115 protein-coding genes and 4 pseudogenes (1 of these 119 running past the window's edge) are annotated in these 110,918 nt (G+C 64.5%); 56 read left to right on the top strand and 63 right to left on the bottom strand.

Annotated elements, in window-relative coordinates; translation table 11 throughout:
• From HH800_RS23670 to HH800_RS23660, 3 genes are all read left to right on the top strand, one after another.
• Positions 1-14: the end of a fumarate hydratase gene (locus HH800_RS23670; RefSeq protein WP_169862793.1), read on the top strand. 1,507 nt of this gene lie to the left of the window's left edge; 14 of the gene's 1,521 nt are visible here — the last part of the coding sequence; its start codon lies beyond the left edge, outside the window; its stop codon occupies positions 12-14.
• 70 nt (positions 15-84) lie between these two features.
• A complete protein-coding gene (locus tag HH800_RS23665) occupies positions 85-501 on the top strand; it encodes an endonuclease domain-containing protein (RefSeq protein WP_169862791.1) in 417 nt (138 codons plus the stop codon).
• Between the two features lie 71 nt (positions 502-572).
• Positions 573-821, top strand: a complete 249-nt coding sequence (locus HH800_RS23660; RefSeq protein ID WP_169862789.1) for a hypothetical protein — start codon at positions 573-575, stop codon at positions 819-821.
• Positions 822-909: 88 nt separating this feature from the next.
• Here HH800_RS23660 and HH800_RS23655 read toward each other — a convergent pair whose 3' ends face one another.
• Positions 910-3,201, bottom strand: a complete 2,292-nt coding sequence (locus tag HH800_RS23655; RefSeq protein ID WP_169862788.1) for a TonB-dependent receptor — start codon at positions 3,199-3,201, stop codon at positions 910-912.
• A 230-nt stretch (positions 3,202-3,431) separates the two neighbouring features.
• On the opposite strand from HH800_RS23655, the gene HH800_RS23650 reads away from it, so the two are divergent.
• The 4 genes from HH800_RS23650 (at position 3,432) to HH800_RS23635 (ending at position 8,242) form a co-directional block, all read left to right on the top strand.
• Entirely contained in the window at positions 3,432-4,490 is a 1,059-nt protein-coding gene (locus tag HH800_RS23650) for a DUF3667 domain-containing protein (RefSeq protein WP_169862786.1), read from the top strand.
• A gap of 30 nt (positions 4,491-4,520) precedes the next feature.
• Positions 4,521-5,438 (top strand): DMT family transporter, encoded by a 918-nt coding sequence (locus HH800_RS23645; RefSeq protein WP_169862784.1) that lies wholly within the window; start codon positions 4,521-4,523, stop codon positions 5,436-5,438.
• Between the two features lie 239 nt (positions 5,439-5,677).
• Positions 5,678-7,039 carry a methyl-accepting chemotaxis protein gene (locus tag HH800_RS23640; RefSeq protein ID WP_010336825.1) on the top strand — a complete coding sequence of 454 codons (1,362 nt, stop codon included), beginning with the start codon at positions 5,678-5,680 and terminating at the stop codon, positions 7,037-7,039.
• A gap of 57 nt (positions 7,040-7,096) precedes the next feature.
• On the top strand, positions 7,097-8,242 hold the full coding sequence (locus HH800_RS23635) for a DUF2235 domain-containing protein (protein WP_235681954.1): 1,146 nt from the start codon (positions 7,097-7,099) through the stop codon (positions 8,240-8,242).
• Positions 8,243-8,298: 56 nt separating this feature from the next.
• Here the strand turns inward: HH800_RS23635 and HH800_RS23630 are convergent, their stop codons facing one another.
• Together HH800_RS23630 and HH800_RS23625 are read right to left on the bottom strand one after the other, a co-directional pair.
• Positions 8,299-8,931, bottom strand: a complete 633-nt coding sequence (locus HH800_RS23630) for a MarC family protein (protein WP_169862782.1) — start codon at positions 8,929-8,931, stop codon at positions 8,299-8,301.
• Between the two features lie 78 nt (positions 8,932-9,009).
• Positions 9,010-10,470 (bottom strand): arylsulfatase, encoded by a 1,461-nt coding sequence (locus HH800_RS23625; RefSeq protein WP_169862780.1) that lies wholly within the window; start codon positions 10,468-10,470, stop codon positions 9,010-9,012.
• Positions 10,471-10,668: 198 nt separating this feature from the next.
• On the opposite strand from HH800_RS23625, the gene HH800_RS23620 reads away from it, so the two are divergent.
• Positions 10,669-11,886, top strand: a complete 1,218-nt coding sequence (locus tag HH800_RS23620) for an MBL fold metallo-hydrolase (protein WP_169863415.1) — start codon at positions 10,669-10,671, stop codon at positions 11,884-11,886.
• A 101-nt stretch (positions 11,887-11,987) separates the two neighbouring features.
• Positions 11,988-12,668 (top strand): HPP family protein, encoded by a 681-nt coding sequence (locus tag HH800_RS23615; protein ID WP_017499134.1) that lies wholly within the window; start codon positions 11,988-11,990, stop codon positions 12,666-12,668.
• Between the two features lie 25 nt (positions 12,669-12,693).
• Here HH800_RS23615 and HH800_RS23610 read toward each other — a convergent pair whose 3' ends face one another.
• From HH800_RS23610 to HH800_RS23595, 4 genes are all read right to left on the bottom strand, one after another.
• Positions 12,694-13,200: a DUF3617 domain-containing protein gene (locus tag HH800_RS23610; protein WP_004209910.1), complete on the bottom strand. Its 507-nt coding sequence runs from the start codon at positions 13,198-13,200 to the stop codon at positions 12,694-12,696.
• A gap of 80 nt (positions 13,201-13,280) precedes the next feature.
• Positions 13,281-13,586 (bottom strand): HNH endonuclease, encoded by a 306-nt coding sequence (locus HH800_RS23605; protein WP_169862778.1) that lies wholly within the window; start codon positions 13,584-13,586, stop codon positions 13,281-13,283.
• The gene (locus HH800_RS23600; RefSeq protein WP_169862776.1) at positions 13,564-14,499 is read right to left on the bottom strand and encodes a hypothetical protein; all 936 of its coding nucleotides are present in this window, start codon (positions 14,497-14,499) and stop codon (positions 13,564-13,566) included. Before HH800_RS23600 ends, HH800_RS23605 begins: the two co-directional genes overlap by 23 nt.
• Positions 14,496-15,062, bottom strand: a complete 567-nt coding sequence (locus HH800_RS23595) for a DUF3617 domain-containing protein (RefSeq protein ID WP_169862774.1) — start codon at positions 15,060-15,062, stop codon at positions 14,496-14,498. The genes HH800_RS23600 and HH800_RS23595 overlap by 4 nt, the downstream gene beginning before the upstream one ends.
• A 206-nt stretch (positions 15,063-15,268) precedes the next feature.
• Here HH800_RS23595 and HH800_RS23590 point away from each other — a divergent pair, with 206 nt between their 5' ends.
• The 5 genes from HH800_RS23590 (at position 15,269) to HH800_RS23570 (ending at position 19,710) form a co-directional block, all read left to right on the top strand.
• On the top strand, positions 15,269-16,285 hold the full coding sequence (locus HH800_RS23590) for a DNA/RNA non-specific endonuclease (protein ID WP_169863413.1): 1,017 nt from the start codon (positions 15,269-15,271) through the stop codon (positions 16,283-16,285).
• On the top strand, positions 16,275-16,700 hold the full coding sequence (locus HH800_RS23585) for a hypothetical protein (protein ID WP_235681953.1): 426 nt from the start codon (positions 16,275-16,277) through the stop codon (positions 16,698-16,700). The genes HH800_RS23590 and HH800_RS23585 overlap by 11 nt, the downstream gene beginning before the upstream one ends.
• A gap of 50 nt (positions 16,701-16,750) precedes the next feature.
• Positions 16,751-18,928, top strand: a complete 2,178-nt coding sequence (gene uvrB, locus HH800_RS23580) for an excinuclease ABC subunit UvrB (protein WP_169862773.1) — start codon at positions 16,751-16,753, stop codon at positions 18,926-18,928.
• 205 nt (positions 18,929-19,133) lie between these two features.
• On the top strand, positions 19,134-19,418 hold the full coding sequence (locus HH800_RS23575; RefSeq protein ID WP_069337433.1) for a type II toxin-antitoxin system RelE/ParE family toxin: 285 nt from the start codon (positions 19,134-19,136) through the stop codon (positions 19,416-19,418).
• A complete protein-coding gene (locus HH800_RS23570) occupies positions 19,390-19,710 on the top strand; it encodes a HigA family addiction module antitoxin (protein ID WP_169862771.1) in 321 nt (106 codons plus the stop codon). Before HH800_RS23575 ends, HH800_RS23570 begins: the two co-directional genes overlap by 29 nt.
• A 12-nt stretch (positions 19,711-19,722) precedes the next feature.
• On the opposite strand, the gene HH800_RS23565 is transcribed toward HH800_RS23570, so the two are convergent.
• The 3 genes from HH800_RS23565 to pip all read right to left on the bottom strand — a co-directional run bounded on the left by HH800_RS23565 (position 19,723) and on the right by pip (position 21,499).
• Positions 19,723-20,037, bottom strand: coding sequence for a hypothetical protein (locus tag HH800_RS23565; protein ID WP_037490849.1), 315 nt, complete (start codon positions 20,035-20,037; stop codon positions 19,723-19,725).
• An 85-nt stretch (positions 20,038-20,122) separates the two neighbouring features.
• Positions 20,123-20,536 (bottom strand): membrane protease subunit, encoded by a 414-nt coding sequence (locus HH800_RS23560; protein ID WP_037518689.1) that lies wholly within the window; start codon positions 20,534-20,536, stop codon positions 20,123-20,125.
• 21 nt (positions 20,537-20,557) lie between these two features.
• A complete protein-coding gene (gene pip, locus HH800_RS23555) occupies positions 20,558-21,499 on the bottom strand; it encodes a prolyl aminopeptidase (RefSeq protein WP_169862769.1) in 942 nt (313 codons plus the stop codon).
• Between the two features lie 59 nt (positions 21,500-21,558).
• Between pip and HH800_RS23550 the strand changes: the two genes are divergently transcribed.
• Positions 21,559-22,686 carry a nucleoside hydrolase gene (locus HH800_RS23550; protein WP_235681952.1) on the top strand — a complete coding sequence of 376 codons (1,128 nt, stop codon included), beginning with the start codon at positions 21,559-21,561 and terminating at the stop codon, positions 22,684-22,686.
• Positions 22,687-22,689: 3 nt separating this feature from the next.
• Here HH800_RS23550 and HH800_RS23545 read toward each other — a convergent pair whose 3' ends face one another.
• The 3 genes from HH800_RS23545 to HH800_RS23535 all read right to left on the bottom strand — a co-directional run bounded on the left by HH800_RS23545 (position 22,690) and on the right by HH800_RS23535 (position 24,174).
• Positions 22,690-23,100, bottom strand: a complete 411-nt coding sequence (locus HH800_RS23545) for a Rap1a/Tai family immunity protein (RefSeq protein ID WP_169862765.1) — start codon at positions 23,098-23,100, stop codon at positions 22,690-22,692.
• Positions 23,101-23,116: 16 nt separating this feature from the next.
• The gene (locus HH800_RS23540; protein ID WP_169862763.1) at positions 23,117-23,791 is read right to left on the bottom strand and encodes a hypothetical protein; all 675 of its coding nucleotides are present in this window, start codon (positions 23,789-23,791) and stop codon (positions 23,117-23,119) included.
• 116 nt (positions 23,792-23,907) lie between these two features.
• Positions 23,908-24,174, bottom strand: coding sequence for a hypothetical protein (locus tag HH800_RS23535; protein WP_010336512.1), 267 nt, complete (start codon positions 24,172-24,174; stop codon positions 23,908-23,910).
• A gap of 255 nt (positions 24,175-24,429) precedes the next feature.
• Here HH800_RS23535 and HH800_RS23530 point away from each other — a divergent pair, with 255 nt between their 5' ends.
• Together HH800_RS23530 and HH800_RS23525 are read left to right on the top strand one after the other, a co-directional pair.
• A complete protein-coding gene (locus HH800_RS23530) occupies positions 24,430-25,185 on the top strand; it encodes a class I SAM-dependent methyltransferase (RefSeq protein ID WP_169862762.1) in 756 nt (251 codons plus the stop codon).
• A 28-nt stretch (positions 25,186-25,213) separates the two neighbouring features.
• Entirely contained in the window at positions 25,214-25,921 is a 708-nt protein-coding gene (locus HH800_RS23525; RefSeq protein ID WP_169862760.1) for a 2OG-Fe(II) oxygenase, read from the top strand.
• 35 nt (positions 25,922-25,956) lie between these two features.
• Here HH800_RS23525 and HH800_RS23520 read toward each other — a convergent pair whose 3' ends face one another.
• Positions 25,957-27,561, bottom strand: a complete 1,605-nt coding sequence (locus tag HH800_RS23520) for a M20/M25/M40 family metallo-hydrolase (RefSeq protein ID WP_169862759.1) — start codon at positions 27,559-27,561, stop codon at positions 25,957-25,959.
• A gap of 224 nt (positions 27,562-27,785) precedes the next feature.
• Here HH800_RS23520 and HH800_RS23515 point away from each other — a divergent pair, with 224 nt between their 5' ends.
• Positions 27,786-30,659: a TonB-dependent receptor gene (locus HH800_RS23515; protein ID WP_169862757.1), complete on the top strand. Its 2,874-nt coding sequence runs from the start codon at positions 27,786-27,788 to the stop codon at positions 30,657-30,659.
• 43 nt (positions 30,660-30,702) lie between these two features.
• On the opposite strand, the gene HH800_RS23510 is transcribed toward HH800_RS23515, so the two are convergent.
• Together HH800_RS23510 and dnaN are read right to left on the bottom strand one after the other, a co-directional pair.
• Positions 30,703-33,300: an EAL domain-containing protein gene (locus tag HH800_RS23510; protein ID WP_169862755.1), complete on the bottom strand. Its 2,598-nt coding sequence runs from the start codon at positions 33,298-33,300 to the stop codon at positions 30,703-30,705.
• A gap of 90 nt (positions 33,301-33,390) precedes the next feature.
• Positions 33,391-34,503, bottom strand: coding sequence for a DNA polymerase III subunit beta (gene dnaN, locus HH800_RS23505; RefSeq protein WP_004209883.1), 1,113 nt, complete (start codon positions 34,501-34,503; stop codon positions 33,391-33,393).
• Positions 34,504-34,674: 171 nt separating this feature from the next.
• Between dnaN and HH800_RS23500 the strand changes: the two genes are divergently transcribed.
• The 4 genes from HH800_RS23500 (at position 34,675) to HH800_RS23485 (ending at position 37,772) form a co-directional block, all read left to right on the top strand.
• Complete coding sequence (locus HH800_RS23500) at positions 34,675-35,178, top strand: hypothetical protein (RefSeq protein WP_169863412.1); 504 nt, start codon at positions 34,675-34,677, stop codon at positions 35,176-35,178.
• Between the two features lie 129 nt (positions 35,179-35,307).
• On the top strand, positions 35,308-36,024 hold the full coding sequence (locus tag HH800_RS23495) for an NYN domain-containing protein (protein ID WP_169862753.1): 717 nt from the start codon (positions 35,308-35,310) through the stop codon (positions 36,022-36,024).
• A gap of 3 nt (positions 36,025-36,027) precedes the next feature.
• On the top strand, positions 36,028-37,266 hold the full coding sequence (gene rlmN, locus HH800_RS23490) for a 23S rRNA (adenine(2503)-C(2))-methyltransferase RlmN (RefSeq protein ID WP_169862752.1): 1,239 nt from the start codon (positions 36,028-36,030) through the stop codon (positions 37,264-37,266).
• Positions 37,267-37,349: 83 nt separating this feature from the next.
• Positions 37,350-37,772 (top strand): hypothetical protein, encoded by a 423-nt coding sequence (locus tag HH800_RS23485; RefSeq protein ID WP_069337445.1) that lies wholly within the window; start codon positions 37,350-37,352, stop codon positions 37,770-37,772.
• 52 nt (positions 37,773-37,824) lie between these two features.
• Here the strand turns inward: HH800_RS23485 and HH800_RS23480 are convergent, their stop codons facing one another.
• Both HH800_RS23480 and HH800_RS23475 read right to left on the bottom strand, forming a co-directional pair.
• A complete protein-coding gene (locus tag HH800_RS23480) occupies positions 37,825-38,334 on the bottom strand; it encodes an outer membrane protein (protein WP_004209879.1) in 510 nt (169 codons plus the stop codon).
• A 326-nt stretch (positions 38,335-38,660) separates the two neighbouring features.
• A complete protein-coding gene (locus HH800_RS23475; RefSeq protein WP_169862750.1) occupies positions 38,661-39,221 on the bottom strand; it encodes an outer membrane protein in 561 nt (186 codons plus the stop codon).
• A 290-nt stretch (positions 39,222-39,511) separates the two neighbouring features.
• On the opposite strand from HH800_RS23475, the gene HH800_RS23470 reads away from it, so the two are divergent.
• The 7 genes from HH800_RS23470 to HH800_RS23440 all read left to right on the top strand — a co-directional run bounded on the left by HH800_RS23470 (position 39,512) and on the right by HH800_RS23440 (position 44,356).
• Positions 39,512-40,201: a cytochrome b/b6 domain-containing protein gene (locus tag HH800_RS23470; protein WP_235681950.1), complete on the top strand. Its 690-nt coding sequence runs from the start codon at positions 39,512-39,514 to the stop codon at positions 40,199-40,201.
• The gene (locus HH800_RS23465) at positions 40,198-40,944 is read left to right on the top strand and encodes a molybdopterin-binding protein (RefSeq protein ID WP_169862746.1); all 747 of its coding nucleotides are present in this window, start codon (positions 40,198-40,200) and stop codon (positions 40,942-40,944) included. Before HH800_RS23470 ends, HH800_RS23465 begins: the two co-directional genes overlap by 4 nt.
• 32 nt (positions 40,945-40,976) lie before the next feature.
• Positions 40,977-42,218 carry an SAM-dependent methyltransferase gene (locus HH800_RS23460; protein ID WP_004209872.1) on the top strand — a complete coding sequence of 414 codons (1,242 nt, stop codon included), beginning with the start codon at positions 40,977-40,979 and terminating at the stop codon, positions 42,216-42,218.
• A gap of 163 nt (positions 42,219-42,381) precedes the next feature.
• Positions 42,382-42,690, top strand: a complete 309-nt coding sequence (locus HH800_RS23455) for a hypothetical protein (RefSeq protein ID WP_004209871.1) — start codon at positions 42,382-42,384, stop codon at positions 42,688-42,690.
• Positions 42,691-42,763: 73 nt separating this feature from the next.
• Positions 42,764-43,186: a DUF350 domain-containing protein gene (locus HH800_RS23450; RefSeq protein WP_004209870.1), complete on the top strand. Its 423-nt coding sequence runs from the start codon at positions 42,764-42,766 to the stop codon at positions 43,184-43,186.
• A 4-nt stretch (positions 43,187-43,190) separates the two neighbouring features.
• Positions 43,191-44,021 carry a S1 family peptidase gene (locus tag HH800_RS23445; RefSeq protein ID WP_169862744.1) on the top strand — a complete coding sequence of 277 codons (831 nt, stop codon included), beginning with the start codon at positions 43,191-43,193 and terminating at the stop codon, positions 44,019-44,021.
• A 56-nt stretch (positions 44,022-44,077) separates the two neighbouring features.
• On the top strand, positions 44,078-44,356 hold the full coding sequence (locus tag HH800_RS23440) for a DUF3297 family protein (RefSeq protein ID WP_017499161.1): 279 nt from the start codon (positions 44,078-44,080) through the stop codon (positions 44,354-44,356).
• Positions 44,357-44,394: 38 nt separating this feature from the next.
• Here HH800_RS23440 and HH800_RS23435 read toward each other — a convergent pair whose 3' ends face one another.
• The 4 genes from HH800_RS23435 to HH800_RS23420 all read right to left on the bottom strand — a co-directional run bounded on the left by HH800_RS23435 (position 44,395) and on the right by HH800_RS23420 (position 47,492).
• Positions 44,395-45,150 (bottom strand): CHAP domain-containing protein, encoded by a 756-nt coding sequence (locus HH800_RS23435; protein WP_169862742.1) that lies wholly within the window; start codon positions 45,148-45,150, stop codon positions 44,395-44,397.
• 80 nt (positions 45,151-45,230) lie between these two features.
• On the bottom strand, positions 45,231-45,764 hold the full coding sequence (locus HH800_RS23430; protein ID WP_169862740.1) for a CHAP domain-containing protein: 534 nt from the start codon (positions 45,762-45,764) through the stop codon (positions 45,231-45,233).
• A gap of 107 nt (positions 45,765-45,871) precedes the next feature.
• The gene (gene recF, locus HH800_RS23425) at positions 45,872-46,945 is read right to left on the bottom strand and encodes a DNA replication/repair protein RecF (RefSeq protein ID WP_169862739.1); all 1,074 of its coding nucleotides are present in this window, start codon (positions 46,943-46,945) and stop codon (positions 45,872-45,874) included.
• 40 nt (positions 46,946-46,985) lie between these two features.
• Positions 46,986-47,492 carry a hypothetical protein gene (locus HH800_RS23420; protein WP_235681949.1) on the bottom strand — a complete coding sequence of 169 codons (507 nt, stop codon included), beginning with the start codon at positions 47,490-47,492 and terminating at the stop codon, positions 46,986-46,988.
• 101 nt (positions 47,493-47,593) lie between these two features.
• Between HH800_RS23420 and HH800_RS23415 the strand changes: the two genes are divergently transcribed.
• Together HH800_RS23415 and HH800_RS23410 are read left to right on the top strand one after the other, a co-directional pair.
• Complete coding sequence (locus tag HH800_RS23415; protein ID WP_037507261.1) at positions 47,594-47,986, top strand: VOC family protein; 393 nt, start codon at positions 47,594-47,596, stop codon at positions 47,984-47,986.
• A gap of 21 nt (positions 47,987-48,007) precedes the next feature.
• Positions 48,008-48,541: a peroxiredoxin gene (locus tag HH800_RS23410; RefSeq protein ID WP_004209859.1), complete on the top strand. Its 534-nt coding sequence runs from the start codon at positions 48,008-48,010 to the stop codon at positions 48,539-48,541.
• Between the two features lie 24 nt (positions 48,542-48,565).
• Here HH800_RS23410 and HH800_RS23405 read toward each other — a convergent pair whose 3' ends face one another.
• Both HH800_RS23405 and HH800_RS23400 read right to left on the bottom strand, forming a co-directional pair.
• On the bottom strand, positions 48,566-49,477 hold the full coding sequence (locus HH800_RS23405) for a dienelactone hydrolase family protein (RefSeq protein WP_169862735.1): 912 nt from the start codon (positions 49,475-49,477) through the stop codon (positions 48,566-48,568).
• Positions 49,478-49,716: 239 nt separating this feature from the next.
• Positions 49,717-49,890 (bottom strand): hypothetical protein, encoded by a 174-nt coding sequence (locus HH800_RS23400; RefSeq protein ID WP_169862734.1) that lies wholly within the window; start codon positions 49,888-49,890, stop codon positions 49,717-49,719.
• A gap of 144 nt (positions 49,891-50,034) precedes the next feature.
• On the opposite strand from HH800_RS23400, the gene HH800_RS23395 reads away from it, so the two are divergent.
• From HH800_RS23395 to HH800_RS23385, 3 genes and pseudogenes are all read left to right on the top strand, one after another.
• Positions 50,035-51,270: a TCR/Tet family MFS transporter gene (locus tag HH800_RS23395; RefSeq protein WP_169862732.1), complete on the top strand. Its 1,236-nt coding sequence runs from the start codon at positions 50,035-50,037 to the stop codon at positions 51,268-51,270.
• 182 nt (positions 51,271-51,452) lie between these two features.
• Positions 51,453-53,024: a glutamine-hydrolyzing GMP synthase gene (guaA, locus tag HH800_RS23390; RefSeq protein WP_017499169.1), complete on the top strand. Its 1,572-nt coding sequence runs from the start codon at positions 51,453-51,455 to the stop codon at positions 53,022-53,024.
• Positions 53,025-53,342: 318 nt separating this feature from the next.
• Positions 53,343-53,900: pseudogene (locus HH800_RS23385) on the top strand (tyrosine-type recombinase/integrase); the annotation flags it as partial.
• On the opposite strand, the pseudogene traG reads toward HH800_RS23385, so the two are convergent.
• The 33 genes and pseudogenes from traG to HH800_RS23225 form a co-directional block, all read right to left on the bottom strand.
• Positions 53,881-55,227, bottom strand: a pseudogene (gene traG, locus HH800_RS23380) (IncP-type conjugal transfer protein TraG); the annotation flags it as partial. The pseudogenes HH800_RS23385 and traG sit on opposite strands and share 20 nt — an antisense overlap.
• A gap of 26 nt (positions 55,228-55,253) precedes the next feature.
• Positions 55,254-56,993: a relaxase/mobilization nuclease domain-containing protein gene (locus HH800_RS23375; RefSeq protein WP_169862730.1), complete on the bottom strand. Its 1,740-nt coding sequence runs from the start codon at positions 56,991-56,993 to the stop codon at positions 55,254-55,256.
• A gap of 243 nt (positions 56,994-57,236) precedes the next feature.
• Positions 57,237-58,016 (bottom strand): lytic transglycosylase domain-containing protein, encoded by a 780-nt coding sequence (locus tag HH800_RS23370; RefSeq protein WP_169862728.1) that lies wholly within the window; start codon positions 58,014-58,016, stop codon positions 57,237-57,239.
• Positions 58,017-58,019: 3 nt separating this feature from the next.
• On the bottom strand, positions 58,020-58,367 hold the full coding sequence (locus tag HH800_RS23365; protein ID WP_169862726.1) for a DUF736 domain-containing protein: 348 nt from the start codon (positions 58,365-58,367) through the stop codon (positions 58,020-58,022).
• A 67-nt stretch (positions 58,368-58,434) separates the two neighbouring features.
• Positions 58,435-58,980, bottom strand: coding sequence for a S26 family signal peptidase (locus HH800_RS23360; protein WP_169862725.1), 546 nt, complete (start codon positions 58,978-58,980; stop codon positions 58,435-58,437).
• Positions 58,977-59,498 carry a DUF2840 domain-containing protein gene (locus tag HH800_RS23355; RefSeq protein WP_169862723.1) on the bottom strand — a complete coding sequence of 174 codons (522 nt, stop codon included), beginning with the start codon at positions 59,496-59,498 and terminating at the stop codon, positions 58,977-58,979. Before HH800_RS23355 ends, HH800_RS23360 begins: the two co-directional genes overlap by 4 nt.
• Positions 59,495-59,746, bottom strand: coding sequence for a hypothetical protein (locus HH800_RS23350; protein ID WP_047820995.1), 252 nt, complete (start codon positions 59,744-59,746; stop codon positions 59,495-59,497). Before HH800_RS23350 ends, HH800_RS23355 begins: the two co-directional genes overlap by 4 nt.
• Positions 59,743-60,396, bottom strand: coding sequence for a ParA family partition ATPase (gene parA, locus HH800_RS23345; RefSeq protein ID WP_169862721.1), 654 nt, complete (start codon positions 60,394-60,396; stop codon positions 59,743-59,745). Before parA ends, HH800_RS23350 begins: the two co-directional genes overlap by 4 nt.
• Complete coding sequence (locus HH800_RS23340; protein ID WP_169862719.1) at positions 60,393-61,553, bottom strand: replication initiator protein A; 1,161 nt, start codon at positions 61,551-61,553, stop codon at positions 60,393-60,395. Before HH800_RS23340 ends, parA begins: the two co-directional genes overlap by 4 nt.
• An 18-nt stretch (positions 61,554-61,571) precedes the next feature.
• Positions 61,572-61,853, bottom strand: a complete 282-nt coding sequence (locus HH800_RS23335; RefSeq protein ID WP_169862717.1) for a helix-turn-helix transcriptional regulator — start codon at positions 61,851-61,853, stop codon at positions 61,572-61,574.
• 135 nt (positions 61,854-61,988) lie between these two features.
• The gene (locus HH800_RS23330) at positions 61,989-62,519 is read right to left on the bottom strand and encodes a DUF2285 domain-containing protein (protein WP_169862715.1); all 531 of its coding nucleotides are present in this window, start codon (positions 62,517-62,519) and stop codon (positions 61,989-61,991) included.
• Complete coding sequence (locus HH800_RS29635; RefSeq protein WP_353936231.1) at positions 62,410-62,751, bottom strand: transcriptional regulator domain-containing protein; 342 nt, start codon at positions 62,749-62,751, stop codon at positions 62,410-62,412. Before HH800_RS29635 ends, HH800_RS23330 begins: the two co-directional genes overlap by 110 nt.
• A 129-nt stretch (positions 62,752-62,880) precedes the next feature.
• Entirely contained in the window at positions 62,881-63,141 is a 261-nt protein-coding gene (locus HH800_RS23325) for a DNA -binding domain-containing protein (RefSeq protein ID WP_169862713.1), read from the bottom strand.
• Between the two features lie 96 nt (positions 63,142-63,237).
• Positions 63,238-63,504: a helix-turn-helix domain-containing protein gene (locus HH800_RS23320; protein ID WP_128779061.1), complete on the bottom strand. Its 267-nt coding sequence runs from the start codon at positions 63,502-63,504 to the stop codon at positions 63,238-63,240.
• Between the two features lie 307 nt (positions 63,505-63,811).
• Positions 63,812-64,138 (bottom strand): DUF736 domain-containing protein, encoded by a 327-nt coding sequence (locus tag HH800_RS23315; RefSeq protein WP_041535876.1) that lies wholly within the window; start codon positions 64,136-64,138, stop codon positions 63,812-63,814.
• Positions 64,139-64,710: 572 nt separating this feature from the next.
• Entirely contained in the window at positions 64,711-65,151 is a 441-nt protein-coding gene (locus HH800_RS23310; protein WP_169862711.1) for a hypothetical protein, read from the bottom strand.
• A 134-nt stretch (positions 65,152-65,285) separates the two neighbouring features.
• Positions 65,286-65,453 (bottom strand): hypothetical protein, encoded by a 168-nt coding sequence (locus HH800_RS23305; protein ID WP_169862710.1) that lies wholly within the window; start codon positions 65,451-65,453, stop codon positions 65,286-65,288.
• A 281-nt stretch (positions 65,454-65,734) separates the two neighbouring features.
• Positions 65,735-66,157, bottom strand: coding sequence for a type II toxin-antitoxin system VapC family toxin (locus tag HH800_RS23300; RefSeq protein WP_169862708.1), 423 nt, complete (start codon positions 66,155-66,157; stop codon positions 65,735-65,737).
• Positions 66,154-66,408 carry a FitA-like ribbon-helix-helix domain-containing protein gene (locus HH800_RS23295; protein ID WP_169862687.1) on the bottom strand — a complete coding sequence of 85 codons (255 nt, stop codon included), beginning with the start codon at positions 66,406-66,408 and terminating at the stop codon, positions 66,154-66,156. Before HH800_RS23295 ends, HH800_RS23300 begins: the two co-directional genes overlap by 4 nt.
• A 95-nt stretch (positions 66,409-66,503) precedes the next feature.
• Positions 66,504-67,430 (bottom strand): DUF2493 domain-containing protein, encoded by a 927-nt coding sequence (locus HH800_RS23290; RefSeq protein WP_169862685.1) that lies wholly within the window; start codon positions 67,428-67,430, stop codon positions 66,504-66,506.
• A gap of 313 nt (positions 67,431-67,743) precedes the next feature.
• The gene (locus tag HH800_RS23285; protein ID WP_169862683.1) at positions 67,744-68,778 is read right to left on the bottom strand and encodes a DUF7146 domain-containing protein; all 1,035 of its coding nucleotides are present in this window, start codon (positions 68,776-68,778) and stop codon (positions 67,744-67,746) included.
• A pseudogene (locus tag HH800_RS23280) lies at positions 68,778-70,880 on the bottom strand (strawberry notch C-terminal domain-containing protein); the annotation flags it as partial. The pseudogene HH800_RS23280 and the gene HH800_RS23285, both read right to left, overlap by 1 nt.
• A gap of 84 nt (positions 70,881-70,964) precedes the next feature.
• The gene (locus tag HH800_RS23275) at positions 70,965-71,969 is read right to left on the bottom strand and encodes a site-specific integrase (protein WP_169861176.1); all 1,005 of its coding nucleotides are present in this window, start codon (positions 71,967-71,969) and stop codon (positions 70,965-70,967) included.
• Positions 71,966-73,321, bottom strand: coding sequence for a tyrosine-type recombinase/integrase (locus tag HH800_RS23270; protein WP_008832422.1), 1,356 nt, complete (start codon positions 73,319-73,321; stop codon positions 71,966-71,968). The genes HH800_RS23275 and HH800_RS23270 overlap by 4 nt, the downstream gene beginning before the upstream one ends.
• Positions 73,318-74,550, bottom strand: a complete 1,233-nt coding sequence (locus HH800_RS23265) for a site-specific integrase (RefSeq protein WP_008832423.1) — start codon at positions 74,548-74,550, stop codon at positions 73,318-73,320. Before HH800_RS23265 ends, HH800_RS23270 begins: the two co-directional genes overlap by 4 nt.
• Before the next feature lie 152 nt (positions 74,551-74,702).
• Positions 74,703-76,928, bottom strand: a pseudogene (locus HH800_RS23260) (strawberry notch-like NTP hydrolase domain-containing protein); the annotation flags it as partial.
• 158 nt (positions 76,929-77,086) lie between these two features.
• Positions 77,087-77,383, bottom strand: a complete 297-nt coding sequence (locus tag HH800_RS23255) for a hypothetical protein (protein ID WP_169862681.1) — start codon at positions 77,381-77,383, stop codon at positions 77,087-77,089.
• Entirely contained in the window at positions 77,380-77,646 is a 267-nt protein-coding gene (locus HH800_RS23250; protein WP_169862679.1) for a DUF6117 family protein, read from the bottom strand. Before HH800_RS23250 ends, HH800_RS23255 begins: the two co-directional genes overlap by 4 nt.
• On the bottom strand, positions 77,643-78,059 hold the full coding sequence (locus tag HH800_RS23245) for a hypothetical protein (RefSeq protein WP_169862677.1): 417 nt from the start codon (positions 78,057-78,059) through the stop codon (positions 77,643-77,645). The genes HH800_RS23250 and HH800_RS23245 overlap by 4 nt, the downstream gene beginning before the upstream one ends.
• 131 nt (positions 78,060-78,190) lie before the next feature.
• Positions 78,191-80,293, bottom strand: coding sequence for a ParB/RepB/Spo0J family partition protein (locus HH800_RS23240; protein ID WP_169862675.1), 2,103 nt, complete (start codon positions 80,291-80,293; stop codon positions 78,191-78,193).
• 161 nt (positions 80,294-80,454) lie between these two features.
• A complete protein-coding gene (locus HH800_RS23235; RefSeq protein WP_169862673.1) occupies positions 80,455-81,417 on the bottom strand; it encodes an ArdC family protein in 963 nt (320 codons plus the stop codon).
• A 157-nt stretch (positions 81,418-81,574) separates the two neighbouring features.
• Positions 81,575-82,996: an IS1182 family transposase gene (locus HH800_RS23230; protein ID WP_169862671.1), complete on the bottom strand. Its 1,422-nt coding sequence runs from the start codon at positions 82,994-82,996 to the stop codon at positions 81,575-81,577.
• Between the two features lie 166 nt (positions 82,997-83,162).
• Positions 83,163-83,612: an RrF2 family transcriptional regulator gene (locus HH800_RS23225; RefSeq protein ID WP_065846908.1), complete on the bottom strand. Its 450-nt coding sequence runs from the start codon at positions 83,610-83,612 to the stop codon at positions 83,163-83,165.
• A gap of 125 nt (positions 83,613-83,737) precedes the next feature.
• Here HH800_RS23225 and HH800_RS23220 point away from each other — a divergent pair, with 125 nt between their 5' ends.
• From HH800_RS23220 to HH800_RS23180, 9 genes are all read left to right on the top strand, one after another.
• Positions 83,738-84,151: a group III truncated hemoglobin gene (locus tag HH800_RS23220; RefSeq protein WP_419248216.1), complete on the top strand. Its 414-nt coding sequence runs from the start codon at positions 83,738-83,740 to the stop codon at positions 84,149-84,151.
• Entirely contained in the window at positions 84,148-84,441 is a 294-nt protein-coding gene (locus HH800_RS23215; RefSeq protein ID WP_010335699.1) for a DUF1971 domain-containing protein, read from the top strand. The genes HH800_RS23220 and HH800_RS23215 overlap by 4 nt, the downstream gene beginning before the upstream one ends.
• Positions 84,434-84,898, top strand: coding sequence for a membrane protein (locus HH800_RS23210; RefSeq protein WP_010335700.1), 465 nt, complete (start codon positions 84,434-84,436; stop codon positions 84,896-84,898). The genes HH800_RS23215 and HH800_RS23210 overlap by 8 nt, the downstream gene beginning before the upstream one ends.
• 18 nt (positions 84,899-84,916) lie before the next feature.
• Positions 84,917-87,220 (top strand): nitric-oxide reductase large subunit, encoded by a 2,304-nt coding sequence (locus HH800_RS23205; protein ID WP_065846910.1) that lies wholly within the window; start codon positions 84,917-84,919, stop codon positions 87,218-87,220.
• A 300-nt stretch (positions 87,221-87,520) separates the two neighbouring features.
• Positions 87,521-88,132, top strand: a complete 612-nt coding sequence (locus HH800_RS23200; RefSeq protein WP_169862668.1) for a DUF6088 family protein — start codon at positions 87,521-87,523, stop codon at positions 88,130-88,132.
• 15 nt (positions 88,133-88,147) lie between these two features.
• Positions 88,148-88,951, top strand: coding sequence for a DUF5131 family protein (locus HH800_RS23195; protein ID WP_235681948.1), 804 nt, complete (start codon positions 88,148-88,150; stop codon positions 88,949-88,951).
• A gap of 26 nt (positions 88,952-88,977) precedes the next feature.
• Positions 88,978-90,246, top strand: coding sequence for a three-Cys-motif partner protein TcmP (locus tag HH800_RS23190; RefSeq protein ID WP_169862666.1), 1,269 nt, complete (start codon positions 88,978-88,980; stop codon positions 90,244-90,246).
• Between the two features lie 183 nt (positions 90,247-90,429).
• Positions 90,430-90,807, top strand: a complete 378-nt coding sequence (locus HH800_RS23185) for a helix-turn-helix domain-containing protein (protein WP_169862664.1) — start codon at positions 90,430-90,432, stop codon at positions 90,805-90,807.
• Complete coding sequence (locus tag HH800_RS23180; protein WP_169862662.1) at positions 90,807-92,039, top strand: type II toxin-antitoxin system HipA family toxin; 1,233 nt, start codon at positions 90,807-90,809, stop codon at positions 92,037-92,039. The genes HH800_RS23185 and HH800_RS23180 overlap by 1 nt, the downstream gene beginning before the upstream one ends.
• Positions 92,040-92,517: 478 nt before the next feature.
• Here the strand turns inward: HH800_RS23180 and HH800_RS23175 are convergent, their stop codons facing one another.
• A complete protein-coding gene (locus HH800_RS23175) occupies positions 92,518-93,354 on the bottom strand; it encodes a LysR family transcriptional regulator (RefSeq protein WP_169862660.1) in 837 nt (278 codons plus the stop codon).
• A gap of 102 nt (positions 93,355-93,456) precedes the next feature.
• Here HH800_RS23175 and HH800_RS23170 point away from each other — a divergent pair, with 102 nt between their 5' ends.
• Positions 93,457-94,914: an amidohydrolase family protein gene (locus HH800_RS23170; RefSeq protein ID WP_169862658.1), complete on the top strand. Its 1,458-nt coding sequence runs from the start codon at positions 93,457-93,459 to the stop codon at positions 94,912-94,914.
• A 4-nt stretch (positions 94,915-94,918) separates the two neighbouring features.
• Here HH800_RS23170 and HH800_RS23165 read toward each other — a convergent pair whose 3' ends face one another.
• Entirely contained in the window at positions 94,919-95,695 is a 777-nt protein-coding gene (locus HH800_RS23165; RefSeq protein WP_169862656.1) for a carbonic anhydrase, read from the bottom strand.
• 169 nt (positions 95,696-95,864) lie between these two features.
• On the opposite strand from HH800_RS23165, the gene HH800_RS23160 reads away from it, so the two are divergent.
• Positions 95,865-97,049, top strand: a complete 1,185-nt coding sequence (locus tag HH800_RS23160; protein WP_169862654.1) for an aminotransferase — start codon at positions 95,865-95,867, stop codon at positions 97,047-97,049.
• Here HH800_RS23160 and HH800_RS23155 read toward each other — a convergent pair.
• The 3 genes from HH800_RS23155 to HH800_RS23145 all read right to left on the bottom strand — a co-directional run bounded on the left by HH800_RS23155 (position 97,004) and on the right by HH800_RS23145 (position 99,291).
• Positions 97,004-97,516 carry a hypothetical protein gene (locus tag HH800_RS23155; RefSeq protein ID WP_169862652.1) on the bottom strand — a complete coding sequence of 171 codons (513 nt, stop codon included), beginning with the start codon at positions 97,514-97,516 and terminating at the stop codon, positions 97,004-97,006. The two genes, HH800_RS23160 and HH800_RS23155, sit on opposite strands and share 46 nt — an antisense overlap.
• Positions 97,517-97,581: 65 nt before the next feature.
• Positions 97,582-98,361 carry an SDR family NAD(P)-dependent oxidoreductase gene (locus HH800_RS23150; RefSeq protein ID WP_169862651.1) on the bottom strand — a complete coding sequence of 260 codons (780 nt, stop codon included), beginning with the start codon at positions 98,359-98,361 and terminating at the stop codon, positions 97,582-97,584.
• A gap of 99 nt (positions 98,362-98,460) precedes the next feature.
• A complete protein-coding gene (locus tag HH800_RS23145) occupies positions 98,461-99,291 on the bottom strand; it encodes an alpha/beta fold hydrolase (protein WP_169862650.1) in 831 nt (276 codons plus the stop codon).
• 131 nt (positions 99,292-99,422) lie between these two features.
• Here HH800_RS23145 and HH800_RS23140 point away from each other — a divergent pair, with 131 nt between their 5' ends.
• Both HH800_RS23140 and rmuC read left to right on the top strand, forming a co-directional pair.
• Positions 99,423-100,406: a GlxA family transcriptional regulator gene (locus HH800_RS23140; RefSeq protein ID WP_169862648.1), complete on the top strand. Its 984-nt coding sequence runs from the start codon at positions 99,423-99,425 to the stop codon at positions 100,404-100,406.
• 77 nt (positions 100,407-100,483) lie between these two features.
• On the top strand, positions 100,484-101,965 hold the full coding sequence (gene rmuC, locus HH800_RS23135) for a DNA recombination protein RmuC (RefSeq protein WP_169862646.1): 1,482 nt from the start codon (positions 100,484-100,486) through the stop codon (positions 101,963-101,965).
• Between the two features lie 12 nt (positions 101,966-101,977).
• Here the strand turns inward: rmuC and HH800_RS23130 are convergent, their stop codons facing one another.
• Positions 101,978-102,994 (bottom strand): acyltransferase family protein, encoded by a 1,017-nt coding sequence (locus HH800_RS23130; RefSeq protein ID WP_169862644.1) that lies wholly within the window; start codon positions 102,992-102,994, stop codon positions 101,978-101,980.
• A gap of 36 nt (positions 102,995-103,030) precedes the next feature.
• Between HH800_RS23130 and HH800_RS23125 the strand changes: the two genes are divergently transcribed.
• From HH800_RS23125 to HH800_RS23085, 9 genes are all read left to right on the top strand, one after another.
• Positions 103,031-103,660, top strand: a complete 630-nt coding sequence (locus tag HH800_RS23125) for a nicotinate-nucleotide adenylyltransferase (RefSeq protein WP_037490839.1) — start codon at positions 103,031-103,033, stop codon at positions 103,658-103,660.
• A 12-nt stretch (positions 103,661-103,672) separates the two neighbouring features.
• Positions 103,673-104,062, top strand: coding sequence for a ribosome silencing factor (rsfS, locus tag HH800_RS23120; protein WP_004209841.1), 390 nt, complete (start codon positions 103,673-103,675; stop codon positions 104,060-104,062).
• Between the two features lie 53 nt (positions 104,063-104,115).
• Entirely contained in the window at positions 104,116-104,538 is a 423-nt protein-coding gene (locus HH800_RS23115) for a 23S rRNA (pseudouridine(1915)-N(3))-methyltransferase RlmH (RefSeq protein ID WP_004209840.1), read from the top strand.
• A gap of 57 nt (positions 104,539-104,595) precedes the next feature.
• Complete coding sequence (locus tag HH800_RS23110) at positions 104,596-105,846, top strand: murein hydrolase activator EnvC family protein (protein WP_169862642.1); 1,251 nt, start codon at positions 104,596-104,598, stop codon at positions 105,844-105,846.
• Between the two features lie 14 nt (positions 105,847-105,860).
• Positions 105,861-107,738, top strand: coding sequence for a M48 family metallopeptidase (locus HH800_RS23105; protein ID WP_169862640.1), 1,878 nt, complete (start codon positions 105,861-105,863; stop codon positions 107,736-107,738).
• Between the two features lie 112 nt (positions 107,739-107,850).
• Entirely contained in the window at positions 107,851-109,206 is a 1,356-nt protein-coding gene (locus tag HH800_RS23100; protein WP_004209836.1) for a S41 family peptidase, read from the top strand.
• Positions 109,207-109,279: 73 nt separating this feature from the next.
• Positions 109,280-109,774, top strand: a complete 495-nt coding sequence (locus HH800_RS23095) for a disulfide bond formation protein B (RefSeq protein WP_010336967.1) — start codon at positions 109,280-109,282, stop codon at positions 109,772-109,774.
• A complete protein-coding gene (locus HH800_RS23090) occupies positions 109,771-110,325 on the top strand; it encodes a demethoxyubiquinone hydroxylase family protein (protein WP_037518447.1) in 555 nt (184 codons plus the stop codon). The genes HH800_RS23095 and HH800_RS23090 overlap by 4 nt, the downstream gene beginning before the upstream one ends.
• A gap of 15 nt (positions 110,326-110,340) precedes the next feature.
• The gene (locus HH800_RS23085) at positions 110,341-110,901 is read left to right on the top strand and encodes a hypothetical protein (RefSeq protein WP_010336965.1); all 561 of its coding nucleotides are present in this window, start codon (positions 110,341-110,343) and stop codon (positions 110,899-110,901) included.
• Positions 110,902-110,918: the final 17 nt, after the last annotated feature.

Here is a 110,918-nt window from a genome sequence, read left to right as displayed (position 1 = left end):
TCGAAGGGGCGTAAGCTTGCCTAATCCTCCCCAAGCTTGGCTTGGGGAGGGGGACCGGCGAAGCCGGTGGAGGGGAAATAGACAATGCCCCCGAAACGCGAAACCGTAGAGAAGGCGCGCAACCTACGCCGCGCCCTCTCCCCACCCGAAGTGGCGTTGTGGCAATGGCTGCGCCGCAGGCCCGATGGCCTCAAATTCCGGCGGCAACATCCGGCCGGTCCCTATATACTGGATTTCTATTGTCCCTTGGCGCGGCTGGCGATCGACGTGGATGGCAGCGGCCATGATATCGCCGAACAGGTTGCGCATGATGCGCAGCGCAATGGCTGGTTGCAGGCGCAAGGGTATCGCGTGCTGCGGGTTCGGGCCGTAGATATCTTCAGGGATTTTGATGCGGTGGGGCGGCTTATTCTCGACCATTGCGCATTTCCCCTCCACCACTCGCTACGCGAGCGGTCCCCCTCCCCATCTGACGATGGGGAGGATCAAGTAAGTGGCTGATCTCGATTAAACGCCCGGAACCCCGCCCCTTCCCCCGCATTATGTCCGGCACCCCAAGCCGGAGTTCACCCATGGCCTTCACGCAGCTCGAACCGCTTTTGCCCGTCACCATCGAAGGCAAGGGCAAGGGTTATGCCTTTGCCGTCATCGACTATGGGCAGGAGCATAATCTGATCTGGGTGACGGGTCTGTCCGACAGCGGCGAGATATGGTGTGCGCCCAATCCCTTGGTACGGCTGGAATCAAGCTGGACCATGGGACGTGTGATGCCACGTAGCCCGGATTGGACGGAAGCCATGCCCACCACCAAGCCAAGCTGATATGAAAAGGGCGCGCCACCTAATGGATGACGCGCCTTTTTCGTAGCCCCCTCCCCATGCTGAACATGGGGAGGAATAACCTTCGGTTTTACAGCTTGCCGCTCAAGGACACGCCGATGATGCGGGGTTCGTTGAACACCGGCGCCATATAGTTTTCGATCACGCCCTTCATATTCTTCTCGCCCGTGATGTTGCGGGCGAAGGCGGCGATCTCGTACTTGCCGTCCGGCGCGGTGTAGCCGATCTTCAGGCCGCCTTCGAAGTCACCCTTCGAGTAGAACTCCTTCGTCTTGTAGAGGACGAAGTTGGTGTAGCCCTGGATGTTCCAGTCGGTCGCCGCGAAGATCTTGCCACCATTGCCCAGCGGCACGTCATAACGAGCCGCGATGTTGGCAGTGTATTTCGGCGCGTTGGGCAGCGGGTTGCCGTCGATCTGGGCAAAGACGCCGCGCGCGTTGGTGACGGTCGGGTCTTCCACGGTGCAGACGACCACGCTGTTCAGCGTGCAGACCTGGGCATAGACATTCTTGTCGTTGATCTCGCTGTGCAGCAGGCTGAGGCCGGCCGACAAAGTGAGATTGTCGAACGGACGCGCTTCCAGATCGGCTTCCAGGCCATAGGCCTTGGCGGCGTCGGCGTTGAACAACACGCCATTGCCGTTCACGTCATTGCCGTTGAGCTGGATGTCCTTCACCTTCCAGGCGAAGCCCGACAGGTTGAAGCGCAGGCGGTTGCCCAGCAGGTTGGTCTTGATGCCGCCTTCGTACGACATGATCGTTTCCGAATCCGCCGTGGTGAAGTCGCTGTTGAACACCGCCGAGCGGCCCTGGATGGTCGGGCCACGGAAGCCGCGCGCGACGCGGGCGTAGAGGCTGACCTCGGGGCTGACTTCATACAGGGCGCTGACGTCCCAGCTCGGTTCCTTGCCGGTCAGCTTCACATAGCGACGGCCGGCATAGGTCGAGACGCCCGCCGCATTGGCGGTGGCGCGGACCAGACGGGTTTCCTTCGTGTCCTTGGTGTAGCGGCCGCCAGCGGTGATGGTCAGGCCCGGTACCACTTCGTAGCTCGCTTGGCCGAACAGGCCCCAGCTTTCATTCTTGTTGCGCAGACGCACCCAGTTGTTGGGATTGTTGGCGGTGCCGGTCAGGAAATAGGCGCGCTGGTAGAAGTCGGTGGTGTCGCGGCTGTCGAAATACATGCCGCCGACCTGCCACTTGAAGGCACTGTCGCCGTTGCTGGCGAGGCGGACTTCCTGGGTCAGCTGGTCAAGATCACGGACATTGCCCTGGCTCTGGCCGAAGCCGTTGGCCACGCCGTTCACCGGATAATCCGCACCCGCGCCGCCATCGGTGTCACCACGGCTGTAGCCCGACGTGGTTTCATAGGCGGTGATCGAGGTCAGGGTGACGGGGCCCATGTCGATCGCGATATTTTCCGACGCGCCATAGGTCTTGTAGGCCTGCGGGTTGTTCATCGCTTCGTCGAGGGCGATCTTCGAGCGGGGTTCGCCCGACACGCTGTTGCTGCCCTTGGTGAGGCCGGCGCGGTGGAAGATGGTCGAGGTGCCGTCATAGTCGCGCGCATGAACGCTGGTCAGCATCGAGACATTTTCGGTCGGTGTCATCAGCAGCTGAAGGCGCACGTCCTTCTCATTATAGCCGCCCATCGCGTCCTTCTTCGGCGACACAGTGCCGTCGGCGCTGGGGCCGGTGTAGGTGTTGTCGACCCAGTCGTCGCGATGCTGGTAGAGGGCCGAGACGCGGAAGGCGAGCTTGTCCGCGACGATCGGGCCGCCGATGCCGCCGTCGAAGGTGACGGTGTTATAGCTGCCATAGCTGGCCTGGGCGCGACCTTCCCAATCCATCGACGGACGGATGGTGTCGAACTTGATGATGCCCGCCGTGGTGTTGCGGCCGAACAGCGAACCCTGCGGGCCGCGCAGCACTTCCACCTGGTTGACGTCGAACACCGGGTTCGACTTCAGCACGACATGCTCCAGCACGACATCGTCCTGGATGATCGACACCGGCTGCGACGCGCCGAGGTAGAAGTCGATATTGCCAAGGCCGCGGATGTAGAAGCGCGGGAAGATGCGGCCGGTGGTGGTTTCGGCGTAAAGGCCGGGCACGCGGGCGGCGAGTTCGAGAATGTCGCCGCCGCCGGCGGTCAGGTTGCGCAGCGCATCGCCCTGCACGACGCCGACCGAGACGGGCACCTTCTGCAGATTTTCCGAGCGGCGCTCGGCGGTCACGACGATCTCGTCGAGCTGGCCGGCGTCAGCGCCCGCTTCCTGCGCATGGGCGACGCCACCAAGGGCGAGCGCACCGAAGGCCGAGGTCAGCAGCAGCGCCGACCGTGCGAAAGTGAATTTCGACAAGGTTATTCCCCGATAATATTGCTTTTGCGTCCGGGACAGCGGCGCCCCTGCGCCTGCCGTCCGGGATGCCATCGCCGCTAGGCGCGATTTGTGGCGGGACGGTGACGCTCGCCCTGCCCATCATGGGAACATGTCGGAATGTTGCCGAGCGTTGTAACAATGCAACACAATGCGATCCGCGCGCCAAGGTGACTGGCAAGCGTCATACACGCTTGTTATCGTCCCCGCCCATGACAGGGGAAATCGAAGCAGCGGGTGACGCGATCACCGGGGGCATGCTGGCACGGGCGGTCGAGCCGGGCCATGGGGAAGCCCATGAGGCCGGCCATGGCGCCTGCCTGAATTGCGGCACGGCGGTGACGGGCAATTATTGCCCCGAATGCGGCCAGGCCGCGCATCTGCACCGCAGCTTTGCCGCGATCGGCCATGACCTGGCCCATGGCGTGCTGCATTTCGAAGGCAAGATCTTCACCACCCTGCCCGAGCTGGCGCTGCGCCCCGGACAGCTGACGCGCCGCTATATCCATGGCGAGCGGGCCAAGTTCGTATCGCCCTTTGCCCTGTTCCTGTTCAGCGCCTTCCTGATGTACGCGATCTTCTCGCTAACCAGCCATCATGGGCCGGAAGGCGCCCGCAACCAGGTGAAGATGAACAGCGAGGCAATCGCCGAGCTGAAGAAGGAAGAGGAAAAGGCCGATGCCCGCATCGCCAAGGTGCAGGCGCAACTGGCCGAGCCGGGGATCAGCGCGAGCCGGCGCGAGACATTGCAGGAAAAGCTGAAGGACGCGCAGGACGAACGGAAGGGCCTGTCGCTGGCGAGCGGCCTGACCAACTCGCTGACCGGCGAAGGCGTCAACAAGAACGTCGCCGATACGGTCGGCAAGGCGATCAGCGCGGCGGCCAAGGATCCCGAATTTGCCTATTACAAGCTCAAGGCCAATGCCTATAAATTCTCCTGGCTGCTGATCGTCATATCGCTGCCCTTCCTGTGGCTGCTGTTCCCGTTCAGCCGCCGGTTTAAGATTTATGACCATGCGATCTATGTGACCTATTCGATCGCCTTCATGTCGCTGCTCTTCTCGCTGTCGATGATTCTGACGGCGGTCGGCGTCACCCATGGGCTGGTGACGGTCGTGCTGCTGTTGTTCGCGGCCTGGCACATGTATCGCCAGTTCAAGGATGCCTATCAGCTTTCGCGCAGCGGCACCTTGCTGCGGCTGCCGCTGCTGTACGGCTTTGCCTGTGCATCGCTGTCGCTGTTCTTCGCCTTCCTGATGATGATGGGGTGACGGGTCGCGTCCCTATTGTATAGGGCGCGCATGATTACGTCCCCGATCTGGTTGCCCGCCACCCTGATGGCCGGGGCCACGCAGGCCTGGCGCACCGCGGTGCAGCGGCGCGTGGGCAAGACGCTGTCGATCAATGCGGCGGGCCTGGTCCGCTATCTTTACGGCATTCCCTTCGCGCTGATCCTGCTTGGCGGCTATCAGCTGCTCTTCCCCGCGCCCTTCCCTGCGCTGGGCCGGCTGTTCCTGCCCTTCTGCCTGGCCGGCGGGCTGGCCCAGATCATCGCCACCAATTTGCTGATCATGGCGTTCGGACACCGCAATTTCGTCGTCGGCACCGCTTATTCCAAGACCGAGGCGGTGCAGGGGGCGATCCTGTCCTTCCTGCTGATGGGCGAGCGGCTGAGCGCGCTGACCTGCGCCGGAATCGGCTGCGGCGTCGCCGGCGTCATGCTGCTGTCGACCGGCGGCAAGCGGATGGGGCCGATCGATTTCCTGCGCGCGCTGGGCCAGCCGGCGGCGATCACCGGCATTGCATCGGGATTCTTCTTCGCACTGACCGCCATCGGCATCCGCCGCGCGACGCAGCAGGTGGGCGGGGGCGATCCGATCCATGCCGCGCTGATCGTGCTGAGCGTCACGGTGCTGCTGCAGACGCTGCTCCAGGGCGGCTATCTGGCGCTGCGCGAGCCGGGCGAGATGCGCAAGGTGTTCACCAGCTGGCGCGTGTCGGGCCAGGTCGGCTTCCTGTCGGCGATGGGATCGGCCTGCTGGTTCACCGGCTTTGCCACCGCGCCGGTCGCGCTGGTGCGGATCGTCGGGCAGATCGAGGTCGCCTTCACCATGGCGTTCGGCCATTTCTACCTGGGCGAACGCATGGCGCGCAGCGAGGCGATGGGGCTGATGCTGGTCGCATGCGGTGTGGTTCTCGCTCTACTCGGTGCGCTTTAGGCATTTTTGGAAAATGCGCGAAAGAGCGCATTTCAAGAGCCGCACCAGCCCACACCCCCACCCGGCCGCCCATCAGGATATCATGTCTGGGAGGCCGGGTGGGGGTGTGGGCCGGTGCGGAGGCCTCATTCTGGCGAAGCTGACATCCGTGTCAGTATGATAACCGATATTTTACCATCCATGGCTAGCCAGTTGCCGTGGGCACAGAAACGCAATCGGGAACCGTCGCACGAGCGGTAATGAAGGTCGCCAAATTATCCGGCGACCTGGGTATCCGTACGCTCGACCTTCAGGCAGACATCAGCGAACTCGCGGACCGGGTGACGCAGCAGGCGCGCACGATCGAGGCGATCAGCGGCGCCGCGTCGCAATTGTCGCGCGATGGCGAAAGCGTGTCGCTGGTCGGCCAGGACGCGCGCGAGAAGGCGGTCGCCGCCCGCGCCATCATCGATGATTCGGGTCGACAGCTGTCGACCGCGAACGGCAATTTCGTCGACCTGATCGAACAGGTGAGCCGCATCCATGCGCGCCTCGACGGCTTTGGCGAGGCGCTCAAGACCGTCGCCCATGTCACCAGTGTGATCAGCGGCATCGCCAGCCAGACCAATCTGCTCGCGCTCAACGCGACGATCGAGGCGGCACGGGCCGGCGACGCGGGGCGCGGCTTTGCCGTGGTCGCGGCCGAAGTGAAGAAGCTGGCGCAGGAAACGGCGAGCGCGACCCAGACGATCGAGCGGTCGATCGGCGCGCTGACCAGCGAGGCCGGCGGCATGCTGGACAGCATCACCCATGGCGCGCAGACCGCGCGCACGGCGCTGTCCGACACCAAGAATATCGAGGCGCTGGTCGACCGGCTGGGGTCGCTGATGCAGGGCCTGTCGAGCAACAGCGAGGCGGTGGCCGAGCGGATCGCCTCCATGGTCGGTTCCGCCAGCGAGATCCGCACCGGCCTGTCTGCGCTGTCGAGCACGTCGGGCGACAATGCCGACGGCCTGCAACGGCTGTCGGGCCGGGTGTCGATCGCCAGCGACGATACCAACATGCTGCTGCAATATCTGGCGGAAAGCGGCGTCGACATTCCCGATTCGCCCTATATCCGGTTCAGCCTGACCGCCGCGCAGGCGGTGGGCCATGCGATCGAGCAGGCGCTGGATGATGGCCGCATCAGCGAGGCCGATGTCTTCAGCGAATATTATGCGCCGATCCGCGGCACCAATCCGCCGCAATTCACCCATCCCATCCAGCCGATCATGCAGGCCGAGGCGCGCGCGCAGCAAGAAGTGGCGCGCGGCTACAAGGGCTTGTTCGGCATGACCTTCACCGATCGCAACAGCTTCGGCGCGATCGCCATGCCGGAACGCGCGCTGCCGCAGCGGCCGGGCGACGAGAAATGGAATGCGGAATTTTCGCGCCAGGGCGTGGTGTTCGATTTCCCCGACACGCGCGAACAGTGCAAGATCACCGAACCCTTCTGCATCAAGGCCTATCGTCGCCTGACCGCCGAGGGCGAGGTCATCCTGCTGAAGCAGGTGATCGCCTCCATCCACGTGCGCGGGCGCCACTGGGGCATCTTGCAAATGGCCTACAAGGATCAGGGCTGATCCGCGCCGCCCGGCGCGTCCGTTTCCTCCTATAAAAGAGGCTGCCCCGCAGCGACCATGGCCGCCCGCCCGATAGAGCAGGGCGGCCATTTTCCTGCCGATGGGGAGGCACGGATGAAGCGCATCGTGGTCTGTTGCGACGGCACCTGGAACGAGCCCGACCATAATGAGCAGGGCAAGCCCTGCCCGACCAATGTGGTGAAGCTGGCCAGCCTGATCCCGGCAATGGCGGCGGACGGCACGGCGCAGCGCGTCTTCTATCATAATGGCATCGGGTCGATGGCGTCGCGGACCAAGCGGCTGATCGACGGGGCCACCGGCTATGGCATCAGCCGCATCCTCCTGTCCTGCTATGCCTGGCTGGTGCGCACCTATCAGCCGGGCGACCAGCTCTATTTCTTCGGCTTCAGCCGGGGCGCCTATACCGCCCGGTCGCTGGCCGGTTTCGTGCGCAATTCCGGCATATTGCGGCCCGAGCATGAAAGCCTGATCCCCGATGCCTTCGCGCTCTATCGTTCGCGCGACGGAACCCGCGCGCCACGATCGGAGGCGTCGCGCCTGTTCCGGCAAAGCTATGCCTGGTCGGACGGCACGCCGATCCGGTGCGTCGGCGTGTGGGACACGGTCGGGTCGCTGGGCGTGCCCAACACCTTGTTCCAGGGGATATTGAAGCATCTGTTCCGGGTGAATCGGGAATTTCACGACACCGACCTGTCATCGAGCGTCGCCTTCGCCTTTCATGCGGTGGCGATCGACGAGCATCGCAAGCCGTTCCTGCCGACATTGTGGACGATCCCCGAGGGGCAGGGCGCAGGCCAGCATGTCGAGCAATGCTGGTTCCCCGGCTGCCATGCCGATGTCGGCGGCGGCAATCCCGATTCCGCCCTGTCGGATATCGCGCTGGAATGGATGGTCGAGCGCGCGCGGCTCGCGGGACTGGCGGTGGATGATCCGTTCGGGCTGGTGCCGCCCGGCTTCCCGCCGCACCATCCCGATCCGCTTGGGCCGGTCAGCGAATCCCAGACCTTCTTCTATCGCCTGTTCGGATCGGGCGAGCGTGCGATCGACGTGCCGCATGACGCCGGGCGGACCAATGAAGCCCTGTCCGATGCCGCGGTCCAACGCTGGCACAAGCTGCCCGAATGGCGGCCGGCGGCGCTGGTCGACCTGGCGAAGCGCAAGCCCGACATGCTGCGACCGTAACGCGCAAAAAGGGGCGGATCAGGGCCGGCCGGCGCCTGATCCGCCACCCCGTCGCATCAAGGGACGACGGGAAGCGGTCCGGGCACGACGCCATATTGCTGCAGGCCCGACATGATGGCGTGGATAGCGAGCGCCGCCTGCAGCACCGCGATCATCCAGCCGAACGCCATCAGCGTTCCGGCATGGATGAAGCCCAGCAGCTGGCGGGCAAAGATCATCGCCAGAAAATCGGCCACCATCATGCCCAGGAAAATCCCGAATACGCCGGTCAGGAAGGTCCGGGTATCGCCCGCCACGGCCGCGAACAGCAGCAGCGCCACGATACCATAGGGCGTGATGATGATCGGGAAGGTCACCGGCGACATGGCCAGCCCCTTGGCCGAGGTCGGCGGCGCATCGGGCGCAGGGGCGTGCTGCGCATTCTTGACCGCCTCCAGCGCGCCGATCAGCAGCAGCACGCCACCGGTCAGCAACAGGTCGGGCGATGCGATCTGCCAATTCTGGCGCAGATTGTCGCCGATGAACAGGATGAGGAAGCCGACGGCCGTGGCGATCAGGGTCGATCGGAGCGCCAGTGCGCGCCGCTCCCCATCGGGCAACTGGCTGGTCAACTGGGCAAAGGCGGCGATCACCTTGATCGGTCCCAATGTGACGAAGAAGATGATCAGGACGAAACTCAGATCATTCATGGCACGCACCCCTGCCCTGCCGAACCATCGGATGCCGCAGGTCGGGCCCCTGCGGCATCCGCTTCATGCCTGTCGCGATCAGCGCGCCTGCGAGGCCGATGCATCCGCCACCATCGCGTCCAGATCGAAATCCAGGCTCTTGATGCGCGGCGGATATTCCTGAAGCGACTTCATGAACTTTGCGATCTGCGCGGTCGCCGGCGCCAGCGTCCAGGATCGGTTTTCCTGCCACTCGTCGAAGCCGCGCGCTTCATGGAAACGCTCGAACGGATCGAGCTTCAAATTGGTGATCAGCGGCGTGTTCAGATTTTCCTGAATGCCGTTGAACCATTTGTCCTGCGTCTTGAACAGGAACTTCCAGTCGCCATAGCGCAGGCCGTGCAGCGTGGTTTCCGTGAAATAATAGAAATCCTTGCGCTTCGACTTGCCCTTGCCGCTGAGCAATTCGGTCTGGTCATAGCCGTCGAGATGGACCTTGTAGGTCATGCTGCCGATGGTCTTGCCCTTGAGCAGCTCATCCTTGAGCTCCGGCTCGCCCAGCGCGGACAGGATGGTGGGCATCCAGTCCTCCATCGCCATGAACTCGCCAGTGGCGACATTTTCCTGCACATGGCCGGGCCAGCTGACGACGCAGGGCACGCGGAATCCGCCTTCATAGCCGCCGACGCCCTTTTCGCCGCGGAAGGGCTGGTTACCGCCATCGGGCCAGCTGTTAGAGGCCGCGCCATTGTCGGTCGAGAACATGACGAACGTGTCGTCGGCCACGCCCAGTTCTTCGAGCAGGTCGAGCAGTTCGCCGACATGATCGTCCATCTGCTTCACACCGTCGGCATAGAGACCATAGCCGGTGACGCCGTCATATTCGGGCGGCAGGTGGGTCTGGTAATGCATGCGCGTCGTGTTGTGCCAGACGAAGAAGGGCTTGTCGGCCTTCACCGCGTCGGTGATGAAGCGCTTGGATTCGACCATGAATTCATTATCGAGCGTCTTCTGCCGCTCGGAACCGAAAGGCCCCTTGTCCTCGATCGACTGCCCCCCCTTGCCGTCGGCCTTGCTGTGGATCACGCCGCGCCAGGCGAACGCCTTGGCCACTTCGGGATCCTTGGGATAATCATATTCTTCCGAATATTGGCCGGCATTGAGGTGATAGAGGATGCCGAAAAATTCGTCGAAGCCATGCGCGGTCGGCAGATGCTCGTCGAGGTCGCCGAGATGGTTCTTGCCGAACTGGCCGGTGGCATAACCATGGGGCTTGAGCAGTTCGGCGATCGTGGGATCTTCCTTCTGCATGCCCTGCGGCGCACCGGCGAGGCCGACGGTGCTGAGGCCGACGCGGATCGGATATTGGCCGGTGATGAAGGCGGCACGGCCGGCGGTGCAGGAGGCCTGGGCATAATGATCCATGAACATCATGCCCTTCTTGGCGATGCGATCGATATTGGGGGTCGAGCCGCCCATCATGCCGCGATGATAGCAGCTGAGATTCCACATCCCGACGTCATCGCCCCAGATGATGAGAATATTCGGCTTTTTGCTCATGCGATGCTCCTGCGAGTCAGACTGGGGAAGACGAACGGCGCAAGGCTAGGTCGGCGATCGGCCGGTTGGTATCGGGGTTATCCTTGAGCCCGAGGCCGGGAATGCGGCATCCGCCAACATGGGTCAGGGTCAATTGGGAGGCCTTGCCCTGCACCGCCGGTCCGCTATGGCGGCGCGATGACGGGCATGGGAGCTGGCATGGCGCGCGCGGTTGCAATGATGAAGGCTGTCGGTGTCGCGCTGCTGTTCCTGCTGATCGCCGCCTGTCTGGCGACGGTGATCGTGCCGCCCTTCCTCGACCGCATCTATTATGAGGGGCCGGCGAGCCGCCATTATGACGGCGCCCGCTTCTTCAACCTCGATGGCGCGATCGACATGCCCGCCCCGCCCGGCACCAGCCGCCAAGGCTTCATCGCCCGCTGGCTGCTGGGCGATGACGATCGCCCGGCATGGCCCGATGCGGTGGCGGTCAAGCCGGCGCGCCCCGCCCCCTTTGCCGCGCCGCGCGGCATGGTCGCCACCTGGGTCGGCCATGCGACCGTGCTGGTGCAGGCGGCGGGCATCAACATATTGACCGATCCGATCTGGTCCGACCATGCCAGTCCCTTTCCACCGCTGGGGCCGAAACGGGTCGCGGAACCGGGCATCAGGATGAAGGATCTGCCCAGGATCGATCTGATCGTCATCAGCCATAATCATTATGACCATCTGGATATCCCGACGCTCAAGATGCTGTGGCAGCGCGACCGGCCCAGGATCGTCACGGCGCTGGGCAATGACGCGATATTGAAGGCGAACGGCATCCCGTCGGTGGCGCTCGACTGGGGCCAGTCGGTGACCGGCGCGCAGTTGAACGGACTGGTGCCCGAAGCGGTGATCCAGTGCGAGAATTACGAGCATTGCCCGGACTATCGGGTCCATGCGACGCGCAACCATCATTGGAGCAGCCGCTGGTTCACCGACCGCAACCGGGCGCTCTGGTCGAGCTTCCTGATCGAGACGCGGGCGGGCAATATCTATTTTGCCGGCGATACCGGCGCGGGCGACATGGGCTGGACCGGCGATGCGACGCGGTTCGGGCCGATCCGGCTGGCGCTGATCCCGATCGGCGCCTTCCGCTTCTGGCCGGGGCAGATGGAATCGGACGCGCATATCGGCCCGCGCCGCGCGGTCGAACTGTTCGAGCGGCTGGGCGCTTCGACGGCAATCCCGATCCACTGGGGCACCTTCCGCCTCTCCTACGAGAAGCGCGACACGCCGCCGCGGATGCTGGAGCAATATCTGCGCTGCGCGGGGATAGAGCGAAAGCGCTTCGCCCCGGTGCGGATCGGCCAGTCGCTGCTGATGCCCAATGTCAGCCCGGTGCCGCGTGGCCCCAGGCATTGCGACCAGCGGGCGATCGACGCGCTGGAATAAGCCCCCCTTGGGCCACTTCGGGCAATATTGGGGCCAAGAAAAACTGGGGTGGCCTTTTTCCTCCTGGCGGCGCATGGGGCTGCGCCAAAGGAATATCCGCAATGAATCTTTTCAAGCCTCTGCTGGCCGGTGCCCGCCCGATCGACCGGATGATCGCGGGCCTGGGCGCGGCGATCGGCATCAGCCTCACCATATTGGTGTGCAGCCAGTTGCCGTTGCATGCCGGCGACCTGCCGATCATCGTCGCGCCGCTGGGCGCGTCGGCGGTGCTGATCTTCGCCGTGCCCGCGAGCCCGCTGGCCCAGCCCTGGTCGGTGGTGGGCGGCAATATCCTGTCCAGCCTGATCGGCGTCGCTGCCTATCAGTTGATCCCCGACATGATGGTCGCGGCCGGCGTGGCGGTGGGCCTGGCGATAATATTGATGAGCCTGCTGCGCTGCCTGCATCCGCCCGGCGGCGCGGCGGCGCTGACCGCGGTGATCGGCAGCCAGGGCATTCATGATGCCGGCTATGCCTTCGCCTTTGCGCCGGTCGGGATCAATTCGATCGCCCTGGTGTCCCTCGGCCTGTTCTTCCACCGCCTGTCGGGCCACAGCTATCCGCACCAGCCGGTCGCGCCGCCGGTGATCGCCGACAAGATGCGCGCGGAGGCGGGCTTTCATCTGGAGGATATCGACAAGGCGCTGGCCGAACTGCCCGACAATTTCGACATCAGCCGCGCCGACCTCGACCTGCTGCTGTCGCGGGCGGAAATCCACGCCCAGGCCCGCCGGGCGGACTGAGGCCCACCCGGATCGGTGCCGTCGATCAGGCCGGGCAGTCGCCGTCGCGCTTGCCGGACAGGTCGTGGGTGGTGCGCAGCACCGGCTTGCCGCCTTGGGTCTTGGTCATGGTGGTGCCGAAGGTCAGCGTATCCTCGGTAAAATTGCCCTCGACCACGATTTCGGAGGTGCCGGCGCCGGCCTTGCAGGCAAGGGTCGCGATCAGCCGGCCCTTGCGCACCATCTTGTCCTTGTAGCTGCAGTCGCTGCCTTCCGCGCCAGCCAGCGCATCGGCGTCGGGCACGCCGGCGGCATCGACCTTGATGCAGATCTTGTCCTCGCTCACCTGCTTGAGCGCGGCCTGATATTCCTCCGCCGTGACGGTGGGGGTGTTGTAGCCGGTGGTCTTGCGGCTGAGCGTCCATTGCCCGCTCTTCATCATCGCCGGCGCGGCCTCCTCCTCCTGCGCGGGCGGAGCGGCCGGTTCGCTGCCGCAGGCGGCAAGGGTCAGGCTGGTGGCCAGCAAGCCGCCCAGCGTCAGAATGTCACGCATATCCTCTCCCCGTTCGTTCCACGGCGGCACGCTCTACCGATGCGCGCGCGGGCGCAAGTAGAAATGTTGCGCGCGCGGATTCATCGCCGCCGGCGCCCGGCGGACAGGGTGGGCGCATGGAAATCGGCCGGCTTGTCGGCGATCCAGCCGAGGAAACGGGCGATGGCGGGATGGCTGCGCAAGGCCATGGCATCGGCATAGGTGCGGACCAGTTCCGCGTTGGACAGGGTGGCATGGATGGTGCGGTGGCAGATCGGATGGACCGGCACCATCTGTCGCCCGCCCCGGCTCTTGGGCACGGGATGATGCCATTCGATCCGCGCGCCCAGCGGGCGGGCGCAGAGCCAGCAAAGATCCGATCCGTCAGTCGGCAGTGTCCGACGCATCCTCATCCAGCAGGGCGTTGACCAGCCGGTTTCGCTGTGCCGACGCCAGGCGATTGAGCGGCAGCGTATAGAGGCGCACCAGGAAGCGCCGGTCCCAGTCGGTCAAGGCATGGTTCGGATCGCGCGCGCCCTCAGGCTGCGCGCCGAACAGATTGAGGATCGACGGTAGCGGCGGCAGCGCCCGGGCGCGCACCTCGGCCAGCCCGACAAAGGCGGCATAATCGACCACCGCCGTCAGCGGCACCCCCTCCGCCCGATTGACGTCGATCAATATTGTCGCGGCTGAGATCATCCGGATGACCGGGCTGCATATCAGGCTCGATCCATAGGATTGGCTGGTCGGGATGCCATCCCACATCGGCGCGCCGGTATCGCTGTTGCCACCAACGCCCGGCGGCGCGTTCGACCCTAGGCCCGTGCCGTCGCCCGAGCCCAGGTCGATCATATACCACCAACGGATCGGCGCATCGCTTTCCAGCAGGGCGCGTCGCTCCGGCCCCTGCACCTGGGCCATGCGGCGGCTCTGCTTCTGGTCGATGATGTTGACCATCTGCTTTCCGTCGCTGACGAAGGCCACGAGCAGGTTGGTATCGCATGTGCCCTTGGCCAGAGGCGCGCCTATCGCCCTGATCGTCGCCTGCAGCCGGTCCATCACGATGCGACCATGCTCGGCCGAAAGACCGATCACCTTGGGGCAGATCGGCTCGACCCAGCGGGCCAGGCTGCGATCCCCCTGGACCACCCCGAGCGTTCGCACGAAGCCCTGCGCGCGGGTCAGCGCTTCCTGACGGGTAAGCCGCTGCCCCTGCACCACGATATCCTCTGATGGCACGGTTGGCGCCTGCGCCTTCGCACCGGTGATGACCGCCAACGCCATGACCACAGCCAGCGCGCGCTTGCCGGATGCTTTCATTGACCCTCCGCACAATCCGGCCCGATCCAATGGCCCTCAGACCGTGCCTTCATCGCCATCTCGACGCCATTGGGCAAGTCGGTCTGCCGCATGTCCATCTGCACCGCATAGCTGTCGGGCGCATAGATGCCGGCCATCGTCATGCTGCTGGTGCCGCCATCGCGCTGGCAGGTGACATTGCCCTTCACCGTGCCGCCGCGCACGGCGAAGTCGCTGTAGCGGCAATCCTTGCCCGGATCGCCGGAAAAGGCGCGGCCGTCGGGATGGGCGGCCTGCTCGGGCGTGACGCAATAGCGCAGGGTGCGGTTCATCGCCTGCTGCATCTGCTGGCGCGCCGCCGCGGGCATCGCCTCCCCGCCGCGCATGTCGATCCGCTCCATCACGAAGCGCCCTTCCCACTGGCCGGGCTTGAGCTGCACCTTCTCGATCTGCGTGACGGCGGCGTCATGGCTCATCGCGTCGGTCGCGGCGATCTGTGTGTCCTGGCTGGTGGGCGGCTCGTTGCATCCGGCCAGCGCCGCGAGCGCGCAGGCCAGCAGGCCGTTGGTCAAGGCTTTGGTCATCACCGGCTTCCCCTGGCATATCTTGGCAGAAGCGACCCTTTATCTGGCCCAGACTTAGCAAGCGGCGGCGGGTCTGGATATCGGGATTATTGCGATCCGGGGTGGCGGGGCGTGGCAAGGTGCCGAGGTGCGCTCCTCGATCATTTGTTCTTTATTTGTTCTTTCAATCATGATAGGTGATTCTTTCATCATTGGGGGGCGTGTCGATGACCGAGAGGGAGTCCGTTCGATCCAATCGCGAAACCGCATTCAGTCTTTATCTCCGCACCGGTCGGCGTATCGGGCCGGACGCGATCGAGGTGAAATTCAACCCTTGGCATGACGAGGAAAACGGTCGCTTCACCTTCCGTGGACAGGGCCGCTATTTCGGCGCCACGGGTGGCAATGCAAATGCGCCTTCGTCCCGTCCCGGTGGCACCGGCGTCGCACGGCCATCGTCACCGTTGGCGACAAGGCGAAATGGTGCGCCCGATCGCGATCGCTTTCGCGCCGATCACCCCGCCAATCATTCGCTCTACATGGTCAAACAGGGCGACACGCTCAGCCGTATCGCCGCCCAGCGCCAGGGGCTGACGGCTGCGGACCTCGCCTGGCTGAACAACATGCCGCTCGATCGCCCCTTGCAGATCGGACAACGGCTGAAGCTGCCACATCAGGCCTATCTGGATGCGGGGCGGGCAGCCAAGAACAAGGTCGTCGCCCTTGCCCATTATATGGATACGCATGGCGGGGACTTGCCGCCCGATCCGGCTGATCCGCCGTCGCTGGAAAGCCAGCTACTGAACTCGAACTGGCAGCGGGAAGTGAGAAATGGCTATGCGTTCGATATCGACGTCATCGCTCGCCCAAGAGAAATTATTGCCGAACTTACGGATGGGCCGATCGCCAAACGCTCCCGCCAAGCGCAAGCTCAGGCAGGTCAGCCGGATCGTCGCCCCGGTGACGATGGCGGTCATTTCATTGCTGCCCGTTTCAACGGTCCCGGCGACAGCTTCAACCATTTCGCCCAGGATCGGAATTTCAATCGAGGCGCCTACCGCGCTATGGAAGATAGATGGACGCAGGCACTGCGCGGCGGAAAGAAGGTCGTTGTTCATATCGTTCCCGTTTATGAGGGAGCGTCAAAACGGCCTTATCGAATCCATGTCACTTGGCGCATCAACGGCGTCGAAGAATTCCGGGATTTCTCGAACGAAAGAAAAGGCCGGCGTCATGAGCGATAAACTCGATACCCTGGGACCGCTCATGAACGAGATCGGTCAAGAATTGGCCAGCTTGGTCGGAGGCGATCCAGATGGCGTGTTTCTGTATGTGGAAATCGGAGACGGGTGGGTAAGCCCCAGCGTTTTCAAGGATGAAGGCGACGTCGTTCGCTATTATAATCCGCGCGACACAAATCTCAGCGATATGCTTTGGGAAGCCTGGTATCTGGAACCCGACGGCCCCAACATGCGCTGGTCGGTGTTGGAATATGAGGTCAGAGACAGGAAATTTCATGTCAGCCTGAAATATCCGGAAGAAGTGAATGTCGAGATTGTCGATGACGAGCGCCGCGAGACTGTCCTGCGCGCGCGGTTCGGTGACAAGCCGGTGATCTATCCGCCGCCGCCCAAGAGCGCGTTCGAATTGCAGCCCTGACTTGCCAAGGCGCGGATTGCGCCCTTGCCCAAAGGCCCCATATTACGCCCATGTCGATTCAGATCCGCACCAGCCTTGACGAACCCGAAACCGGCCAGGACTTCGTGCCGCACCGGCCCGCGCGCCCGGAGAAGAGCGAAGGCGGACGGCCCTTCACCCTGGTCAGCGACTATGAACCGTCGGGCGACCAGCCGACCGCCATCGCCGAACTGGTCGCCGCGGCGGAGCAGGGCGAGAAGGACCAGGTGCTGCTGGGCGTCACCGGGTCCGGCAAGACCTTCACCATGGCCAAGACGATCGAGGCGTTGCAACGGCCAGCGCTGATCCTGGCGCCCAACAAGATATTGGCGGCTCAGCTCTATGGCGAGTTCAAGAGCTTCTTCCCCGACAATGCGGTCGAATATTTCGTCAGCTATTACGACTATTATCAGCCCGAAGCCTATGTCGCGCGGTCGGACACCTATATCGAGAAGGAAAGCTCGGTAAACGAAAGCATCGACCGGATGCGCCATTCGGCCACCCGCGCGCTGCTGGAGCGGGACGATGTCATCATCGTCGCGTCCGTCTCCTGCCTCTATGGCATCGGGTCGGTCGAAACCTATTCGGCCATGACCTTCTCCATGAAGAAGGGCGGGATCGAGGACCAGCGCGAGATCATCCGCAAGCTGGTGGCGCTGCAGTACAAGCGCAACGATGCGGGCTTTGCGCGCGGCAATTTCCGCGTGAAGGGCGACAATCTGGAAATCTTCCCGTCCCATTATGAGGATACGGCCTGGCGGATCAGCTTCTTCGGCGACGAGATCGAGGAGATTGTCGAGTTCGATCCGCTGTCCGGCAGGAAGGTCGCCAGCCTCGATTATGTGAAGGTCTTTCCCAACAGCCACCATGTGACCCCCGGCCCGACCTTGAAGCAGGCGATGGAGGCGATCCGCTTCGAGCTGACCGAGCGGCTGAAGGAACTGGAGGCCGAAGGCAAGCTGCTGGAGGCGCAGCGGTTGGAGCAGCGCACCAATTTCGACCTGGAGATGATCGCGGCCACCGGCAGTTGCGCGGGGATCGAGAATTACAGCCGCTTCCTGACCGGGCGTCTGCCCGGCGAACCGCCGCCAACTTTGTTTGAATATCTGCCCGAAAATGCCGTGCTGTTCGTGGACGAAAGCCACCAGACCGTGCCGCAGATCGGCGCGATGGCGCGGGGCGACCATCGGCGCAAGATCACGCTGGCCGAATATGGCTTCCGTTTGCCGAGTTGCATCGACAACCGACCGCTGCGCTTCAACGAATGGGACGCGATGCGGCCGCAGACGGTCAGCGTCTCGGCGACGCCCGGCCCGTGGGAGATGGAGCAGACCGGAGGCGTGTTCAGCGAGCAGGTGATCCGCCCCACCGGCCTGATCGACCCGCCGGTCGAAATCAAGCCGGTCGAGGATCAGGTCGACGACCTGATCAACGAATGTCGCAAGGTCGCGGCCCAGGGATACCGCACGCTCGTCACCACGCTCACCAAGCGGATGGCCGAGGATCTGACCGAATTCATGCATGAGGCGGGGATCAAGGTCCGCTACATGCATAGCGACGTCGAGACGCTGGAGCGTATCGAGCTGATCCGTGATCTTCGCCTGGGCGTCTATGACGTGCTGATCGGCATCAACCTGCTGCGCGAAGGGCTCGACATTCCCGAATGCGGGCTGGTCGCGATCCTCGACGCGGACAAGGAAGGCTTTTTGCGCAGCGAGACATCGCTGATCCAGACGATCGGCCGCGCCGCCCGCAATGTCGACGGCCGCGTCATCCTCTATGCCGACCGGGTGACGGGCAGCATGGAACGCGCGCTCAACGAGACGTCACGCCGCCGCGAAAAGCAGCAGGCCTATAATGACGCGCATGGCATCACGCCCTTCACCGTGAAGAAGAATATCGGCGACATCATCGCCCATGTCGCGAGCAAGGATCAGGTCACGGTCGAGACGGGGCTGGAGGATCGCCCGCATCTCGTCGGCCATAATCTGCGCGCCTATATCGAGGATCTGGAGAAGAAGATGCGCGCGGCAGCGGCGGACCTGGAGTTCGAGGAAGCCGGCCGCATCCGCGACGAAATCCGCAAGCTGGAGGCGGAGGAACTGGGCCTGCCGGCGGACCAGCAGGTGGCCGCCCCGCGCGGCCGCGCGACCGAGGGCAAGCCGGGCACACGGAAAGGTCGATTCGGGAAGACGCAAAGAAAATTTTAGGCGCTCAATTCGACAAAATTTGCAACCTAAGATGCTGAATTTATTAACTTTATGGTTAACTGAAATTAGAGGAATCGCAGGCTTTTTTCTATATTTTACAGATGCTTGCAGGTGGTAAAAAGTCGGCCGATGCGACAAAACCCTCTTGTAGACACATCATTATTTTGGACTATGAAAAGGCTTGCTCTGAATTCAGGACAAGCCGATGATCCGCTCCTTCGCCAATCCCGAGACCGAAAAAATCTGGAATGGTGAACGCAGCCGCAAGCTGCCTTCGGATATGCAGGACCGCGCGCTTTCTAAATTGAAGCTGCTCAACCGCGCCCGCACCCTGGACGACCTGCGTAACCCACCCAGCAATCGCCTTCATGCGCTGAGCGAGGACCGGGCTGGGCAACATTCAATTTCCATCAACATGCAATGGCGTATATGCTTTGTCTGGAAAGACGGACACGCGCATAATGTCGAAATCACCAACCACTACCGATAATCCTGACTGGCTGCATAATGCGCATGCCGGCGAAATGCTGCGGCTGGAGTTCATGGAACCGCTGGATATGACCACGGTGGAGCTGGCCACCGCGATCGGTCTGCCGGTGGATCGCGTGCAGGCCGTGATTGACGGCGACCATCCAATGGACGGTGAACTCGACCTTCGATTGGCCCGCTATTTCCGTATGTCTGAAGGTTTTTTCCTGGGCCTCCAGATCGACTATGAACTGCTGGAAGCCAAGCGAGCGCTGAACGGCGAACTGGATCGCATCGTCCCGCGCGCCGCCTGACGCCTTGCCCCCTCAATGCGTCCGGCTGGTCACCTTCGCGGTGCCGTCGGGCAGGATTTCGATCAGATGCGCGGTCTGGTTGTCGCACTGGGCCTTCCAGCCCTTGACGCCCGGCCGGATTTCGGCGCGTTCCGAACCGGTGACCGAGGGGCAGGCGACGCCCGATGCCTTGATCGCCTTTTCCAGCACGCCGTTGCGCAGGTCGGGGTCGAGCTTGGCGACTTCAGCCGCCGCGCCCGTTTCGGGCATGTTCCGGTTCTCGACCGCCGTCACCTCATCGCCGCCGCCACAGGAGGCGAGAAACAGCGCCGTCGCCAGCAACATCATAGTCCGCACGTCTTTTCCTCCGTCAACTTCATCGCGCCATTCGAGACATCAGCCTCTCAACAAAGGCGCAGCAGAAAAATATCCCTCAATTGGCCTGGCCGGGCGCGCGCGGCGCAAGCCGGCTGCTTTCAAGCAACGGCAATCCGCCTTCGGTCGGCACATAGATGAGGCTGGCATCCTTGTTGTCGATCGCCTGAATCTGCAGATAGCGCAGATAGCCATCCGGCCCGCCCAGGCTGTCCTGCAGGATGCGGTTGGCCCGCGCGGCCCCCTCGGCCCGAACGACTTCGGCATCGGCCAGCATCTTGGCGCTTTCCAGCTTCGCGCGCGCTTCCAGCACCGCGATCTGGCGCGAGGATTGTGCCTCTGCAAGGGCGGCACGGCCGGCCTGTTCCTTGCTGTAGACATTGTAGCTGGGGCAGCCCCATAATATACCGGACAGCGTCACGCCGATGAGCAAGGCGAGACCCAATATGCCGGTTCCGGTCAGTCGCACCATGCCTTCCCCCTGTGACGCGAATTAACCCGCAAATCCGTCGGTCGCACGGATCAGCGCGTCCAATATGCCCGGTTCGTTGAACGCATGACCGGCGCCTTCGATCATTTCGAAGCGCGCCTGCGGCCAGGCGCGGTGCAGCGCCCAGGCGGTTTCGGCCGGGCAGGCCATGTCATAGCGGCCCTGGACGATGACGCCGGGAATGTCGGCCAGCTTGCCGGCCTCGCGGATCAACTGGCCGTCCTCCAGCCAGCCGCGATGGACGAAATAATGATTTTCGATCCGGGCGAAGGCGAGTGCGAAATCATCGCCCTCATGGGTAGCGGACAGCGCGTCGTCGGGCAGCAGGCGAATGGTCTCGCCTTCCCAGACGCTCCAGGCCTTGGCGGCGGCGACCTGCGCGGCGCAATCATCACCGGTCAGGATGCGGCGATAGGCGCCGACCATGTCGACGCGCTCACCTTCCGGAATCGGCGCCACGAAGCGTTCCCACTTGTCGGGATAGATGCGGCTGGCGCCCTGTTGATAATACCAGTCGATCTCTGACTGGCGGATGGTGAAGATGCCGCGCAGCACCAGTTCGGTGACGCGCGCGACATGCGCCTGCGCATAGGCCAGTGCCAGGGTCGAGCCCCAGCTACCGCCGAAGACCAGCCACTGGTCGACGCCCATCATCTCGCGCAAGCGCTCGATATCGGCGACCAGATGCCAGGTGGTGTTGGCGTCGAGATGGGCATGCGGGGTAGAGCGACCGCAGCCGCGCTGGTCGAACAGCAGCACGTCATAGCGGGCGGGATCGAACAGGCGGCGATGATCGGGCGATATGCCGCCGCCCGGCCCGCCATGCAGGAAGACCGCAGGCTTGGCGCCGGGCGTGCCGGACCGTTCCCAATAGAGGCTGTGGCCATCGCCTACGTCAAGATGACCAGTGGCGTAGGGTTCAATCGGCGGATAGAGGCTGCGCATGACACCGTCCTAACAGGCGGCGGGACGAAGCGAAATGGGGGTTTGACGCAATGCGGACGATGAAGATCATGCTGGGCGCGCTGGCGCTGATGCTGGGCGTGCAGGGGGGCAATGCCAAGCCCGCCACGCCGGCAAGCCCCAAGCGGCTGGTGATCGTCGATGACGACATGATCGGCCTCAACGGCGTGCCGCTGCTGTTGCTGCAAAGCCCGGATGTCGAGGTGCTGGGCATCACCACCACCAGCGGATCGGTGTGGCGCAACACGGCGACCGCCTATGCGCTGCGTACGCTGGAGATATTGGGCCGGACCGACGTGCCGGTGGTGCCGGGCGCGACCTTCCCGCTGCTCAACAGCGCCGAGGCGACCAAGCGCTGGGAAGGCCAATATGGCCGGCTGGTGTTCAAGGGGCCATGGACCGATTACTGGCCGGGCGACACGATCCAGGAGCATCCCGGATCGACCGATCCGACCAAGGTGCCCGACCTGCCGATCGGCAACCCCAGGACGAAGCCGAGCGCAGAGATTGCCGCCGCCTTCCTGGTGCGGATGGTGAAGGCGCATCCGGGCGAGATCACCCTGTTCGCGACCGGGCCGATGACCAATATCGCCATCGCCCAGAGCCTGGACCCCAGCTTTGCCGCCAATGTGAAGGAAATCCTCTATATGGGCGGCAGCCTGGCCCCGCATCAGGTGCTGGAAGGGCCGTCGGCCGAGCAGTTTGCCCGCGAATTCGTCAATTCGCCGCGCCGCGAGTTCAACATTCGCTGGGATCCCGAAGCGGCGAAGATCTTTGCCCATGCGCCGTGGAAGAAGATCACGATGATCCCGGTCGATCCGTCCACCGGCACGCAATGGACCCGCGCCTTCCTCGACGGGCTGAAGCCCGCTCACACGCCGCTGACCGATCTGTTTCAGACCGGGCTGGAGCCGGGCTATCCGATGTGGGACGAGATCGTCGCCATGGCCTGGCTCAATCCGGAGATCGTGACGAAGGACGAGACTTTGTGGGTCGATTTCGAGACCAGCCAGACGGCGGCCTATGGCGACACGCTGTCCTGGACGGAATCCTATCGCCCGCATCTGGGCGAGCAGGCGCAGCGCGTGATCCTGTCGGTCGACCGGGCAAAGATGGAGGCGGCGATGGCGCGCCTCTATATGCGCCCCGTCGGCAAGGCCGCGAAATAAGCGCTAATTCCGTTTCTTCTTCGTGCCGGGCCTGGCCTTTGCCTTTGCCTTTGCCTTCGGGCAGGGCCAGGCTTGCCGCGTGGCGGTGAAGACCAGGGCGGAGGCGGACTGGGCGCGCTTGTCCGGATTAGCGCGCAGATAGTCGACGGTGGCGCCCTTCAACTGGTTGAGCGTCACATCGGCGGGGATGCAGCTTTTGAGGCCATTCACCTCGCGCGTGGTGTTGAACGCATCGACCGCGCCGGCGACATAGCCGACGCATTCATAGCTTTTCTCGAAAAAAGCCTTGTCATTGCGGTCGACGGTGCAGCTTTCCAGCAGCGCCTCGCCCGAATAAAAGCCAGCCTGTGCGCTGCCCGACGACAGACCCGCCGCCGCAACCAGTATCAGGCCACTTGCCCTCCCGATCATCATACGCGTGCCTCCCGCCTTATGAGGATGCGTCCGCCTTCGGATAAGACTGGACATGCAGGGGAGGGAAAACCGCCTCGAGCGATTTTGTGTCCGGCAGCACATAGACATAGCCGCCCTTTTTCAGAAATTGCGGGCGCAAGCCGCGATTATAGAAGGCGATCGGCACGTTGATGCAGCCAAAGGTGATGCGATTATCGTCGATCGTCGACGACAGCATGCGCTCGCGCCGCTTTTCCTTGAGATTGCCCTTGGGGATGGTGTGCATCGCGACCGAGGTCGCATAATCGACCCACAGCACGCGTTGCTTGCCCGCCGCCAGGCCGAATTTGGCAAGGAAGCGGCCGGCTGGCGTGGTTTTTTCCGCCGGGCCGATCTCCGCCAGGCTCTTCTTGCCGACGCCTGGCGTGGCATCGTCTCCGGGCGCGATGCCGATCAGCACCGGCGCATCGGCCAGCGCCTTGCCCCTGGCATCGAACAGGAAGACATGAGCCGCCTGCTTGTCGACGATAGCATAAGGCAGGCCATGATTGTCGCCGGTCGCGGCAATCCAGTCGATCACCCGGCGCGCATCGGGCGATCGTGGGGTTTCAGGCGCGGGCTTCTCGGACGCGGCCGCTTCTGGCGCGGCCGCCAGCGCGGGAGAGGCACCGAACAGCGCCAGCATCGCCAGCGCCCATGGGAATTTGTGCATGGAGGAGCCTATCCGGGAATGGGGCCGGCGCCCCCATGAAGCGGGGGCGCCGGCACGGGATCGGGACCAGCCCGACCGGATCGGTAGCTTGATCGGCTACGTGATCAGTTGCGCGATCAGTTTCTGGCGCGCTTGGTCTTGGCTTCGCGCATCTGCTGCTCGACACCGTCGACGCGGGCGTTCAACTGATCGAGGCGCTGACCATTATTCTGGGCCTGACCGGCGGCCGACTGGGCCTGGGCCAGAGCCTGCTGCGCCGTGCCGTCGGTGGTCTGCAGCTTGGCGTCGAGCGCATCGACGCGCTGGTTCACGGTCGCCACCTGTTCGCGCACGAAGGATTTCGTGGCACAGCCACCCAGCCCCAGCGAGCCCACCAACACCATGGCAATGGGGGCTAATTTCATCGGGTGCGACATCATTTTCTCCTTATCATCTGCCCCCGCGCCGTCCCAAGCCGAGCCCGTTAACCATGACAATATGATTGGGCCTGAACGTGCATGTGGAGAGCCGAGTGGACGCGGCAGGCCTGCCCCGCCCTTCGACCAACGACCGGAATCGATCGACCGGCATCGACACAGATCGTTGAACGGATGCGCGATCGGGCGCATGCTGGCCCGCCTTCCATGAGGGGACAATCCATGCGCCTGATGCTTGCCCTGGCCCTGAGCGGCCTTGCCCTGTCCACGCCGATCATCGCCACCGCCAAGACCGATCTTGCCGCCGCCGTGGCCGATCCCAAGCGGCCCGCCGACGCACGGGCGCTGGACGAAAGCCGCAAGCCGGCCGAGACGCTGGCGTTCCTGGGCCTCAAGCCCGGCATGAAGGCGGCCGACATCATGACCGGATCGGGCTATTGGGCGGAGATCATGGCCGATGCGGTCGGCCCCAAGGGCAAGGTGACCGGGTTCGAGCCCAGCCAATTCTACGCCAGCGAGGAAGAGAAGCCCAAATGGGCGGCACTGGTTGCGCGCCGGCCGGAGGTCGACTGGGTGCGCTATCCGTTCGAGGCCTTCGCGGCAGCGCCCGACAGTTTCGACTTCAGCATCATCAATCTGAGCTACCATGATCTCTACTGGCAGTCGGATAAGTTCGGCATTCCGCGCACCGCCCCCGATGCCTTCGTGAAGACGCTCTATGCCGCGACCAGGCCGGGGGGGATCGTCGGCATCATCGACCATGTCGGCCCGGCCGGCGACACCCGCGCCGTCGTGGACAAACTCCACCGGATCGACCCCGCCGTGGTCAAGGCCGACTTCCTGCGTGCCGGCTTCGTGCTGGAGGCGCAGAGCCCGCTGCTCGCCAATCCGGCCGACGATCACAGCAAGCTGGTGTTCGATCCTGCCATTCGCGGCAAGACGGACCGTTTCCTCTACCGCTTCCGCAAGCCCAAATGATCCGCCGGATTTGAACGCAAGGCGCGGGATGACGCCGCGCCGCGCGCCGCCCATGCTGCGCACCATGGACCTGACCGACCTCGACCGCCATGGCGCCGCGCGCCTGCCTGCCCTGCTTTCCCCGGACCAGTGCGACGCGATCGTGGCGCTATGGGATCAGCCCCATGCCTTCCGCAAGGAGGTGGTGATGGCGCGCCATGGCTATGGCCGGGGGCGCTATCGCTATTTCGACTACCCGTTGCCCGAGCCGGTCGCCGCGCTACGCGAGGCACTTTATCCGCCGCTGGCGCAGGTCGCCAATCGCTGGGCAGCGATGCTGGGGAGCGATGCGCTCTACCCCGCCCGTCACGCCGATTTCCTGAACCAGTGCGCGCTCGGTGGCCAGGACAAGGCGACGCCCTTGCTGCTGCGCTATGAGGCGGGCGACTGGAATGCGCTACATCAGGATGTCTATGGCGCGACCATCTTCCCGTTGCAGGCGGCTATATTGCTATCGGAGCCGGAAGCGGATTTCACCGGCGGCGCCTTCATCCTGACCGAACAGCGCCCGCGCATGCAGTCGCGCCCCGAAATGGTGCCGCTGCGCAAGGGCGATGCCGTGGTCTTCCCGGTGCGTGAGCGGCCGGTGACGGGCACGCGCGGCATCCACCGGGTGCAGATGCGCCATGGCGTCAGCCGGCTCCTGTCCGGCATGCGCCATACGCTGGGCATCATCTTTCACGACGCCCAGAGCTAGGCGGAGCGGCGACGCCGCCGCCCCGCCCGTTACGTTCAGTCCAGCGCCGGATCCTCATATTTGAACGGATCGCTGACCGCCGGCTGGGTCGGCAGCGGCATGCGCGGCAGGGTCTTGTCGCTGTTCGCGGCCTGCAGCAGCATGCCGGCGAGGACGACGGCACCCTGGCGCATATCCTCTGCCTTCAGATGATCGAAGGTGTCGATGCCACTGTGGTGGACACGGCTTTCATAGTCGAGCGGATCCTGGATGAACTGATAGCCCGGCACGCCGATCGCCTGCATATATTCATGGTCGGTGCCGCCGGTCGGCTGCGACACGACATTGCCGGCGCCCATGCTGGCAAAGGGGCTGAGCCATTCGCGCAGCAGCGAGACGGCGGCGACATTGCGTTCGGCATAGAGGCCGCGCAGCTTGCCCGAGCCATTGTCGATGTTGAAATAGGCTTTCAGGTCCGCATAGCCGGGCTTGGGCGTGATCGGGAAACGGGTCTTGTAGCGGAAATACATTTCCTCCCGCCCCTGTTCCTCCTTCGGCCCCGGTGCTCGGGTGGCGAGATATTCGTCGACATAGGCCATGGAGCCGAACAGCCCCTGTTCCTCGCCCGACCAGAGGGCGAAGCGGATCGTGCGCTTGGGCTTGATCCCGAGTGATTTCAGGATGCGCGCAGCCTCCATGATCATGGCGCTGCCCGCGCCATTGTCCGCCGCGCCGTCGCCCGCGACCCAGCTGTCGAGATGCGCGCCGGCCATGACATAGCCGGCTTTGGGATCGCTGCCGGGAATATCGGCCAGGATGTTGTAGGCGTTGACGTCGCTGTCGTCGAAACGGACGTCGCTGTTGATTTCCAGCACCGGCGCCGGGCCGGTCTTGGCGAGGCGGGCGAGACGGCGATAATCCTCCGCCGCGATCTCGACGCCGGGCAGCGCGGGCGTGTCGCTGACGCCGAAATCATAGCCCTCGCCATGGAGCAGCTTGCCGTCGCGATAGGATTGACGCGCCCAGCCGACCGCCCCCTCGGCCTTCAGGAAGGCCTCCAGCTTGCGGGTGAAGCTGAGGCGCTTCATCAGCCGCTCCAGCGACGCGGGATCATTCTTGGGCTGCTCGAACTTGTCGAGCTTCTCGATATCCTCGCCCTTGAGCCGCTGGAAGGCGGCCTCGTTCGGCTCGTCGCCCGTGCCGGGCAGCGACACCAGCACGATCTTGCCGGCGAGCTTGCCGCGCCAGGCGTCGAAATCGCGCTCCTTCTTCATCGGCGCAACGATGATCGGTGCGCTCAGCACGCCATTGGTCGGCGGCGTCCAGGCGATGGGGATGGCGGTGAGCTGGATCGGGCGTGGGCTGATCATCTTCACCGAGGAGCTGGCAATCCACCAGCCGCGACCGAAGCGGAAGCCCTGCTTGCGGACATTGGACAGGCCCCATTGGCGAAACTGGTCGGCGGTCCAGGCCTCGGCCTGCCGCATCTGCGGCGAATTGGTCATGCGCCCGCCAATATCGTCGGTCAGATGCTGGGCGATCTGCATCACCTGGCTGTGGTTCAGCCCTTCGTCGATGACGCGGTTGAGATCGTCGGGCTGCTGCGCGGCGACCGGTGCGGCCAGACACAGCAAGGGCAGCAGGATGATGGAATGGCGCATATAATCCCCCTTCGTCCGGCCGTCAGGCGCGGCCGCGAAAGCCCGTCTATGCCCGACTGACGCGGGATCGCAAGTGAGGCCGATCACGCCCCGAACACGCATTTGTTGCACCATGTGACGCGCCGTTACACTTTGCGACAAAACTGTCTTTGCCTTGCCAGATTTTTGCGACAAGTGCGGCCTAAACGAGATCCTGTCAGGGTCCAGATTAGGGGTAAATTTCCGTGCGCCAGACGACGTCGCTGCTGCTGTTTTCACTGATGCTGGGCGCGGCGCCCGGCGCGCTGATGGCGCAGGAGGCCGAGCAGAAGGGGCCGCCGGCCCAGATGGACGAGGGCGACGAGATTGTCGTGACCGGCGCGGTCCAGCGCGGCGCGGTGCCCGGCGACATCAAGCCCGAACAGCAATTGTCGCCCGCCGATGTCCGGGCGCTGGGCGTCACGTCGATTTCCGAAATCATCACCGAATTGTCGCCACAGACCAATGGCACGCCGGTCATCCTGCTGAACGGCAAGCGCATTTCCAGCTTTTCGGAAATTTCCGACCTGCCATCCGAAGCGGTGTCGCGGGTCGACATCCTGCCAGAGGAAGTGGCCCTGTCCTATGGCTATGCGCCGACGCAGAAGGTGGTGAACATCGTCCTGCGTCAGCGTTTCCGCGCGACCACGGTCGACCTGCGCGGTGGCACGACCACCGATGGCGGACGCGAAAATGGCCAGGGCGAAGTCGGCGTGCTGCGCATCCGGGGCGACAATCGGCTGACGCTGAACGTCAAATATAGCCGGGCCGACAATCTGCTGGAGAGCGAGCGTGGCATCAATGCCGCAGCGCCCAGCATGCCCTATTCGCTGGCCGGCAATATCACCGCGATCGACCGCGGAGCAGAGATCGACCCGGCCCTGTCGGCGGCCGCCGGCCAGACCGTCACGATCGCCAGCGTGCCCGGCAGCGCCGCCAATGGCGCCCCCGCCCTCAATGATTTCGTTGCCGGCGCGAACCAGACCAGCGTCAGCAATCTCAGCAAATATCGCACGCTCAGCCCCGCGACCGAGAATTTTTCCGCCAACGCGACGCTGGCGCGCGCGCTGGGCGGCGTATCGGCGACGATCAACGGCCGGCTGGAACTGTCCGACAATGATTCGCTGCAGGGCCTGTCGGCCGCAGCCCTCACCCTGCCCGGCGGCAATCCCTTCTCCGCCTTTGGCGACGATGTCCGCCTCTATCGCTATCTGGAGCAGGCCGGCGCGCTGGGGCAGAAGATCCGCGGCACCACCGGGCACATCGGCGTCACGCTGAACGGCCGGCTAGGCGGCACCTGGCAATGGTCCTTCACCGGCAATGGCGACATTTCCGACACCCGCACCCGCACCGATCGCGGCGTCGACACGGGCGGCATCCAGGCCGCGCTCGATGCCGGATCGGCCAGCGTCAATCCCTATGGCGCCTTCACCGCCGACCTGCTGCAATCGCGCCTGACCGACCGCGCCCGGTCGCAATCGCGCGCGATCGGCGGCGACCTGCTGGTCAGCGGATCACTGCTGACCCTGCCGGCCGGCAATGTCATGACGTCGGTGCGGGTCGGTGGATCGGCCAATGGCTTTGAAAGCCATTCGGTGCGGTCAGGCGTGGAACGCGGCCTCGACTATAATCGCGAGATTGCGAGCGGACAGGTCAGTTTCGACATACCGCTGACCAGCCGGTCCAAGGGGTTCCTGGGCGCGATCGGCGATGTCGGCGTCAACATGAACGCCGGGGCGCAGCATCTGTCGGATTTCGGCACGCTGTCGACGCTGGGCTATGGCCTGCGCTGGCGGCCGGTGCCGGCGGTGCAGTTGCTGGTGTCGGCCAATCAGGACAAGTCGGCGCCGACCGGCACGCAGATCAACGATCCGGTGATTTCGACGCCCAACGTGTCGGTGTTCGACTATGCCACCGGCCAGACCGTGTTCGTCACGCAATTTTCTGGCGGCAACCCGGACCTGCGATCCAGCACGCGCGACCAGTTCCGCATCAACGCCCGGATCAAGCCGTTCGAGAAACCGAACCTGACGCTGACGGCGACCTATCTCAACAGCCGGACCAGCAACCCCATTTCCGCCTTCCCGACGCCGACGCCGGCGATCGAGAATGCCTTCCCGCAGCGTTTCATGCGCGACGAGGATGGCCAGTTGCTGAGTATCGACGGGCGGCCGATCAACTATCTGCGTTCGCAGAGCGAGCAACTGCGCTGGGGCTTCGACCTGTCCATCTCATTGAAGTCGCACATCCAGAAGGTGATCGAGGCGTGGCGCGCGGCCGGCGCCAAGCCCGAGGATCGGCCCAAGGAATTGCAGGACATGCGCGCCGCCTTCGGCAATCGCGGCCCGCGCGACGGCGCGGAGGGCAATCGCGAGGGCGGTCCGCCGCGCGGCGAGGGCAATGACAGCGCGCCCCGCGGCGACGGCGACAACAACCAGCGCGGCAATGATGGCCCCGGTGGCCAGAATGGCGGCCAGGGTGGTGATAATGCGCAGGGCGGTGGCGATGGTCCGCGCGGGCCGAGTGGCCCCGGTGGTCCGGGCGGCGGCTTTGGTGGGCCGGGCGGTTTCCGTGGCCCCGGCGCAGGCCAGGCCGGCGGGCGGCTGACCTTCAGCCTCTATCATACCTGGCACCTGACCGAGAGCATCCTGATCGCGCCGGGCGTGCCCGAACTCAACCTGCTCGACGGTGATGCGGTCGGCTCGTCGGGCGGGCAACCGCGCCACGAGTTGAAGGCGCGGGTCGGCTATGTGAACAATGGCATTGGCGGCCGGCTGGGCGTCGACTGGGAAAGCGGCACCCATGTCGATGGCGCCTTGGGCGGCAGTTCGCGGCTGGACTTTGCCAGCCTGGCGACCGCCAATCTGCGGCTGTTCGCCAATTTCGGCCAGATGCCCAGCCTGGTGAAGGCCCATCCCTTCCTGCGCGGCGCGCGCGTGTCGATCGGCATCGACAATATCTTCAACACCCGCCGCGACGTGACCGACGCGACCGGGGCCACGCCGGTCCGCTATCAGCCGGGCTATCTCGACCCGCTCGGCCGGACCGTGTCGGTCAGCTTCCGCAAGCTGTTCTTCTGAAAGGGCGACCGGCCGGGCGATGTCCGGCCGGTCGCCTGTGTCGCTATCCGGCCAGTGCGCGCGCCTGCGGGCGGAGCAGGGCAAGGTCGATCGGGGCGGCAAATTCCACCCCCATGCGGTCCTCGCGCGACCAGCGGGTGGTCGCGTCGACGCTCTGCCCCTCCGACAGGTCGATCGCGAACTGCGTGCCTTCCGGCACATTCCACAGCCCCTCGATCATCGCGCCGGTGGCGGAGATGTTGCGGATGCGGCCATTATAGACATGGCCGTCATGATGGACGGCGACCGTGCGCAGCATCGCCTTGCGCTCCGGCCGGCTCGACTGGAAGCCTTCGGACCGGGCGGAGACGCCATTGGCGCGCTGGCCTTCCAGCACCTGCGCGGCGGGCATCGGCCGGCCATAGATATAGCCCTGGATATGGCTGCACCCCAGTTGCCGGATCAGGTCCAACTCGTCGCGAGTCTCGGCCCCTTCCGCGGTCGTATCCATGCCCAGCGCCTCGGCCAGGCTGACGATCGCCTTGATGATCGCGCTGTTGCGGCTGCCCCGGATCGCGGCACCGCGCACGAAGCTCTGGTCGATCTTGATCTTGTCGAACGGCGCCTTCTTCAGATAGCCGAGCGACGAATAGCCGGTGCCGAAATCGTCCAGCGCCAGCCGCACGCCCAGCCCCTTGAGCCGGGTGAACATGGCGTCGGTGCCGTCATTGTCGTTCAGGAACACGCTTTCGGTGATTTCCAGCTCCAGCCGTTCGGGCGCCAGCTGCGCGCTCGCCAGGGCCTGCATCACGGTGGTCGGGAAACCGGGATTGGCGAACTGCATCGCCGAGACATTGACCGCAACGCGGATGCCGGCGTCCCACTGGGCGGCGTCGCGGCAGGCGGTGCGCATCACCCATTCGCCGATCGGCGCGATCAGGCCGCTATCCTCCGCAATGGGGACGAACAAGGCCGGCGAGATGGCGCCCCGCACCGGATGATCCCAGCGCAGCAGCGCCTCATAGCCGGTGATGCGCTCGGTCGTCGAACTGACGATCGGCTGATAGACGAGGTGCAGGCCGTCCGCCGTCAGCGCATGGCGCAGATCCTGTTCGAGCTGGCGGCGATCCTCCGCATCGGCATGCATGTCGGCCGAATAGAAGCGATATACGCCGCGCCCATCGCCCTTCGCCTTGTAGAGGGCGAGGTCGGCATTGCGGATCAGGGCATCGGCGGTGACGCCGTCTTCGGGGCAGAAGGAAATGCCGATCGACACGCCGATCACCACGCCCGTGCCCTCGATCGAATAGGGTTGCGACAGGGCGCTGATGATCGCCTGCGCCAGCAGGCCGAGCCGGTTGCGGTCATGGCGGCCATGCACCAGCACCTTGAACTCGTCGCCGCCCTGGCGCCCGACCAGCCCCTGATTGCCGACCACGCGCTGGAGGCGCTGGCTGACCTGACGTAGCAGCGCGTCGCCGGCCGGATGGCCGAGCGTGTCGTTGACACTCTTGAACCGGTCGAGGTCGAGCATCATCAGCGCGCATTCGCCCTGCTTGCCCCGCGAGCCGAGCACTGCCTGCTCCAGCGCCTGCAACATCTGCACGCGGTTGGCGAGGCCGGTCAGCGAATCATATTGGGCCAGGCGCGTCACTTCCGCCTGGCTGCGCCGCATTTCGGTCAGGTCGGTGCCCGATCCGCGGAAGCCGTGGAACTGGCCATATTCGTTGAACACCGGTTCGCCCGAGATCGACCACCAGCGTTCCTCGCGCGCGATCGCGGCCCGCACGGCGATGTCGGCAAAGCCGGTGCGGGCCGAGAGGTGGAAGCCCAGCGTTCGCTCGCCATCGCCCTGTTGCCGGTCACCCTGCTGAATGATGTCGGTCAGCGACCGGCCGATCAGGCTGCCCGCTTCCACGCCCAGCGGTTCGGCCAGGGTGGCGGAGATATAGGTGATGTGGCCGTGACGATCGGTTTCCCAGAACCAGCCGCGGCCGGACTGTTCATATTCCTCCAGCAGCCGATCGGAACGCTGCGCCTTGAGATCCTGCCGATGCTGTTCGATCGCCCGTTCACGATCCGCCGCCGCCTGCCGCAGGGTGGCGATCGCCATCACCGCCAGGCAACTGGCCAGCAGCCCCAGATGCACCATGCCCGCATGGGCGATGCCGGCCACCAGCAGCGCCCCCATGAAATAGCTGAGCCCCAGCAGGCGCCGATCGCCGACGATGCAGACCGCCAGCAGCGCGATCGCCATTTCCGGCACGGCGGACGGCATCGCCACGCCATTGCCATGCGCCAGCCACAGGCTGAAACTTAAGCCCGAGCAGAAGAGCGCGGGCAGCATCAGCCAGTTCTGGACATGGGGTCGCAGATTGCGGAACAGCGCCCAGCGCGGCACCAGCATCAGCAGGCCGTCGATCAGCACCACGCCGCACAGCAGGGCGCCATGTTCCGGCCGGGTGAAGGAAAGCATGCCGAGCAGCGCCGCAACGCACAGCTTGGCCAGCAGCATCAGTGGCCACAGGGCGGCGACATGAGTGAAGCTGCGCGACAGCCAGTTGGCGGCGACTTCCGTGCCGCTTTCGGCCAGACCCAGCGAAACCAGCAGGCTCGCGGTCCTGGCGGGCGCATCAGTATCTGTTTTGCGGACAATAGCCATGCCGATCGTCTAACCGACAAAGCTTGAGAAGCGATTACCCGCCGGGTCCGGGAGATTCCCTGATATTCAGCGATCTCCCGGCAAGACCGGTCAGACGCGCATCGGCATCAGAACGTAAAGCGCCGGGCTGCGATCATTTTCGCGGATCAGCGTCGGTGCGGCCGCATCGGCTAGGTGCAGTTCGACGATGTCGGTGTCGATCTGGCCAAGGATGTCGAGCAGATAACGGGCGTTGAAGCCGATATCGAAGCCTTCGCCCTGGAACGCGCCGGGCACTTCTTCGGCCGCCGTGCCATTTTCCGGGCTGGTGACCGACAGGGTGATCTTGTCCTTGTCGAGGCTCATCTTGACCGCGCGAGTCTTTTCGGTGGCGATGGTCGCAACGCGGTCCACGCCTTCCTCGAAGCTGCGCGGGTCGATCTTGAGCAGCTTGTCGTTCGCGGTCGGAATGACGCGGCTATAATCGGGGAAGGTGCCGTCGATCAGCTTGCTGGTCAGGATTGCGCTGCCCAGGCCAAAGCGGATCTTGCTGGCCGACAGGCTGACCTGAACCGAACCCTCGACCTCGTCGAGCAGCTTGCGCAGTTCGGCGATGCACTTGCGGGGGATGATGATGCCCGGCATGCCATCGGCGCCGTCGGGACGCGGCACGGTGACGCGGGCCAGACGGTGGCCGTCGGTCGCGGCGGCCTTGAGCACCGGCGAGCCTTCGTCCGAGACGTGGAAATAGATGCCGTTCAGATAATAGCGCGTCTCTTCGGTCGAGATGGCGAAGCGCGTCTTGTCGATGATCTGCTTGAGCGTTTCGGCCGGCAGTTCGAAGCTGGTCGGCAGGTCGCCCTCGGCAATCACCGGGAAGTCGTCACGCGGCAGGGTCGACAGGTTGAAGCGGGCGCGGCCGGCCTGGATCAGCATCTTGCCGTCGGCCGCCTGCAGCGACACCTGGCTGCCTTCGGGCAGCTTGCGGGCGATGTCGAACAGCGTGTGGGCGGAAATGGTGGTGGCGCCGGCCTGTTCGACCTGGGCCGACACGCTTTCCACGACCTGCAGGTCGAGATCGGTCGCCATCAGCTTGATCGCGCCATCCGCCGATGCCTCGATCAGCACGTTGGACAGGATCGGAATCGTGTTGCGCCGCTCGACCACCGACTGGACGTGGCTGAGGCTCTTGAGGAGCGTTGCGCGTTCGATGGTGGCCTTCATGTCCCTGTTCTGTCCGTTCTTTTTGCGTCGATGGCGAGGATTCGGTCGAATCCCGGCGGCAATGATGGATGGTCCTTCATAACCGCTATGTCGGCGGCGGCAAGCACCTCGACGCGCTTTCGAAACGAAGCCGGGCTTGCAAATGGCGATGGCATGCGCTTTGCCCGGACCATGCGCCGCCTGCCCGCCTTGCTGATCCCGCTCGTCATCCTTGCCAGTCCGGCCATGGCGCGCGATTCGCTCGGCATTTTCGAAAGCTGGGGGGCGTTTCGCGATCCCGGCGCCGGTCAGAACGGCCCGCGCTGCTACGCCATCGCCATGCCGGCGCCGCGCCGCGCGGGCGATGCGCCCAAGGGCTTTGCCGCCGTCGGCACCTGGCCGCGCCAGCATGTCCGCGGCCAGGTCCATTTCCGCCTCAGCCGCCCGCGTGCTGCCAATGCGCGGGTCTCGCTCAGCGTCGGCGACCGCCGTTTCGCGCTGGTCGCGGGCCAGGCCGATGCCTGGGCCGCCAATCCGCAGGACGATGCAGCGATCATCGCCGCGATGCGCTCCGCCAGCAGCATGAGCGTGCAATCGACATCGGCCAAGGGTGGCGCCTTTGCCGACAGCTATGCGCTGCGCGGCGCGGCAACGGCGATCGACGCAGCAGCGCTGGGGTGCGCGAAACTCCGCTGATCTTGATTTTTTGGCGAAATGAGGTATATGACACTGTATCACGTCCCCGGCAGGCCGTCTTGAGGCGCTCGCAAGAGCAGATATTAACTCAAGGCCGCTCCCGGGGACAATTTTTTACAGGTCCGATGAATGGCAACGGCAATTGTCGTGGATGGGGCATATTTCCTCCATCGCTTCCGACATGCATTTCCTAATCTGGATGCCGGCAATCCGAAAGCTATCGCTTACGGGTTAATCTATTTGTCTGCCTGGCATATTGCCATTCGCTTGGGCCCGAAGCCAACCTTGGCGGCAATCGACACACAGAATTTCCGGCCTGAAGAAACAGTCGAACTCTATCGCATCTTCTTTTACGACTGTCCGCCCCTGATCAAAAGACTGCATTCGCCCGTCAGCAAGAGGTCGATTGACCTTTCCAAGACAGAGCAAGCACTATTCCGGTTAGGCGTGCATCGCGAATTGCAGACGATGCGCAAGGTGGCTTTAAGGCTTGGCCGATTGAACGAGAGCTTTTTGTGGCGGCCAAAGGCCGACGCGATGAAATCCTGGCTACGCGATCCGGGGCAATTTTCCCCGACCGATGCCGATTTTGAACTGGATGTCACGCAAAAGGGCGTGGACATGCGACTAGGCTTGGACGTTGCCGCAATGGCCTTCAAGCGGCAGGTCAACCAGATTATATTGGTCGCGGCAGATGCCGACTTCGTGCCCGCGACCAAATTGGCCCGTCGAGAAGGCATCGATGTGGTATTGGACACGATGGGTGGCTTTGCTGCCCATGATCTTATCGAACATGTCGATGGGGTGAGAAGCACCATCTTCGACAAGGCAGTAATGGCGAACTAAGTGATGATGCAAATTCCCGGCCTTATCGACCCTGTGCCCGTGCCCCGCGCGGTGACGCCCCGTGAGGACGGACGCGTCGACATGCTGGGCCTGACCCGCGCCCAGATGAAGGGCGCGCTGGAAGAAGCCGGCCTCGACCAGAAGGCAGCCAAGCTGCGGTCCAAGCAGCTGTTCCATTGGCTCTATCATCGCGGCGAAACCGATTTCGAGAAGATGACCGACTTGGCCAAGCCGATGCGGCTGTGGATGGCGGAACGCTTCATCGTCGGCCGGCCGCAGGTGGTGGAGGCGCAGGTGTCGAACGACGGCACCCGCAAATGGCTGCTCCGTTCGGACGATGGCCAGGATTATGAGATGGTCTTCATCCCCGATGCGGACCGCGGCACCTTGTGCGTGTCGAGCCAGGTCGGCTGCACGCTCAATTGCAGCTTCTGCCACACCGGCACGATGCGACTGGTGCGCAACCTGACGCCGGGCGAGATTGTCGGCCAGGTCATGCTGGCACGCGACGCGCTGGGCGAATGGCCCAAGGGCAGCATGGCCAGCGCCAATGACGACGAGACGGACGAGGATTCGCAATATACGGCGGACGGCCGCATGCTCACCAACATCGTGATGATGGGCATGGGCGAGCCGCTCTATAATTTCGACCATGTCCGCGACGCGCTCAAGCTGGTGATGGACGGCGATGGCCTGGCCCTGTCGAAGCGGCGCATCACCCTGTCGACCAGCGGCGTCGTGCCGATGATGGCGCGCGCGGCGGAAGAGATTGGCGTCAACCTGGCGGTCTCGCTCCATGCCGTGACCAAGGAAGTGCGCGACGAGTTGGTGCCGCTCAACCGCAAATATGGCATCGAGGAACTGCTCCAGGCCTGTGCCGATTATCCCAAGGCGAACAATGCCCGGCGCATCACGTTCGAATATGTGATGATCAAGGACAAGAATGACAGCGATGCCGACGCGCATGAGCTGGTCCGCCTGATCCGCAAGTACAAGCTGCCGGCCAAGGTCAACCTGATCCCGTTCAACCCCTGGCCGGGCACCGACTATGAATGTTCGAGTCCCGAACGAATCCGCGCGTTCAGCACGATCGTGTTCGAAGGCGGCATTTCCGCGCCGGTGCGCACGCCGCGCGGTCGCGACATCATGGCCGCCTGTGGCCAGCTCAAGTCGGCGAGCGAGAAGAAGAGCAAGGCGGAACTCAAGCGCCTGGCCGAAGAGAAGCAAGCCGCACTCGGATAATCCGGGGACGACTGGCTGCGCGCATGCCGCGCGACGACAAGCCCCGCCCATACCGGCGGGGCTTTTCTTTTGGGGGAATGAGGATGACCGATGACGAGATCGAAGCACTGGGCACCGGCTTTTGCGATTGCACCCTGCCCAAGGCGCGCTGGACCCATGGCGCCCATTTCGCCACCGCGCTGTGGCTGATCCTGCGCCGGCCCGATGTTGACGCCGAAATTGACATGCCCGGCATGATCCGCCGCTACAATGAAAGCGTCGGCGGGGTGAACAGCGACACGAGCGGCTATCATGAGACCATCACCCAGGCCTCGCTGCACATGGCCCGGCAGTTGCTGGCCGGCCTGCCCGCCGATGTGACGCCGGCCGCAGCCTATGCGGCGCTGATGGCGTCGCCGCTGGGCGACAAGGACTGGCCCTTCGCCTACTGGACGCGCGAGACGCTGATGAGCCCGGCCGCGCGCCGGGCCTGGGTCGCGCCCGATCGGACGCCGCTGCCGACATAAAAAAAGGGCGGCCCGAACGGACCGCCCTTCCCCATATTCCGATCGAGAGGGATCAGAAACGGAAGCCGATGCCGACGACGCCAGCGTCACGGCCACCGAAATTGTCTTCATACTCGGTGCGCTGATATTCGGCCGAGATGTAGGTGTTCGGGGTCACCGAATATTCCAGACCACCGCCGTAACGCACGCCTTCCAGCGAGGTGTGGGCGCCAGCGGCTTCGATGCGGCTCGAAGCGTAGCCGACCTTGCCGAACGCCAGGATCTGCGGGGTCACGACATAGCCGAGACGGACCGAAGCGGCGAGGTCGCGGCTGGCGTCGAAGCCCTGGCCGTCGACGGTCGAGTCACCGAACGACACTTCCGGACCGAAGGTCACGCGGTTGGCAACGGCGAGGTCGTAGCCGGCGGTCACGCCGTAGCTGAAACCGTCTTCGCCCTGCGCCTTGTCAAAGCCCATGGTGACGCCAGCGCGCGGACCGGTGAACGGCGCAGCATCCTGAGCGAAAGCGGGGGCCGAAACAGCGGCGGCAGCAGCAATCGCTGCGAAAATCACAGTCTTCATAAAGTCCTCGATATTTATTATGACGCTACGACTTAATTGTTCATCTAGCGTTCAGGTTTGATGCTAGGAAAATATGAAATAGAGTCACACTTCCTCCTGCTTATTCTTCTCCGACACTTCGGAGAGGAACTGCCCCCTCTGCATCATGAGAGCGCAGTGGCCATCTAGGATCGCCAAACTCACTTGCAAAGGGGCAAGGCCTTTATTTCAATCAATTTCAGGGCTTGTGTTGCAAAAGTGTGACAACGCGCCTGCAGCACGACCGACCGCAAAAAGGGGACGGCCCGACAGCCGCCCCCTTCGCGAAAGCCCCGGTTTCCGGGCGATCAGAAGCGCAGGCCGATGCCCGTCACCAACTGGTGGCGCGACACGCCTGCCTCATAATCGGAATAGCGATATTCGCCCTTGAGGAAGAGCTTTTCGGCGATCCGATATTCCAGACCCGCGCCCAGCCGCAGCCCGTCGCCATTGTCGCCGCCACGGATCAGGCCGCCTTCGCCGTCACTGGCTTCATATTCCATCCGCGCATTGCTGTAGCCTGCCTTCACATAGGCGAGCGCCTTGCTGCCAAGCGGCACGCCGATCCGCCCGCCGACATACAGGTCGCGATCGGTTTCGCTCTTGCCGCCGGCGACATGCAGGCGAGTGGTGGAATCGGAAATTTCACCTTCGATGCCGAGAATCAGGCCGCCCAGGGCAAAGTCATAGCCGGCATTGAGGCCATAGAGCAGGCCGTCGGCCGATTTGACGCCCTTGGCATCGACCACATCATAGCCGGTGATGATTTCGGCATGAGCACCCATGAAAGGGGCATAATCCTGCGCAAAGGCAGGCGCCGAAACAAAACATAGAACAGCCGAAGCAATGAAAAACGTGATACTCTTCATATTACCTATCCAATATCTGCGTCGAAGCGCCGAAAATCGTGACAGGCGACCTTGTTTATACTCCCGTTTCGTGGAGGAATTTTATCAATTCAAATTTCTGTACGAAAATTCTTTGAAGTCGACTTCATCAGTCCCTTGCAGGACCAGCCGTTGATCGCAATCGCACGGCGCGCACCATGGCCATTCGACCAACGACAGGCCTAGACATGCGAACGACCGCGATGCGGCTGGATATTTCGACGAAAGACAATAGGGTCATGGCCATGGAGCCGCCTTACGCCCCAGGGGACATGGTCCGCCGCCACCGCCTGACCACCCGGCTGTGGCACTGGCTGAACGCGCTGCTGCTCTATATCCTCTTCACCTCCGGCCTTGGCATCTTCAACGCCCACCCCCGCCTTTATTGGGGGCAATATGGCGCCAATTTCGACCATGCCTGGCTGGAGTTGGACCGGTTCCCCGGCTGGATCACCCTGCCCGCCCTCTATAATCTGGCGCTGTCGCGCCACTGGCACCTGACCGCCGCGCCGATCTTCGCCGTCGCGCTGCTTTTCTACATGCTCTGGAGCCTGGCCGACGGCCATATCGCCCGCGACCTGGCCTTTCGCCGGGGCGAACTGGCGCCGCGCCATGTCTGGCAGGACATAAGGGACCATGCCCGGCTGCGCTTCCCCACCGGCGCCGCGGCGCTGCGCTACAATGTGCTGCAGAAGGCGAGCTATATCGCGGTCATCTTCATCGCCCTGCCGCTGCTGATCCTGACCGGCCTTACCATGTCGCCCGGCATGAACGCCGCCTGGCCCTGGCTGGTCGACCTGTTCGGCGGACGCCAGTCGGCCCGGTCGATCCATTTCCTGACCGCCTTCGCGCTGGTCGCCTTCTTCCTGGTCCATATGCTGATGGTGCTGCTGGCCGGCCCGGTGAACGAGATAGGATCGATGATCACCGGCCGCTATCGCCTCCCTAAGGACCGGCCATGATCCTCACCCGCCGCACCCTGCTGCTGGGCGCAACCGCGACGCTGGCGGGATGCGACCGGATCGCGCGCCAGCCGCTGGCCCGCGACATCCTCTTTTCCGCCGACAATTTCCATTCATGGGCGCAGCGCAAGATCATGGCGCGCGACGCACTGACACAGGAATTCCGGCCCGATCAGATTTCGCCCTTCTTCCGCGCGAACGGCACCGCCAATCCCAACACCCCGGCCTACAAGGCGCTGTGGCGCAGCGGCTTTGCCGACTGGCGGCTGCGCATCGACGGACTCGTCGCCCGGCCCCTGTCGCTTTCGCTGTCACAATTGCACGCCCTGCCCCATCGCGAGCAGATCACCCGCCATGACTGTGTCGAGGGGTGGAGCGCGATCGGCAAGTGGCGCGGCGTGCCGTTGAAGCTGCTGCTCGACGGTGCGGGGCTGCGCGATCGCGCCCGCTATATCGTGTTCCACTGCGCCGACGACATGGGCGGCGGCACCGCTTATTATGAGAGCATCGACCTGATCGATGCCTTCCATCCCCAGACCATCCTGGCCTTCGCGCTCAACGACCGGCCGCTGAGCGTCGCCAATGGCGCGCCGTTGCGGCTGCGGGTGGAGCGACAACTGGGCTATAAGCAGGCCAAATATCTGATGCGGATCGAGGCGGTCGAGAGCCTATTGTCCATCGGTCGGGGCAAGGGCGGTTTTTGGGAAGACCGCGCCAATTATGATTGGTATGCAGGCATTTGACGGCCGCGTAACGAGAAGGACCAGCCTGCTCCATGAAGATTTTCGACCGCGTTCTGAGACGTCTTGTCACCAAGGGTCAGTTGACCGTTTTCTATGCCGACGGCCGTAGCGTTACCGTCGGTTCGCCCGATCCCGACCTGCCCCCGCTGGCGCTGCGCTTCCTCGACAAGCGCGTCCCCCTCGACATCGTCAAGGATCCGCGCCTGGGCATGGCCGAGGCCTATATCGATGGCCGGGTGGCGATCGAGGGCGGCGGCATCATGGAGTTCGTGTCCATGATCCGCCAGAACAACGCCTGGGAAAATGGCAAGTCGATCGACGCCAAGGGGCCGGTGCAGCGCGCGCTGAAGACGGTGCGCCGCAAGCTGTGGAAGGCCAATCATCGCAGCCGGTCCAAGGCCAATGTCGCCCATCATTATGACCTGTCGGGCGCGCTCTACGCCCTCTTCCTCGACCGCGACCGGCAATATAGCTGCGCCTATTTCCCCGATGCGGAGAATGAGGCGGGGATCAGCCTGGAACAGGCGCAGGAAGACAAGAAGGCGCATATCGCCGCCAAGCTCTACCTGAAGCCGGGCATGAAGGTGCTGGACATTGGCTGCGGCTGGGGCGGCATGGCGCTGTACCTGCACAAGCATTTCGGTGTCGACGTGACCGGCATCACCCTGTCGGAAGAGCAGTTGAAGGTCGCGCGCCAGCGGGCGATCGATGCCGGAGTCGCCGACCATGTCCGGTTCGAACTGATCGACTATCGCGACATCGAAGGGCCGTTCGACCGGATCGTGTCGGTCGGCATGTTCGAACATGTCGGCACCGCCGACTATCGCGTCTTCTACAACAAATGCCGCGACCTGCTGACGCCCGACGGCGTGATGCTGATCCACACCATCGGCCGGGTCGATGGCCCCGGCATCACCGACACCTTCACCACCAAATATATCTTCCCCGGCGGCTATATCCCCGCTTTGTCGGAAATGGTGGCGGGCAGCGAAGGCACGCGGCTGATGATCACCGACGTGGAGGTGCTGCGCATCCATTATGGCCTCACCATCCGCGACTGGTACAAGCGGACCATGGCGCACAAGGCGGATATCGTCGCCCTCTATGACGAGCGCTTCTTCCGTCTGTGGACCTTCTATCTGGCGGGCGCGGCGACCGTGTTCGAACATGGGTCGATGGTCAATTTCCAGGTCCAATATGTGCGCGATCGCCGCGCCTTGCCGATCACTCGCGACTATATGATCGAGGCAGAGACGGCGCTGCGCGGACGCTGAAACACCGCCGCGCACCGATGATGCGAGGCAGAATTGCGACCGTCCGGGCGGGCTGAACAAAGCCTGTCAGCCCCGTTCCCGGACGGTTCAGTGACCGGCCCCCATTCTCCTCCCCACGTCCCCGCGCTGCCCCGGCAGCCGGGCCGGACAGAGGAGAAGCAAGATGAAATTCCTGTGGAAAAGCGCCGCAATGCTGGGCCTGGCCATGGCCGGCATCGCCGCCACCAGCGCGCCTGCCCAGGCGCAGCATTATCGCAGCGACGGCTGGCGCGGCGATCGCGATGGCCGCTGGGATGGCCGGCGCCATTGGGACAATCGCCGCTGGGACGACCGCCGTCGCTGGCGCGGCGACCGCCGCTACTATGACGGACGACGCGGCTATCATCGCTCCGCCTATCGCCAGCGCTGCTGGGACGAATGGCGTTATAATGCCTATCGCGACCGTCGGGTCCGGGTCCGCATCTGTCGCTGATCCCGCCTGACCAAATCCATATCGCGGCCCGCCCCGATTGAACCCGAGGGCGGGTTGCGGCATTTCTGTGCCCATGAGCGATCCTACACCCGTCATCCAGAGCCTGTTGTCGGGCCTGCCGATCCTGCTGCTCCACCTCGCCTGCGCCACCTTGGTCTGGGCGGCCGCCATGGCGGTCTATATGTGGATAACCCCGCACGACGAGTTCAAGCTGATCCGCGCCGGCAATGAGGCGGCCGCCATTTCGCTGGGCGGCGCCTCCGTCGGCCTCGCCGTGCCGCTGGCCTTCTGCCTCGCCGGATCGGTCAATGTCTGGGATGTCGTCATCTGGGGCAGCGTCACGCTGGTGCTGCAACTCATTGCCTTTCGCCTGGTAGACCTGTTGCTGGGATCGCTGTCGGGCCGGATCGAGGCGAATGAGCGTTCCGCCGCGATCTTCCTGGCGATGATGAAGGCCGCTGTCGCCTGCCTGACGGCTGCGGCCGTGGCGGGCTGACGCGATGGGGCGTGGGGGCTGTGGCTGCCTGCCCTGGCTGCTGGGCCTGATCCTGCTGCTCGCCTGGCTGGGCGAGATGCAGGCCACGTCCTTGCAGGTCGAACAATATGATCCCCGCTCGCCCCGCCGCCCGCTGCCGCGCGGGGGCGAGGAACAATATATTATCGAGGATCGGCCCGGCGGCCCGGCCGACGCCATGGGCACGGCCTTTGCCGTCGATCGCAGCGGCGTGTGGATGACCGCCGAACATGTCACCCATGGCTGTTCGCGCGTCGGGCTGGAACAGCGCGGCCGCGCGCTGGAAGTGCCGCGCGTCATCGAAAGCCGGGAATCGGATGCCGCGATCATCCCACGCGGCCCCCGCAGCCCCGCCGCCCTGCCGCTGCGCAGCGGTGCGCCCTCGCCCGGCTCCACCGGCTATCATATGGGCTTTCCCGCCGGCGAACCGACATTGGTCCTGTCCGAACTGATCGGCCGGGCCGAAGCCCGGCGCGGCAGCAGCGGCATCGACCAGCCGGTGCTGGTCTGGGCCGAGCGTGGCCGCCTGCCCGAGGGCGACGGCACCCTGTCGGGGATCAGCGGCGGGCCGGTCTTCTCCACCGATGGCCGAGTGGTCGGCATCAACAGCGCATCGACCGACCGGCGCGGCCGCATCCTGACCGTCGCGCCCGACGCGATGATGCGCCTGACCGCCGCCAGCCGTGCCGTTGGCGACCAGCCGGTGCCCTATCCCTTTGCCGGGCTGACCGACGCGCAGGAACGTTTCGCCAACTGGCTGGACGATGGCGTCATCCGCCGCATCTTCTGCGATGTCGATGACGGGCGCGGCGGTTGACGCCTGCGGGCAGGAAAGAGTAGGCGCTGCGCAGCATTTTCAGGGAAATTGAGATCATGAGCGACACGCCCCCCGACCATCTGTCCACCAACCCGCGCAGCCCCCATTTCGACATGGAGGTGCTGCAGCGCGGCATCGGCATCCGTTTCAAGGGCCGCGAGCGCAAGGATGTGGAAGAATATTCGATTTCCGAGGGCTGGATTCGCGTTGCCGCCGGCAAGACCCGCGACCGTCACGGCAACCCGCTGACCATCAAGCTGTCGGGTGAAGTCGAGGCCTGGTTCGAAAACCCGGCCGAAGGCGCCGAGAGCGACAAGGCCGCCGACGCCGAATAAGCAGATAAGGCCGGTCCCCGCTCGATCGCGGGGGCCGGTCAGTTCATCAGGGATTCGCGCTTCACGTCGGCGATGACGTCGCCCAGCGAGCGATCCGACGGGCTGTTGTCCGCATATTCGATGATGAACGGGTCCGCCTCGATACGGGGCGCCGCCTTGCGCCGGGGCGCAGCAGGCTTGGGCGAAACCGCCGCCACCATAGCATGCGTCTGGACCGACGCCATCCGTGTCGCCGCCCTGGGCAGCGGCGCAACCTCCGCACCGTCCTCACCATCGCCTGTCTCGGCCGCGACGCTGGCATAGCGAAGGCTGCTGCCCAGCGCCGGATCGGGCGTGAAGGGATGCAGTTTCGCCTTGGCCGGATAGATGAAGCCGAAGGTCGGGTTGATGCGGGCGCCCATCTGGCCGGTCGGGCTGTGCCAGACGCGCACCTGGCTCCAGTCGCCGGCGTCCGACACGTCGATCGCCAGCACATCCTCCTCGATCGCGCCGGGCGACGACCAGTTGGCGTGGCGGATCAGCACGCGGCGATCATCCAATATCCGGCTGACCACGGCGACATGGCCCAGGGTCATCGGCCCGACGGGCCGGAAGGCCAGCACTGCACCCTTTTTGGGGATGCTGCCGCGCTTGTAATGATCCTGTGCCTGGTCCCACCAGGTCAGCGCATCACCATAGATTTCCACGCCCGACACGATGCGCGCATAAGGAACGCACTGCAGCGCCGAGGCGCCCAGCACGGGCGCCGCCGTCAGGCCGGACAGCAAAGCCATCCAGCGGACATATCGAAACATTTAATGCGACCTCTAAGCGTCGAGTATCGCCCCACCGCGATCGACCCTAGAGCCCCATCCGTAAGGATTGGGTTAACGGCTCAGAAAGCACCCTTGGCGCTGTCGGTGCCGGCGGTGGCGCGATCGGCCAGGGCGATCTGGACCGGCTGATCGATTTCCGGCTTGTCGGCATAGATGAAGCCGTTGGTCGGGTTCGAACGCAGGCCAACGTCGCCGATCGGGCCATACCATACGCGCACGTCGGTCCAGTCATTGTTGGGCGACACGTCGATGGCGCGGACATTGCGCTCGACACCGCCACGATAGGACCAGTTGGCGTGGGTCAGCAGCACTTCGCGATCATTGACGATCTTGCTGACCATGGCGACATGGCCGACCGGCATCGAACGGCTGGACGCGAAGGAAAGGACGGCACCGACGCGGGGCTCATGACCACGGTCGTAGCGACCGGCGGCCTGGTTCCACCAGGTGTTGGCATTGCCGAAAATCTCGATGCCAGAAACTTCGCGGGCGAAGGGCGCGCATTGCAGGACACCGGCGGTGGCGGGAACGGCAGAGAAGGCACCGAGCGCAAGCATGGCGGCTGCGAACAGCACGCGAAAACCACCGATCATTCCTTGCGACCCCCGACTTGTAGGTAGGTATAATCCCCGATGACCTCCTTAGGGCAGACGCCGTTCGTCTTGAAAACCGCCGAGCGATGAGTCGTTGCTGCGATGCGTCATGCTGCGGAACGAAAAACATGCCCGGCCGTTACATGGAGCCGGGTTGCACCGTTCAACTCGTTGAAAAGACTATCTTCCGTGCCAGTCATCCAGACCTGGCCGCCGGTTTCCCGCAATCGATCGAACAGTGCAGCTCGTCGCGACGGGTCGAGATGCGCCGCCACTTCGTCGAGCAGAAGCACCGGCGGCTGGCCGCGATCGGCCGACACCAGAGCCGCATGCGCCAGCAGGATCGAAAGCAGCAGCGCCTTCTGCTCGCCGGTCGAACAGAGCGCCGCCGCCTGATTCTTGGCGATGTGGATGACATCCAGATCGTGGCGATGCGGCCCCGACAGGGTGCGGCCGGCCGCGGCATCGCGTCGCCGCTCACGGGCAAGCCGCTGGCCGAGCAGTTCGTCGCTGGCGCCGTCCTCCTGCGCGATTCGGATGAGGGGCCGGGCGAAGGGCTCGTCGGGCTGATCGACCAGTTGCCGGTTGAGGCGCGCGACCAGGTCGGCGCGGGCGGCGGCGAGCGCCGTGCCATGCTCGTCCATCTGCGCCTCCAGCGCGCCGATCCAGGCCGGGTCCGCCCGGCGCAGATCGGTCAGCAGCCGGTTGCGCGCGCGCATCGCCGCCTCATAGCGGGCGCTGTGCGCGGCATGGCCGGGATGGAGCGCCAGGGTGAGACGATCGAGGAAACGCCGGCGACCGCCGGGGCTGTCGAGGAACAGCCGGTCCATCGCCGGCGTCAGCCAGACGATCGAGAGATGATCGGCCAGCGCATTGGCGGACGAGGCGACACCGCCGATCCGCACCTGCCGCCGGTCGGGCGCATCCGCGCTGACGCCAGTGCCCAGCACCACGCCATCCACCTCCGCCGCGATGCCAAAGCTGCCGCCGCCGTCCTGCCGCGCCATCGCCCGCAGTGCCGCGCCGCGCAACCCCCGGCCGGGCGCCAGCATCGATACCGCTTCCAATATGTTGGTCTTGCCCGCGCCATTGTCGCCGGTCAGCAGCACGAATGGCTGGTCGGGCACGATCAGCGCGTCCGCATGGTTGCGGAAATCACTCAGGGTGAGGCGGCCGATCATCGCGCCGCTGTAGCGAGGACTGCGCGCCGGGGGAAGCGGTTCAGGCCGCCGGGGTGCAGCGCTTGCGCACGATCGCCGTGCCGTCATTGGTGATGGTAAGCTGCTGTCCATCGGTCGAGGGACGCAGCATCAGGGTCCGGGTCCAGCTTTCGCCCTCCCCCGTGAAATTGGCAACGACCGCCAGCCGCCCCTCCGCCTCGCGCGTGACACGCTGCACCGTGCCGACGCTCTCGTGGAAGATCAGGCTGGCCGCGGTCAGTTCCAGCGCTTGGGCCGCCGCCCTGTCGCCGCAGCGTTCCTTGGTGCCGGTCCAGCGCCCCTGCAGCGCGATGGGGATCGCATTGGCGTGGAGCGCCTCCCCCTTGGCCACCGGCAGGTCGGGCGCAGGCTCTACCGGGGTAATGGCATTGGCGCCGGGCGGGACATCGCGCGTGCTGGGCAAGGCCTGGTCCAGGATGTTGGTGACCATGCCGGACTGATTCTGTTCCTTGCTGCCGCAACCGGCGAGCAGCAGCAGCGGAAGGGCGAGGAGGGAATGGTTACGCATGCGATGCCAACCCGGCAGGGCCGCATCGGGTTCCCCCAACCCTCGCGTGACCGGCCATCGCGGCCATGCTATCACCACAGAGACAATCGAGGAGGGATGCCATGCCGGTCCTGGGAATGGGCGGACTTTTCTTTCGCGCACGCGATCCGGCTGCGCTGTCCGCCTGGTATCGCACCCATCTGGGCGTCGGCGGCGGATGCAGCGCCGATCCCGACATTCCGGCGGTCAACGAATATGTCTGGCAGACGCTGGGCGGACCGATGGTCTTTTCGCCGTTCAAGCAGGACAGCGACTATTTCGCCGCCGACAAGAGCTTCATGATCAATCTGCGCGTGTCCGATCTCGACGGGCTGCTGGCGGACTTGCGCGCGGCGGACGTTGAGGCCATCACCAAGCCCGAATGGGATCATCCCGATGTCGGGCGCTTTGCCCGCATCCATGATCCCGAGGGCAATGCCATCGAATTGTGGGAACCGCCCACCCCCGCCGCCTGACCGACCCATGGGAGCTAGATTATGAAGAGCGCGAAGATCATCCTGGCCCTGGCGGCCGCAGCCCTGGGCACGCAGGGCAGCATGGCAGCACTGGCGGTGGGCGCCAAGGCGCCGGAATTCACCACGCGCGGCGCGCTGGCCGGCAAGACCTTCACCGTCACCCTGTCGCACCAGTTGAAGCGCGGGCCGGTGGTCCTCTATTTCTTCCCCAAGGCCTTCACGCCGGGCTGTTCGGCCGAGGCGCGCGAGTTCGCCGAGAATATCGACAAGTTCAAGGCGGCCGGCGCCACCGTGATCGGCATGTCGGCCGATCCGGTCGACGATCTGGTCGCCTTCTCCACCAAGGAATGCGCCGGCAAGTTCGCGGTCGCCTCGGCCGGGCCGAACATCGTGTCGGGCTATGATGTCGCGCTCAAGATGCGGCCGGGCATGACCGACCGGACCTCCTATGTGATTGCGCCGAGCGGCCGCATCGCCTTCGTCCATAGCGAGATGAGCTATGCCGGCCATGTGAAGAGCACGCTGGCTGCGGTCGAGGCGATGAAGCAGAAATAAGGCGCAACGGCGAAGGGGTGCCGGTCACCCCTTCACATATTTGTCGAACCAGCCGATCGTTTCATTCCAGGCGGCCTTCGCCGCTGCTTCATTATAGCTGGGCCGATAATCGGCCATGAAACCATGGTCGGCGCCGGCATGGACGGTGATCGCATCGGGTGGCGACTTGCCTGCCGTCTTGAGCGCGGCGCGCATCGCTTCGACATCGGCCTGCGGTATGCCCTTGTCCAGCTCGCCATATTGGCCGAGCACCGGCGCCTTGAGCTGCCCCACCTCCTCGATCGCCGACAGGGTCTGGAGGTCGTTCTTCTGGGTCACGAGCCGGCCATAGAAGGCGATGCCGGCGTCGAGCGCGGCGCTGTGCGCGGCATAGAGCCAGACCACCCGGCCACCCCAGCAGAAGCCGGTAATGCCGCGTCGCGCCGCATCGCCGCCATGGGCGCCGGCAAAGGCATAGGTGGCATCGATGTCGGACAGGACCTGCGCGTCCGGTGCCTTGCTGACGATTTCGGCGACAAGCTGCTTGAAGTCGCTGACCTTGGTCGCATCGCCATGGCGGGCGAACAGATCCGGCGCGACGGCATGATAGCCCGCTTTGGCGAAGCGCCGGCACATGTCGCGCACCCATTCATGGACGCCGAAAATCTCATGCACGACGACGATCACCGGCGCCTTCTTCTTGTCCGCCGGCCGGGCGACGAAGCCAGGCATGGCGAAACCGTCGCTGGTCGGGATCAAGACGGCTTCCTCCACCAGCCCATCGGCCGGGGTCTGGATGGTGCTGGCCGCGACCGGCTGGCAGGCGGCGGCAAAACCGGCGGCGAAGGCGCCCCCGGCCAGAATGTGACGCCGGCTAAGCCCGGTCGAGGCGATCCAGTTGCGATCCTCCGCCAGCCGCTCGACGGGGGACGGCACATCATCGCGATCGGTGGTCATCGGCGCTCTCCTGCTATGGACGGGCGCAGACTAGCCCAAGCCCACGGTCGCGCAAGCCGACAGGACAATCCCATGACGCCATCGCCGCCATCGGCGTTCCGATCGATCCAATTTTGGGCGAGACACAGGAAATATGGCAGCTTGTCCGCAGCTTGTGGCGGACTTGATTTCGATCAGCATGATTTTTCGGAACATCGCTGCGCCGGCCCAAGTTGAGCGCAGGCGGGTTACGATGCCCGTTAGGAGAGTGTGAGATGGCAAACCAGAACCAGAACCAGAATCCCGGTCAGCAGGGCGATCAGCCCGGCAAGCCCGACCAGCAGAACCAACAGGATGAACAGCGTCGCCAGCAGGGCGGCGGCCAGCAGGAACGCCGCGACAATCAGGATCGCGAGCAGCGCTGATCCCTTCATGCATCCCATAGCATGAGCTGGGGCCGTCCCGCCGGGGCGGCCCTTTTTTTTTTGGGGCGTCAGACATGCTGAAACGGCGCCCCATGCCTGAACATCGCGCCATCGCGCTTGGCATCGCCATCCCGGCAGGATAGCGCCTGCGCCATGACCGCCCCCGCCCATCCGCGCCGCACCGCCGCCATCGCCTTCATCCTGGTGACGGCGCTGCTCGACGTCATGTCGATGGGCATCGTCATTCCGGTGCTGCCGCAGCTGATCGAGACATTGTCCGGCTCCAGCACCAGCGCGGGCTTGTGGAACGGCCTGTTCGTCGCGCTTTGGGCGGCAATGCAGTTTCTCTGCTCGCCGGTGATCGGTTCGCTGTCCGATCGCTTCGGGCGCCGGCCGGTGATCCTGATCTCGGTCGCGGGGCTGGCGCTCGACTATGTGCTGATGGCGCTGGCGCCCAATCTCTGGTGGCTGGCGCTGGGCCGGATCCTTGCCGGCATCACCTCGTCCAGCTTCACCTCCACCTTCGCCTATATGGCCGACATCACCCCGCCAGAGGGCCGGGCGCGCGGCTATGGCCTGATCGGCGCGGCGTTCAGCGCGGGCTTCGTCGCCGGGCCGCTGCTGGGCGGGGTGCTGGGCGAGATCTCGCACCGCGCCCCCTTCTGGGCTGCGGCGGGCCTATCCGGCCTCGCCTTCCTCTATGGCCTCGTCGTTCTGCCGGAATCGCTCGCCCCGGAAAAGCGCATGGCGTTCAGCTGGCGCCGCGCCAATCCTTTCGGCGCGCTGCAATTGCTGCGCTCGCACCCCGAATTGTCGAGCCTCGCGATCGTCAATTTCCTCCTCTATTTCGCTCATCATCTCTTCTCGGCCGTGTTCGTCCTCTATGCCGGCGACCGCTATGGCTGGGGCGCCTGGCAGGTCGGCACCCTACTGGCGATGGTCGGCCTGCTCGACATGGCGGTGCAGGGCCTGCTGGTCGGCCCGGTGGTGAAGCGACTGGGCGATCGCACGACGATGGTCGTGGGCCTTGGCTTCGGCGCGGTCGGCATCGCCGCCATGGGCCTGGCGCCGACAGGCTGGCTGTTCGTCGCCGCCATGTTCCCCAACGCGCTCTGGGGCCTCGCCATGCCGACCATCCAGTCGCTGATGACGCAGCGCGTCTCCGAAAGCGAACAGGGCCAGTTGCAGGGCGCCAACAACAGTGTCGGCGCGATCGCCGGCATCGTCTCCCCGCTCTTCTTCGGTGCGGTCTATTCCGCCTCGGTCGGCACCCGCCCGATCCTGCCCTTCATCGGCAGCGCCTTCCTGATCGCGGCGCTGGTGCTGGCCGGCGCCGCCTTGCTCGGCCGCGCAGCGGGACGCAAACAGGATGGTCCTGCGCCGGCCTAGAGCATTCTGAAGTCGGCTAGAACAGCCGACGACTCGCAGAATGCGGCAAACAAAAGGAAATCAGAGCATCATCCGATTTACCCTAATCGGATGATGCTCTGAGCCGGGAAAACTGGACATATCGGGGCGGTGCGACTAACCGGGCGCGAATCCCTTCCACCGCTCGACATAAAGGCGATTCGATGACGCTGCCCCTTCAGGATTCCATCCTTATCGTGGACTTCGGCAGCCAGGTGACTCAGCTCATCGCCCGGCGCGTGCGCGAAGCCGGCGTCTATTCCGAGATCGCCCCCTTCACCCAGGCCCAGGCCGCGTTCGACCGCATGAAGCCCAAGGGCATCATCCTGTCCGGTTCGCCCGCCGGCGTGCCGGAGGAAGGCAGCCCGCGTGCGCCGCAGGCCCTGTTCGACGCCGGCGTGCCGATCCTGGGCATCTGCTACGGCCAGCAGGTGATGAGCCATCAGTTGGGCGGCGAAGTGCGCCCCGGTCACGAAACCGGCGAAGGCGGCGAATTTGGCCGCGCCTTCCTGACCGTGACCGAACCCTGCGCCCTGTTCGACGGGCTGTGGGAAGTCGGCGAACGGCATCAGGTGTGGATGAGCCATGGTGACAAGGTCACGAAATTCGCGCCCGGCTTCAAGATCGTGGCCGTGTCGGACGGCGCGCCCTTCGCGGTGATCGCCGACGAGGAACGGAAATTCTACGGTACGCAGTTCCACCCCGAAGTCGTGCATACGCCCGACGGTGGCAAGCTGATCGCCAATTTCGTCCGCCATGTCTGCGGCCTCGCCGGCGACTGGACCATGGCCGAGTTCCGGCAGGTCAAGATCGCCGAGATTCGCGAACAGGTCGGCACCGGCCGGGTCATCTGTGGCCTGTCGGGCGGCGTCGACAGCGCGGTGGCCGCCGTGCTCATCCATGAAGCGATCGGCGACCAGCTGACCTGCGTGTTCGTCGATCATGGCCTGATGCGCCTGGGCGAAGCCGAGCAGGTGGTCAGCCTGTTCCGCGAACATTATGGCATCAAGCTCGTTCATGTGAACGCCGAGGAGCGCTTCCTGGGCGGCCTCGCCGGCCTCACCGACCCGGAAAAGAAGCGCAAGTTCATCGGCGGCGAATTCATCGCCGTGTTCGAGGAGGAAGCCGCCAAGATCGGCGGCGCCGATTTCCTGGCGCAGGGCACCCTCTATCCCGACGTCATCGAATCGGTCAGCTTCACCGGTGGTCCTTCGGTCACGATCAAGTCGCACCATAATGTCGGCGGCTTGCCCGAACGCATGAACATGAAGCTGGTCGAGCCGCTGCGCGAACTGTTCAAGGACGAAGTGCGCGTGCTGGGCAAGGAACTGGGCCTGCCTGACATCTTCGTCGGCCGCCATCCCTTCCCGGGGCCGGGCCTGGCCATCCGCATCCCCGGCGAAGTCACCAAGGAACGTTGCGACATATTGCGCAAGGCCGACTTCATCTATCTGGAGGAAATCCGCAACGCCGGCCTCTACGACGCGATCTGGCAGGCCTTTGCCGTGCTGCTGCCGGTCCGCACCGTCGGCGTGATGGGCGATTACCGGACCTATGACAGCGTCTGTGCGGTGCGCGCGGTCACCTCGACCGACGGTATGACCGCCGACATCTACCCCTTCGACGCCGCTTTCCTCAGCCGCGTCGCGACCCGCATCATCAACGAGGTCAAGGGCATCAACCGGGTGGTCTATGACTATACCAGCAAGCCCCCCGGCACGATCGAGTGGGAATAATTTTTGCCCCTCCGGGCGCATCCGAAATCACGCCATAATACGACATAAGCCAATGAAAATGCTGAAAAAATCTCTCTGAGGCTTTCGGCATCTATCGCCGGGTTAGCCTCCCGTTTGACGGTATGGCTGGCGGTATGGCGAGTCTTGTCTCAACCGAAAAACGCATATACCGTCAGGGGCAAGAGAGCTTCTGACGGTATATTTATTTGCTTAAATACTTGTAAATGCTGAATAAAACCATGTCAGTCGGCCCAATTTTGGCCTGACGGTATAATTGGGTGCTCTCCTGCATTTTTTTGACCGATCTGGAGGGTGCAGATGCTTACCGACGCTGCCATCAAAGCGCTGAAACCAAAAGATAAATTATACAAAATTGTGGATCGTGACGGTATGTACGTCGTGGTCCAACCTTCAGGTTCAATCGTGTTCCGCTTGGACTACCGGCTCAACGGCCGTCGGGAGACCTTGACGTTGGGTCGTTATGGCCCGGCGGGTCTGTCTCTGGCCCGAGCGCGTGAGAAGCTGATTGATGCCAAGCGCGCGATTTCCGAGGGTCGCTCGCCGGCGCAGGAAAAGCAGCGCGAGAAGCGGAGGATCAAGGAAGCCAAGAGCTTCGGCCAGTTCGGTGAACGCTGGCTTCAGGAAGCGAGGATGGCGGACAGTACACGCGCGATGCGGCGGTCGATCTTCGAGCGCGACATCCTCCCGGCGTTTCGCAATCGACTGCTAACCGAGATCCTACCAGAGGATCTGCGCGGGTTGTGCGCGAAGGTAAAGGAACGCGGGGCGCCGGCAACAGCGGTCCACGTCAGAGACATTGTGAAGTTGGTTTTCGCCTTCGCCATTCTGCACGGAGAGAAGGTCGCCAAGCCTTCTCGATCTGGTTCAGCGATTGAGCGATCAGAAAGCTCTTGAGGCCGTAGCCCGCCATGAAGGCCAGCGCGGACTCGAAGAAATCGAGGCGGCCGAGGGCGGGAAACTCGTCGAGCATGAGCAGCAGGCGATGCCGCCCGGCCTTTGCTTGCAAATCCTCGGTGAGACGGCGGCCGACCTGATTGAGGATCAGGCGTATCAGCGGCTTGGTGCGGTTGATGTCGGACGGCGGCACGACGAGGTAGAGCGTGGTCGGGAGCTTGCCGCCCACCATGTCGCTGATCCGCCAGTCGCAGCACCGCGTCACCTCGGCCACGACAGGATCGCGGTAGAGGCCGAGAAACGACATGGCGGTGGAGAGCACGCCCGAGCGTTCGTTGTCCGATTTGTTGAGCAGCTCGCGCGCTGCGCTGGCGATGACGGGGTGCGGCCCTGCCTCGCCGAGGTGGCTGGTCTTCATCATTGCGGCAAGCGTCGACTCGATCGGGCGCTTTGGATCGGACAGGAAAGCGGCGACGCCGGACAATGTCTTGTCGTCTTCGGCGTAGAGGACATGCAGGATGGCGCCGACCAGCAGGGCATGACTGGTCTTCTCCCAATGGTTCCGCTTTTCGAGCGAGCCTTCGGGATCGACCAGGATGTCGGCGATGTTCTGGACGTCGCGGACTTCCCATTCGCCGCGGCGCACCTCGAGCAGCGGATTGTAGGCCGACGATTTGGGGTTGGTCGGGTCGAACAGCAGAACGCGGCCATGCTGGGCGCGAAAGCCGGCGGTGAGCTGCCAGTTTTCCCCTTTGATGTCGTGGACGATGGCCGAGCCCGGCCAGGTCAACAGGGACGGCACAACCAGGCCGACGCCCTTGCCCGAACGGGTCGGGGCGAAGCAAAGCACATGCTCGGGGCCGTCGTGACGGAGATAGTCGCGATCATAGCGGCCGAGCACGACACCGTCGGGACTGAGCAGGCCCGCGGCTTTCACCTCGTCCTTTTCGGCCCAGCGGGCGGAGCCGTAGGTCGCTGCGCTTTTTGCTTCGCGGGCGCGCCAGACCGACATGCCGATGGCGACGGCTATGGCGATGAAGCCGCCCGACGCCGAGATCATCCCGCCCTTGGCGAAGACCTCCGGCGCGTAAGCGTCGTAGAAATACCACCACCAGAAGAACGCCGGCGGATAGTAGATCGGCAGACCGAAGAGGTAAAACCAGGGCGCGCCGAGCTGCGCCTGAAAGCCGAGACTCCATGCGACATATTGCGTCGCCGCCCAGGTGGTGAGCAGCACGATGAGGAAAACGACGGCGATCTGGCCCCACAGGATTTTGGTTGCGGACATTGCTGCGGTCCTTTCTTCTTAGGTGATTAGAGGCCGAGCCCCCGCTTGCGGCCGAAGCTCCAGTCAACACCGCCGTCGCCGCGAGCGACCCCGGAGACGTGCTTGCCGAGCTGGCTCTCGAGGGACGGCGACCAGGGCACGAGCTGGAAGCCGAGGCCGTCATCGATCATCGCGAAGCGGCCGGATGCGAGCGTCATGCGCTGGCGATAGGTGCCGGCGACATATTCGCCATTACCGGCCGCTTTGAACGGCTGGCCTGTCTCCTTCGCAAGCCAGTCGGCAACGGCATCCACCTCGCGGCGACGAAGCGTCTCGATGAGGTTGCGGCTGAAGATGACGCGGCGGCCTTGCTGCTCGGCGAAACCTTCGTGGACCAGATGCTCCGCCCGTTGCCGCATCGCGTGCCGCACCTCGGCGCCGAAGCCGCCCTCGGACATGGCGACGGGTTCGCGGGCGATGGACTGCCGGTCGAGCCAGGTCGCGCCCGAGGCGTTCACCTGATGCTGGAGATCGAGATCGGAGCGGACGGCGAGCGCGACGCGGCGTTCGCCTCTCGCATCTTCATAGGTGCGCAGCTCGACGATCGAGCCTGGCGCGCTGTCCCCCGCCGCATCGAGATGCGGCAAGCGGATGTGGTGGGTCCGGCCATCGACGCCGTCGACCACGGCGTAGGCCGTTCCCTTCAGCTCGTCATCGAGGCCGCGCTCGACCAGACGGCCGATGACCGGCACATCGAGGCTTTCCCCAGCCAGTACGTAGTTGCCCGAGCCGCGGTCGATACCGCGTTCGGTGAGTGCGCGGTGCATGCGCTTGATGATGTCGCCGCGTTCGCCGAGCTGGCGCAGCGTCACCTCAGCCTGATCGTCGATCATCCACTGGCCCGGTCCGACTTCACTGGCGAGGCCGAGGGCTGCGAGTTTGCGCAGGCGGCCCACCTTCTCGACGGCGTAGGCGTCGGGCTGGCGGCCGACCTCCGGAGCGACATCGATGACGCCGGTCTTTCCAGCGTCGCGGACAAGCTGCCGATCAAGCTGCGTCCAGCGCTCCGCCCCGATCTGGCGTTCGAGCGTGCGGCGAATATCGAGATCCGTGCGCGGGCCAAGCTCCTGTGTGATGAGGTCACGCGCGCGATCGCGCATGCCCTCCTTGATGTAGTCGCGCGAGATCACGAGGTCCTGGCCGTCGTCGCGGACGCCGCGCACGATCAGATGGACGTGAGGATGCTCGGTGTTCCAGTGATCGACCGCGACCCAATCGAGCCGCGTGTCCAGATCCTTTTCCATCTGGCCGACAAGATCGCGGGTGAAGGACTTGAGGTCCGACATCTCCACGGCGTCGTCCGGTGAAACGATGAAGCGGAAATGGTGGCGATCGTCCTCGCATCGCCCGGCGAAGGCGCGGCCATCAGCTTCCTCCGTTCCCGGCCCGAACAACCGGGCCTTTTCTCCATCACGGGTCACGCCGTCGCGGCGGAGATAGTCGAGATGCGTGCCGAGCGGCGCGGTGCGGCCGGAGTGCCGCACGACGCGGGCCTTGATGACAGCGCCGCGCGTGCGCGCGGTGATGAGGCGGTTCGCCTGGATGCTGGCGCGCTGGCCGCGGCCGAAGCGCGAGCGATTGGCGGCAACGACGCGCCCGGAGCGCGAGACGCCGCCGCCCGCCTTCTTCGCCGCCGCCAGCGCCTGCGCGATGAAGGGCCGAGCTGACTGCGCGCGGGTCGATCGGATGCGCCCAGGGCGAACACGAAACTCGTGGTCATCGGCCATGACGCGAGCCCGAAATGTGCGAAAAATCGCGTTGATACAGGTAGTTGGGCGTCAGGCGCACATTGCCGATGGGCACGGCAATGTGCGGAGCGCGCCAAAATATCCTGCAAATACAACCGCCCGACCGACGCGCAATGTGCGGCCTTTTATCCTGCCATCGTGCGGTTGTTGTGCCTGCCTCTCCCCCTTGTGCCCTCCATGTCACGCCGGAATGCGACAGAGTGCGAAAGCTACTTCCGCAGCTCATCGGGGCGCTCCACCGTCAGAGCGAGCGACCACGATAGGGGCGTTCGAGTCTTCGGCGGTATCGGGAACGCGCGCCGCGACGGAGGTGCGGTTGTCGTTCGACCGCGCGCTTTCCGATGTCGATGTTGCCGAACGAGCGTCGGCGGAACGCACGACGAAGAGCGGCGCTTCCCGCCAATCCGGCGGCGGTGGCGGCGCAACCGATGGCGCGCTCGACGGCAATGGTGCGCCTAGCTGCGGAGCCAGCAGCGCGATGTAGGCCCGCGTTTCGGCGGGCAGGGCGCGGCCGGTCTGGACGTATTCGTCGTAGCGGCCAGGCCCCGCATTGTAGGCGCCGAGCATTGCGGGGATCGTGCGATAGCGGTCGAACATTTCGCGCAGGTAAGCAGCGCCTGCGAGGATGTTGTCGCGCGGGTCGTAGGGGTCACGCCCGAGCCCATAGCGAATCCGAAGCGCGGCCCAGGTATCGGGCATGACCTGCATCAACCCCAGCGCGCCGGCCGACGATATGGCGCGCACATCTCCGGCGCTTTCGGCGCGTTTGACGGCGACGATCCAGTGTTCGGGAATGCCGAACCGCTGCGAGGCTTCGGTGACGAAGGCGGCGTGCGGATCGCCAGCGACCGTGCGCGCAGCCGACACGGACTGGGCAGGAGCGGCGTCCGTTGCGCCTGCTGCGAGGGCCAGGCCGGAAAGGAGAAGGAAGGCCATGCGCTGGACGACGTGATGCCGCCCGCGCGCATCACGATGGCTCATCGTTGGACGGGGACCGGACATCGGTCAGTCCTTCCCGGCGCGGTCGCGCGGGCGCGACCAGTGCAGCGACCAGGCATTCCCGGCGTCATCGTCGCGGAACAGATTGGCGCGGATCGGCTGCGGCAGCGCAGGGTCGTCGATCAGTACGGCAACGTATTCGCCCGCGCGCTCGCCGGTGCGTTTCCAGCCCGCGCCGATTTCCGGACCGGCTTCGGCTTTACCATCGTCGCTGGCGTGAACGCGGTAATCCGGCGCGTTCTCGGCATCGGAGGGTTCTGCGGGCACAATGACGACATCGCGGAAGAGCGTGAATGTCTCCACCTTGCCGGCGAAGCCCGTGTCCTGGTGCGTGAATTGACCAATCTGAGGCATGATGACTTCCTTTGCGGCGGCGTTGGGAAAGCCATCGGTGGGCGCCGCTCCCGCCGACAGCGAGGTGTCATCGCGTCGGTGCGCGCCATTCGAAGCGGCCCGTTTCGTCCTCGTCGGTCCACAAGGGGACGGCGCGGCCGATGATCTGGCCGGTGGATGTCAGGCCGAAGTAGCGACCGTCCAGGCTGTCGCGGACCTGCCAGTTCATCAGAAAGACTGCGCCGCTCGGGATGCGGCGGCAGCCCTGCCAGATCGGCAGGTCGCGTCCCGCGCGATCACGCGGCAGCGCATCGCCCATCTCGAGGCCGTCGATCGTGACGGAGAGGTTCGAGCGGCAAACGGTCTGCCCGGAAACGCCGAGAATGCGCTTCAGCAGCGGGACGCCTTTGGGAAGATAGCCGCGTTCGGCCATGAAGGTCGCGAGCGGCTCGGGCGCATCGACGGCAACGAGATCGGTGACGTCGAACGGGCCGTCGACGTCGATCGTGTAGAAGCCGATGGGGGCGCTCGCCGATGCGTTCCACAGGAGCTTGATCGGCATCGGGGTGAGCGCCGGATAGCTGATGCCCGTGGTCGCGAGAGCCATGACGAGGAAGAGACCGGCGCGCGTCACGACTGTGTCCTCCGGCGCAGGAGGAAGGCGCGATGCTGGTCGAGCGTATAGGTACGCGGCTGATGTCCAGCCGCCATCCGGTTGTGAACGTGCCGCCAGTGTTCCGGCGAAACGGTGTCCGCCTCGATGCCGATCGCTTCGATGGCATCGACGTGGCGCAGCACGTCTTCGACCTTCTGCCATCCGTCGATCCTGAGCAGGATTTCACCGCCCGGCCGGACGAAAGGCAGCGTCTGGTAGGGCTCTCCGGGCTCGACCGCGCGCACGATGTCGATGCGCGAGACGATCGTGCCGAAATCGTTGGCCGCCCATCGCACGAATGCGAATACGGTGTTCGGGCGGAAGGAGATGACACGCCGGCGGCGGTCGAGGATCTGTTCATGCGCCTCACGGCCGAACCTGATCCAGTATTCGATCTTCTTCTTGATCCACGTCAGTTCGACGTGGGTCATGCTGCCATGGGGGAGCGCTGACGGCAGCGGGCCGCCGCGCATGCGGGGAGCCGCAGTGCCGGTCATGTAGGGTCTCCTGGTGTCGAGGGGAATTCACGCGCGAGCAGCTCGCGCAGCATGTCAGCGACGGTGACGCCGCGCCCGAACGCGGCGATCTTGATCCGGCCGCGCAGTTCGGGCGTCACATCGATGGTGAGCCTGGCGGTGAACGCGGCAACGTCAGCGGCGCGTGGTGCGTTGTCCGCAGCCTTGATCCATTGGTCGGGATCGGCGGGGCGCGATGCGAAGCCACGACGGGGGGATCGTTCGTTCATTGTGCGCCCCCGTCGATCCGCAGACGCAAGAGTTCGTCGGCGAACGCCGCGATCTCGCGCGCGGCCGATGTCGCATCGTCGAGTTCGGCGACCAGGCGGCCGGTCTGCGCGGCGGCGGCGAAGGCGATGCGTTGGCCGATGGTGGTGGCGAGCAACGGTGGATCGTGATCGGCCAGGGTTTCGGCGGTCTCGCGGGCCAGGACGGTGCGCGCACCGCAGCGATTGAGCACGAACCGGGCGACCAGTTCCGGGCGATAGACGCGGGCTTCGTGGAGCAGCGCCAACATCTCGGCCGATGCCCAGCCGTCGAGCGGCGACGGCTGTACCGGGATCAGCACGAGATCGGCGGCGAGCAGCGCCGAGCGCATGAGGGCTGCGACACGCGGCGGGCCGTCGATGACGACGTGGTCGACATCGCGGGCCAGCTCCGGCGCTTCGCGGTGGAGCGTGTCGCGCGCCAGGCCGACGACGCCGAACCGGCGCGGCAGGCCCTCACGGCTGCGCTGCTCAGACCAGTCGAGAGCCGAGCCCTGTGGGTCCGCGTCGATCAGGGTGACGCGCTGACCGCGCCCGGCGAGTTCGCCGGCAAGGTTGAGCGCCAGCGTCGTCTTGCCGACACCGCCTTTCTGGTTGAGGAACGCGACGATCATCGCGCACCTCCAGGCCGATCGAGGAGCGGAAGCTGATCGGGGGAAGCCCGTTCGCTCTCTTTCCGGCTCGTCTGAACAGCTGGAGCACCCTTGAGCGGTGATCTGCCGGCGGCGCGGAGGCTCGCTGCGGCTGCGCGGATGAGGTTTTCCACATCGCGCGCGCGCTCTTCAAAGTTAGATTCTTGGTTAGACTCTAAGTTAAGGGCGCGAATCCGCCCACGATTTCCAGACGTTAAGGCCGGACTGGGTTCCTGATGGCACGAGCCTCGGGTTCCCGATGGCACGATAGGTCGGGTTCCCGATAGCACGAGGCCGTCCACAGGTTTCCCACAGGCGGCCAGTGGCTCGAAAGCCAGCAGCGTGCGCCCGCCGATTTCCGCTTCGAGCGACAGGACGTAGCCGGGCAGTGGTTGGCGCCGCACGATGTCGCGCAGTTCGAAGGCGAAGCGCTTGAACGGCGACAGGCTGCCGGATTTGAGGTGGAGGTGGCGTAGGTCGAAACGCCAGCCGCCGCGCTGACGGCCGCCGTGTTTGCGCACGATGCGGTAGAGCCAGCGATCGAGGCCGCCGGTGAGATCGAAATAGGCCGGATCGATGGTGAGGATGAGCGCGTCATCGAGGACGGCCTTGTAGAACCAGTCGGGGACGATCAGCTCGATGCCATCCGGTCGTCCTTGGCGATCCGTGCGCTCCTGCCACTCGTTTATCCACGAGAAGCGGTGACGGCGGCCTTCGGCGGGCTGGCGGATCGACGTCGAGATGGTGGTCGATTGCAGCCGATCGAGCGCGGCCTTGAGCCGCTGATAATCGCGCATGGATGTGCCGCGACCGACATAGGTGAGGATCTCATAGGGTGTCGCCGCCATCAGACGCGACGTGCGCAGGCCCGCGTCCCGGGCCTCGACGATCTGGCTCGCAGCCCAGATCAGGATGTCGGCGTCCCAGATTGTAGCCATGCCATGATCGGGGACGGCTTCGACCCGGATGGAGACGCCGCCCGCCGAAAAGTCGATCGGCGCTATGCGGTGCGATTTCGAGAGGGAGAAGAAGGGATAGGCCATGAGATCCTGCGCATCTCGTGGCGCGAAGTCGCCGGGAAGCGCGCGAAACAGGTCGAGCTGCCCACGCTCCGAAGTGTCACGACGACGCACCACCATGAAAGGGACCGGCCACGATCAGCGTGCGTATCGGCCGGCGATCTGGCCGGTCGGTAGCGTCTGGCGCTTGGCGGGAAGCACGGAGCCGCGCGGATCGGACGTCGAGGTTACGGTGCCGCGCTCGGCCCAGGTTTCCAGATCGTCGACCGAATAGACGACGCGCCCGCCGAGTTTGTGATAGGCCGGACCCGTGCCGTAGGTGCGATGTTTTTCCAGGGTGCGCGCGGACAGGCTAAGAAACTCGGCGGCTTCCTTGGTCCGCAGGTAGCGTGGCGGGAGCGCGGCGGTATCGGGTCGCATTGGGCGGGCCTCCGTGGGGTTGCTGGGGGCCGCTGACGATCAGCGGCTGACAGCGACAACGGTGGCGGAGAACCTTCGGCGGGATGGATGGGGGACTTGGGATGGCTAAATTCCCACCCCTGTCGTTGGCGCGGGCTAGGTGCGTCGACGATGCCGAAGCAGGTGCAGATAACCGCCATTGATGAGGGCCGACCCGGCTTCGGCGAATGCGATCACGGCATCACGCAGCGGCGAGGTCTTCCAGGGGTCTGTATCGATCCGCGCCGCGCCATAGATTGCGATGGCGATGTCGCGATAGGTCGCGCCGTTCATGCGACCGTCGGCAGCACGAAGTTTGAGGCGAAAGCGGCGACGCTGCTCGGTGGTCATGCGCGTGTCGCGCAATGGCGGACGTTGGAGCCAGGCGCGTGAGAGGCGTGTCAGCGCATCAATGCGATCGAGGATGTCGTCATCGATGGGGATGACCGCCGCAAGCTGGTTGTGTGGGGATGTGCCGGGCAGGAAGAGAAGCTGGAGGTCATGCTCGGGAAGACCGGCATATGCTCCTTCGGGGCCATCATGTCCCGCAGCGAACCTGCCGGCTAGGCTGTTTGAGCTGGACGGCAGAAAGTTCGGCCGCGCTGTCAGAAAGAGGACGGCGGGATTGCTCTGCGGCGACCACACCACCTGTTGCTGTAGGGCAGAACGACCTGGTCTCGCGGGGAAATCGCAACCCCCAGCGCCGCTGCCTGTCATCAGGCAGCGGCTGCGTCTCGGCGCCGACCTCGACCAGACCGGCGTATTCGTCCTGATAAGGTCGGTATCTGCGAAGGCATTCCCACGCGAGACCTTCGATCGGCAGTGTATCGAGGAAATCGTAGCTGCGGTCGTCTCGCCAGTTCGATGTATCGGGCCTCATCGCATCAACTCTCCCGCGTGGTGCGCGTAAGTCGAGCGTGTGATTTTTCTCGGCGCGACGAGGCTCTTGGAAGCCCGGACGAGGGCATTGCGTGATGTCGAAACGGCATCACGCAGGTTTGTAAACCTCTCAGCGGTGAGCGGGGCGCAGGAGGTGCCGATAGCCGGTGTGTGTCATCCAGCGGGCGCGTTCGAGATGGCTGTCATGAATGCGTCGGCAGCGTTCGGGTTCACGGTCGGGATCGAGGTCGAACAGCACCCGCACGGCCTCTTCCCAATGCGCGCCGTCTGCGGCCGCATCCAGCAAGCGCATGTAAAGTTTGGCGTGCGACCTGTCGTAATCGGTGAGATCTTGCCCCGACGGCGCGAGGTCCTGGAATGGTGCGGTCATGGTGTAGACTCGGCGAATATGCGGTGCCTGTCTATGATCCAAGTTTGATCCGAAATGGAGACAGTGCGAATGACGTGGAGCCTGGCTGCCCACAGGTCAGCGTAAGCCTGTAGATCGGTTCGGCTTGTTTCCGCGATCATCGACCAGCAGCACTCCTTGCCCTCGGTCGGTCGACAGGAAGACGATGCCGGCAGCTTCCAAGGCCCTGCGTGCCTGATCGCGCGTCGTCTCGTACACATCGAGCCCGCTTTCGGATTCGAGGCGCTTGAGCGCGGTCAGCGATATGCGGGCCTTGTCAGCGAGCGTCTCCTGCGTCCAACCCAGCAACGCGCGTGCGGCCCGTGATTGTCGGGCGGTGATCATGCATGATCACCTCCCATCGCGACTGGCGCGCGCTCCAGAACTACGGCTATTTTAGTCGTATTAGCCCGCTTCAGCCAGCTCAAAGACGTTGCCGGAGGGCCATGTTGCGCTGACGCCGATTTGGTGATTCGGGCAATCGCGCCGTTGTCGTCAGTGAAACGAAGGTACTGCGTGCTGATTTCGGCAGTAAAGCCGGAGGGCGCGCCTTCGGTGTGATCCGACTATTTGGGGCACGCAATCTGCGATTAGGGGCGATTTGAGCAGGAAGGCGGCCCCGACCTTTCGGCCGGGGCCTCGTGAAGCCGCCTCAGTCTGCGCGGCGGCCGTTGGGGCGGGACCAGATCAGCGAGTAACCTTCGCCGTCCTCGTCATCGAAGAGGTTGGCGTAGATCGGAGCGTTGAAGCTCGGATCGTCGAGCTTGAGGCCCAGATAGTCGCGGCCCTCGTTGGAGCGCTTGGACCAGGCGGCGCCGATCTCGGCGCGGCCGACCAGGACCCGGTGGCTGGGGGCGTTCTCGCCGCTGGCGCGCAGGTCGGGGACGATGCGCACGCCTTTGGCCTGGACGCTGAGGGTGACGATTTCGCCGCCGAATTCGTTCGAGCCGGTCTTCTTGAAGGTGCCGATGGTCGCCATTGTAAGTCTCCGTTTTCCGTTTCGAGCCCGCACCATTGCGGCCTCGATGGCGATCGACCGGACGAAGGCGAGCGACGACACATCGCTTGCGACCGCAGCAAAGCGGAGGATGGCGCAGGCGCGACTTTGTTGTTTCGCGAGGAATGACGGCGCAGCCGGCAGGGGAAGAAAGTCGGGGCCAGCCGTTGTGGCTTAGGCGCTCGAGGCAAAGCCGTCCTTCGGCCAGATCAGGCCATTGAAGAGGACGTTTTGACGCGGGTGCTGGACGGATCGACGGCGGAGACGGCGGCGACCTTCGCATTGGCCCGGGAAGGCCGACCGGCGATCACAGGCGTAGACCTCCCTCGAACAGGCCTGCGCTGCGAATTTCGCCATTCCGCCAGCTCTGACGGAACGCCTCGACGCTGAGGGGTTGCCGGCCACGATGTCGTTGCCGCCCCGACGCGCTCCATCGTTCCGTGACAGGTGGGGGCAGCGGGTGCTTCGCGTCGCCGCTTCCCCATCGGGCGACCAGATGGCGTGGAGGACAAAGGCATGTGCCGCTGGATCCCGCCGCGATGGGCGCTGCGGGTTTAGGCGTGGGACACATGCCCGGCAGATGGGTCGGAGGCCGCCATTCCAGTGATGCGCACGAAGGCGACGATGCCGACCGCGATCGCTCCGATGACCGAGAACACGGTCTGCCATGTCTCCGATGGCATGGTGTGTTTCACGATGCCATGGGTGGCATGGAATCCGGCGACGATGGCCGGGGCGACGAACGCTGCGGCGATGAGCAGGCGTGGCCAGGTCGGACGGACGGTGGCGAGCAGGAATTGGCCGATGCCGAAGGTCAGGCCGGCGGCAACAAAGCCGACGACAATCGCGCCGAGCCAGCCCGCGCCGGTGCCATAGGCCCATGTGCCGGCAGTCACGCCCGCGATGAACGGGAGAGCGAACACCGCAAGCGTGAAAAGGAGCCAGCAGAGGAAGCCGATGGCGGCGATGCTGAGGAGAATGCCGATGAAGATCATGGTGGTGTCTTTCGTCGAATGTCAGACGGACGCGCCACCACCACCACCACGGCGCACATGCGAGATTAGCAGAATTCGAGCCGCCGGGGGAACCGAAGCGTGAAGCGTCCACCGATTGCGCGACCCGGTTCGCCTCATGAGGCGAAGGGGTCGATTTCACCGACGATGGCGTCGTCAGCGCCGTCATATTCCGACGCCGGAGTGACGGAGAGCGTACCGTCGCCGGCGCGATAGATGATGATGGCGGCCATCAGGGTGGTAGCGAGGCTGAAGGCGAAGGCGTGAGCGGTTTGGAAGGACATCGACCCGGCTCCTGTTTGAGCGGAGGTCCATCCCCCGCTGACAGGCGCCCGAAGAGTTCGGCCGGTGGCCGCAATCACCGTGCAGGCGAAGCCGGAGCGGCGGCACGCCATGCGTAGTCCGACCCTTTACGGGTTGATGGCGTCAGGCCATCGGCTGAACCCAAGGATCAGCGTCTTGAAGCGGGGGTGGTCGTCCGATCAGGAGACCGGGTTGTCTGCCTGCCGCGAGGACTGTTGCTGCCGGATCGCCCGGCCTCACCTGCGCTGCCGGTGGCCGGATGTCAGCGCCCGGCCTTCCAGGGATCGATGACCGTGACATTCGCGGCGTCGAATGCGCTGCTGTCGCGGGTGGCGACGGCAAAACCCTTGGCGGCTGCGATCGCCGCGATATAGCCGTCGGGAGTAGGGAAGCCTTTCCCGGCCGCTCGGGCTTTGACGGCGAGATCCGCGTAGCGGCGCGCAGCATCGACATCGAATGGGAGGACGCGGTGTGCGAACAGTTCCATCACCCCCTCCAGAGCTTCGGCGAGCCGATCCTTGCGCTTGCCGTCGGGAAGCGCGCCGATGCCGAACATCAGCTCGGCGATGGTGACGCTGGAGAGAAAGAGCGTTTCCGCCGCCTGCTCGTCGAGCCAGGCCCGCACGGCGTCGTCGGGCGCGGGCTTCATCCCCTCCGACATGACATTGGTGTCGAGGAGGATCATTCGAAGCTCATCGGCTTGGCGGGCGTCTTGTCGCGTGATTGGTCGAGGGCGTCGATGTCCTCATTGGTCAGGCCGAGCCTGCGGCTGCGTTCTGCGAGCGCCGTGCCAAGCCGCAGGCGGGTGTCGGGGCGAACAGCCGCTTCGAGGATGTCGCGCATCTCGGCCTCGGCACTGCGGCCGTGCTGCGCGGCGCGCACCTTGAGTGCGCGGTGCGTCGCGTCGGACAGGTTCCGGATCGTGACGGCTGGCATGATAGCGTCTCCTGCAAAATTGATAGCGATGATAGCGATGATAGCATAATATGGAAGTTGCTATCGTTTTTCAAGGTGAAGGATACCGGCGGCGCCTACGCGCCGCCCGAGCCGAAGCGATAGACCGGGATGCCCATCTTGCGGGCCTTGTCGGCCAGGTTGTCCTGAATGCCTGTGCCGGGGAAGATCACGACCCCGATCGGCACGATACTGAGCATCTGGTCATTGCGTTTGAACGGTGCGGCCTTGGCGTGCTTGGTCCAGTCGGGCTTGAAGGCGACCTGCGGCACCTTGCGGCTATCGGCCCAGCGAGAGGCGATCTTTTCGGCGCCTTTCGGCGAGCCGCCGTGCAGCAGCACCATGTCGGGGTGCTTGGCGCGGATCTGATCGAGCTTGGCCCAGATCTGCTTGTGGTCGGCGGTGTCGCCGCCCGAGAAGGCGATCTTCGGCCCGGTGGGAACGAGCACCTCGGTTTCCGCGCGCCTCCTGGCGGCGAGGAAATCCCGGCTGTCGATCAGCGACGCTGTGAGTTGGCGATGGTTGACCCGTGATCCGGTGCGTTGCGACCAGGGTGAGCCGGTGGCGACGAGGTAGCGTCCAGCGGCGGCTTCGCGGAAGGTTTCCATGCCGTCGCGGCGGTCGATCAGGTTCATGCCGATGTCGATGAGGCGCTCGAGCTGAAGGGACTTCACCTCGGAGCCATCCTGTTCGCGCTGAAGCTGCCTTTGCGCCTGCTCGTTGTCGTCGAGCTTCTGTTCGATGCGGTCCACTGCACGGTGGAACATATTGACGGTAGACCAGAGGAGATCGGGGAGATCGAAGTCGAGGCTGGTGTCGGTGATCGTGGCGACCAGGGCGTCGAAGATGTCGGCGACGGCGCCTTCGATGATGCGGTCTTGCGGTGGCGGGCGCTGGTCCAACTCGTCCTCGGAGGGGCGGTAGCCGTGGAGCTGCAAATCCTGGATCAGATGGTCGGTCGGGGATGACTCGTGGTGCGGTTCGTAGTCGTCGTGCTCGCTCATGGGATGCTCCGTCGGCAAGGACCGCGACCATCGCGGCCTTCATGGCGACGAAGCCGTCGGGCGGGACGGACCTGCACCCTGAGAGCGTGAGCCGAAGGGCCGAAGCGTCAGCGGAGGATGGCGAAGGCCGGCGATTTTGTTTCGCGATGGAAAGACCCGAAGGGTCGCCGGAAAATCGTCGGCCGCAGCTATTGCCGATCCGGCCCGGCTGATGGCCGATCGCCCTCTCGAAGGCCGAGGCGCGTTCCTCTTGCCGTCACTGGCGCATCGTTGCGGGCATGGCGGCTGCGCGCCACCTGTCAGCCCCTTCCGGCTAAGCGGCCAGGGCCATGAAGCGTGCGACGTCCTCCGGAGCGAGCTGCACTCGAACGCCTGCCCGAAGCGCATTGATACCGAGCCGCCGCAGATCCTCGTTGAAGTCCCCGAATGCTGGCGACAATGGAATGGCCTCGATTCCCTCGGCGTTCGCCCGTTCGATCAGTATGTCCCGCGCGCCGTCACCGGCCGGATCGTCGTCTCGGACGATATAGAGCCGCCGCAAAGTCGCCGGGAACAGGATGGCGGCCAGATGTGCTGCCGAGAGCGCCGGCGCCATCGCCATATCGGGCAGGACCTGCCGGAGCGACAGCATGGTCTCGATACCTTCGCCTGCCGCCATTACGCTGCCGGGTGCACCGATGCGGACGGCATTGCCGAGGAGATCGCCCATCGCCTTGCGCGGTGTGCCGATGGGGGCTTTGTCGGAGCCGTCAGGCGCAAGCCAGGTGCGGTGCGCGCCGGTGATCTTGCCAGCGAGGTCGGTGACGGTGGCGATCATGGCGGGCCAGGTCTCGGTCGGGCCATCGTCGGGCTTGTAGTAACAGCGGGGGTGGAACCGCAGGTTTCCGGTTCCATGCAAAAGCGTAATGCCGCGTCCGCGCAGATAGGTCTGCACAATGGTCCCGGTAATCGGCTGCGTCATGGCGATGAGGCGACGTGCGGCCTCGGGCGACCCCGATGGCGCCGGTGCCAGTCCGCGGCGTGATGCCGGCTCCGGTTCGGGGTGCGGCAGGCTGAGGAAGGTGCGCGCCTCTTGAGCAACGTCTGCGAAGTCGATGAGGCCGAGCGATTCCCGGATGATGTCGAGAAGGTCGCCATGTTCGCCGGTGGCGGCGTCCGTCCATTTGCCCGCTGGTCCCTTCGGTGTATCGCGCAGGCGCACGAACATGGAGCGGCCTGCGGCATTACGAGCATCGCCAACCTGCCAGTAATTGCCCTGCCGGTGGCCGTTGGAGAGATAGTGGCGGCAGACCGCCTCGGCCTGTCGGCCGAGACTGTGTGCCAGTTCAGAAGCGTCCTGCCGAGCCATCACGCTGCCTCACGCTCGCTAATCCGCTCGACCGGATAGGTGGCGAGCAGCTTGCCGATGATGGCGGGACCAGAGGCATCGACCGGAACGAAGAAGCGCAGCTTCCACGAGATGATCTCGCTGAAGAGGCCATAGGCGCGCAGGCGATCCCGCATGGTGTCGGTGAAGCCGGACAGTTCGATCCGGTTCGCGCCCATGACGCGCGCGCGGCGAAGGTGGAGCCCGCTGGCCAGGTCGAGGATGGTGCGACCATCCACCAGAGCGGCGTAGGCATCATCGCTGCTGAGGTTGGCCGTTCCCGTCGCGGCGGCATTCATGGCCCAGGCGGGCGAAACCCGCCGCCCGATGATGCGTTCGCCATCGTCGGTCTGGAGCCGATAGACGCGCGTCGACTCGTTCGGCAGGCGCTTCCACACCGGCAAAAGCAAACCGCTGACCATGTGGATGGCGCCATCGGTATAGGCCGGCACTTCGGCGACTTCACGTTGCCAGACCGCTGCAAAGCTGTCGCGAGCGGCTTCCTCCCAATGGCTGTCTTCCATCATGGCGAGGCTTGCGTGGTGCTGTTCCATCGGCCGGATCAGGCGGACGCGACGTTCGATCTCGCCGTCGTCGAGCATGATGGACGGCGCTGGCACCTGGACAGCAGCGCGTCCTGAACGCGCGTTGATGAGCAGCCGGGCATGCGGATCGTCGAGCCAGTCGAGCGCGGTATCGAGTGTGGTTGGCTGATTTCGGCGGCGCTCGGTGATGGTGAGCAGCCGCGTCTGCGCGCCCGTTGCCGGATGGGTGTAGATGGTCGTGCGCTCAGCGACGACGAAACTCTCCGCCGTCAGTGTTTCCAGCCCGACATCATAAACGCCGCTGGCGATGGCTCCGGCCACCTTGGCGTCGAGCAATTGCTCGAAGGCGGTGAAGAGGATGCCCTGAAGCTCGATGGTCAGCGCCAGCAGGCGGTTGAGGAACGTGGTGATCGGCGGCAACTCGTCCTTGATGCCGTTGTCATCGGTCAATTTCAGGCCGGTTGCGGACTCGAAGCGACCCAGCGAGCAGCCCTCGACCTTGCCGCGTACGATCAGGAGATAGAGCTGCCGCAGCGCATCGCGGGCGTAGCTGGATTCCAGATTGTCCTCGGGCCGGAACAGGCCCTGGCCGCCGGTCTGGCGCTGACCGCGCGTGATCGCGCCCAGCGTATCGAGCCGGCGTGCGATCGTGGACAGGAAGCGTTTCTCGGCTTTGACGTTCGTGGCGATCGGGCGGAACAGCGGCGGCTGCGCCTGGTTGGTGCGGTTGGTGCGACCCAGACCCTGGATGGCGGCGTCCGCCTTCCACCCGGGTTCGAGCAGATAATGCACGCGCAGACGCTGGTTCTTCGCTGACAGTTCGGCGTGATAGCTGCGGCCGGTGCCGCCGGCGTCGCTGAACACGAGAATGCGCTTCAGGTCGTCCATGAACGCAGCCGTCTCGGCAAGGTTGGCGGATGGAGCGCGGTTTTCGACAGCGAAGCGCTCGCCGTTGCGGACGATGCGCCGGGAGCGCCCCGTCACCTCGGAGACCATATCTGTGCCGAAGCGCTGCACAATCTGATCGAGCGCCCCCGGAACGGGAGGTAAAGACGCAAGGCGTTCGATCAACTCGTCACGGCGTGCGACAGCTTCGCGGCTCTCGACAGGGTGGCCATCGCGATAGACCGGGCGCGAGGACAGATTGCCCTCGCCATCCGTGAACGGCTCGTAGAGCTGGACCGGAAAGGAATGGGCCAGATAGTCCAGAACATATTCGCGCGGCGTGATGTCGACGCGAATATCGTTCCATTCCTCGGTTGGGACTTCCGCCAGCCGGCGCTCCATCAGCGCTTCGCCGGTCGAGACGATCTGGACGACAGCGGCGTGGCCGTCATTCAGGTCACGTTCGATGGACCGGATCAGCGTGGGCGTTTTCATCGACGTGAGCAGATGGCCGAAGAAACGCTGCTTGGCGGACTCGAAGGCCGAGCGGGCGGCGGACTTGGCCTGGCGGTTCAGTGTGGCTCCCTCGCTATCTGGGCTGCCGGTGATGTTGGCCGCCTGCATCGCGGCGTCGAGATGATTGTGGATGACGGCTTATCGCGAGGTCGCGATAATGCGCAGGAACGTGGCGAAGGCCCGCAAAGCTGCTGAGCATTTCGCCACGTCCTTCACATTATTTCACAAGGCATCGAGCCACTCCATCAGGCTGGCTTCTCGTTTCCACGAAGGTGGCACGTTGCTCGCCGCCGGCGCCCCTACCTGCTCGAGCGCCTTTCGTTTGGTCTCCAGATTGGCCTGTGCGTAGTGGTTGGTCGTATCGAGGCTGACGTGTCCCAGCCAACTGCGGATGACGGTGATGTCGACCCCGGCAGCGACAAGGTGAACGGCAGTCGCGTGCCGGAAGCTGTGCGGCGTCACATTTTTGGACCGAAGCGACGGCACGGTTTCTGACGCCTTTCCTACATAGGAGGCGAGTTTGAACCGCACTCCCGAGGCGCCCAGCGGCTCACCATATCGATTGACGAAGATCCGCTGATCTGGCGCGCGCGGGTGACGTTCCAACAACTTCCTGAGCAACGTCACGGTTTCCGGCCAGAGTGGACAGATACGTTCCTTGCGACCCTTGCCGTAAAGACGCACGAAGTTCGGTGCGTCGAACCGGATCGCCTCGGGACAGAGGTCGAGGGCCTCCTGGATGCGCGCGCCGCTGTTATATAGGAACGAGAGTAGCACGTGGTCGCGCATTCCCTCGATTGTCGACCGGTCGGGCTGAGCAAGGATCGCTTCGACCTCCTCCGGCTCGAGATAGCAGGGTGCAACGGTAGGCTCCCGCTTGAGCGGGACGGTCAGGACCTCGGCGCATTGCGCGATGTATTCGGGATCCTTGTCAGCCACGAAGCTGAAGAAGCTGCGGATCGCGGCGAGCCGGCAGTTGCGTGTACCGATCGTGCCCCTGCGCCCATGCTCGGTGTGGTGGAGGAACGCGCGAACCTCTCCGACCGAGACGTCGGCCAGCATGATCCGCGCGACCCCGCCGCCCTTTCGCTCCGCGATGAACCGAAGCAACAACCGCCAGGTGTCGCGGTAAGACCGGATCGTATGGACAGATGCACTGCGTTGCTCAGCCAACCATTCCTGAAAGAACGCCCGCAACAATGCGGGGAAGAGATTGCCCTTCGTCATGACCGCGCCTCCATCGTGAGGCATCGGGCGCCGACGGTCCGGAACCGCTCGCTTGCTTCCTGCAGCAGGTCCTGCGTGACGGTGATGTAGACCAGCGTGGAGTTGATGTCCCGGTGGCCCATGTAGGTGGAGAGGAAGCGCAGTTTGTCCTGCGGATTGACGCCGGATCGATACCATTGAAGGATCCGGTTCACGACCATCGAGTGGCGCAGGTCATGAACACGCGGCCCTGTCCGCCCGGTCGGGGCCTTGAACCCGGCACGGCGCATGACGTTGGTGATCATCGTTGAGACCGTCACCGGGGTATAGCGATCATTGAAGTGCTCGTGCCAGAAGAGCCCGGACCGAGGATCCTGTGGGGCGCCAGCGCGCCGCCTTGCATCGATATAGGCCCGTAATTCGGCCATGACGCTGCCGGTTAGCGGCAATATCCTGGTCTTGTAGAACTTCGTTTCCCGCACTGTGATCGTGTCTGATTGAAGATCGACGTCACCCAGATCGAGCCCGGCGAGTTCACTACGGCGCAGTCCGGCACAATAGGCCAGAACCACCATGGTGTAGAGAACCATCGGCCGCAGCGGCGCGTCCGGCGACGGATAGGAGCGGGCAACGTCGAGCATCTGCCGAACGTCGGCCGGGCTGAAGATGTGCGGTCGTCGATGCTCTCGTGCCACTTCCCGCTCGGGACGGGCGTTGAAGCGTTTCGGTGGGATGCTGGGATCAAGGCGATACCGCGCCTTAGTCAGGAGGCGCCCGAGCTTCTGGCATTCAGCCGCGTGATTGCGGGTCAGCTTGGCAGTTGCCCAGCGCGCCAGCATCGTCTCAAGCGATGCCCCTGTCAGTTCCGGGGTCGCCTGGAGGAACCGATCGAACCGCAATAACCAGTGAGCCTGAGTCTCATACTGATACCCCCGGCTCCGCATCAACGCGACATGCTCACGCATGAAGTCCCCCAGCGAGCTGCCGAAGGGCGCGGGGCGTCGCAATGCGGCCAGGGCTCCGTCGGGATTTGCGGAAGCCAGCGCTCGCCAGATCGGCTTGCTTTGTTTGACGTTGTATTGACGGCGAAGCACGGCAACGGGATTATCTGCGATCAGCCCGATTTCGACGAGGTGGTCGAGGAAGCGATCGACAATGCAGACCTGGTTGAGCAGCGTCGGCATTCGCCAACGTTTTTCCATTTCCTTCAGCCAGACTTCGAGCATCTGCCGGTCGACCGCCGGATGACGCTGGGCTACATTCTCGAAGCTGCGAAGGAACCAGCGATAAGTCGGCCTGCTTCCCTGCCGGAACTGCGATTTTTCCAGGAAGGCGTCGATGACCGTGCGATCGGGATCGTGCCAGGCGCTCATGGCAGCACCTCCGATCCGGGCACGTCGAGCGCCACGGCTCGGAGATCATCTGTCGCCAGCTTGAGATAGGCGTTGGTGGATTCGGTGGATCGATGTCCGAGCACGTCGCCGATGATCTTTTGCGGGACCGACGCCCGCAGCATTTCGACCGCCCGCGCGTGGCGAAAGACATGCGCTCCTCGCTTTCCCGGCGGCTCGACGCCAGCGGCTGACAACCGCCCGCGGATCATGCCATACAGGTTTGTCATTGCGATATAGGGCGCGCAGGACCGGATGAAGATTTCCCGCCCCTCAACCTGGGGGCGCCCATTACGCAGATAGTCGAGGAGCGCCTCACCAACGGGCGCCAATAGCGGCAAGTAGGAGTACGCATTGGTCTTGGTGTGACGGATACGCAGGGCTTCTCCGCGCCAGTTCACGTCTTCAAGCCGAAGGCGACAGATCTCACCTTCGCGCAACCCATATGTGGCAAGCAGTTGAAGTACCGCAAAATCGCGCAGTCCCCGCGGCGATCCATCCTTCTTCGTCGCCGCCAGCACCGCGGCGATTTGGCGCCTGTCCAGCGTCGAGGGCACGTCTTCATAGGCGTAGAGCATGGGGCCGATGATGTGCGGCGTGAGATCCATCGGGATGCGCCTCGTCCGATGCAGATACCGCACCACCGACCGGAGCCGCTCAGCGACATCGGCCAATGATTTGCGCCGTAATCCAGGGGCGCGCATGTCCATGTAGAGATCGACCTCCCCGATGCTCAAGGTGTCGAGGCTGGCGGCCCCGCCCCGTTCGAACTGCCATCGCAGGAAGTTCCGTGCCTCCCACAGAAGCGCCGAGATGGAAGCGCTCGCCAGACCGCGCTCGTCGCGCAGCCATGCCTCGTATTCGCAGCAGATCGCCTGCCGATACGCGGTTTCCGGTTCGGTCATCTCTGGCTCGGGCGGCCATTTGCCTTGGGCAAGCCGGAGCAGTTTGTTGATCGATGTGCGGGGCAACATCTGCCAGCGCGCACAGGGAGGCCGCCCGTACTGGGCTTCGAAATCCTGAACTGCATAGGCAAGATACTGATCGACCTGCGCCAGCGTCACAGTTTCCACCTGCACGCCGCACTCGGCCAGATAATCGAGAAACGCGCGGGCGTACAGGCGATGGTTCGCTACGACCACCGGGTTATAATTCTGCGTCGTGAGCAAATTCGAGAGTTCGGCGATCAACTCGTCGTGCAATTTCAACATGCTTTTATCCTCAGCTGGTCCAGAGACCGCCGAGGTTCGCAATCAAAATAATGCGCAGCAACATCGCCCCGCATTAGGAGAATCCACGTCGCTGCCGCGTTCCTTCACATTATCGCGACCTCGTGATAAGCGATCTTATGCGCAGCTGCGCATAAGACAGCGAAGGCGCTGGCGTAGGCATCGTAGATACGCCGCTGCTCGTCGGTCAGGGCGTGCTCGATCAGCTCATATTCGACGCCATCGTAGGAGAGCGATCGGGCGGTATAGAGGCCCAGCGCACGCAGGTCGCGGGCGAGCACTTCCATGGCCGCGACACCGCCGTCCTCGATCGCCTCGACAAATTCGGCGCGGGTGGTGAAGGGGAAATCCTCACCGCCCCACAAGCCGAGCCGCTGGGCATAGGCGAGATTGTGGACGGTGGTCGCGCCGGTAGCCGACACATAGACGACGCGCGCGTTGGCCAGGGCGTGCTGAAGCCGAAGTCCCGCGCGTCCCTGCTGTGAGGCGGCAACGTCGCCGCGTTCTCCCTTGCCGCCTGCGGCATTGGCCATGGCGTGGCTTTCGTCGAAAATGATCACTCCATCAAAATCGGAGCCCAACCATTCGACGATCTGCCGGACACGGGAAACCTTCTCACCACGGTCGTCGGACCGTAGCGTGGCATAGGTTGCAAACAGGACGCCTTCCGACAGCGTGATCGGCCGCCCTTGCGGGAAGCGCGACAGCGGCGTGACCAGCAGACGCTCCATGCCGAGCGCGGACCAATCGCGCTGCGCGTCCTCGATCAGCTTGTCGGATTTGGAGATCCAGACCGCCTTGCGGCGACCGCGCAGCCAGTTGTCGAGGATGATGCCGGCAGATTGACGGCCTTTGCCGGCCCCGGTGCCGTCGCCGAGCATGAAGCCGCGCCGGAAGCGCACGGCGTTTTCGGCATCGGGCTTGGCCGCCTGTACGAGATCGCAGGTCGCATCGACGATCCAGGAGCCGGCGAGGAAGTCCGAATGGGCTTCGCCGGCATAGATGACGGTTTCGAGCTGGGCGTCCGACAGGAGATCGGTGATGTTCGCGGGCAGCATCGGCCGATAGGCGGGCTTGGGCGGTGCAACGCTCGCCATGGCCGCCGACTGCACGAGCTTGGTGGGGTGCGCCTGAGAACTGGCAATACGGATCGACTGCAATCCGTATTCTTCATAGATCGCGTCCGTGAGGTGGGTGCCTTCCGGCGGCGTCCAGTCCATCGTGTCGTAGGCGAGTTCAACGCCCTGCGGGTCCATGGTCGAGCATGTGGCCGGACGCTCAGTGGCGGTGCGTGCGAGATAACCCCGCACGGTGCGGGGCGCCGAGCCCGACACGGGCGGCGCGATGTCGGGCAGTGTGACCGGCAGGCGCGGTGGAATCTGCGCTTCGATCCATGCGAGCAGCGTAGCGACGTCGGGCGCAACGCCGGCGGACCCAGGGAACGTGGCCGTGTCTTCGGCCGGCAGCTTGTCGATGACGGTGAGCCGCGTTTCGATGCTCGTGCCATGCTTGGCATAGACTGAGCCGTGGATCGCCGCGGTGAAGACGACGCGGCTACGCTCCTGAAGCCGGGCGAAGGTGTCGCGCCAGGCCGGTTGCTCGGGGCCGAAGTTTGCGCCGGTGATCGTCACCAGACGCCCGCCATCGGCAAGCCGCGCCAGGGCCGAAGCAACATGACGCGCAGCGGCGTCGGCGACCCGACCGGAGACGTTCGCCATCACCGAGAAGGGCGGGTTCATCACGATGACGGAAGGGACGGCGCACGCTGGAAGGTGGTCGTCGATCTGGGCGGCGTCGAACCGCGTAGCGACAAGGGCTGGAAAGAGCTGGCCAAGCAGATCGGCGCGGGTTTCCGCCAGTTCGTTGAGGAGCAGCGAGCCGCCGCTGATCTCGGCGAGGATGGCGAGAAGACCCGTGCCTGCCGACGGCTCCAGCACAATGTCGTGCGGTGTGATCGCGGCGGCCGCGATCGCGGCGAGGCCGAGCGGGACCGGCGTCGAGAATTGCTGAAGCGCCTGGGCTTCCTCGGAGCGAAGGGTGTGCGTCGGCAGAAGGCCGGTGATTTTCGACAGCGCGGAAAGCCGTGCAGTCGGAGTGCCGGCTTTACGGAAAAGCGCACGTCCGTATTTGCGCAGGAACAGGACGGTCGCGCCTTCACAGGCTTCGTAGGCCGTCTTCCAGTCCCAAGCGCCACTCGTGTCGGAGGCCTCGAAAGCCGTTTCCATGGCGATGCGGAGATTGGCGTTGTCGATCCGCTGGCCGCGTTCGAGCAGGGTGAGAAGCTGATGGGCGACGGCGATGATGGCGGACGCGCGGGCAACGGGCGCAGCCGGACCGGCCACGGGGGACATGATGTTCATGGATCGGAACCTCGGGAGAGCGGGAACGGGAAGCCCGGACGGCGCTCTCTCTCGACCGCGCGGACTCAAACCCGTCCCGGCGGCCCTCTCACTCTCGAACACGTCGCTGCCGACATGAAAAAAGCACCTCGACCGAACGGCAGAGGCGCTTTGAGAGGTCAGGCCCAGTGTCCGTCGGTGATCTCGCGGGCGACGAGCCTGCGCGCCTTGCGGATCAGGTCATCGCCGCTGGTGTCGATGTGCCCGAAGAACCGGGCGCGCGCGCCGTTCGCGGTCCAATCGGTATAGGCGCAATATTCGCAAGCCCCGGCCCGGAAGGCCCGCATGTCGCTGGCCCAATGGGGCTTGGGCTCCACGACGACGGTGATCCCGTCTCTGGTTTCCAGCCAAGGGAGAGACCGCTCGGCGGGCGGACGCTCGGAATCGGCGGCGAAGATGGCATCGATGTCCATCATGACGCTTCTCCGGGCATGCCCGGATGGATGAAGCCGCCAGGATCGCCGGGGTCGGGCGGCAGGTAGGCGTCATAGGGATTGCCGTCGGCGAGGTGGCCGAAGGGCGTGAAGACGAAATCACCATCGTCTCGTCCCACCGCGTAGATGACGTAACGCGGGGCGCCGGTCACGGCATCGAGGCATTCCATGAGCGCAAGGTTGCCGTCACCGGCAGCGCGCAGCAGCGTCTGAAAATTGCTCTGGGCATAGGACGGGATGCTCATAGCGGGCCTCCCTCGTCGGAGAGGGTCTGGTCGAGCCAGCCATCGGTGTAGATCCAGTCCACGGTCTCCCCGCTGGCGAGATCGAGAACATGCGCGCCGCCCCCGAAGCCGTCGAGCCGGGGCTTCGAGCAGGTGTTGGCATATTGGAAACCCCAGCGGCCGCTCAGGCGGAATTCTGCGGCGCAGCGCTTCACAAACTGGATAAGGCGCTCGGGATCGCCAGTGACGTCGTCGCGCATCCAGAGCTGCGTGCCGCCATGCTCGGGCTGGATCGACAGGAGGAAGCCCTCGGAAGGCGGTTCCTCCGATGCGCCAGCCTCGGAGAGGCGGTTGTAAAGGTCGAGCGCGCGGGCGGCGTTCTCGGGCGTGCCGACATCGAGCAGGCACGAGAAATGGGTGAAATAGTCGGCCATGACAGGCTCCTGAAACGAGAATGCCCGGCCCGCGCGGCACAGCCGTTCAGGCTGCCAGCCGTGGGACCGGGCGGTGTGGAAGATCGGGGTGAGATGCGCGGGACGAACGGCGCCGCCCCGCGCGATCCGCGCTATTCGGCGGCGACGGCGTGCTGGACTTCATCCTCATCGGTGTCTTCGTCCTCGCCGTCCTCGGTGAGGAAGTCCGGCAAGGCGGTGTCTTCGCCGGTATCGGCCTGATCGCCATCGATGGACGCCAGGCGCAGCGGTTCGGGCAGCCAGCCGCTGTCGGTCAGAAGGCGTTCGGCTTCCTTGGCCATGTCGCCCTTCTTCATGTGGTCGATGAGCTGCGCGGCCCGCTCGCCGGCGCCTTCGCGGACGGCCTCGAGAATGCGGGGCTTGGTCACGCGGCCGAGATAGTTGCTGACCGTGGGCTTCCAGCCTGCAGTCACCATGTTCATGCCCGTAGCCCGTGCGAGCCGGTCGGCCTGCGCCAGACGCACGTCGAGGCCATGCTGGCTGACGCCCGAGCCGGAATAGGGGTTCGGACGCTCGAACAGCGCATTGACGCCGTAGCTGACGCAAAGCGCCAGAAGCTCCATGCGCGTGCCGTCATCGAGATCGGTCAGCCAGGCCCAGAGCGCCTGATCGTCAGCGGGGATGTGATCCCCCCAGCGTTCGTGGCGATCGTTGACCGCCTGCGCCGATGGGCTGTCCTTCAATTCCTCGGACTGGGCCGAGAAGAAGATGTGGCGGACATTGGCCTCGAGGCAACCGGACGGGTTGGTGTGGATGAAGATGTCGCTCAGAAGCTTGTGCAGCAACATGGTCATGGCGACGTGCGGATGTTCCGCCAGCGCGTTGCGCAGCGCCAGGGTGCGATGGGCGGTCAGCTCGATCACGAGACGCTCGGGCAACGGCTTGATGCCGTCTTCCTCATCATCCTCGGGCTCGACGGGCTTGCCGCCGATGGTGATGACCGCGCGTTGGACGGCCGGCGTATCGGGCTGGTCGCCGTCGGAAGCCTCGCCATCGGGCTCGGCCTGGGGCTCATCCTCGGCGCGGACATAACCGCGGTCGATCGACAGCGAGCCGTCGGCGTCGAGGCTGACGAAGGCGCCGGCGATTGCGATGTCGGCTTGATCGTAGCTGACCGAACGGTTCTCGAAGGCCTCCAGGGTCCGCTCGATCTCGCCGAGACGTTGATCGATCGCGTCGGGCAGCTCGTCGGCCTCGGAATATTCCGCTTCGATCCGGTCATATTCCTCGCGCAGCGCTTCGCGGGTCGCACGCTCCTCGTTGGTCAGATCGACCGTGGTGCCGGAAAGCTCACGCAAGCCGTGGTCGTGGCCATAGGGGAAGCTCACCGCGACCTCGATCCACTTCCAGCCTTCTTCGGCGATCTGATCGGCGGTGGCTTTCAGCTTCTCCGCCACCATACGGTCGAGCAGGACGGGGTCTTGCAGCCAACCGCCGTCGTCGGACTGGAAGAGATCGCGCAGCACGATGCCGCCTGAGGCCTCGTAGGTATCGACACCGACGAAAATGGCCCGTTTGTCCGAGGCGCGTACCGCGGTCTCGGTCAGCATCCGCCGGATCTGATAGGGCTCCTTCTGCCAGCTATCCTTGATCGCATCCCAGACCTGCTCCTGACGGGCATGGTCGGGGCTGACAGTGAAGGCCATGAGCTGTTCGAGCGTCATGCCGTCATCGGCATAGATTTCGAGCAGGGTCGGCGAGACGGAGGTGAGGCGCAGGCGCTGCTTCACCACGGTGACGTTGACGAAGAAGGCAGCGGCGATGGCCTCCTCGGTCATGCCCTTGTCGCGCATGGCCTGAAAGGCGCGGAACTGGTCGAGCGGATGGAGCGGTGCGCGTTCCATGTTCTCGACCAGCGATACTTCGTCGACGAGGATGTCGCTGTTGGCGTCGCCGATGACGCAGGGCACCGTCGCCGTCTTGGCCAAACGCTTCTGCTTCACGAGCAGTTCGAGTGCGCGATAGCGGCGACCGCCAGCAGGCACTTCGAACATTCCGATCTCCGCGCCATCGGCGTCGAGGACGGGACGGACATGGAGGCTCTGGATGAGGCCGCGCCGGGCGATGGACTCGGCCATTTCCTCGATCGAGACGCCGGCCTTGACGCGGCGGACGTTGGACTGGCTCAGCACCAGCTTGTTGAAGGGGATGTCGCGCGCCGACGACAGGGTGATCTTCTGGATGGCACTCGCCATGTTCGTTACTCCGCGACGGGCGGCCGGGAGACTCTCTCTCGACCTCCAACCCGTCACGAAGCGAAGCGCCGCCCTCTCACTCTAAGAAGGGCAGCGCCGCAGAAGCGGAAAGGCGTGAAGCCGGAGACCTGCTTTCCCGCCTTTCCGGTATTCATATTCGATCACGCCGCCTGCCGTTCGTCGCCGGCCATGGTGTCGTCCGGGCCGAGATCGGCGTCGGGCAGGAAGCCGAGCAGCCAATCGGCGGCCTTGCTCGCCTGGGAGGCGGCGCGGACGATGGCGCGATCGTCCTCGCGCAGCACCTCCAGCCAGGCGCCGATATAGTCGGCATGGCGGACGGTCGGTACGATGCCGAGAGACGCGCAGCAGAAGGCCGCGTTGATCTCGGCCACCAACTCCTCGAAGGCGTATTTCTTCGTGCCGAAACCGCCGGTCAGATCGCGGCCGAGCCGGGAGGCGTGGCCGCTGGCGTGCCCGAGTTCGTGCAGGGCCGTGCGGTGCCAGTTTATCGGCTCGAAATAGGCCTGCGGCGGCGGCACCTGCACATAGTCGTGCGCCGGCACATAGAAGGCGCGATCGCCGCCGATGCGGAAATCGATGCCCGTCGCTTCGATCAGAGCCTCGACGCGCGGCTCGATGAGGTCAGGCGGCGGCGGTGGAGCGATGGCGGCGATGTCGTCCGGCAGGCCGTCGCATTGCGCGGCGTTGAAGACGGTGAAGCGTTTGAGGAATGGAATTGCAGCGGCATCCTCGCCGGTCTCGCGAGCGCGGCGCTTCTCGTCCTCCGGCGTGAAGCGGTCGGCATAGACGACGATCGTGCCATGCTCACCCTTGCGGACATTGCCGCCCAGCGACAGTGCCTGGCGGAAGGTGAGCCAACTCTGGCCGGGGAAGCCGTGCTGGATCACCGCCCCCCAGAGGATGAGCACGTTGATGCCGGAATAGTGCCGTCCGGTCGCAGCGTTGCGGGGCATGGCGAGCGGCGCCTTGGCTGCGGCCGATCCCCATGGCTGGACCCAGGGCGCACGGCCCGCCTCAAGCTCGGCGATGATCTTGTCGGTGATGTCGTCATAAAGGCTCGCCCGGCCTGAATTGGCGCGGGCGCCGTGGTTTTTCCTAAACATCGCGGTTCTCCGCGACGGGCGCCGGAGACCTCCTCTCCAGCCCTCAACCCGTCACGGGAAACCCGTCCGCACTCTCACTCTATGGGGGGCGTTGCGGGGCAGGCTGTGCAAAAACTCATTCGTCTAATCCGCCGCCACCAGCACCGCGACGCGCGTCTCACCCCGCTGGCGTCAGTCGCTCGACACCGAAGGCATTTACTGCATGGAGGATGTTGAAGGCGACAATCGAGAGAGCCGCTTCGGCCTTTACCGCTCTGAGACCTCGCGTGAGGAACCTTCCGCCGCCGGACATCCGTTTAATCGTGCCGAAGGGGTGCTCTACAGTACATCGGCGGGTCACCATCAAGCTCGGATCCGCGTAGATTCTGGCCTCCATACGATCCAGCGCCGCCTGGTCGAACAACCGATGGATGGTCCGTTGGGCGCCCCACGTGCATCGGCTCTTCAGCCGACAGTCTTTGCATGCGGACGTTCTATATCGGATCGCACGGTTGCGGGTATGTTTGCCGGATGGTCTCAACGTCTTGCCGGCGGGGCACCGGATTGTGTCGGTCCCCTCATCATACACGAACTGCGCTGGCCGGAAAAAATCGGTGCTCATGGCGCCGCGTTTGATCGGCGCCGCGACCTCAATATGGTCGCGCTCGCATTGCGCGACCGCCTGGGCGTTGGAGTAACCGCCGTCGGCCAGGACTTTGAGCTCGTTAACCTCAAGCACCTCCATCGTCGCCATCGACATTGGATGCAGGAGCTGGCTGTCGTTTGCCTCGTTGGTCACGTCGTGATGTATGATCAGGCCGCTATCTACATCGACCACGCTTTGCATGTTGTAGCAGGGTGTCTTGGGAGAACGTCCATAGCCCATCGGCCGCGCGTCGGACTCGCCAAAGACCAAAGCCGTCTCGTCGCGATCCTTCAGGATGTCCTGCCGGCGCACGAGCCTGTCCTTGCGGCGCCCGAGGGTCTCGATCGCAGTGGTGAACGCCTCCCGATGTTTGGGCTGATCGTCGAACCCCTGGGCCACTGCCTCATCTATGATGTCGAGCCGTTCAAGGTAGTAGGCGATCTCCTTTTCGGTGTGCGCAACGTCACGGGCCAGCCGGTCGGCGCCAGCGATGTTCTTTGGGCTCGCGACCGCGCGCATCTTCGTCCCGTCCAGCGCGACCAATCGACCGCTGATCAAGCCGGTTTCGCGGCAGAACTGGATGAATGCAGCGCTGGCGCCGACAATGGCTTCCGGATTGTCATGACGAAAGGAGGCGATCGTTCGGTAATCCGGGGCGAGCCGGCGCATTAGCCAAAGCGCTTCGAGGTCGCGGACACACGCTCGTTCCAATTGGCGTGAGGACCGTACCTGGTTGAGGTAGCCCCAGATGTACAGCCGGAGCATATCGCCTGGATGGTATCCAGGGCGGCCGGTGACCGCAGCGATAGCACGACCGAAGCCAAGCTCTGCCAAGTTCAAGCTGGTAACAAAAGCATCGACGACTCGGACCAATGCGTCCGGGGAAACATAGTCATCAACACAAGGAGGAAGCAGGCTGACCTGGTCTCGTGCGAGTCCCTCAATAAAACTCATGCACACCCCGGCGTGGAGGATGGGAAGATAATTGGATTCTACACTGACAGGTTCATGAGTAAAAGCTTGTTCTTGGCTTTGAACATCTGCGCTAGGTGGCGTAATAACTCATTACAGATGTTGCGGGCTTCCGAGAAGGATGAGGTCAGAATCGCCGGGTTCTCCGTTACGTCGAAGCAGTGGCCGCTTGCGCATCGAGCTGCCACCCGTAGCTTTTGGAATCCGGTACGAGATCGGCGATGGTGAACTGATCGAGGTGTCGCGCGAAAGCTTCCAGCGCGCCTGCCAAGGCATGGCGCAAGCCGCATGCGGGCGTCACGACGCAGCTGTTGGTCGCCGCGTCGAAGCATTCCACGAAGGTCCCGGTGTCTTCCATGGCGCGCATGATCGAACCAACGTTCAGGGCATTGGCGGGCCGCGCCAGCTTGAGGCCGCCGCTCCGACCGCGCACGCCCTCGACAAATCCTTCCGCAGCCAGTCGCTGCGCCACCTTCATCAGATGGTTCTTCGAGATGCCATAAGCGTGTGCGATCTCGGCGATCGAATGATGGCCGTCCTTCACGGCCAGGAACATCAGTGTGCGAAGGGCATAGTCGGTCTGGACGGACAATCTCATAAAAGATGCATATCATATATTGGTTTTATCCGCCAACGCGCGTAAACCATGCATAGGAATACATCTTAATCGAGTCGAGGCAGGCAATGACGTCGAACCATGCCGAGCAGGCGCGGGCGCGCAAGATGGCGGACGCGCTCGCCTGCGGAATCGATGATGCTTTCATCTCGCAACTCGTGGAGCGGTTCTACAGCACCGTCCGCCAGGACGACATGCTCGGCCCGATCTTTGCGGAACGGATCGGCGACTGGCCGCATCATCTGGCGCGGATGAAGGATTTCTGGGCCTCGGTCATGCTCGAATCCGGGCGCTTCAGCGGCAATCCGATGCGCAAGCACATCGCGATCGGCGGGCTCGATGAGGCGCATTTCGCGCGCTGGCAGTCGCTCTGGAACCAGACGCTTGACCGGATCGCGCAGAACGCCGCGGTCGCGGATCGGTTTCGCGAAGCGGCACTGCGCATTGGCGAGAGCTTGCTGACCGGCATCAAGATCGACCGCGGCGGCCTGGCGGCCATTTCCGCGAGGGCCTCGTCATGACGCCCGCCCCCTATGGCGCCTCGCCGATCTTCGATGAGCAAAGCCTGCCTGATGCCCTACGCAACGATCATCGCACCAAGGCGGGCACCTGGGGATTGCTGCGGGTGCTGGACGGCGAAGTGCGGCTCATTTTCGTCGATCCGCCGAGCGAGCAGCTTGTGACGCCCGACAGGCCCGCGATCATCCCGCCGCAAGCAACCCATCATGTCGTTCCGCTCGGCCCCATGACGATGCAGGTCGAGTTCTACCGGGAACGCCCGTTCCTTGGCGAAGACGCCGGCCGTGGATGACTTCGCCCTTGCTCGCGCGGTGCATGTCATCGCGGTCCTGTTCTGGATAGGCGGCGTCGGCTTCGTCACCCGGGTGCTGATGCCGACGCTGAGGACAACGGAACTGCCTCAGGACCGCCTGCGCCGTTTTCAGCAGATGGAGGCGCGCTTTGCCTGGCAGGCGCGCCTGTGGGTGTTGCTTGCCGGCGCAAGCGGCCTGTGGCTGGTGGCGCGCGCCGATTTGTGGAGCCGCTTCCTCGACGCCCGGTTCTGGTGGATGCACCTGATGGTCGCACTCTGGACCGTGTTTGCGCTGATGTTGTTCGTGATCGAGCCGTTGCATCTTCATCGCCGCCTCGCCAATACACAGTCACCAGAGGCGGATTTCGCTCGAATGATACGGCTGCATCAGTTATTACTTGTTGTCAGCGTCATAACAATTTTCGGCGCGGTAGGCGGCAGCCACGGACTGTTCTGACCGGAGGGGATTTGGGGCATGAAGAGCTATCAAACGACATTCAGCATCAATCGGCTCTGGATCATCCTGTCGGTCGGCATGGTGGTCATGTTCGGCATCCTGCTGCTGCTCGGTCAGCAGATCTACCAGCAGGCGCCGCCCATTCCCGAAGCGGTGAAATCGGCCTCAGGCGAAACCTTGTTCACGCGCTCCGACATCGAGGCCGGGCAGAATATCTGGCAGTCGATCGGCGGCATGCAACAGGGCTCGATCTGGGGCCATGGCAGCTATCTGGCGCCCGACTGGAGCGCCGATTGGCTGCACCGGGAGGCGGAGGCATTGCTCGCCCTATCGACTTCGCCGGTACCTGAGGGGGTATCCGCGACGCAAGCGGAGGCGATGCGAAAGGCCGCGCTGCAGGAGGAAATGCGCAGGAACACCTATGACCCCGCATCCGGCGTCATAACGGTCAGCGACGCGCGCGCGCGCGCGATCAGGCAGGTGCAGCAGCACTTCGTCAGCCTGTACGATGGCGGCGACCCCGCCTCGCTCCAGCTCCGCCGCGACTATGCCTTTCCGGTCTATGGCGAGCTGTCGGAAGCGGAAGCCCGGCAGCTTGCCGCCTTTTATTTCTGGACGGCATGGGGCGCGACCACGAACCGTCCGGGCCAGACCATTACCTATACCAGCAACTGGCCGCACGAACCCCTGGTGGGCAACAGCCCGACCACCGGTACATTGTTGTGGAGCCTTGCGTCTGTCATCCTGCTGCTTGCCGCAGCCGGGGCGCTGATCGCTTATTATGCCAAGCAGTTTGACGTCTGGCGCGGCGACATCCTGCCCGAGGATGGCATGGCGACCTCCGACCTACTGGGGCAGGCGGTCATCACGCCGTCGATGCGGGCCACGGCGAAATATTTCTGGGTCGTCTGCGCGCTCTTCGTGACGCAGGTGCTGCTCGGCATCGTCACCGCCCATTATGCGGTCGAGGGGCAAGGGCTCTACGGCCTGCCCTTCGCCGAATATCTTCCCTACACGATCACCCGCACATGGCACACGCAGCTCGCGGTGCTGTGGATCGCCACGGCGTGGCTGGCGACCGGGCTCTATGTCGCGCCGATGCTCGGGGGACGCGACCCCAAATTCCAGCGGCTCGGCGTCAACTTTCTGTTCGTCAGCCTTCTGGTCATCGTCATCGGCTCGTTCGCCGGGCAATGGGCGGCGGTCCATCGCTTCTTCACCAACCTGACGGCGAATTTCTGGTTCGGGCACCAGGGCTATGAGTATGTCGACCTAGGCCGTTTCTGGCAGATCTACCTCCTGATCGGCCTGTTCCTGTGGGTGGCATTGGTGGTGCGCGCACTCCGGCCCGTGCTGCGCCGGGAGGGCGGCAAGTCTCTCATCTATCTCGTGCTGGTGTCGGCGCTCGCCATCGGGCTGCTGTATGGCGCCGGGCTGATGTGGGGCCAGCATACGAACATCGCCATCATGGAATATTGGCGCTGGTGGGTTGTGCACCTGTGGGTGGAAGGCATTTTCGAGGTCTTCGCGACCGCCATCATCTCGCTGCTGTTCGTGCAGATGGGGATCCTGCGAACCTCCACCGCCACCGTGATGGTGCTGTTCGCGACGATCATCTTCCTGTTCGGCGGGGTGCTCGGGACCTTCCATCACCTGTATTTCAGTGGGACGCCGACGTCGGTGATTGCGGTCGGCGCGATGATCTCGGCGCTGGAAGTGGTGCCGTTGCTGGTGGTCGGCTTCGAGGCCTATACGCGCCACAAGGTCGAGCATGAGGCCGAGTGGGAACGAATCTACCACTGGCCGTTCATGTTTTTCGCCGCCGTCCTGTTCTGGAATCTGGTCGGCGCCGGGCTGTTCGGCTTCCTCATCAACCCGCCGATCGCGCTCTATTATATGCAGGGGCTGAACACGACGGCCAACCATGGCCACGCCGCGCTGTTCGGCGTCTATGGCATGCTCGGCCTTGGCCTGACGCTCTATTGCATGCGTGGACTGACCGACGTCACGCGGTGGAACCAGAAATGGATCAGGATTTCCTTCTGGTCGCTCAATATCGGCCTTGGCATGATGACGTTCCTGTCGCTGCTCCCGCAGGGCATCCTGCAGACCTACGCCAGCATCGAGCACGGCTATGCCTATGCGCGCTCGGCGGAGTTTATCCATAGCCCGATCATGCAGGCGCTGGTCTGGGCAAGGGTGCCCGGCGACATCGTGTTCGCATTCGGTGTCTTTGCGTTCGCATGGTTCATGGTTCAGGCGTTCATGCACGGCAGGAAGCCGACTCCAGAAACGGCGGCCATTCCAAAGCCGGCGCTTTAGATCCGCCACTCCGCTTCCCGGCTGTACCCCGGTTTTCAACGGACGGCCGGCTAATTTCGGGCGTTGGTCGCTCCCGGCCAACACCATTTGTCCGTGAAACGGCTTCAGGATCGCCGGACAGGCTTGCCTGATCCGTGGGTTTTAGCACAGCCTGGGGGATATCCCCGCAGAAGCGGTCGGGCGAGACCCAAGGCTCGACCGCAGGGGAAGGCTTTCCCCCTTTGTCCCAGCTTTCCGTCCCGGATGTGTTTCCTTGAAAACTGTCAGAAAACTGCGTATATTACTGACAGAAGAATGACGATGACACGGCTGACCGAACAGATTCTGTCGCATATGGCGGGTTTGCCCGAGGGCGCTTCTGTGTCCGCTAAGGGGCTGCTCCATCTCGGCAATCGCGCAGCGGTGGACCAAGCCTTGTCGCGTCTGGCCGAGCGCGAACAACTCATCCGGGCTGGGCGCGGTGTCTATCTCCGCCCCGTCGTCAGTCGGTTTGGGACGCGAGCGCCGTCGGTGGAACAGGCCGTGGAGGCCCTTGCCAGCCAGCGTGGCGAGACCATTGTCTCGAACGGTGCGGCGGCCGCAAACGCGCTTGGCCTGACAACGCAGGTGCCGGTTCGTTCGGTCTATCTGACCTCTGGGCGCAGCCGGAAGATGAATCTCGGCAAGCAGGTCGTGGAATTGCGGCATGCCCCGCGCTGGCAATTGGCCCTGGCCAACCGTCCGGCGGGGGAGGTTGTGAGGGCGCTGGCCTGGCTCGGCCCTGATAAGGCTGAAGCCGCGCTCACGGCGTTGAAGCGCAAGATGCCGCCCGGCGTGTTTGGCGAACTGGTCGCCGCTGCGCCGCAGCTGCCTACCTGGCTTGCCAGGAGCGTGGGCAAGGTCGCGTATGAAACCAGAGAAATGACGAAATGATACCAAAGCAGATCAATGACCGCTCGGGAGGGCGCAATGGCTGAAACCCAAATCGAATGGACTGACGCCACATGGAACCCCGTTGCCGGCTGCTCGATCATCACCGCCGGCTGCACCCATTGCTATGCCATGGAGATGGCTAAGCGCCTTGAGGCCATGCACATCCAGAAATATGCCGGTCTGACCCGCAAGAGCGGGCAGAGGACGGTCTGGAACGGCGTTGTGCGTGAGGACCGGGATGCGCTTGCGATTCCTTATGGCTGGCGCAAGTCGCGCAAGATTTTCGTCAATTCGATGAGCGACCTGTTTCACGAGCAGGTCACGGACGCCTTCATTCTCGATGTCTGGAAGGTGATGCGTGAGACGCCACGCCATAATTATCAGATCCTGACGAAACGGCCTGAGCGCATGGCGGAACTGGTCGCCACCAAGATCGGAGAGGTGCTGCCGAACGTCTGGCTCGGCACGAGTATCGAAGACGGGGACGTGGTGGACCGGATCGATGCCCTTCGTGCTGCGCCGGCCGCGATCCGTTTCATATCGTTCGAACCTTTGATCGGGTCTGTGGGGACCGTCGACCTGCGCGGCATCCATTGGGCTATCGTGGGCGGGGAAAGCGGGAAGTCCGCCCGTCCCATCCGGGAGGAATGGATCGACGAGATTTATATCCAGTGCCTGTCGGCTGGCACAGCCTTCTTCTTCAAGCAGTGGGGGACCTGGGGCAAAGACAACAAGAAGCGATCGAAAAAGGCGAACGGCCGCGAATATCGCGGTCAGACCTGGGATGAAATGCCCACGGCGGCGCAAGCGTCCGCGTGATCGTCAGATAGGCTTGGGGGGATGCTATGGTTGAGAAGCGATACGAGTGGGCTGACGGCGCAAAGCTTGAGGAGCATTCGCGGCGCAAACACAAGATTCTCCGTGAATATGTCTTCGATTACCTGACCGTTCGCTGCAAGCTGCCGCAGCAGGAACGTTTTCGGCTGGCCATTGTCGATGGCTTCGCCGGGGGCGGCCGCTACCAGTGCGGGACATCGGGTTCTCCGTTGATCTTCATCGAAGAGTTGAAGCGAGCCACCGAGGCCGTGAACACGCATCGCGCGGCACAGGGCTTGAACGCGATCGAGGTCGAGTGCCTGCTGGTCTTCAACGATGCCAGCCGTGATGCGATCGAACTTCTAAAAACGCATGTGGCGCCGCTCCAGGCCGACATCGTCGCGACCTGCCCGAAGCTCCATCTGCGCGTCGAGTATCTCAACGAGTTTTTCGAAACCGCTTATCCCAAGATCAAGCGCTTCCTGGAGCAAGGACGCTATCGCAGCGTGATCTTCAACCTGGATCAGTGCGGCCACAGCCATGTCGAGCGGAATACGATTCTCGACATCATGCACTCGTATCCTGCGGCCGAGATCTTCTACACCTTCGTCATCAGTTCCTTGCTGGCGTTCCTCCAGAAAGACCAGCCGGAGCGCCTGCGTGCGCAACTCGATCATCTCGGTCTCGCCAGCGGCGATGTCCAGGCACTGGACGGGTTGATGAGCCAGAAGGATTGGCTCGGAACCGCAGAGAAGATCGTCTTCGACGCTTTCCGGCTTTGCGCGCCCTATGTGAGTCCGTTCTCGATCAACAACCCTGGCGGTTGGCGCTATTGGTTGATCCACTTCGCCAACGCTTATCGGGCACGGCAAGTCTACAACAATATCCTCCACGACAATGCCAGCCTTCAGGCTCATTTCGGCCGATCGGGCCTCAACATGTTGTCCTATGACCCGCGCCATGATGAGGGGATGCTCTATCTCTTCGATGACAATGGCCGTGCCTCGGCCAAGACCCAGCTTCTTGATGACGTCCCCCGTCTCGTGACTGAAGCTGGCGATGCCATGTCGGTGATGGAGTTCTATGAGAGCATCTACAACGTCACGCCGGCGCATGCCGATGACGTCCATGCCGCGATCATCGAGAACCCCGATCTTGAGGTGATCACGCCAGCCGGTGGCGAGAGACGCAAAGCGAATACGATCGGCGTCAATGACATCATCAAGGTGAAGACCCAGCGCAGCTTCTTTCCGATGTTTTTGGATGCCGGAAAAAGCCCGCAGGGGCGGAAGGAATAGTCCTCGCCATCATCCTGAGGCCAGCCGAGGTTGGCCAGGCACGAGTCAGATTTTGCCTCCTACTGGGCGAAGAGTGAGGCCTGTTTCCGGTTATTCGGCGTCCACGCGGCCACCGCATCCTTGACATAACTCATCAAATATGACAAACATTACTCCGTAATTTATCAGATATGGGGCATTGTCATGGGCTCTCCAAAGGTCAGACCAGCCCTCGAAAGGCTTGGCCAGGACATTCGAAATGCGCGGCTACGGCGCAGTATTGCGGTTGCGGACCTGGCCCTGCGCTCCGGAACATCGGCCAGTTCTATCGCGCGGCTCGAAAAGGGCGACCCTGGCGTTGCTATTGGGACGCTTGCGGATGTGCTGGTCGTTCTTGGGCTTGTCGAACGGCTGGCCGATCTGATCGATGTCCGCAAGGATGATCTGGGGCTTGCGCTTTCTAGCGAGCGCCTGCCGCAACGAGGCAAGTCTTTCGCGACCAGGGTCAGAAAGCAAAAGGCCAAGTCGGAGCCGACGCGCGCGCTCGATGACGTGGTCGATCCTGACGGAGCGTCGTTCTGATGGCGGAGTTCGTTGCCCAGGTTGTTCTTGGCGACAGTCGTGCGCCCGTCGGTCAGCTGCGTTTCACAGCAGCGGGGCCGCGGCAGTTCTCGACCTTTGCCTATGACGCTGCCTGGATAGAAAATCCCCGCGCCTTTGCCGTGCAGCCGGATCTTCCCCTAGAAGGCGGCCCTTTTCATACGTCGGGGCAGCCAGGGAACATGCGTGATGCACTGGCGGGCGTCTTCGCCGATGCCGCGCCGGACAGTTGGGGACGGCGCCTTCTCGAACGTGCCTATGGCAATGGTCTGAGCGAGTTTGAGTATCTGACGCTGTCCGACGACGCCTGTCGTCAGGGCGCACTGCGATTTCAAGGCGACGATGGAGAGATCATCCGCGGTAAAGCGGGTGACGCCGTGCCCCGCCTCGTCGAGCTGGAAGCGATAACGGCCATTGCCCGCGCCTATGAGCAGGGTAAGGAGATCTCTGCCGAAGAGATGCAGGCATTGGCGGGCGCGGGCGGTTCAGGCGGCGCCCGGCCCAAGGCCAATGTCCAGGACGGCGATACGCTCTGGTTGGCCAAATTCACCTCGGTTCACGATCAGCAGCCGATCGAACGGGTCGAGGTCGCGACGCTTCGGCTAGCCCAAGCTTGCGGCATTCGCACGCCTACGGCCAGGCTTGAACTCGCCGACACTCCCTTTCCGGTCGCGCTGATCCAGCGGTTCGACCGGCGAGGCAGTTCCCGGATTCCCTATATCTCGGCGCGCACGGCCCTTGGGAAGACCGGGACGGAGCTGGGCTCTTATACCGAGATCGTCGATTTTATCCGGGCCTATGGCGCCGATCCCAAAGCCGATTTCCGCGAGCTTTTCCTGCGCCTAATTTTCACGATCCTTGTATCCAACAAGGATGACCACCTGAAAAACCACGGCTTCCTCTATGTGGGAGGCGGGCAATGGCGGTTATCTCCGGTGTTCGACGTGAACCCAGCTCCAGATCGAAATCCCCATCTTGAGACGGCGATTTTGGAGGGCGGTGCGCACGACCGCTCCATATCGCTTGCACTCGAGGCTTGTGAGTTTTTCGAACTTCCTCCCGAGGAGGCAAGACGGATGGTTCGCGACACGGTTCGCCGCATATCGGAAGGATGGCGCGAGGCTCTGCGTCAGGTCGGCGTGTCAGGTGCGCTGGCGCGTGACTATGAGCCAGCCTTCGCAAATGCCGAAACTGAAATTGCGATGGCCGCATAATCAAATTTGACCGATAGCGACTGATAACGTGTCAGATATGATGAGTTTGGTTTGGAAGATGTCCGCCGACGATCGGTATCGAAGCGGCACTATGCTTCTGAGACGCAATATGGAGAGGTGTCAAAGCCCGAACCTTTCGATGCCGATGGAAAATTCGGTTGCGGATCGGTATGATGGGATTGTTGCGAGCACTTTCGCCGCCCCAGACCCGAATTTGGTCCGGCAACCGTCATCGGCGATAGATGGCGAAATTTGCGACTGGCCATCGAGCCTAAAAAACCCAATATTTTCATAAGCACTAGCTTGGCGTCGGCGGTTCTGACGGTATAACGGTTTTTGAAAATATTTTTTTGCTTCTCTTTTCAAATGGTTAGATTATGCGATCGATAATTGAGTGGGAGTAAATCGGAACAACTGACCGTCCGGGGGACGGTCATCCGATTTACTCGGCGGCGCGAGCCGCCGCAGCCCTTGCCGCTTACCGCTCCGCCAGAACCGCCGCCATCTGCGCCACCAGTTCAGCCGTCGGCCCGGCATCGTCCCAGGCATAGAGCGACACGCGCATGGCGGCCTCTTCCCCGAACGGCGCATAGGGTCGCACCGCCCGTCCGGCCGCCGCGCGCATCGGCACCAGCGACAGGCCCATGCCCGCTTCCACTGCGGTCAGCACGCTGGTGAGGTCGCTGCCGGTGAAGGCCACATGGCAGCGCCGCCTTTCCCGTCCGATCCGGTCGAACATCGCGTCGCGATAGAGGCCACCCGCCGGAAAGGCGACCAGCGGCAGGGGATCGGGCCAGTCGCCCTGCCGGTCCGCGCTTTCATGCCAGCCGATCGGCTCGGCGAAACTGGCGCGGCAATCGGCGCTCGGCGTCGGTTCCTTGACAGCGATGATGTCAAACTCGCCCGCGCGGTATCGGCGCGTGAGATCGCGGCTGAGCCCGGTAGTAACGTCCAGCCGCACCGCCCGATATTGCTCGGAAAAGCGGGCGAACACCCGCATCATGTCGCGACTGGCTATGTCGTCGGGCAGGCCGATGCGGATCGACGCGCTGCCGGCCGGATCGGCAAGCAGGCTTTCCGCCTCTTGCTGCAGCGACAGGATGCGCCGGGCATGGCCCAACAGCCGCTCGCCCGCCGCGGTCGGCCGCACCGGCCGTGCCGCCCGATCGACCAGCATATGCCCCACCGCCTGTTCCAGCCGGCCGAGCTGCTGGCTGATGGTCGACTGGGTCATGTGCAGCCGCTGCGCCGCAATGGTGAAGCTGCCGCTGTCGGCGATCGCGACAAAGGCACGGAGCAGGCGCGGATCGAGCATGGCATTCCATTTGGATCATGAATGATTGCTATTCATATATGTTGTTTGTGGATGATGCAGCCCCTGCCTATCCTGCGCGCCGCACAAGAACCGGGGATTTTCATGAAGACGCTTCTCGCCGCGCTGCTGGCCGCCACTGCCCTGTTGCCCCTGCCCACCGCAGCGAAGGCCGCGCCGGCCCGCGCCGACCTGCTGATCCGCCATGCGACGCTGGTCGATGTCGAGCATGGCCGCCTAGTCCCCGATCAGGCGGTGGCGACCAAGGGCGACCGCATCGTCGCGGTCGGCGACGACGGCACGATCGCCGCCGCCTGGCGCGCGGGCAAGAATGTCGAGGCCAAGGGCCGCTATCTGATCCCCGGCCTGTGGGACATGCATGTCCATTTCGGCGGCGGGCCGGAGCTGATCGAAGAGAATAAGGCGCTGCTGCCGCTCTATATCGCCAACGGCATCACCACCGTGCGCGATGCGTCGGGCGACCTGCCCTATGATGTGCTGCGCTGGCGCGGCGAGATTGCCGACGGGCGGCTGTTTGGCCCGACCCTGCTGAGTTCCGGCCCCAAGATCGAGGGGATCAAGCCGGTGTGGAAGGGCGCGCTGGAAACCGGGTCGGAGGCCGATGTCGACCAGGCGATCGCCAAGCTGAAAGAACTGAACGTCAATTTCGTCAAGATCACCGACAGCACCCTTAAGCCCGATCTGTTCCTCTATGCCGTGCGCCAGGCGCGCGGCGCCGGGCTGCGTGCGTCAGGCCATATCCCGATGGCCTTGACCGTCGGCCAGGCGATCGACGCCGGGATCAACTCGATCGAGCATATCGACTATGCCCACAAGGCGGGCGTGAAGGACGAGGCGCGGATCACCGCCGATTTCGCCGCCGGCAGGATCGACCGGGCACAGGCCAGCGCGCAACTGGATGCCGGCTTTGACGAAGCCACCGCCATGGCGGCCTATCGCGACATGGCGGCGCGCGGCGTGTTCGTGACGCCCACGCTCAGCATCTCGCGCACCGTCGCCTATCTCGACCAGAACGATCACAGCGCCGATCCCGAACTGGCCTATATCGGCCCGCGCCTGCGCAAGACCTATGACTGGCGGATCGAGCGCGCGGCCAAGGCGACGCCCGAGCAGATCGCCCAGCGCCACGCCATTTACGAGCATAATGCCGCGATCCTGCCGCTGTTGCAGCAGGCCGGTGTGACGATCATGGCCGGCACCGATGCGGGCTTCCTCAACAGCTTCGACTATTCCGGCTTTGCCCTGCACCAGGAACTGGCGCTCTATGTCGATCGCGGCCTGACCCCGGCCCAAGCGCTGGCCAGCGCCACCCGCGCCGGCCCGGCCTGGTTCGGCCTGCTCGACCGTTATGGCGCGGTGGCGGAAGGCAAGCAGGCGGATATGGTGCTGCTGACCGCCAATCCGCTGGAGGATATCCACGCCACCAAGGCGATCGACGCGGTGATCCTGCGCGGCACATTGCAGGACCGGGCCAAGCTCGACGCGCTGCTGGCAGAGACGAAGGCGAAGGTCGCCGCCTGGAACGCAGCGACCCGGCCCTGACGGATCAGCCGCGCATCAGCATGTCGGCCGGCACCGGCAGCATGTCGACCTTGCCGGTCGCCACGTCATAGACGGCGGCGACCACCTTCAGCGCGCCCGCCTTCACCTTCTCCTCGATCACCGGTGAGGCGTTGACCAGAGTCGCCGCCTGCACCAGCGCATTGGTGCGGGTGACGATCGCCGCATCCTTGCTGCGGGCGAGATAGAGGGCGGGCAGGATCGCGGGGAAGAGCGCGCTGATCTGGCCCGGCACCTCGGGATTGTCGATCGCCGCCTTCACCGCGCCGCAATTGCTGTGGCCCATGACGACCAGCGCCTTCAGCCCCAGCACCGCCACGCCATATTCCAGGCTGGCGACGATTTCCGGCGTGGTGATGTTGCCGGCGATGCGGGTGACGAACAGCCGGCCGATATATTCGTCGAACACCATCTCCACCGGCACGCGCGAATCGGCGCATGACAGGACGCCGACCACGGGCCATTGGCCCTCGGCCGCGCGCGCCTTGATGATCGACAGGTCCTGCAGATGGGCGGTCGGCTTGCCGGCGACGAAACGGGCATTGCCGGCCATGATCTCGGCCAGGGCGGCGTCCGGCGTCATCGACGCATCCGGGCCGTCGGCGGGGGGCGCCGCCATCGCGGGCACGGACGGCAGGGCGGCCATGGCCACCCCGCCCGCCATCGTCATCGCTGTCAGAAAGGCGCGGCGGGAGGGCGCGGCGCCATCCTCCTCCTGCGTCCCGTGCGGCTGGTCATGCATGCCATCGACGTCCGAACACATGGGTCTGTCTCCCTGTGATGAGGAGGCATCATGATGCCGGACCGGTTTGCGCAGGGCAATGGAAAGACCAGGATCAAGAAGCAGAGCCTAATTCACGTCATCGGTAGAAGCGCAAGGCGCTTCCACCTCAAACGATCAGGCTCTAGATCAAACCACCGCCGACGATCCGATGGAGCCCTGCTTGCCCGACACCCGACTTGGCCATCCCGTCTATCGCGACATGCCGACCACCATCTTCGAGCATATGTCGGCGCGCGCGCGGGAAACCGGTGCGATCAATCTGGGGCAAGGCTTTCCCGAGGGGCCGGGACCGCAGGCAGTGCTGCAGGCGGCGGCGGACGCGCTGCTGACCCGGTCCAGCCAATATCCGCCGATGCCCGGCCTGATCGAACTGCGAACGGCGCTGGCCGATCATTATGCGCGGCGCCAGGGGCTGGACCTCAGCCCGCAGGAAATCGTCGTCACATCGGGCGCGACCGAGGCGATCGCCGCCAGCCTGCTGGCGCTGGTGCGACCGGGAGACGAGGTGCTGATGCTGGCGCCGCTCTATGACGCCTATCTGCCGCTGGTCGAGCGGGTCGGCGGCGTGGCCAGGGTGGTGAAGCTGACCCCGCCCGACTGGCGCGTCACCCGCGACGCGCTGGAGGCGGCGATCACGCCCCGGACCCGCATCCTGCTGATGAACAATCCGGTCAATCCGACCGGCATCGTGCTGCGTGAGGCGGAACTGGCGCTGCTGGCCGACCTCTGCACCACCAATGACCTGATCGCGCTCTGCGACGAGGTATGGGAGGAAACCGTCTATGACGGGCTGCCGCATCGCCCGCTGATCGGTTTTCCCGGCATGCGCGAGCGCACGGTCAAGATCGGGTCGGCGGGCAAGGTCTTTTCCGTCACCGGCTGGAAGGTCGGCTGGATGTGCGCCGCGCCGCCGATCGCCACCCTGCTCGCCCGCGCCCACCAGTTCCTGACCTTCACCACCCCGCCCAATCTGCAATGGGCGGTGGCGCAGGGGCTGGGCTGGCCCGATGATTGGCTCGGCAACCAGCGCACCGCCTATCAGGCGTCGCGCGATCGGCTGGCGGCGGGGCTCATCAGGGCAGGCTATGTCGTGCAGCCCAGCGGCGCCACCTGGTTCCTGTCGATCGACCTGCCCGCGTCGGGCATCGCGATGGACGATGTGACCTTCTGCAACCGGATCATCGACGAAGCCGGGGTGGCGGCGATCCCGATCTCCGCCTTCTACCCCGACGATCCGGTCACCCATCTGGTCCGTCTCTGCTTCTCCAAGTCGGACGCGACGCTGGATCAGGCGATCGAGCGGCTCGCCGCCTTCCGCGCGAGCCTTGGCTGACGCAGGATCGCCGCGCCCAGAATCAGCATGACGATCAGCAGAAGGCTTTGGGCGGCGAGGAAGGGCGGCTCCGTGCCGGTCGGCGCCAGCCGATTGAGCGCCGGCACCTTGAGGAAACCCTGTACGACCAGCACGAACAGGTTGAGCCACAAAGCGATGGTCGCGGTCACCGCATAAATGCCCCGCGCCCGGCCCCGCAGGCCAAGGCCGTAAAAGGCGGCGAAGGCGATAATCAGTACCAGCGTGGAGAGGATACCGACGCCGATCGCCGGGGTGAAGCCGCGAAAGGGAAAGAGGAAGCCGGTCAGGCTGGTGAGCAGGGTCGTCACCAGGAACAGGCCCTGCACTTTTGGCAGGACATGCCCCTTTGCCATGGCCGGCAGGGCGACAAGGCCGCTGGCGATGCCGATCAGGCTGATCGCGACATGCAGGGCGATGAAGGCGGGAATGGAAAGACCGAGGATCATGATTTTTCTCCTAGTTTCCAAAAACCCGTTCGGTTCTCGACAAGCTCGAACCGAACGGGGGTGGTTCACACCCGGTAGCGGGGCGCCGCATCCTTGAGCGACAGGTTGGGCCGAAGCGCGGCCCGCGCGGCGAGATAGGCATCGAGATCGGCATTGTCCGGCAGGGCGGGGATGGTGATCGCCTCGCCCAAGTCGAGCCCGGCCAGCGCCGCGTCGACCATCACCTCGACATCCATCACCATGTGCGGCGGCAGGCCGGCGATCTGTTCCGCCGTCCAGATGGCGGTGCGGGTGATGCCGGGCAGCACTGCCTGCACCTTCACGCCCTTGCCGCCCAATTCGACCTGCAGCGCTTCGGTAAAGGCCAGCACATAGGCCTTGGTCGCGGGATAGACGGCGGTGAAGCCGTCCGGCATCAGCGCCGTGACCGACGTGATGTTGATCAGCGTGCCTGCGCCCTTCGCCGCCAGCCGCGGCGCAATGGCGCGGGACAGCCGCGTCACCGCCAATATGTTGAGGTCGATGAGGCCGGTGAGATAGGCCGGGTCGGTTTCGACAAAGGCCTGCTCCCCGGCGATGCCGGCATTGTTGACGAGGCCGGTGATCGCGTCATCGTCGCGCAGCCGCGCCTCGACCCGGGCCAGATCATCGACCTTGGCCAGATCGGCGGCGATCACCTCGACGCTGACTCCGCTGTCGGCGCGCAAGCGGGCGGCCAGCGCCTCCAGCTTCTCGGCGCGGCGGGCGACAAGGATCAGATTGGCCCCGCGCCTGGCGAAGCGGTCGGCATAGACGGCGCCGATACCGTCCGACGCGCCGGTGATGAGGATGGTGTCTTGAGTCATGGGATGTCTCCTGTCCTTCACCCGCCGTTCGGTCCGAGAAGGCGTATCGAGAACGGGTTCTCGACAAGCTCGAACCGAACGGAGGTAAGTGGTTGATTGTCAGCCGTTGATGAAATCGAGCAGGTCGGCGTTGAACCGGTCCTGGTGAGTCTGCGTCAGCCCATGGTCGGCGCCTTCATACACGATCAGCACTGCATCCGTAACGACCTTGACGGTCGACAGGGCCGCCGCGCCGATCGGCACGATCTGGTCGTCATCGCCATGCAGGACCAGCGTAGGCACATCGACCTTCGCCAGGTCAGCGTGGAAATCGCTTTCGGAAAAGGCGCGGATCGAGTCGAGCTGCCCCTTGAGGCCGCCCATCATCCCCTGCCGCCAGAATTCTTGCACGATGCCTTCGGAGATGACCGCGCCCTCCCGGTTATAGCCGTAGAAGGGGACAGTCAGATCCCTGAAGAACTGGCTGCGATTGTCGAACGTACCCTTGCGGATGCCGTCGAACACGTCGATCGGCAGGCCGCCCGGATTCGCTTCGGTCTTCAGCATCAGCGGCGGCACCGCACCGATCAGCGCCAGCTTGGCGACCCGGCTGGTGCCATGGCGGCCGATATAGCGGGTGACTTCGCCGCCGCCGGTCGAATGGCCGACCAGGATGACGTCGGACAGGTCCAGCGCCGCGATCAGATCAGCCAGATCGTCGGCATATTGGTCCATATTATTATTGTCCCACACCTGGTCCGACCGGCCATGGCTGCGGCGATCATGGGCAATGGTGCGGAAGCCCTGATTGGCGAAATAGACCATCTGCGCGTCCCAGGCATCGGCGCTGAGCGGCCAGCCATGGGAGAAGATGATCGGCTGGCCGTCGCGCGGTCCCCAATCCTTGTAGAAGATGCGGGTGCCGTCCCTGGTGGTGACATAGTTGCTCATGTGAAATTCCCTTCTTCTGTTCCAGAAGGGCGTCCTTCACGCCCTGTGCTTGCACTATTAGGGCCGATGGCGGAGGATCGGGATTGGCGGTTCCGACATTAAGCGGGCCGATTCCGACAAAGGACCAGGATATGGCCGACAGCAGCCTTCCGCGCGCCGAAGTGGGCATATTGCTCTACCGCAACTGCCAGCAGGCGATGGTCCACGGCATGACCGACCTGATCGACATTGCCGGGCAGTTCTCGGTCCAGCATGGCGGCCCGGTGGTGCACGTCAGCCATTGGCAGATGGGCGATGACGGCTGTTTCAGCCGCAGCTATGACACGCATGAAGGATTGGGCGGCACGCCCGACATCTGGCTGGTCCCCGGCCGCCTGACCGGCGTGCCCGAGGCGGAGGAAGCCGCGCCCTATGCCCGCTGGCTGCTCGATCGCCATGCCGCCGGGGCGACGCTCGCCTCCAATTGCGGCGGCGCCTTCCTGCTGGCGGCAACCGGCCTGCTCGACGGCCGCCCGGCCACCACCCACTGGTGGTTCGCCGACGCCTTCCGCGCCCGCTTCCCCGCCGTGAAGCTCGATTGCGACCGCATCGTCATCGACGATGGCGACATCATCACCGCCGGCGGGCTGATGGCTTGGACCGACCTTGGCATGCGGCTGGTCGACCGGCTGCTCGGCCCCACGGTGATGCTCGACACCGCCAAATTCCTGCTGATCGACACCGCCGGGCGGGAACAGAAGCATTTCGCCCGCTTCCTGCCGCGCCTGACCCATGGCGATGAGCCGATCCTGAAGGTGCAGCACTGGCTCGCCGCGCGCGAGGCGAAGGCAGTCAGCGTCACCGAGATGGCGGCGCAGGCCGCGCTGGAGGAACGCACCTTCCAGCGCCGCTTCAAGGCGGCAACGGCCATGACCCCGATCGAATATGTCCAGCATCTGCGCGTAGCAAAGGCGCGCGAGCATCTGGAATTTACCCGGCGCACGATCGACCAGATCGCCTGGAGCGTCGGCTATGAGGATGCTGCCGCCTTCCGCAAGCTGTTCCATCGCCTGGTCGGCCTGTCGCCGGGCGACTATCGCGCCCGCTTTGCCGCGCCCAGCGCACAGGCGGCATGACGGCAGGCATGAGGAAGGTTCTTGCGACCTTCGACGCGGCCCGCTAGGTTCTTGTTTCGTTCCCAAAAAGGATAGTTATGGACAGCCTCGCCGCCCTTCTCATTCCCGTCGCGCTGCTGATCGGCCTGGCCGTCGGCTGGCTGCTCAAGGGCAAGGCGCTGGCGCCGCTGACCGCCGAAAAGGCCGATCTGGCCGGCAAGCTCGACATCGCCGCTGCCCAGCGCAACGGCGCGATCGCCGAACTGGCGGTGGAGAAGGAACGGGTCGCGCAAGGCATGAGCCAGCTCGCCCGGCTCGAATCCGCGCAGGCGGCGTCCGAACAGCGGATCGAGGCGCTGCAGGCCGCCGCCAGCCAGCGTATCGAGGCGATCCAGACCGAGCGCGAGAACGCCCTGCGTGACCTCGCCGCGCTCCAGTCCGACATCCATGCCCGCACCCAGGCGTTCGAGCAGCAGATCGCCGCGCTCAAGGATGCCAAGGAACAGCTCTCTGCCCAGTTCAGCGAAATCGGCGGCAAATTGCTCGAATCCGCCCAGACCCAGTTCCTGACCCGCGCCGACCAGCGCTTCGCCCAGGCGAGCGAGAAGAGCGAGGCGCAGTTGAAGACGTTGCTCAATCCGGTCGAAACCACGCTCAAGCGTTATGAGGAGGGCCTCGCCCGCGTCGAGAAGGACCGGGTCGGCAGCTATGCCGAACTGCGCGAAGCGGTGCAGCAGGTTCATCTGGGCCAGGGGCAGGTGCGCGAGGAAACGGCCAAGCTGGTCAATGCCCTGCGCGCTGCGCCCAAGACCCGCGGCCGCTGGGGCGAGCAGCAGTTCAAGAATCTCATCGAAACCGCCGGCCTTTCCCCCTTCGTGGACTTCAAGGAAGAAGTGTCGGTCGCGGTCGAGGACGGCCGCCTGCGCCCGGACTTCGTCATCAACCTGCCGGGCGACCAGCAGATGGTGGTCGACGTCAAATGCTCGCTGGTCGCCTATCTGAACGCGGTCGATCAGGTCGATCCGGCGCAGCGTGACGCCCATATGCTCGACCATGCCCGCGCGATGCGCACCCATGCCGACGCACTGGGGCGCAAGGCCTATTGGGAACAGTTCGACAAGGCCCCTGACTTCGTCATCATGTATGTGCCGGGCGACAATTTCGTCACTGCGGCGCTGGAGGCGGACATGGAGCTTTGGGAACGCGCCGCCAAGAATCGCGTCATCATCTGCGGCCCCGCCACCTTCCTGCCACTCGCCCGCACGCTGGCGGGCCATTGGCGCCAGGCCAAGATGCAGGAACAGGCGCAGCAGGTCGGCCAGCTTGGCAAGGAACTCTATGAGCGCCTGTCCGTCGCCGCGACCCATTTGCGCAAGCTGGGCTCGGGCCTCAACAGCGCAGTCTCCAACTATAACAGCTTCATCGGCAGCTTCGAGACGCGTGTCCTCTCCACCGGCCGCAAGTTCCGCGATCTCGACATCGAGACCGGCGGCAAGGAGATCGAGGCGATGGAACCGCTCGACGTCCTCGCCCGCGACGCCCAGGCCGACGAGGCGCGCGCCCTGCCGGCGGCGGAATAGGATCGTCTGGGGCTAGCTTGCAGCCAAAGGCGCGGACGGAAGCGTCGCGGATCCCGGACGGCGCGGCCGGGCCTGCACCCAGGCAATCAGCCCCGCAATCGCCAGGCTGGCGGCAACCCCGCCAGCCACGGGCACGCCCAGCATCAGCCCCGTCATGCAGACCGGGGCATGAACGGCATAAAGCGGAAAGGAAAGTGCGCCCGCCGCCGTCATCCACCGCGATTGTCGCTGCCAGCGAAGCCCGCCCGCCAGCATCAGCGGACAGACCAGCAGGATGAAGACCATGCCGCTAATCCAGCCATCCGCGTCGATCATCGTGCCGATGCCGAAATAGAGCGGCATCGCGACCAGGGCCGCCAGCGGCGGAACCGCTATGGTCGGCCTGTCGCGCCACCAGCGCCACAATATGACCCCCATGCCATAGGCGCACATCACCCGCGGCAGGCCGAAGAAGAAGCTGGCAGGCTGCGCCCCCACGTCCATCCCCACACGACTGGCGACAACCGCGAACAGGGTCGCGCTCAGCAGCACGACATGCACCAATATTCTGGTCGACAAGCGGCGCAGGACAAGGCCGTGGGCCATATTGGCGATCAGTTCCAGGAGGATCGACCAGGCCGGCCCGTTCAACGGATAGAGACGCCCGGCGAAGAGGCTGGGAATCAGCAGCAGATTGGCGAGGGCCACCGGCCAGAGCGACATCTCATTGGTGAGGAGGAAGCCGGGCAGCGCGATCAGCCCAGCGGCGGCCATAACCGGCAGGAAACGCCGATATCGCGCGCGGACGAACGCGCTGGTGGAAAGCCCCTGCCCCAGCCGCGCTTCATAGGTGCGCGCCATCACATAGCCGCTCAGCATGAAGAAGAAGTCGACCGCCAGATAGCCATTGCCCCGCGCCGCCCCGGTGGCCCAGGTCAGCGCATGGAACAGCAGGACGCTGAGCGCGGCGATCCCGCGCAATCCATCGAATCCGATCAGCCGCCCCTGCATGGCGCGGCTATAGCGGGCAAGCCTTAAGAATCTGCCCATTGCCGCCCCGCCCCGGCGCTGGCATGGCTTGCCCCCATGAAAAAGATCGGCCTGCTTGGCGGCTCCTTCAATCCGGCGCATGGCGGGCATCGCGCCATTTCGCTGTTCGCCAGGGACGCCCTGGGTCTCGACGAAATCTGGTGGCTGGTATCGCCCGGCAATCCGTTGAAGCCCGCCAGGGGCATGGCGCCGCTGCCGGTCCGCCTTGCCCATGCGCAGAAAATCGCCCGCCGCGCGCCGATTCGTGCCACGGCGATCGAGCGGCAATTGGGCACCCGCTACACCGTCGACTCGCTGCGTGCGCTCCGCCAGCGCTACCCCCGCAACCGCTTCGTCTGGCTGATGGGCGCCGACAATCTGGCGCAATTTGGCCAATGGCGCGACTGGCGCGGCATTGCGCGACAGATGCCCATTGCCGTCATCGCCCGTCCGGGCTATGATGACGCTGCCCGTGGCTCTACGGCCATGAGCTGGCTGCGGCGCTTCGTCCGGTCCGCGCGCCAGAGTGCAGACTGGACGAATTGGAGACCACCGGCGCTCGTGCTATTGCGCTTTCGCCCTGATCCAAGATCGGCAACCCTGCTACGGCAGGCGGACCCCCTCTGGCATCGCGAATATGAAGCAACGTGTGTGCGCGATCCGCTCACGCGCCGGATGATCGTCTAGATTGGAGTTTAATTGACTAACCTCGCCCCTGCCAACGATACGGCGCCTGCCGCCGATAGCGTGGCCGCCCTGCACGCCCTTGTCATGCAGTCGCTCGACGACGACCAGGCGCAGGAAACCATCTCCATCCCCCTCGAAGGCAAGAGCAGCATCGCCGATCATATGGTGATCGCGAGCGGCCGTTCGTCGCGTCAGGTCGCGGCGATCGCCCAGCATCTGGCCGAACGGATCAAGAAGGCCACCGGCCGCTCCGCGCGGGTCGAAGGCCTGCCGGTCGCCGACTGGGTGCTGATCGATGCCGGCGACGTGATCGTCCATCTGTTCAAGCCGGAAGTGCGCAGCTTCTACAATCTGGAACGGATGTGGGGCTTCGTCGACGCACCGGTCGCGGGCAACGCCTGATCCTTGCCGTCGCGCCCTTCGACATGGGCGCGATGACAGGCTAGGGGGGAGCCATGCTCCTCCACATCATCGCGCGCGGCAAGATCGGGCGCTCGCCCGAAGCCGACCTGGTCGACCGCTATGTCAAGCGGCTGACCATGCCGCACAAGATCACCGAAATGCCCGACCGGGGCGGCAAGCTGCCGCCCGTCGGCCCCGGCACGGTGACGGTCATGCTCGACGAGAAGGGCAAGCAGCTTTCCTCGATGGACTTTGCCCGGCGGATCGAGGGCTGGCGCGACACCGGCACGCGCGAGATCCGCTTCCTGATCGGCGCCGCCGACGGCTTCGACGATGCCGAACGGACCAATGCCGACCTGCTGATCGCCTTTGGCGCCATGACCTGGCCACACATGATCGCCCGCGCCATGCTCGCCGAACAGCTGTGGCGCGCCTGTTCTATCCTCGCCAACCACCCCTATCACCGCGAAGGCTGAGGCTCGACATGCCCACGGCTTGCGCCTAGTCAAAGCCCTATCGGGCGGGACAAGCGGTTGAAGCGCAGCATCATCAGCAACAGCATCACGGGCATCGCACTGGCCGGCATCTTGGCCCTTGTCGCCACGCGCCTGCCCGCCGCGGACGATGCCGCGATCATCCTGCCCGGCACCGCCGGCACCACGCTGGCACAGGAACAGAAGGCGCTGCGCGACGCCCGCCGCCAGTCGGTCGAGGCCGCCGACCGATCGGTCCGGCTGGAGCGGCAGGCCGGCATGGCCCGTGACGAGGCCGAACAGGCCGGCCGCCGCGCCGCCGCCATGGCCGCCCGCATCCAGCAGGCCGAGGCCGATGTGCAGGCCGCCCAGGCCCGCATCGCCATTATCGCCCGCATGCAGCGCGCCCAGGCCGCGCGCCTCGCCGCCCGGCAGGAGCCGGTGGTGCGCCTGACCGCCGCGCTGCAGATGATGAGCCGCCGCCCGCTCGCCCTTGCCCTCATCCAGCCCGGATCGATCAGCGACGCCGTCCATATGCGCGCGGTGCTGGGGCAGGTGCTGCCGGTGATCGAACAGCGCACCGCGGGCCTGCGCGCCGAACTGGACCGCAGCCGCGCGATCCGCGCCACCGCGCAGCAGGCCGCCGACGCCCTGACCAAGAGCCGCCGCGACCTCACCGATCGACAGGCCGCCCTGCGCCAGCTCGAAACGCAAAAGCGCGTCGCCGCCCGCGACTATCGCGCCAATGCCGGGCTGGAGAGCGAACGCGCGCTGGCGCTGGGCGAGAAAGCGCGCGACATTGTCGACCTGATGGACCAGCTGGAGGTGGCGAGCGACCTGCGCGACCGCCTGGCGCAACTGTCCGGTCCGCTGCTGCGCCCCGCCCGCCCCGACCGGGCCGGCGCCCCCGCGCCCGACCGCGAGACGCTGGACAGCGGCCCGCCGCCCTATCGCCTGCCAGTCGTCGGCCAGCTCGTCACCGGCATGGGCGAGGTGAATGACGGCGGCGTGCGATCGCGCGGCCTGACCCTGGTAACCCAGGCCGGCGCTCAGGCGGTCGCGCCGACCGCCGGCCGCATCGCCTTTGCCGGCCCCTATCGCGGCTATGGCCAGATCCTCATCATCGACCATGGCCAGGGCTGGACCACCCTCATCACCGGCCTGCACCGCGTCACCGCCCAGGTCGGCGAGACCGTGCGCCAGGGCGACCCGGTCGGCCTCACCGCCGCCCAGGGCCGCCCCACCGTCACCATCGAACTGCGCCGCAACGGCCGCCCGGTGGACATCGTGCCGCTGGTGGGGCTGGGCTAGATAGGGGGAACCAGTTGAAGAGTATCCGAGTGGGAGAAGGCGCTTCAACGGGCTGGGGGCAGACCGTCGTGCCTGACGCCCGGTTCAACCAGATGATCGCAGCGCTGGAGCAATCGGCAGCGCACAATTCGTCTGCCTATCGGCGACGGGTCGTGCTGGCAGGCCTGCTCGGCTATGTCGTCATCCTCGGCTTGCTGGCACTCCTGACTGGACTGACCATCGCGATGATTGTCTTGATGGTCACTACCCGCACCGGAATCGCTGCCGAAGTGAAAATGGCCATAGTTTTTGGCCTGCTATCCTTCGCGTTGATAAAGGCGCTCTGGGTCACCGTGCCGCCGCCCGAGGGGGTGAGGGTGGAACCGGACACAGCCCCTGCGCTCTTCGACATGATCGAACGGATACGCGCCGCAACCGGTGGCCCGGTCATCCATGATGTGCGCATTATCGATCAGATGAACGCTGCGATCGTACAGGACAGCGGGTCTCTTTTCCTTGGCGCCCGCAACCGCCTCTACCTTGGACTGCCGTTATTGTCGGCCCTCAGCCCCGCCGAAGTGGAGGCTGTCATCGCGCATGAATTCGGCCATTTCGTGGGCGATCATGGTCATGCGAGCGGCTTTGTCTATCGTGTCCGCCAACGCTGGGCGCAGGTCGAGGAGCGGCTGCCGGACGGGATCGTCGCGGGCCTGTTACGGCGCTTTTTCGGTTGGTATGGCCCCTGGTTTGCGGCCTACAGTTTCACCCTAGCACGGCGGCAAGAATATGAGGCCGACCATGTCGCCGCAACCGCTGTGGGACCGCGCATCATGGCTGACGCCTTGCTGCGTGTGGCAGCACAAGCCGGTCGCTTCGACACGGCATGGCGGCTGGTCTGGGACCAGGCACCATTGCGTCCTGATCCACCTCGATCACCACTCACCACCATCGCATCAGTCTTTACCGAAGACGATCCGGCCGACCAGACCATGATCGACCGGGAACTGGGCAGATCCGCCGATCGTCACGACACGCACCCGACCCTTGCCCAGAGGCTTGCCGCCCTGTCACAATCCGCCGACCTGCCAGCCCGACTGCAAGAAACGGCCGCGGAACCGCTGCTAGGCGAAACGCTCACCCCCATCATCGTCCATTTCGACGAGCAGTGGCACGACTGGGCGGATGCCTTATGGGCTGACGAACATGCACAGAGACAGGCGGACGAAGCGGAACGGCAGGCGATCGCCGATCAGATCGCTGGGGGCGCGACATCACGCGATCAACTCTATCGCTATGCCGCCCTGACCGAAGCCATCGATACGCCGCAATCGGCTGCGCAAGCCTATGCCGCTGTGCTCGCCCTGCATCCCAACGCAAACGACGCCCGTTTCCGGCAAGGCGACATGCTGCTCGCCACGGGAGACGATGCAGGGATCGACCTACTGCTCGCTGCGGCAGATGGGGAACGTGCCCTCCTACCCCATGCCTATCGCCATATCGTCGACTATCTGCTGCGCTCTGGCAGACCTGAGGAGGCAGCTCCCTATTTCGCGCCACTGGAACAAGCGGAACGGATGGAAGAAGCCGCCCGTCATGAGGCGAACGGAATTGATGAAACCGCCCGACTTCGGCCACTTTCCCCGGATCTTCGCGAACGGCTCACTGCTCTCATTGACGGTATACCCGGTGTCGCGACACTCCATGCGGCGCTGCGCGACATGGACCATGCCGACGCTCCCCAGATCGTCTTCGTCTTTTCCGCGCGCAAGGAGCATGTCGCCACTCAGGTGCTGGATGCGCTCATCGAAGCGATGCTACCCGCCGGCGACCTCATCGGTCTGGAGCGCAGTTTCAAGCGGCGCTGGCTGTTCAATCGCATCCGCCGCCTTCCCGACAGCAGCATCGTGAATTGAACCCATTAACCCCACGCTCATCGACGCCAGGCAACATTGGTCGAAGCGCGCTTTTGCGTTGGATAGCGAATCGACGTATATCGATCCCTTGATGCGGACTCCAAGGACAGCCATGAAATCCACCTTCCTGCAGGGCGCGGTCGCGCTCGGCGCGCTTGCGCTCATCCCCGCCACCACCGCGGCGCTCGCCGATGGCGAGGCATCGAGCTACAAGGCGCTCGACGAATTCATGGACGTCTTCCAGAAGGTCCGCAGCGACTATGTCGAGAAGGTCGACGACGAAAAGCTGATCAAGGGCGCGATCGACGGCATGCTTGCCAGCCTCGATCCCCACAGCAGCTTCCTCGATGCGCGCGATTTCCAGAATCTGCGTACGCAGACCGAGGGCAGCTATGGCGGCCTTGGGCTGTCGGTCACGCAGGAGGATGGCGCGGTCAAGGTGATCGCCCCGACCCAGGACACGCCGGCCTGGCGCGCCGGGATCAAGGCGGGCGACTATATCACCCACATCGACGGCCAGCTCATCTATGGCGGCACGCTGGACGAGGCGGTGGACAAGATGCGCGGCGCGCCCGGCACCAGCATCAAGCTGACCATCGTGCGCACCGGCCGCGACAAGCCGATCGACCTCACCCTCACCCGCGAGATCATCGAGATCAAGCCGGTGAAGTGGGAAGTGAAAAACAATATCGGCGTCATCAACATCGTCAGCTTCTCGGCCAATACCGGCGCCGATGTCCGCTCGGCGATCCGCAGCATCGACAAGAGCCTGGGCCACAAGCCGACCGGCTATATCCTCGACCTGCGCTCCAACCCCGGCGGCCTGCTGGACGAAGCGGTGTCGACCAGCGACGTCTTCCTGGAGCGCGGCGAGATCGTGTCGCAGCGCGGCCGCAACAAGGGCGATGTCGAACGCTATTATGCCAAGCCCGGCGATGATGCGAAGGGCCTGCCGGTGATCGTGCTGGTCGATGCGGGCTCCGCATCGGCCTCCGAAATCGTCGCCGGCGCGCTGCAGGACCAGCATCGCGCGCTCATCATGGGCGAACGCAGCTTCGGCAAGGGTTCCGTCCAGACCATGCTGCCGCTGTCGAACACCACCGCGCTCAAGCTCACCACCGCGCGCTACTTCACGCCTTCAGGCCGCAGCGTGCAGGAAGGCGGCATCCAGCCGGACATCAAGGTGCCGCAGCTCAGCGACCCGGATTACAAGGACCGCCCCAAGTTCCGCGAAAGCGACCTGCGCCGCCACCTGATCAACGAGATCAAGACCGACGACGCCGCGCTGGAAGAGGATAGCAAGGAGGATCCGCGCTTCGCCCAGACGGCCGAGGAGCTGAAGAAGAAGGGGATCGAGGACTTCCAGCTCGATTATGCGCTCAAGACCATTTCCCGCCTCGCCGGCACGCCGGGCGCCACCATCGCCCAGGCCCAGCAGGCCGCTGCGCGCAAGCCCGGCGCGAAATGAGTCGTGCCCGTTCGGATGACCGGACGGGCAAGTTCAGCATGACGAAAGGCGGACAAGGGTTTAAGCGGGCGATATGAACAGCTTGTCCCCCGCCCTGGGCCGCGCCCGCCTGCTTGCCCTGCTCGTACCCGTGATCGCGCTGGGCACGGCCTATGCCTCCCAATATCTGGGTGGGCTGCATCCGTGCGAAATGTGCTGGTGGCAGCGTTACCCCCATATGGCCGCGATCCCGCTGGCGCTGGTCGCCTATGCGCTGCGCGGCCGCGCCTGCATGAGTGGCCTGTTCGCCGGTTTCGCCGGCATCGCCATCGGCATCAGCGGCGCCATCGGCCTGTTCCATGCCGGGGTCGAATATGGCTGGTGGGAAGGGCTGACCGCTTGCTCGACCACGCCGACCGGCGGCAGCAGCGCCGATATTTTGAGCCAGATCATGGCGACGCCGATCACCCGCTGCGATGTCGCGCCCTGGAGCCTCTTCGGCATTTCGCTGGCAGGCTATAACGGCCTCTTGTCGGGCGCGGCCGCGCTCGCCATCTTGGCCCTGCTGCTGAAAGCGAGGAAGGCATGAGCGCCACCAAGGATTTCCCGCGTCCCGGACGTCGCACCAACGTAACCGATCGCGCCTCCATGGTGCGCGTCGACCAGGCCGGCGAATTCGGCGCGGTGCGCATCTATGCCGGCCAGCTTGCGGTGATGGGCGATCGCCATCCCTATGGCCGGCTGATCGCCGGCATGGCCGCGCAGGAGGAACGCCATCGCGCCGCTTTCGACGCGCTGATCGCCAAACGCGGCGTACGGCCGACCGCGATCCATCCGATCTGGAATGTCGCCGGCTTCGCGCTGGGCGCCGTGACCGCCGCGATGGGGCCAAAGGCCGCCATGGCCTGCACCGCCGCGATCGAGACCGAGATCGACCTTCATTATGAGGAACAGTTGCAGCAACTGGGCGAGGATGATCCGGAACTCTCTGCCCTGATCAAGGATTTCCAGGCGGAGGAGGTCGAGCATCGCGACGCCGCCATCGCCCATGGCGCGGAACAGGCCCCGGCCTATCCGCTGCTGTCCGGCGCGATCCGCCTGGGTTGCCGCGCCGCCATCGCGCTTTCGAAGCGCATCTGAACAAGGGACGGACCGATGATGAAGACCCCGTTGATCGCTCTGGCCGCAGGCCTGATGCTGGGCACCGCCGCCCCCGCGCTCGCACAGCAGGACAGTGCCCCCACGGCCGCCACCAGCACCGGCTCCGAAAAGGTCAATCTGGTCATCGTCTATGGCGATGATGCCTGTCCCCAGAGCCAGGGCGACGGCATCGTCGTGTGCGCGCGCAAGGGCGAGGAGGAACGCTACCGCATTCCCGAGCCGCTGCGCGGCGACCCCAACAAGCCCAGCAACCAGGCCTGGGGCGAGCGGGTGAAGTCGATGGAATATGTCGGTCGCGACGGCACCGAAAGCTGCTCGCCGGTCGGCGGCGGCGGCGCCACCGGCTGCTTCGCCAAGCTGTCGCGCCTCGCCAAGGCGGAACGGCAGCAGGCCGACAATGCCAGCTGGAAGGATCTGGTCGAAGCCGAGCGCGCCAGGCGCCTGTCGACCATCGACGCCGACAGCGAGGCGATCGAAAAGCGCGTTCTGGCCGAGGAAAAGGCCGACGCCGATGCCAAGAAGGCGCAGGAACAGGAAGTCCCGCCCCGGCCGTGACGGCATGGGGCGTCCTG

This window comes from Sphingobium yanoikuyae (assembly GCF_013001025.1).
Taxonomy (GTDB): Bacteria; Pseudomonadota; Alphaproteobacteria; order Sphingomonadales; family Sphingomonadaceae; genus Sphingobium; species Sphingobium yanoikuyae_A.
This window is presented reverse-complemented; position numbering and strand designations above follow the sequence as displayed.

Bases quoted from the DNA above. Each gene is read 5' to 3' on its own strand.
- HH800_RS23665 (WP_169862791.1), top strand. From the start codon at position 85: ATGCCCCCGAAACGCGAAACCGTAGAGAAGGCGCGCAACCTACGCCGC.
- HH800_RS23625 (WP_169862780.1), bottom strand. From the start codon at position 10,470: ATGAGCAAAAAGCCGAATATTCTCATCATCTGGGGCGATGACGTCGGG.
- HH800_RS23355 (WP_169862723.1), bottom strand. From the start codon at position 59,498: ATGACCGGCACTGCGGCTCCCCGCATGCGCGGCGGCCCGCTGCCGTCA.
- HH800_RS23300 (WP_169862708.1), bottom strand. From the start codon at position 66,157: ATGATCCTCCTCGACACCAATGTCATGTCGGAGGGGATGAAGCCCGCG.
- HH800_RS23585 (WP_235681953.1), top strand. From the start codon at position 16,275: ATGAGCGATAAACTCGATACCCTGGGACCGCTCATGAACGAGATCGGT.
- HH800_RS23200 (WP_169862668.1), top strand. From the start codon at position 87,521: ATGACACGGCTGACCGAACAGATTCTGTCGCATATGGCGGGTTTGCCC.
- HH800_RS23140 (WP_169862648.1), top strand. From the start codon at position 99,423: ATGGCCGACAGCAGCCTTCCGCGCGCCGAAGTGGGCATATTGCTCTAC.
- guaA (WP_017499169.1), top strand. From the start codon at position 51,453: ATGACGCTGCCCCTTCAGGATTCCATCCTTATCGTGGACTTCGGCAGC.
- HH800_RS23270 (WP_008832422.1), bottom strand. From the start codon at position 73,321: ATGAGCGCCTGGCACGATCCCGATCGCACGGTCATCGACGCCTTCCTG.
- HH800_RS23320 (WP_128779061.1), bottom strand. From the start codon at position 63,504: ATGATCACCGCCCGACAATCACGGGCCGCACGCGCGTTGCTGGGTTGG.
- HH800_RS23090 (WP_037518447.1), top strand. From the start codon at position 109,771: ATGAGCGCCACCAAGGATTTCCCGCGTCCCGGACGTCGCACCAACGTA.
- HH800_RS23550 (WP_235681952.1), top strand. From the start codon at position 21,559: ATGAAGATCATGCTGGGCGCGCTGGCGCTGATGCTGGGCGTGCAGGGG.
- HH800_RS23125 (WP_037490839.1), top strand. From the start codon at position 103,031: ATGAAAAAGATCGGCCTGCTTGGCGGCTCCTTCAATCCGGCGCATGGC.
- HH800_RS23620 (WP_169863415.1), top strand. From the start codon at position 10,669: ATGGCGCGCGCGGTTGCAATGATGAAGGCTGTCGGTGTCGCGCTGCTG.
- HH800_RS23365 (WP_169862726.1), bottom strand. From the start codon at position 58,367: ATGCCTCAGATTGGTCAATTCACGCACCAGGACACGGGCTTCGCCGGC.
- HH800_RS23155 (WP_169862652.1), bottom strand. From the start codon at position 97,516: ATGATCCTCGGTCTTTCCATTCCCGCCTTCATCGCCCTGCATGTCGCG.
- parA (WP_169862721.1), bottom strand. From the start codon at position 60,396: ATGATCGTCGCGTTCCTCAACCAGAAAGGCGGTGTCGGCAAGACGACG.
- HH800_RS23455 (WP_004209871.1), top strand. From the start codon at position 42,382: ATGAAATTCCTGTGGAAAAGCGCCGCAATGCTGGGCCTGGCCATGGCC.
- HH800_RS23610 (WP_004209910.1), bottom strand. From the start codon at position 13,200: ATGCGTGACATTCTGACGCTGGGCGGCTTGCTGGCCACCAGCCTGACC.
- HH800_RS23420 (WP_235681949.1), bottom strand. From the start codon at position 47,492: ATGCGTAACCATTCCCTCCTCGCCCTTCCGCTGCTGCTGCTCGCCGGT.
- HH800_RS23325 (WP_169862713.1), bottom strand. From the start codon at position 63,141: ATGACCGCACCATTCCAGGACCTCGCGCCGTCGGGGCAAGATCTCACC.
- dnaN (WP_004209883.1), bottom strand. From the start codon at position 34,503: ATGAAGGCCACCATCGAACGCGCAACGCTCCTCAAGAGCCTCAGCCAC.
- rmuC (WP_169862646.1), top strand. From the start codon at position 100,484: ATGGACAGCCTCGCCGCCCTTCTCATTCCCGTCGCGCTGCTGATCGGC.
- HH800_RS23630 (WP_169862782.1), bottom strand. From the start codon at position 8,931: ATGAATGATCTGAGTTTCGTCCTGATCATCTTCTTCGTCACATTGGGA.
- HH800_RS23510 (WP_169862755.1), bottom strand. From the start codon at position 33,300: ATGGCTATTGTCCGCAAAACAGATACTGATGCGCCCGCCAGGACCGCG.
- HH800_RS23525 (WP_169862760.1), top strand. From the start codon at position 25,214: ATGACGCCGCGCCGCGCGCCGCCCATGCTGCGCACCATGGACCTGACC.
- HH800_RS23500 (WP_169863412.1), top strand. From the start codon at position 34,675: ATGCGCCGCCTGCCCGCCTTGCTGATCCCGCTCGTCATCCTTGCCAGT.
- HH800_RS23085 (WP_010336965.1), top strand. From the start codon at position 110,341: ATGATGAAGACCCCGTTGATCGCTCTGGCCGCAGGCCTGATGCTGGGC.
- HH800_RS23130 (WP_169862644.1), bottom strand. From the start codon at position 102,994: ATGGGCAGATTCTTAAGGCTTGCCCGCTATAGCCGCGCCATGCAGGGG.
- HH800_RS23535 (WP_010336512.1), bottom strand. From the start codon at position 24,174: ATGGTGTTGGTGGGCTCGCTGGGGCTGGGTGGCTGTGCCACGAAATCC.
- HH800_RS23590 (WP_169863413.1), top strand. From the start codon at position 15,269: ATGACCGAGAGGGAGTCCGTTCGATCCAATCGCGAAACCGCATTCAGT.
- HH800_RS23255 (WP_169862681.1), bottom strand. From the start codon at position 77,383: ATGATGGACATCGATGCCATCTTCGCCGCCGATTCCGAGCGTCCGCCC.
- HH800_RS23335 (WP_169862717.1), bottom strand. From the start codon at position 61,853: ATGCGACCCGATACCGCCGCGCTCCCGCCACGCTACCTGCGGACCAAG.
- HH800_RS23290 (WP_169862685.1), bottom strand. From the start codon at position 67,430: ATGAGCGAGCACGACGACTACGAACCGCACCACGAGTCATCCCCGACC.
- HH800_RS23095 (WP_010336967.1), top strand. From the start codon at position 109,280: ATGAACAGCTTGTCCCCCGCCCTGGGCCGCGCCCGCCTGCTTGCCCTG.
- HH800_RS23285 (WP_169862683.1), bottom strand. From the start codon at position 68,778: ATGGCTCGGCAGGACGCTTCTGAACTGGCACACAGTCTCGGCCGACAG.
- HH800_RS23615 (WP_017499134.1), top strand. From the start codon at position 11,988: ATGAATCTTTTCAAGCCTCTGCTGGCCGGTGCCCGCCCGATCGACCGG.
- HH800_RS23440 (WP_017499161.1), top strand. From the start codon at position 44,078: ATGAGCGACACGCCCCCCGACCATCTGTCCACCAACCCGCGCAGCCCC.
- HH800_RS23475 (WP_169862750.1), bottom strand. From the start codon at position 39,221: ATGAAGAGTATCACGTTTTTCATTGCTTCGGCTGTTCTATGTTTTGTT.
- HH800_RS23480 (WP_004209879.1), bottom strand. From the start codon at position 38,334: ATGAAGACTGTGATTTTCGCAGCGATTGCTGCTGCCGCCGCTGTTTCG.
- HH800_RS23520 (WP_169862759.1), bottom strand. From the start codon at position 27,561: ATGCGCCATTCCATCATCCTGCTGCCCTTGCTGTGTCTGGCCGCACCG.
- HH800_RS23250 (WP_169862679.1), bottom strand. From the start codon at position 77,646: ATGAGCATCCCGTCCTATGCCCAGAGCAATTTTCAGACGCTGCTGCGC.
- HH800_RS23160 (WP_169862654.1), top strand. From the start codon at position 95,865: ATGGAGCCCTGCTTGCCCGACACCCGACTTGGCCATCCCGTCTATCGC.
- HH800_RS23450 (WP_004209870.1), top strand. From the start codon at position 42,764: ATGAGCGATCCTACACCCGTCATCCAGAGCCTGTTGTCGGGCCTGCCG.
- HH800_RS23485 (WP_069337445.1), top strand. From the start codon at position 37,350: ATGACCGATGACGAGATCGAAGCACTGGGCACCGGCTTTTGCGATTGC.
- HH800_RS23215 (WP_010335699.1), top strand. From the start codon at position 84,148: ATGACGCCCGCCCCCTATGGCGCCTCGCCGATCTTCGATGAGCAAAGC.
- pip (WP_169862769.1), bottom strand. From the start codon at position 21,499: ATGCGCAGCCTCTATCCGCCGATTGAACCCTACGCCACTGGTCATCTT.
- HH800_RS23460 (WP_004209872.1), top strand. From the start codon at position 40,977: ATGAAGATTTTCGACCGCGTTCTGAGACGTCTTGTCACCAAGGGTCAG.
- HH800_RS23225 (WP_065846908.1), bottom strand. From the start codon at position 83,612: ATGAGATTGTCCGTCCAGACCGACTATGCCCTTCGCACACTGATGTTC.
- HH800_RS23640 (WP_010336825.1), top strand. From the start codon at position 5,678: ATGAAGGTCGCCAAATTATCCGGCGACCTGGGTATCCGTACGCTCGAC.
- HH800_RS23340 (WP_169862719.1), bottom strand. From the start codon at position 61,553: ATGGTGGTGCGTCGTCGTGACACTTCGGAGCGTGGGCAGCTCGACCTG.
- HH800_RS23265 (WP_008832423.1), bottom strand. From the start codon at position 74,550: ATGTTGAAATTGCACGACGAGTTGATCGCCGAACTCTCGAATTTGCTC.
- HH800_RS23190 (WP_169862666.1), top strand. From the start codon at position 88,978: ATGGTTGAGAAGCGATACGAGTGGGCTGACGGCGCAAAGCTTGAGGAG.
- HH800_RS23445 (WP_169862744.1), top strand. From the start codon at position 43,191: ATGGGGCGTGGGGGCTGTGGCTGCCTGCCCTGGCTGCTGGGCCTGATC.
- HH800_RS23100 (WP_004209836.1), top strand. From the start codon at position 107,851: ATGAAATCCACCTTCCTGCAGGGCGCGGTCGCGCTCGGCGCGCTTGCG.
- HH800_RS23175 (WP_169862660.1), bottom strand. From the start codon at position 93,354: ATGCTCGATCCGCGCCTGCTCCGTGCCTTTGTCGCGATCGCCGACAGC.
- HH800_RS23145 (WP_169862650.1), bottom strand. From the start codon at position 99,291: ATGAGCAACTATGTCACCACCAGGGACGGCACCCGCATCTTCTACAAG.
- HH800_RS23430 (WP_169862740.1), bottom strand. From the start codon at position 45,764: ATGATCGGTGGTTTTCGCGTGCTGTTCGCAGCCGCCATGCTTGCGCTC.
- HH800_RS23245 (WP_169862677.1), bottom strand. From the start codon at position 78,059: ATGGCCGACTATTTCACCCATTTCTCGTGCCTGCTCGATGTCGGCACG.
- HH800_RS23415 (WP_037507261.1), top strand. From the start codon at position 47,594: ATGCCGGTCCTGGGAATGGGCGGACTTTTCTTTCGCGCACGCGATCCG.
- HH800_RS23465 (WP_169862746.1), top strand. From the start codon at position 40,198: ATGATCCTCACCCGCCGCACCCTGCTGCTGGGCGCAACCGCGACGCTG.
- rlmN (WP_169862752.1), top strand. From the start codon at position 36,028: ATGATGCAAATTCCCGGCCTTATCGACCCTGTGCCCGTGCCCCGCGCG.
- HH800_RS23605 (WP_169862778.1), bottom strand. From the start codon at position 13,586: ATGCGTCGGACACTGCCGACTGACGGATCGGATCTTTGCTGGCTCTGC.
- HH800_RS23315 (WP_041535876.1), bottom strand. From the start codon at position 64,138: ATGGCGACCATCGGCACCTTCAAGAAGACCGGCTCGAACGAATTCGGC.
- HH800_RS23530 (WP_169862762.1), top strand. From the start codon at position 24,430: ATGCGCCTGATGCTTGCCCTGGCCCTGAGCGGCCTTGCCCTGTCCACG.
- HH800_RS23565 (WP_037490849.1), bottom strand. From the start codon at position 20,037: ATGATGTTGCTGGCGACGGCGCTGTTTCTCGCCTCCTGTGGCGGCGGC.
- HH800_RS23220 (WP_419248216.1), top strand. From the start codon at position 83,738: ATGGCGGACGCGCTCGCCTGCGGAATCGATGATGCTTTCATCTCGCAA.
- HH800_RS23185 (WP_169862664.1), top strand. From the start codon at position 90,430: ATGGGCTCTCCAAAGGTCAGACCAGCCCTCGAAAGGCTTGGCCAGGAC.
- HH800_RS23275 (WP_169861176.1), bottom strand. From the start codon at position 71,969: ATGACGAAGGGCAATCTCTTCCCCGCATTGTTGCGGGCGTTCTTTCAG.
- HH800_RS23305 (WP_169862710.1), bottom strand. From the start codon at position 65,453: ATGTCCTTCCAAACCGCTCACGCCTTCGCCTTCAGCCTCGCTACCACC.
- HH800_RS23170 (WP_169862658.1), top strand. From the start codon at position 93,457: ATGAAGACGCTTCTCGCCGCGCTGCTGGCCGCCACTGCCCTGTTGCCC.
- HH800_RS23600 (WP_169862776.1), bottom strand. From the start codon at position 14,499: ATGAAAGCATCCGGCAAGCGCGCGCTGGCTGTGGTCATGGCGTTGGCG.
- HH800_RS23115 (WP_004209840.1), top strand. From the start codon at position 104,116: ATGCTCCTCCACATCATCGCGCGCGGCAAGATCGGGCGCTCGCCCGAA.
- HH800_RS23410 (WP_004209859.1), top strand. From the start codon at position 48,008: ATGAAGAGCGCGAAGATCATCCTGGCCCTGGCGGCCGCAGCCCTGGGC.
- HH800_RS23645 (WP_169862784.1), top strand. From the start codon at position 4,521: ATGATTACGTCCCCGATCTGGTTGCCCGCCACCCTGATGGCCGGGGCC.
- HH800_RS23240 (WP_169862675.1), bottom strand. From the start codon at position 80,293: ATGGCGAGTGCCATCCAGAAGATCACCCTGTCGTCGGCGCGCGACATC.
- HH800_RS23435 (WP_169862742.1), bottom strand. From the start codon at position 45,150: ATGTTTCGATATGTCCGCTGGATGGCTTTGCTGTCCGGCCTGACGGCG.
- HH800_RS23560 (WP_037518689.1), bottom strand. From the start codon at position 20,536: ATGGTGCGACTGACCGGAACCGGCATATTGGGTCTCGCCTTGCTCATC.
- recF (WP_169862739.1), bottom strand. From the start codon at position 46,945: ATGATCGGCCGCCTCACCCTGAGTGATTTCCGCAACCATGCGGACGCG.
- HH800_RS23405 (WP_169862735.1), bottom strand. From the start codon at position 49,477: ATGACCACCGATCGCGATGATGTGCCGTCCCCCGTCGAGCGGCTGGCG.
- HH800_RS23295 (WP_169862687.1), bottom strand. From the start codon at position 66,408: ATGCCAGCCGTCACGATCCGGAACCTGTCCGACGCGACGCACCGCGCA.
- HH800_RS23570 (WP_169862771.1), top strand. From the start codon at position 19,390: ATGTCGAAATCACCAACCACTACCGATAATCCTGACTGGCTGCATAAT.
- HH800_RS23660 (WP_169862789.1), top strand. From the start codon at position 573: ATGGCCTTCACGCAGCTCGAACCGCTTTTGCCCGTCACCATCGAAGGC.
- HH800_RS23375 (WP_169862730.1), bottom strand. From the start codon at position 56,993: ATGGCCGATGACCACGAGTTTCGTGTTCGCCCTGGGCGCATCCGATCG.
- HH800_RS23635 (WP_235681954.1), top strand. From the start codon at position 7,097: ATGGCCGCCCGCCCGATAGAGCAGGGCGGCCATTTTCCTGCCGATGGG.
- HH800_RS23180 (WP_169862662.1), top strand. From the start codon at position 90,807: ATGGCGGAGTTCGTTGCCCAGGTTGTTCTTGGCGACAGTCGTGCGCCC.
- HH800_RS23370 (WP_169862728.1), bottom strand. From the start codon at position 58,016: ATGTCCGGTCCCCGTCCAACGATGAGCCATCGTGATGCGCGCGGGCGG.
- HH800_RS23545 (WP_169862765.1), bottom strand. From the start codon at position 23,100: ATGATGATCGGGAGGGCAAGTGGCCTGATACTGGTTGCGGCGGCGGGT.
- HH800_RS23195 (WP_235681948.1), top strand. From the start codon at position 88,148: ATGACCGCTCGGGAGGGCGCAATGGCTGAAACCCAAATCGAATGGACT.
- uvrB (WP_169862773.1), top strand. From the start codon at position 16,751: ATGTCGATTCAGATCCGCACCAGCCTTGACGAACCCGAAACCGGCCAG.
- HH800_RS23350 (WP_047820995.1), bottom strand. From the start codon at position 59,746: ATGAACGAACGATCCCCCCGTCGTGGCTTCGCATCGCGCCCCGCCGAT.
- HH800_RS23595 (WP_169862774.1), bottom strand. From the start codon at position 15,062: ATGACCAAAGCCTTGACCAACGGCCTGCTGGCCTGCGCGCTCGCGGCG.
- HH800_RS23235 (WP_169862673.1), bottom strand. From the start codon at position 81,417: ATGTTTAGGAAAAACCACGGCGCCCGCGCCAATTCAGGCCGGGCGAGC.
- HH800_RS23230 (WP_169862671.1), bottom strand. From the start codon at position 82,996: ATGAGTTTTATTGAGGGACTCGCACGAGACCAGGTCAGCCTGCTTCCT.
- HH800_RS23575 (WP_069337433.1), top strand. From the start codon at position 19,134: ATGATCCGCTCCTTCGCCAATCCCGAGACCGAAAAAATCTGGAATGGT.
- HH800_RS23650 (WP_169862786.1), top strand. From the start codon at position 3,432: ATGACAGGGGAAATCGAAGCAGCGGGTGACGCGATCACCGGGGGCATG.
- HH800_RS23540 (WP_169862763.1), bottom strand. From the start codon at position 23,791: ATGCACAAATTCCCATGGGCGCTGGCGATGCTGGCGCTGTTCGGTGCC.
- HH800_RS23310 (WP_169862711.1), bottom strand. From the start codon at position 65,151: ATGATCTTCATCGGCATTCTCCTCAGCATCGCCGCCATCGGCTTCCTC.
- HH800_RS29635 (WP_353936231.1), bottom strand. From the start codon at position 62,751: ATGAGGCCCGATACATCGAACTGGCGAGACGACCGCAGCTACGATTTC.
- HH800_RS23470 (WP_235681950.1), top strand. From the start codon at position 39,512: ATGGTCCGCCGCCACCGCCTGACCACCCGGCTGTGGCACTGGCTGAAC.
- HH800_RS23165 (WP_169862656.1), bottom strand. From the start codon at position 95,695: ATGTGTTCGGACGTCGATGGCATGCATGACCAGCCGCACGGGACGCAG.
- HH800_RS23400 (WP_169862734.1), bottom strand. From the start codon at position 49,890: ATGAAGGGATCAGCGCTGCTCGCGATCCTGATTGTCGCGGCGTTCCTG.
- HH800_RS23150 (WP_169862651.1), bottom strand. From the start codon at position 98,361: ATGACTCAAGACACCATCCTCATCACCGGCGCGTCGGACGGTATCGGC.
- HH800_RS23205 (WP_065846910.1), top strand. From the start codon at position 84,917: ATGAAGAGCTATCAAACGACATTCAGCATCAATCGGCTCTGGATCATC.
- HH800_RS23495 (WP_169862753.1), top strand. From the start codon at position 35,308: ATGGCAACGGCAATTGTCGTGGATGGGGCATATTTCCTCCATCGCTTC.
- HH800_RS23395 (WP_169862732.1), top strand. From the start codon at position 50,035: ATGACCGCCCCCGCCCATCCGCGCCGCACCGCCGCCATCGCCTTCATC.